Origin of the sequence: Serratia sp. JSRIV004 (genome assembly GCF_019968705.1) — a bacterium.
GTDB classification, from domain to species: domain Bacteria; phylum Pseudomonadota; class Gammaproteobacteria; order Enterobacterales; family Enterobacteriaceae; genus Chania; species Chania fonticola_B.
Map to the genome: position 1 here is coordinate 1 of NZ_CP074141.1, position 112417 is coordinate 112417.

General features: G+C 49.8%; 122 protein-coding genes and 12 pseudogenes (1 of these 134 cut by a window edge). 81 read left to right on the forward strand and 53 right to left on the reverse strand.

Going from position 1 to position 112417, the window contains the following annotated elements; genetic code table 11:
• Positions 1–235: 235 nt before the first annotated feature.
• The 11 genes and pseudogenes from KGP21_RS28875 to KGP21_RS28925 form a co-directional block, all read right to left on the reverse strand.
• Positions 236–550, reverse strand: a complete 315-nt coding sequence (locus tag KGP21_RS28875; RefSeq protein ID WP_223498410.1) for a hypothetical protein — start codon at positions 548–550, stop codon at positions 236–238.
• Positions 551–563: 13 nt separating this feature from the next.
• Entirely contained in the window at positions 564–896 is a 333-nt protein-coding gene (gene mazF, locus KGP21_RS28880) for an endoribonuclease MazF (protein ID WP_223498409.1), read from the reverse strand.
• A complete protein-coding gene (locus KGP21_RS28885) occupies positions 896–1141 on the reverse strand; it encodes an AbrB/MazE/SpoVT family DNA-binding domain-containing protein (protein ID WP_223498408.1) in 246 nt (81 codons plus the stop codon). The genes mazF and KGP21_RS28885 overlap by 1 nt, the downstream gene beginning before the upstream one ends.
• A 167-nt stretch (positions 1142–1308) precedes the next feature.
• A complete protein-coding gene (locus KGP21_RS28890) occupies positions 1309–1515 on the reverse strand; it encodes a hypothetical protein (protein ID WP_223498407.1) in 207 nt (68 codons plus the stop codon).
• A gap of 157 nt (positions 1516–1672) precedes the next feature.
• Complete coding sequence (locus KGP21_RS28895) at positions 1673–1903, reverse strand: hypothetical protein (RefSeq protein ID WP_223498406.1); 231 nt, start codon at positions 1901–1903, stop codon at positions 1673–1675.
• Entirely contained in the window at positions 1900–2223 is a 324-nt protein-coding gene (locus KGP21_RS28900) for a hypothetical protein (RefSeq protein WP_223498405.1), read from the reverse strand. The genes KGP21_RS28895 and KGP21_RS28900 overlap by 4 nt, the downstream gene beginning before the upstream one ends.
• A gap of 22 nt (positions 2224–2245) precedes the next feature.
• Positions 2246–2485, reverse strand: a complete 240-nt coding sequence (locus KGP21_RS28905; RefSeq protein ID WP_223498404.1) for a helix-turn-helix domain-containing protein — start codon at positions 2483–2485, stop codon at positions 2246–2248.
• A gap of 261 nt (positions 2486–2746) precedes the next feature.
• On the reverse strand, positions 2747–3241 hold the full coding sequence (locus KGP21_RS28910; protein ID WP_223498403.1) for a hypothetical protein: 495 nt from the start codon (positions 3239–3241) through the stop codon (positions 2747–2749).
• Positions 3242–3469: 228 nt separating this feature from the next.
• On the reverse strand, positions 3470–4297 hold the full coding sequence (locus tag KGP21_RS28915) for a phosphoenolpyruvate hydrolase family protein (protein WP_223498402.1): 828 nt from the start codon (positions 4295–4297) through the stop codon (positions 3470–3472).
• Positions 4294–4770, reverse strand: a pseudogene (locus KGP21_RS28920) (Tm-1-like ATP-binding domain-containing protein); the annotation flags it as partial. The pseudogene KGP21_RS28920 and the gene KGP21_RS28915, both read right to left, overlap by 4 nt.
• 62 nt (positions 4771–4832) lie before the next feature.
• On the reverse strand, positions 4833–5528 hold the full coding sequence (locus KGP21_RS28925; protein WP_223498400.1) for an IS6 family transposase: 696 nt from the start codon (positions 5526–5528) through the stop codon (positions 4833–4835).
• Between the two features lie 438 nt (positions 5529–5966).
• Here KGP21_RS28925 and KGP21_RS29825 point away from each other — a divergent pair, with 438 nt between their 5' ends.
• Positions 5967–6146, forward strand: a complete 180-nt coding sequence (locus tag KGP21_RS29825) for an AAA family ATPase (RefSeq protein WP_223498396.1) — start codon at positions 5967–5969, stop codon at positions 6144–6146.
• A 78-nt stretch (positions 6147–6224) separates the two neighbouring features.
• Positions 6225–7088, forward strand: coding sequence for an AAA family ATPase (locus tag KGP21_RS28930; protein WP_371824873.1), 864 nt, complete (start codon positions 6225–6227; stop codon positions 7086–7088).
• 45 nt (positions 7089–7133) lie between these two features.
• Here the strand turns inward: KGP21_RS28930 and KGP21_RS28935 are convergent, their stop codons facing one another.
• Positions 7134–8093 carry an Rpn family recombination-promoting nuclease/putative transposase gene (locus KGP21_RS28935; protein ID WP_223498399.1) on the reverse strand — a complete coding sequence of 320 codons (960 nt, stop codon included), beginning with the start codon at positions 8091–8093 and terminating at the stop codon, positions 7134–7136.
• Positions 8094–8494: 401 nt separating this feature from the next.
• Between KGP21_RS28935 and KGP21_RS28940 the strand changes: the two genes are divergently transcribed.
• Entirely contained in the window at positions 8495–9190 is a 696-nt protein-coding gene (locus KGP21_RS28940) for an IS6 family transposase (protein WP_223498400.1), read from the forward strand.
• Positions 9191–9304: 114 nt separating this feature from the next.
• Positions 9305–9544, forward strand: a pseudogene (locus KGP21_RS28945) (recombinase family protein); the annotation flags it as partial.
• 181 nt (positions 9545–9725) lie between these two features.
• Here the strand turns inward: KGP21_RS28945 and KGP21_RS28950 are convergent.
• The 4 genes and pseudogenes from KGP21_RS28950 to KGP21_RS28965 all read right to left on the reverse strand — a co-directional run bounded on the left by KGP21_RS28950 (position 9726) and on the right by KGP21_RS28965 (position 13687).
• The gene (locus KGP21_RS28950; protein WP_223499784.1) at positions 9726–11858 is read right to left on the reverse strand and encodes a TonB-dependent receptor domain-containing protein; all 2133 of its coding nucleotides are present in this window, start codon (positions 11856–11858) and stop codon (positions 9726–9728) included.
• A gap of 152 nt (positions 11859–12010) precedes the next feature.
• The gene (locus tag KGP21_RS28955) at positions 12011–12499 is read right to left on the reverse strand and encodes a DUF2946 domain-containing protein (protein ID WP_223499785.1); all 489 of its coding nucleotides are present in this window, start codon (positions 12497–12499) and stop codon (positions 12011–12013) included.
• Between the two features lie 331 nt (positions 12500–12830).
• Positions 12831–12941 (reverse strand): annotated as a pseudogene (locus tag KGP21_RS28960) (IS6 family transposase); the annotation flags it as partial.
• A gap of 50 nt (positions 12942–12991) precedes the next feature.
• Positions 12992–13687, reverse strand: a complete 696-nt coding sequence (locus KGP21_RS28965) for an IS6 family transposase (RefSeq protein ID WP_223498400.1) — start codon at positions 13685–13687, stop codon at positions 12992–12994.
• Between the two features lie 401 nt (positions 13688–14088).
• On the opposite strand from KGP21_RS28965, the gene KGP21_RS28970 reads away from it, so the two are divergent.
• Positions 14089–15048 (forward strand): Rpn family recombination-promoting nuclease/putative transposase, encoded by a 960-nt coding sequence (locus KGP21_RS28970; protein ID WP_223498399.1) that lies wholly within the window; start codon positions 14089–14091, stop codon positions 15046–15048.
• A gap of 190 nt (positions 15049–15238) precedes the next feature.
• Positions 15239–15934 (forward strand): IS6 family transposase, encoded by a 696-nt coding sequence (locus KGP21_RS28975; RefSeq protein WP_223498400.1) that lies wholly within the window; start codon positions 15239–15241, stop codon positions 15932–15934.
• A 37-nt stretch (positions 15935–15971) separates the two neighbouring features.
• Here KGP21_RS28975 and KGP21_RS28980 read toward each other — a convergent pair whose 3' ends face one another.
• The 3 genes and pseudogenes from KGP21_RS28980 to KGP21_RS28990 all read right to left on the reverse strand — a co-directional run.
• Positions 15972–16493, reverse strand: a complete 522-nt coding sequence (locus KGP21_RS28980; RefSeq protein WP_223499782.1) for a DDE-type integrase/transposase/recombinase — start codon at positions 16491–16493, stop codon at positions 15972–15974.
• 137 nt (positions 16494–16630) lie between these two features.
• On the reverse strand, positions 16631–17143 hold the full coding sequence (locus KGP21_RS28985) for a hypothetical protein (RefSeq protein ID WP_223499781.1): 513 nt from the start codon (positions 17141–17143) through the stop codon (positions 16631–16633).
• Between the two features lie 546 nt (positions 17144–17689).
• A pseudogene (locus tag KGP21_RS28990) lies at positions 17690–17857 on the reverse strand (transposase); the annotation flags it as partial.
• A gap of 150 nt (positions 17858–18007) precedes the next feature.
• Here KGP21_RS28990 and KGP21_RS28995 point away from each other — a divergent pair.
• The gene (locus tag KGP21_RS28995; RefSeq protein ID WP_223499780.1) at positions 18008–18868 is read left to right on the forward strand and encodes a methyltransferase domain-containing protein; all 861 of its coding nucleotides are present in this window, start codon (positions 18008–18010) and stop codon (positions 18866–18868) included.
• 66 nt (positions 18869–18934) lie between these two features.
• Here the strand turns inward: KGP21_RS28995 and KGP21_RS29000 are convergent, their stop codons facing one another.
• Positions 18935–19630 (reverse strand): IS6 family transposase, encoded by a 696-nt coding sequence (locus tag KGP21_RS29000; protein WP_223499779.1) that lies wholly within the window; start codon positions 19628–19630, stop codon positions 18935–18937.
• Positions 19631–20479: 849 nt separating this feature from the next.
• On the opposite strand from KGP21_RS29000, the gene KGP21_RS29005 reads away from it, so the two are divergent.
• Positions 20480–21280, forward strand: a complete 801-nt coding sequence (locus KGP21_RS29005) for a tyrosine-type recombinase/integrase (RefSeq protein WP_223499828.1) — start codon at positions 20480–20482, stop codon at positions 21278–21280.
• A 249-nt stretch (positions 21281–21529) separates the two neighbouring features.
• On the opposite strand, the gene KGP21_RS29010 is transcribed toward KGP21_RS29005, so the two are convergent.
• Together KGP21_RS29010 and KGP21_RS29015 are read right to left on the reverse strand one after the other, a co-directional pair.
• The gene (locus KGP21_RS29010) at positions 21530–21817 is read right to left on the reverse strand and encodes a type II toxin-antitoxin system RelE/ParE family toxin (protein ID WP_223499778.1); all 288 of its coding nucleotides are present in this window, start codon (positions 21815–21817) and stop codon (positions 21530–21532) included.
• On the reverse strand, positions 21807–22040 hold the full coding sequence (locus KGP21_RS29015) for a type II toxin-antitoxin system RelB/DinJ family antitoxin (protein WP_371822217.1): 234 nt from the start codon (positions 22038–22040) through the stop codon (positions 21807–21809). The genes KGP21_RS29010 and KGP21_RS29015 overlap by 11 nt, the downstream gene beginning before the upstream one ends.
• 311 nt (positions 22041–22351) lie before the next feature.
• Here KGP21_RS29015 and KGP21_RS29020 point away from each other — a divergent pair, with 311 nt between their 5' ends.
• The 7 genes from KGP21_RS29020 to KGP21_RS29050 all read left to right on the forward strand — a co-directional run bounded on the left by KGP21_RS29020 (position 22352) and on the right by KGP21_RS29050 (position 28991).
• Entirely contained in the window at positions 22352–23545 is a 1194-nt protein-coding gene (locus KGP21_RS29020; RefSeq protein ID WP_223499776.1) for an AAA family ATPase, read from the forward strand.
• Between the two features lie 8 nt (positions 23546–23553).
• Entirely contained in the window at positions 23554–24525 is a 972-nt protein-coding gene (locus KGP21_RS29025) for a ParB family protein (RefSeq protein WP_223499775.1), read from the forward strand.
• Positions 24526–25097: 572 nt separating this feature from the next.
• Positions 25098–25832 (forward strand): N-6 DNA methylase, encoded by a 735-nt coding sequence (locus KGP21_RS29030; protein WP_223499774.1) that lies wholly within the window; start codon positions 25098–25100, stop codon positions 25830–25832.
• Positions 25757–26362, forward strand: coding sequence for an IS66-like element accessory protein TnpA (tnpA, locus tag KGP21_RS29035; protein WP_223499773.1), 606 nt, complete (start codon positions 25757–25759; stop codon positions 26360–26362). Before KGP21_RS29030 ends, tnpA begins: the two co-directional genes overlap by 76 nt.
• On the forward strand, positions 26359–26706 hold the full coding sequence (gene tnpB / locus KGP21_RS29040; RefSeq protein ID WP_223499772.1) for an IS66 family insertion sequence element accessory protein TnpB: 348 nt from the start codon (positions 26359–26361) through the stop codon (positions 26704–26706). Before tnpA ends, tnpB begins: the two co-directional genes overlap by 4 nt.
• Positions 26707–26725: 19 nt before the next feature.
• The gene (locus KGP21_RS29045; RefSeq protein WP_223499771.1) at positions 26726–28297 is read left to right on the forward strand and encodes an IS66 family transposase; all 1572 of its coding nucleotides are present in this window, start codon (positions 26726–26728) and stop codon (positions 28295–28297) included.
• 49 nt (positions 28298–28346) lie between these two features.
• Entirely contained in the window at positions 28347–28991 is a 645-nt protein-coding gene (locus tag KGP21_RS29050) for a hypothetical protein (protein WP_223499770.1), read from the forward strand.
• Positions 28992–29175: 184 nt separating this feature from the next.
• Here the strand turns inward: KGP21_RS29050 and KGP21_RS29055 are convergent, their stop codons facing one another.
• Positions 29176–29385, reverse strand: coding sequence for a hypothetical protein (locus KGP21_RS29055; RefSeq protein WP_223499769.1), 210 nt, complete (start codon positions 29383–29385; stop codon positions 29176–29178).
• Between KGP21_RS29055 and KGP21_RS29060 the strand changes: the two genes are divergently transcribed.
• The 21 genes from KGP21_RS29060 to KGP21_RS29165 all read left to right on the forward strand — a co-directional run bounded on the left by KGP21_RS29060 (position 29384) and on the right by KGP21_RS29165 (position 42970).
• Positions 29384–29812, forward strand: coding sequence for an antirestriction protein (locus KGP21_RS29060; protein WP_223499768.1), 429 nt, complete (start codon positions 29384–29386; stop codon positions 29810–29812). The two genes, KGP21_RS29055 and KGP21_RS29060, sit on opposite strands and share 2 nt — an antisense overlap.
• A gap of 80 nt (positions 29813–29892) precedes the next feature.
• Positions 29893–30150, forward strand: a complete 258-nt coding sequence (locus KGP21_RS29065) for a hypothetical protein (RefSeq protein WP_223499767.1) — start codon at positions 29893–29895, stop codon at positions 30148–30150.
• 987 nt (positions 30151–31137) lie between these two features.
• Positions 31138–31617, forward strand: a complete 480-nt coding sequence (gene radC, locus KGP21_RS29075) for a DNA repair protein RadC (protein WP_223499766.1) — start codon at positions 31138–31140, stop codon at positions 31615–31617.
• 41 nt (positions 31618–31658) lie between these two features.
• Complete coding sequence (locus tag KGP21_RS29080) at positions 31659–31934, forward strand: homeobox domain-containing protein (protein WP_223499765.1); 276 nt, start codon at positions 31659–31661, stop codon at positions 31932–31934.
• Between the two features lie 247 nt (positions 31935–32181).
• Positions 32182–32868: a PspA/IM30 family protein gene (locus KGP21_RS29085; RefSeq protein ID WP_223499764.1), complete on the forward strand. Its 687-nt coding sequence runs from the start codon at positions 32182–32184 to the stop codon at positions 32866–32868.
• Positions 32858–33367 carry a hypothetical protein gene (locus KGP21_RS29090; protein WP_223499763.1) on the forward strand — a complete coding sequence of 170 codons (510 nt, stop codon included), beginning with the start codon at positions 32858–32860 and terminating at the stop codon, positions 33365–33367. Before KGP21_RS29085 ends, KGP21_RS29090 begins: the two co-directional genes overlap by 11 nt.
• A gap of 41 nt (positions 33368–33408) precedes the next feature.
• Positions 33409–33876, forward strand: coding sequence for a hypothetical protein (locus tag KGP21_RS29095; RefSeq protein WP_223499762.1), 468 nt, complete (start codon positions 33409–33411; stop codon positions 33874–33876).
• The gene (locus tag KGP21_RS29100) at positions 33873–34193 is read left to right on the forward strand and encodes a hypothetical protein (protein WP_223499761.1); all 321 of its coding nucleotides are present in this window, start codon (positions 33873–33875) and stop codon (positions 34191–34193) included. Before KGP21_RS29095 ends, KGP21_RS29100 begins: the two co-directional genes overlap by 4 nt.
• 151 nt (positions 34194–34344) lie before the next feature.
• Positions 34345–34815: a hypothetical protein gene (locus tag KGP21_RS29105; RefSeq protein ID WP_223499760.1), complete on the forward strand. Its 471-nt coding sequence runs from the start codon at positions 34345–34347 to the stop codon at positions 34813–34815.
• A gap of 159 nt (positions 34816–34974) precedes the next feature.
• Positions 34975–35313: a hypothetical protein gene (locus tag KGP21_RS29110; RefSeq protein WP_223499759.1), complete on the forward strand. Its 339-nt coding sequence runs from the start codon at positions 34975–34977 to the stop codon at positions 35311–35313.
• Between the two features lie 48 nt (positions 35314–35361).
• Positions 35362–36210: a ParA family protein gene (locus KGP21_RS29115; protein ID WP_223499758.1), complete on the forward strand. Its 849-nt coding sequence runs from the start codon at positions 35362–35364 to the stop codon at positions 36208–36210.
• 2 nt (positions 36211–36212) lie between these two features.
• A complete protein-coding gene (locus tag KGP21_RS29120) occupies positions 36213–37541 on the forward strand; it encodes a ParB/RepB/Spo0J family partition protein (protein ID WP_223499757.1) in 1329 nt (442 codons plus the stop codon).
• Positions 37542–37991 (forward strand): hypothetical protein, encoded by a 450-nt coding sequence (locus tag KGP21_RS29125; protein ID WP_223499756.1) that lies wholly within the window; start codon positions 37542–37544, stop codon positions 37989–37991.
• Positions 37988–38308, forward strand: a complete 321-nt coding sequence (locus KGP21_RS29130) for a hypothetical protein (protein ID WP_223499755.1) — start codon at positions 37988–37990, stop codon at positions 38306–38308. The genes KGP21_RS29125 and KGP21_RS29130 overlap by 4 nt, the downstream gene beginning before the upstream one ends.
• A gap of 42 nt (positions 38309–38350) precedes the next feature.
• The gene (locus tag KGP21_RS29135) at positions 38351–38614 is read left to right on the forward strand and encodes a hypothetical protein (protein ID WP_223499754.1); all 264 of its coding nucleotides are present in this window, start codon (positions 38351–38353) and stop codon (positions 38612–38614) included.
• A gap of 260 nt (positions 38615–38874) precedes the next feature.
• Positions 38875–39081 carry a hypothetical protein gene (locus KGP21_RS29140; protein ID WP_223499753.1) on the forward strand — a complete coding sequence of 69 codons (207 nt, stop codon included), beginning with the start codon at positions 38875–38877 and terminating at the stop codon, positions 39079–39081.
• A gap of 44 nt (positions 39082–39125) precedes the next feature.
• Positions 39126–39479: a DUF1870 family protein gene (locus tag KGP21_RS29145; RefSeq protein ID WP_223499752.1), complete on the forward strand. Its 354-nt coding sequence runs from the start codon at positions 39126–39128 to the stop codon at positions 39477–39479.
• A 14-nt stretch (positions 39480–39493) separates the two neighbouring features.
• Positions 39494–41584: a DEAD/DEAH box helicase gene (locus tag KGP21_RS29150; RefSeq protein WP_223499751.1), complete on the forward strand. Its 2091-nt coding sequence runs from the start codon at positions 39494–39496 to the stop codon at positions 41582–41584.
• Positions 41585–41954: 370 nt separating this feature from the next.
• Complete coding sequence (locus tag KGP21_RS29155; protein WP_223499750.1) at positions 41955–42260, forward strand: hypothetical protein; 306 nt, start codon at positions 41955–41957, stop codon at positions 42258–42260.
• A gap of 118 nt (positions 42261–42378) precedes the next feature.
• Positions 42379–42702 (forward strand): type II toxin-antitoxin system RelE/ParE family toxin, encoded by a 324-nt coding sequence (locus KGP21_RS29160; protein ID WP_059202210.1) that lies wholly within the window; start codon positions 42379–42381, stop codon positions 42700–42702.
• Positions 42689–42970 (forward strand): helix-turn-helix transcriptional regulator, encoded by a 282-nt coding sequence (locus KGP21_RS29165; protein ID WP_223499749.1) that lies wholly within the window; start codon positions 42689–42691, stop codon positions 42968–42970. Before KGP21_RS29160 ends, KGP21_RS29165 begins: the two co-directional genes overlap by 14 nt.
• 416 nt (positions 42971–43386) lie before the next feature.
• Here KGP21_RS29165 and KGP21_RS29170 read toward each other — a convergent pair whose 3' ends face one another.
• Genes KGP21_RS29170 through umuC form a run of 3 tightly spaced genes read right to left on the reverse strand, consistent with a single transcriptional unit; the run spans position 43387 to position 45048 of the window.
• Positions 43387–43929 carry a hypothetical protein gene (locus KGP21_RS29170; RefSeq protein ID WP_223499748.1) on the reverse strand — a complete coding sequence of 181 codons (543 nt, stop codon included), beginning with the start codon at positions 43927–43929 and terminating at the stop codon, positions 43387–43389.
• Complete coding sequence (locus KGP21_RS29830; protein WP_371824874.1) at positions 43926–44159, reverse strand: DUF4113 domain-containing protein; 234 nt, start codon at positions 44157–44159, stop codon at positions 43926–43928. Before KGP21_RS29830 ends, KGP21_RS29170 begins: the two co-directional genes overlap by 4 nt.
• Positions 44149–45048, reverse strand: coding sequence for a translesion error-prone DNA polymerase V subunit UmuC (gene umuC / locus KGP21_RS29175; RefSeq protein ID WP_371824875.1), 900 nt, complete (start codon positions 45046–45048; stop codon positions 44149–44151). The genes KGP21_RS29830 and umuC overlap by 11 nt, the downstream gene beginning before the upstream one ends.
• A 70-nt stretch (positions 45049–45118) precedes the next feature.
• Between umuC and KGP21_RS29180 the strand changes: the two genes are divergently transcribed.
• Together KGP21_RS29180 and KGP21_RS29185 are read left to right on the forward strand one after the other, a co-directional pair.
• The gene (locus KGP21_RS29180) at positions 45119–46126 is read left to right on the forward strand and encodes a site-specific integrase (protein ID WP_223538568.1); all 1008 of its coding nucleotides are present in this window, start codon (positions 45119–45121) and stop codon (positions 46124–46126) included.
• On the forward strand, positions 46110–48320 hold the full coding sequence (locus tag KGP21_RS29185; RefSeq protein WP_223538569.1) for a tyrosine-type recombinase/integrase: 2211 nt from the start codon (positions 46110–46112) through the stop codon (positions 48318–48320). Before KGP21_RS29180 ends, KGP21_RS29185 begins: the two co-directional genes overlap by 17 nt.
• Before the next feature lie 70 nt (positions 48321–48390).
• Here the strand turns inward: KGP21_RS29185 and KGP21_RS29190 are convergent, their stop codons facing one another.
• Positions 48391–48867 (reverse strand): hypothetical protein, encoded by a 477-nt coding sequence (locus tag KGP21_RS29190; RefSeq protein WP_223538570.1) that lies wholly within the window; start codon positions 48865–48867, stop codon positions 48391–48393.
• Between the two features lie 42 nt (positions 48868–48909).
• Positions 48910–49770, reverse strand: a complete 861-nt coding sequence (locus tag KGP21_RS29195; protein ID WP_223538571.1) for a WYL domain-containing protein — start codon at positions 49768–49770, stop codon at positions 48910–48912.
• 135 nt (positions 49771–49905) lie between these two features.
• On the opposite strand from KGP21_RS29195, the gene KGP21_RS29200 reads away from it, so the two are divergent.
• Entirely contained in the window at positions 49906–51087 is a 1182-nt protein-coding gene (locus tag KGP21_RS29200; protein ID WP_223538572.1) for a metallohydrolase, read from the forward strand.
• Positions 51084–53312, forward strand: coding sequence for a Mov34/MPN/PAD-1 family protein (locus KGP21_RS29205; protein WP_223538573.1), 2229 nt, complete (start codon positions 51084–51086; stop codon positions 53310–53312). The genes KGP21_RS29200 and KGP21_RS29205 overlap by 4 nt, the downstream gene beginning before the upstream one ends.
• Before the next feature lie 20 nt (positions 53313–53332).
• On the opposite strand, the pseudogene KGP21_RS29210 reads toward KGP21_RS29205, so the two are convergent.
• Both KGP21_RS29210 and umuD read right to left on the reverse strand, forming a co-directional pair.
• A pseudogene (locus KGP21_RS29210) lies at positions 53333–53485 on the reverse strand (DNA polymerase V subunit UmuC); the annotation flags it as partial.
• An 11-nt stretch (positions 53486–53496) separates the two neighbouring features.
• Positions 53497–53919, reverse strand: a complete 423-nt coding sequence (umuD, locus tag KGP21_RS29215; RefSeq protein ID WP_223499747.1) for a translesion error-prone DNA polymerase V autoproteolytic subunit — start codon at positions 53917–53919, stop codon at positions 53497–53499.
• A 416-nt stretch (positions 53920–54335) separates the two neighbouring features.
• On the opposite strand from umuD, the gene KGP21_RS29220 reads away from it, so the two are divergent.
• Positions 54336–54494: a hypothetical protein gene (locus KGP21_RS29220; RefSeq protein WP_223499746.1), complete on the forward strand. Its 159-nt coding sequence runs from the start codon at positions 54336–54338 to the stop codon at positions 54492–54494.
• A gap of 4 nt (positions 54495–54498) precedes the next feature.
• Here KGP21_RS29220 and KGP21_RS29225 read toward each other — a convergent pair whose 3' ends face one another.
• On the reverse strand, positions 54499–55074 hold the full coding sequence (locus tag KGP21_RS29225) for a hypothetical protein (RefSeq protein WP_223499745.1): 576 nt from the start codon (positions 55072–55074) through the stop codon (positions 54499–54501).
• Between the two features lie 700 nt (positions 55075–55774).
• On the opposite strand from KGP21_RS29225, the gene KGP21_RS29230 reads away from it, so the two are divergent.
• The 16 genes from KGP21_RS29230 (at position 55775) to KGP21_RS29305 (ending at position 67664) form a co-directional block, all read left to right on the forward strand.
• A complete protein-coding gene (locus KGP21_RS29230) occupies positions 55775–57151 on the forward strand; it encodes a DUF3560 domain-containing protein (protein WP_223499824.1) in 1377 nt (458 codons plus the stop codon).
• A 45-nt stretch (positions 57152–57196) separates the two neighbouring features.
• On the forward strand, positions 57197–57772 hold the full coding sequence (locus KGP21_RS29235; RefSeq protein WP_223499823.1) for a methyltransferase: 576 nt from the start codon (positions 57197–57199) through the stop codon (positions 57770–57772).
• Positions 57773–58719: 947 nt separating this feature from the next.
• A complete protein-coding gene (locus tag KGP21_RS29240; protein ID WP_223499822.1) occupies positions 58720–59277 on the forward strand; it encodes a single-stranded DNA-binding protein in 558 nt (185 codons plus the stop codon).
• A 55-nt stretch (positions 59278–59332) separates the two neighbouring features.
• The gene (locus tag KGP21_RS29245; protein WP_223499821.1) at positions 59333–59542 is read left to right on the forward strand and encodes a DUF905 family protein; all 210 of its coding nucleotides are present in this window, start codon (positions 59333–59335) and stop codon (positions 59540–59542) included.
• Between the two features lie 87 nt (positions 59543–59629).
• On the forward strand, positions 59630–61663 hold the full coding sequence (locus KGP21_RS29250; protein WP_371822223.1) for a ParB/RepB/Spo0J family partition protein: 2034 nt from the start codon (positions 59630–59632) through the stop codon (positions 61661–61663).
• Positions 61664–61702: 39 nt separating this feature from the next.
• Positions 61703–62053 carry a conjugation system SOS inhibitor PsiB family protein gene (locus KGP21_RS29255; RefSeq protein WP_223499819.1) on the forward strand — a complete coding sequence of 117 codons (351 nt, stop codon included), beginning with the start codon at positions 61703–61705 and terminating at the stop codon, positions 62051–62053.
• Positions 62050–62370, forward strand: coding sequence for a theronine dehydrogenase (locus tag KGP21_RS29260; RefSeq protein ID WP_223499818.1), 321 nt, complete (start codon positions 62050–62052; stop codon positions 62368–62370). The genes KGP21_RS29255 and KGP21_RS29260 overlap by 4 nt, the downstream gene beginning before the upstream one ends.
• A gap of 101 nt (positions 62371–62471) precedes the next feature.
• Positions 62472–62678 carry a hypothetical protein gene (locus KGP21_RS29265; RefSeq protein ID WP_115160158.1) on the forward strand — a complete coding sequence of 69 codons (207 nt, stop codon included), beginning with the start codon at positions 62472–62474 and terminating at the stop codon, positions 62676–62678.
• Between the two features lie 690 nt (positions 62679–63368).
• Positions 63369–63803 (forward strand): hypothetical protein, encoded by a 435-nt coding sequence (locus KGP21_RS29270; RefSeq protein WP_223499817.1) that lies wholly within the window; start codon positions 63369–63371, stop codon positions 63801–63803.
• Positions 63804–63846: 43 nt separating this feature from the next.
• The gene (locus KGP21_RS29275) at positions 63847–64092 is read left to right on the forward strand and encodes a hypothetical protein (protein ID WP_223499816.1); all 246 of its coding nucleotides are present in this window, start codon (positions 63847–63849) and stop codon (positions 64090–64092) included.
• 92 nt (positions 64093–64184) lie between these two features.
• Positions 64185–65006: an N-6 DNA methylase gene (locus tag KGP21_RS29280; RefSeq protein ID WP_223499827.1), complete on the forward strand. Its 822-nt coding sequence runs from the start codon at positions 64185–64187 to the stop codon at positions 65004–65006.
• A 126-nt stretch (positions 65007–65132) separates the two neighbouring features.
• On the forward strand, positions 65133–65435 hold the full coding sequence (locus KGP21_RS29285) for a type II toxin-antitoxin system HigB family toxin (protein ID WP_050313120.1): 303 nt from the start codon (positions 65133–65135) through the stop codon (positions 65433–65435).
• Positions 65436–65439: 4 nt separating this feature from the next.
• Complete coding sequence (locus tag KGP21_RS29290; protein ID WP_050313121.1) at positions 65440–65799, forward strand: type II toxin-antitoxin system HigA family antitoxin; 360 nt, start codon at positions 65440–65442, stop codon at positions 65797–65799.
• 740 nt (positions 65800–66539) lie between these two features.
• Positions 66540–66908: a hypothetical protein gene (locus tag KGP21_RS29295; RefSeq protein ID WP_223499815.1), complete on the forward strand. Its 369-nt coding sequence runs from the start codon at positions 66540–66542 to the stop codon at positions 66906–66908.
• Between the two features lie 59 nt (positions 66909–66967).
• Positions 66968–67315 (forward strand): hypothetical protein, encoded by a 348-nt coding sequence (locus tag KGP21_RS29300; RefSeq protein WP_223499814.1) that lies wholly within the window; start codon positions 66968–66970, stop codon positions 67313–67315.
• An 88-nt stretch (positions 67316–67403) separates the two neighbouring features.
• Positions 67404–67664: a hypothetical protein gene (locus KGP21_RS29305; RefSeq protein ID WP_371822222.1), complete on the forward strand. Its 261-nt coding sequence runs from the start codon at positions 67404–67406 to the stop codon at positions 67662–67664.
• A 46-nt stretch (positions 67665–67710) separates the two neighbouring features.
• Here KGP21_RS29305 and KGP21_RS29310 read toward each other — a convergent pair whose 3' ends face one another.
• Positions 67711–67878 (reverse strand): hypothetical protein, encoded by a 168-nt coding sequence (locus tag KGP21_RS29310; RefSeq protein WP_223499813.1) that lies wholly within the window; start codon positions 67876–67878, stop codon positions 67711–67713.
• A 31-nt stretch (positions 67879–67909) separates the two neighbouring features.
• Positions 67910–68170, reverse strand: coding sequence for a hypothetical protein (locus KGP21_RS29315; protein WP_223499812.1), 261 nt, complete (start codon positions 68168–68170; stop codon positions 67910–67912).
• Between the two features lie 260 nt (positions 68171–68430).
• Here KGP21_RS29315 and KGP21_RS29320 point away from each other — a divergent pair, with 260 nt between their 5' ends.
• Both KGP21_RS29320 and KGP21_RS29325 read left to right on the forward strand, forming a co-directional pair.
• The gene (locus tag KGP21_RS29320; RefSeq protein WP_223499811.1) at positions 68431–69096 is read left to right on the forward strand and encodes a hypothetical protein; all 666 of its coding nucleotides are present in this window, start codon (positions 68431–68433) and stop codon (positions 69094–69096) included.
• A 65-nt stretch (positions 69097–69161) separates the two neighbouring features.
• Complete coding sequence (locus KGP21_RS29325; RefSeq protein WP_223538560.1) at positions 69162–70025, forward strand: LPD29 domain-containing protein; 864 nt, start codon at positions 69162–69164, stop codon at positions 70023–70025.
• Positions 70026–70416: 391 nt separating this feature from the next.
• Here the strand turns inward: KGP21_RS29325 and KGP21_RS29330 are convergent, their stop codons facing one another.
• Positions 70417–70899 (reverse strand): transglycosylase SLT domain-containing protein, encoded by a 483-nt coding sequence (locus KGP21_RS29330; RefSeq protein WP_223499808.1) that lies wholly within the window; start codon positions 70897–70899, stop codon positions 70417–70419.
• Between the two features lie 421 nt (positions 70900–71320).
• Here KGP21_RS29330 and traM point away from each other — a divergent pair, with 421 nt between their 5' ends.
• Complete coding sequence (traM, locus tag KGP21_RS29335; RefSeq protein WP_223499807.1) at positions 71321–71716, forward strand: conjugal transfer relaxosome DNA-binding protein TraM; 396 nt, start codon at positions 71321–71323, stop codon at positions 71714–71716.
• Between the two features lie 237 nt (positions 71717–71953).
• Here the strand turns inward: traM and KGP21_RS29340 are convergent, their stop codons facing one another.
• Positions 71954–72733: a helix-turn-helix domain-containing protein gene (locus KGP21_RS29340; protein WP_223499806.1), complete on the reverse strand. Its 780-nt coding sequence runs from the start codon at positions 72731–72733 to the stop codon at positions 71954–71956.
• Between the two features lie 295 nt (positions 72734–73028).
• Here KGP21_RS29340 and KGP21_RS29345 point away from each other — a divergent pair, with 295 nt between their 5' ends.
• The 14 genes and pseudogenes from KGP21_RS29345 to KGP21_RS29410 form a co-directional block, all read left to right on the forward strand.
• Positions 73029–73187 carry a TraY domain-containing protein gene (locus KGP21_RS29345; protein WP_223538575.1) on the forward strand — a complete coding sequence of 53 codons (159 nt, stop codon included), beginning with the start codon at positions 73029–73031 and terminating at the stop codon, positions 73185–73187.
• Between the two features lie 252 nt (positions 73188–73439).
• Complete coding sequence (locus tag KGP21_RS29350; RefSeq protein WP_245398332.1) at positions 73440–73769, forward strand: TraY domain-containing protein; 330 nt, start codon at positions 73440–73442, stop codon at positions 73767–73769.
• 64 nt (positions 73770–73833) lie between these two features.
• A complete protein-coding gene (gene traA, locus KGP21_RS29355; protein WP_223499803.1) occupies positions 73834–74184 on the forward strand; it encodes a type IV conjugative transfer system pilin TraA in 351 nt (116 codons plus the stop codon).
• A 149-nt stretch (positions 74185–74333) separates the two neighbouring features.
• Positions 74334–74639, forward strand: a complete 306-nt coding sequence (gene traL, locus KGP21_RS29360) for a type IV conjugative transfer system protein TraL (protein WP_065684418.1) — start codon at positions 74334–74336, stop codon at positions 74637–74639.
• A 14-nt stretch (positions 74640–74653) separates the two neighbouring features.
• Positions 74654–75220, forward strand: a complete 567-nt coding sequence (gene traE / locus KGP21_RS29365; protein ID WP_223499802.1) for a type IV conjugative transfer system protein TraE — start codon at positions 74654–74656, stop codon at positions 75218–75220.
• Positions 75207–75863 carry a hypothetical protein gene (locus KGP21_RS29370; protein ID WP_223499829.1) on the forward strand — a complete coding sequence of 219 codons (657 nt, stop codon included), beginning with the start codon at positions 75207–75209 and terminating at the stop codon, positions 75861–75863. The genes traE and KGP21_RS29370 overlap by 14 nt, the downstream gene beginning before the upstream one ends.
• Positions 75863–81109, forward strand: coding sequence for a conjugative transfer relaxase/helicase TraI (traI, locus tag KGP21_RS29375; RefSeq protein WP_223499801.1), 5247 nt, complete (start codon positions 75863–75865; stop codon positions 81107–81109). The genes KGP21_RS29370 and traI overlap by 1 nt, the downstream gene beginning before the upstream one ends.
• Before the next feature lies 1 nt (position 81110).
• Complete coding sequence (traX, locus tag KGP21_RS29380) at positions 81111–81848, forward strand: type-F conjugative transfer system pilin acetylase TraX (protein WP_223499800.1); 738 nt, start codon at positions 81111–81113, stop codon at positions 81846–81848.
• Positions 81849–82061: 213 nt separating this feature from the next.
• Positions 82062–82529, forward strand: a complete 468-nt coding sequence (locus KGP21_RS29385; protein ID WP_223538561.1) for a phospholipase D family protein — start codon at positions 82062–82064, stop codon at positions 82527–82529.
• Between the two features lie 145 nt (positions 82530–82674).
• On the forward strand, positions 82675–82941 hold the full coding sequence (locus tag KGP21_RS29390) for a replication regulatory protein RepA (RefSeq protein ID WP_115160188.1): 267 nt from the start codon (positions 82675–82677) through the stop codon (positions 82939–82941).
• Between the two features lie 272 nt (positions 82942–83213).
• On the forward strand, positions 83214–84296 hold the full coding sequence (locus KGP21_RS29395; protein WP_371822220.1) for a Replication protein: 1083 nt from the start codon (positions 83214–83216) through the stop codon (positions 84294–84296).
• Positions 84297–85288: 992 nt separating this feature from the next.
• Positions 85289–85783, forward strand: a complete 495-nt coding sequence (locus KGP21_RS29400; protein ID WP_223499798.1) for a GNAT family N-acetyltransferase — start codon at positions 85289–85291, stop codon at positions 85781–85783.
• A gap of 144 nt (positions 85784–85927) precedes the next feature.
• A pseudogene (locus KGP21_RS29405) lies at positions 85928–86179 on the forward strand (transposase); the annotation flags it as partial.
• A 57-nt stretch (positions 86180–86236) separates the two neighbouring features.
• Positions 86237–86515, forward strand: a pseudogene (locus KGP21_RS29410) (transposase); the annotation flags it as partial.
• Positions 86516–86600: 85 nt separating this feature from the next.
• Here the strand turns inward: KGP21_RS29410 and KGP21_RS29415 are convergent.
• Together KGP21_RS29415 and KGP21_RS29420 are read right to left on the reverse strand one after the other, a co-directional pair.
• Positions 86601–89609: a Tn3 family transposase gene (locus KGP21_RS29415; RefSeq protein ID WP_223538562.1), complete on the reverse strand. Its 3009-nt coding sequence runs from the start codon at positions 89607–89609 to the stop codon at positions 86601–86603.
• 49 nt (positions 89610–89658) lie between these two features.
• Complete coding sequence (locus tag KGP21_RS29420; RefSeq protein WP_223538563.1) at positions 89659–90219, reverse strand: recombinase family protein; 561 nt, start codon at positions 90217–90219, stop codon at positions 89659–89661.
• A gap of 212 nt (positions 90220–90431) precedes the next feature.
• Between KGP21_RS29420 and KGP21_RS29425 the strand changes: the two genes are divergently transcribed.
• From KGP21_RS29425 to KGP21_RS29445, 5 genes and pseudogenes are all read left to right on the forward strand, one after another.
• The gene (locus KGP21_RS29425; RefSeq protein ID WP_223538564.1) at positions 90432–90866 is read left to right on the forward strand and encodes a DUF6530 family protein; all 435 of its coding nucleotides are present in this window, start codon (positions 90432–90434) and stop codon (positions 90864–90866) included.
• A gap of 46 nt (positions 90867–90912) precedes the next feature.
• Complete coding sequence (locus KGP21_RS29430) at positions 90913–91803, forward strand: hypothetical protein (protein WP_223538565.1); 891 nt, start codon at positions 90913–90915, stop codon at positions 91801–91803.
• A 100-nt stretch (positions 91804–91903) separates the two neighbouring features.
• Positions 91904–92701 carry a hypothetical protein gene (locus tag KGP21_RS29435; RefSeq protein ID WP_223538566.1) on the forward strand — a complete coding sequence of 266 codons (798 nt, stop codon included), beginning with the start codon at positions 91904–91906 and terminating at the stop codon, positions 92699–92701.
• A 177-nt stretch (positions 92702–92878) separates the two neighbouring features.
• Positions 92879–93301, forward strand: a pseudogene (locus KGP21_RS29440) (IS6 family transposase); the annotation flags it as partial.
• A gap of 55 nt (positions 93302–93356) precedes the next feature.
• A pseudogene (locus tag KGP21_RS29445) lies at positions 93357–93467 on the forward strand (IS6 family transposase); the annotation flags it as partial.
• Positions 93468–93504: 37 nt separating this feature from the next.
• Here the strand turns inward: KGP21_RS29445 and KGP21_RS29450 are convergent.
• The 7 genes and pseudogenes from KGP21_RS29450 to KGP21_RS29480 form a co-directional block, all read right to left on the reverse strand.
• Positions 93505–94479 carry an IS30 family transposase gene (locus KGP21_RS29450; RefSeq protein WP_223498416.1) on the reverse strand — a complete coding sequence of 325 codons (975 nt, stop codon included), beginning with the start codon at positions 94477–94479 and terminating at the stop codon, positions 93505–93507.
• A gap of 90 nt (positions 94480–94569) precedes the next feature.
• Positions 94570–95076 (reverse strand): annotated as a pseudogene (locus KGP21_RS29455) (IS6 family transposase); the annotation flags it as partial.
• Between the two features lie 136 nt (positions 95077–95212).
• The gene (gene chrA / locus KGP21_RS29460) at positions 95213–96373 is read right to left on the reverse strand and encodes a chromate efflux transporter (RefSeq protein WP_223498415.1); all 1161 of its coding nucleotides are present in this window, start codon (positions 96371–96373) and stop codon (positions 95213–95215) included.
• On the reverse strand, positions 96370–97188 hold the full coding sequence (cysQ, locus tag KGP21_RS29465; protein ID WP_223538567.1) for a 3'(2'),5'-bisphosphate nucleotidase CysQ: 819 nt from the start codon (positions 97186–97188) through the stop codon (positions 96370–96372). The genes chrA and cysQ overlap by 4 nt, the downstream gene beginning before the upstream one ends.
• Before the next feature lie 48 nt (positions 97189–97236).
• Complete coding sequence (locus tag KGP21_RS29470; protein ID WP_223498414.1) at positions 97237–98247, reverse strand: sulfotransferase; 1011 nt, start codon at positions 98245–98247, stop codon at positions 97237–97239.
• Between the two features lie 213 nt (positions 98248–98460).
• Complete coding sequence (locus KGP21_RS29475) at positions 98461–99255, reverse strand: sulfite exporter TauE/SafE family protein (protein ID WP_223498413.1); 795 nt, start codon at positions 99253–99255, stop codon at positions 98461–98463.
• A 340-nt stretch (positions 99256–99595) separates the two neighbouring features.
• Entirely contained in the window at positions 99596–101254 is a 1659-nt protein-coding gene (locus KGP21_RS29480; protein ID WP_223498412.1) for a bifunctional sulfate adenylyltransferase/adenylylsulfate kinase, read from the reverse strand.
• Positions 101255–101534: 280 nt separating this feature from the next.
• Here KGP21_RS29480 and KGP21_RS29485 point away from each other — a divergent pair.
• A pseudogene (locus tag KGP21_RS29485) lies at positions 101535–103040 on the forward strand (IS3 family transposase).
• A gap of 22 nt (positions 103041–103062) precedes the next feature.
• Positions 103063–103395 carry a transposase gene (locus tag KGP21_RS29490; RefSeq protein ID WP_371824872.1) on the forward strand — a complete coding sequence of 111 codons (333 nt, stop codon included), beginning with the start codon at positions 103063–103065 and terminating at the stop codon, positions 103393–103395.
• Positions 103396–103663: 268 nt separating this feature from the next.
• Here the strand turns inward: KGP21_RS29490 and KGP21_RS29495 are convergent, their stop codons facing one another.
• The 9 genes and pseudogenes from KGP21_RS29495 to KGP21_RS29535 form a co-directional block, all read right to left on the reverse strand.
• Positions 103664–104638, reverse strand: a complete 975-nt coding sequence (locus tag KGP21_RS29495; protein ID WP_223498393.1) for a fimbrial protein — start codon at positions 104636–104638, stop codon at positions 103664–103666.
• Positions 104639–104661: 23 nt separating this feature from the next.
• The gene (locus KGP21_RS29500) at positions 104662–105174 is read right to left on the reverse strand and encodes a fimbrial protein (RefSeq protein WP_223498392.1); all 513 of its coding nucleotides are present in this window, start codon (positions 105172–105174) and stop codon (positions 104662–104664) included.
• A gap of 13 nt (positions 105175–105187) precedes the next feature.
• Complete coding sequence (locus KGP21_RS29505; protein WP_223501722.1) at positions 105188–105718, reverse strand: fimbrial protein; 531 nt, start codon at positions 105716–105718, stop codon at positions 105188–105190.
• Positions 105719–105723: 5 nt separating this feature from the next.
• Positions 105724–108309, reverse strand: coding sequence for a fimbrial biogenesis usher protein (locus KGP21_RS29510; protein WP_029712213.1), 2586 nt, complete (start codon positions 108307–108309; stop codon positions 105724–105726).
• Between the two features lie 136 nt (positions 108310–108445).
• Positions 108446–109090: a fimbria/pilus periplasmic chaperone gene (locus tag KGP21_RS29515; RefSeq protein WP_223538576.1), complete on the reverse strand. Its 645-nt coding sequence runs from the start codon at positions 109088–109090 to the stop codon at positions 108446–108448.
• A gap of 152 nt (positions 109091–109242) precedes the next feature.
• The gene (locus KGP21_RS29520; protein ID WP_371822215.1) at positions 109243–109782 is read right to left on the reverse strand and encodes a fimbrial protein; all 540 of its coding nucleotides are present in this window, start codon (positions 109780–109782) and stop codon (positions 109243–109245) included.
• Positions 109783–109853: 71 nt separating this feature from the next.
• Positions 109854–110423 carry a fimbrial protein gene (locus KGP21_RS29525; protein ID WP_223498391.1) on the reverse strand — a complete coding sequence of 190 codons (570 nt, stop codon included), beginning with the start codon at positions 110421–110423 and terminating at the stop codon, positions 109854–109856.
• Between the two features lie 502 nt (positions 110424–110925).
• A complete protein-coding gene (locus KGP21_RS29530) occupies positions 110926–111321 on the reverse strand; it encodes a hypothetical protein (RefSeq protein ID WP_223498390.1) in 396 nt (131 codons plus the stop codon).
• 530 nt (positions 111322–111851) lie between these two features.
• Positions 111852–112417, reverse strand: a pseudogene (locus KGP21_RS29535) (ISKra4 family transposase) (its annotated part continues 276 nt past the right edge of the window); the annotation flags it as partial.

Consider the following 112417-nt stretch of genomic DNA (forward strand, 5'->3'; position numbering starts at 1 on the left):
ATAGCACATAATGTGAGTGACAAGTAAAACAAAGTGATTACGCTACAATTGAAATAACGAACAAATTTATGATTCATATTCTTTTCACCTTTGCCTATTTTAAATGACTACCATGTTTTGTGCCACTTCAATCAGATTAATATTGTAAGAGCTTTGTCACTTTTCCTTTTCATACCTATATCCTTGTGACTTTCATGGGTTATATAGCCAATTATTACATTGACCCTATATAACTTTAATCATCAAAAAGGTGGCCATGAGCACGTGGAAGAGCGTTTACGGCAATAGATTCAGCAAAATCTTCAAGCATAGGATCAGCTTTCCATGCATTCACAAGCATTAGTAATGTTGGCTTTTCATTTTTCTGACAAACATCAATAATTATTTCTTTAGCGCGTAAATATTTATCTCCCGATAATTTACTATCGGATATCTCGTGCATGATATTCATTATAACTTGTGGTTCATTACGAAGCTCAGCAATAGGATTTAAAATATTATCGTTTCCTTTTAATTGCTCGCGTGTTAAAACGGTTATTTTATCTTTCATAATTCCTCCATGATTACCCTATTAAGGCTTTTGCCTTTGCACGAACATCCGACAGTACCGACGCAGGTACCTGTCCCTTTTTTGTTGCATTACGTTCTTTCCAATCCAGGCTCTTAACTTGATCGGCAAGGACTGCACTCTCACGTTCACCAGGGACAATGACTTCAAAAGGATACCCTTTGATTTTGGTTGTCATCGGGCAGCACAGCATTAACCCAATCCGCCCGTTGTATACAGCGGGACTGAGCACTAAAGCAGGGCGATGGCCCGCTTGTTCATGCCCTGCCTGGGGATCAAACTCTAACCAGACAATATCACCGGCGTCAGGAACATAACCTTTAACCATCACAGTGCCTCTTTGCCAACAGGCTCACCAAACGACACTGCCTGGTGAATATTCTCGTCAGTCACGCCTGCCAGCAAGCCGTCTAGTGAATAGACCTTGGCTCGCACCGGTACAATGACGATACGCCCTTCTTCGACACTCACCTCAACGGTATCATCCACGTTGAGCGACGCTGCTTTCATGACGGCGACAGGAAGACGGACTGACGGGCTGTTACCCCATTTTTTAACCACAACTTGAGACATAATCCCCTCCTTATCAGTTGCAATGTATCTACACTGTATAAACAATAATCAAATCACCGTTAGATGTCAACAATGTTGATACATGGATTTCCGACTTCAACAGAGGACGGAAAGGACGATCCCGGAAGGGCAGAGAACGTAAAGGCGGTCCCAACGGAGCTGGCATGTCATGGTGCAATCCCAACATTCCATCTGTAGGTGTCAGGGCCATCCTCCCCCTTTATTGCATCAGCCACAATCTGATCATAGCGTTCTCCAGCCAGCTCTCTAACCATTTGATCCAAGACCCATTGCAAATGATGCATTTCATCAGTTCCGCCATAAAGGCAGGCTAGTTCGATAGCTCGATCTATTCTTGTTTGGTCTTCTGTCATACTATATTCCTATGGTATAAGGGGGGGGGAAGTCCAATGAAACGGAAACGTACGCTAGGCTTCAATCTAATGATTTCAGACCTAGCCCTGCATTATCCCGGTCTTTCTCTTCCAGTTCAGCAATCACTGCGGGAAAAGCAGATCTCGCCGATGACCTTTACGCATCGAGCCAGGTGGTCTGCACTGGCGAGATCACGGCCAGCACCGAGAGCCAGTTCACCAGGAGGTGTTTGTCGCGATAATACCCAGATGATTTATCCAGATAAACATGATTGAAAAAACGCTCCCCCCACAACAGTGGACCTAACATGATAGGTAATGCTAACAGGTTGATGCCTGTTAATACCGCCACTGCTATATAGGTCCAAAACATGTTGCCTGGTTTCATTCTTTCACTTGCCCGAGTTTCCCTAGCGACACTAACATTTCAATCATCGCTGATGTCATGCCAAACATTCCTGCAAAAAAAGCGACTATCGCCAGCCCCGTCATTGGATAAAAGAAAATATCGAAAAATAATGACCTCGACTGAGGAATAATATCCAGATATATGAATACAGGTGAACAGACAATCCCCAATACTGCAAGTAAACAAGCGATTAAAATAACTCTCCATAGGCCAACAAGAGCAAATATGAGCGGTTTTTGACTTGTAGATCCATAAAACGTTACTTGTCGAAATATAGCTATTATCAGTTCTTTGTTCATCTCAACATCCCTTTGCTTGAAATTAATGAATACTGCTTGCTAAGATACGCAACCTTGTTCGTAACAAATCGGCGTCCAGGCAATTGATATCATTCATCATGAACTTTAATGACAACGCCGTTATCGCTAGTTGCACCACGCGGGGTGGAGCTGTATTTTCATAACGAACGTAAGAACGTAGAGAAATACCAAACTCGTCAGCTGCCTGTGCCTGAGTCCATTTCAACCCTTTTCGCCACATTTTTAGCTCAAAACCTGTCATGTACGTTCCAACTAACCACTAAATTTACACAGTAAATATATGCCATATTGGCAAATTAATAAACAAAAAAAGAGCCATTTTGGCACATTTTTACATCTGGAAACTCATAGCCTAACGTTTCTAATCCTGTCGATGTTGGCCAGCTAGGACCCCATGAATCAAGCGTTGTGTGAACCTTCCGAGAACTGCAGAGAACGGAAACGACCAATCTGGTACGAGGGAGAAGATCTCATCCATACGGATTGGTGGTTTCCGACCACCTCAGTGTGAATCATTGAAAAAGTGTTTATGCAGAATGTAGCGGATAGCGTTCTCATCCACCCGTCCCTGGTCGTTTGAGTTTATCCCAAATCGGAGATCCCACTGGCCATCATTCCAAAAAATCAATAAATCATCACGCTCACTGCTTTCATTTCTAGGTGTTTCCCAGCGCATAGCAATCATGTCAAAACTGTCATCGCAAGGTAATAAACTTAACTTTTCTCCTGACGAATTTGCGATGATGCTATAGCACAAATCAATGGGGATATATTTATTATCAACCGGCTTTTTACATGTTTCAGTTGCTCTTAAACAGGTCAACATGCCCCAACTGCTTGATTTAACCACTTGCTCAACCAGTAACACCAAAAAAAGATACCGCATTTGATGTTTGCGTATTTCATTATTTTCAGCCTCCTTCAGTTTAAATTTTTCTTCCATCTTGGATAAAAACAACTCTGAATACCTTTTACACTCACTCTCATATATACTCATCAGCAACCTCTTATACAGCCATTATTGATTGATAACTTAAATCAAAAGCGCTTTCACTAGAATACAGTCATTATATTAGCATCATATTAACTGATACTAATAGATTCGAACGTAGACCGCTTGGTCTCAGTCGGTAAGGCAAACAACTACGCATCAAAAATGTCTAGTTGTTTGTTTTTACATTTTACTTTACATGTCTTTTTATTAGCAGGGTTAATATACTGATTATTAATTCCTTTTTATTTTCTTAAACTCATTAACGATATTTTTAATCGCTACTTCTGTAGGTAAACGTTCCATCGAGCTTGCCCCGTAAAAACCGTGGCAGTCAGGACAATGGGACAGTATATAGGCTGCGTCATCTGGCTCTGCAATAGGTCCTCCGTGACACAGCACGATCACATCCTCTCGTACTGCTTTTGCAGCTGCGGCGCAAGCATTGATCACAGGGACGCAAGACTCTAAATTCTGTGCGGTATCTGCTCCAATATCGCCCCCAGTGGTCAACCCCATATGCACCACAATGACATCAGCACCAGCTTCAGTCATGGCAACTGCATCTTGCTCGTTAAATACATACGGTGTGGTCAGCATCCCTTTTTCATGAGCCTGACGGATCATATCTACCTCCAGACCATAACCCATTCCTGTCTCTTCCAAATTTTTACGGAAGTTTCCATCAATCAGGCCAACGGTCGGAAAGTTTTGAACACCTGTAAATCCCTGCGCTTTCAGTTCTTCCAGGAAATGAGGAATATTGCAAAAGGGATCTGTTCCACAAACGCCAGCCAGTACGGGCGTTTCTTTTACTACTGGCAGCACTTCATTACCCATTTCACGCACAATCTTGTTGGCGTTACCGTACGGCATTAACCCCGCCAGCGAACCACGCCCAGCCATTCTGAAGCGACCACTGTTATAGATTACAATCAAATCGACTCCGCCAGCTTCTTCACATCGTGCGGATAGGCCCGTTCCTGCCCCGGCACCGATAATCGGTTCCTGACGCAGGACTTTCAGTTGCAGCTTTTCTTTTACTATATTGTAGTTTTTCATAAGGATTTCCCTGGTGTTGAATCATAAGCTGTTCCCTGGTGTTGCATTACATTCTGGAACTGCTCAATTACAAGCGAACAAAACTCAGGTGCATTGATGTGGTGAGACGTTCTGATAATTTGGCGTTGTGCCGTCGGGATCACCGTAGATTCCAATCCTTCTGCAAAAGCTTGTCTTGCATTCGGATCGAAGAATGGCTGTCCAGGGGCATCTAACGCTGAAAATCCGCCTTCTGGGATGATGAAACGTACCGGCCCATTACATAGATTGAGCTTATTGCCAATCCAAACACCCAGCTGGTAGTTTTCCTCTGGTGTTGTGCGCATCAGTGTCACCTGAGCGTTATGCTCTACAAATTGTCGATGAGCATAACGCTCAGGTATGCTGTTCCTTTCGCTGAAATTTACCATATCGAGAGCTCCGGCACTCCCTACCCATGGCGTCTGCGTCTGCGCAATACAATCGAGGCGTGTTTCATTACAGGTTCTGTCGCATTAACGGGCACAGGCCAGCCAAAGTGGGTGTTGCCGATTATTTAGGCAGCCAACAGATAAAATTGTTCCGCAGGTGACAATACCTCACTTTCCGGATGCTGATATTGTCCTTTGCGTATCATGTGGATCAATTCGATGCCCGCCAAAAGCCCCTGTGCCCGTCGAAACGATTTGAATCCCAGCATCGGTCTTATCCGGCGTTTGATATTGCGGTGATCTTGCTCAACCAGATTGTTTAGGTACTTACTTTGCCTCACTGTAATCGTTTCCTCATCGGGTTTGTCGGCGTTGAGCGTGGCCAAAGCCGCTGTGTTGGCCCCACTTTTATCGATAGTGACCCCCTCGGGTTCGCCGTGATGACGTATGGCCTTGCGGAAGAAGCGCAATGCGGCGGCGGCATCACGTTTGGCAGTGAGCAGAAAGTCGATTGTCTGGCCTGATGTGTCAACAGCCCGGTACAGATACTTCCACTGCCCGTTCATTTTGATGTAAGTTTCATCCATTCGCCATCGACGACCCACCGAACGTTTATGCCGGCGGAATGCCTTGTCCAACAACGGCACCAGACGGATAACCCAGCGATGCAGTGTGGCATGGTCAACAGCAATGCCGCGTTCAGCCATCATTTCCTCGAGATTGCGCAAGCTAAGGGCATAAGCCAGATACCAACGAACACATTGCGCGATGATATCGATGGGATAATGCAAGCGTTTAAAGGCATTCCTGATCAGAGACATTAATAGGCAACATTACAAAAAAAAACAGCATATTACCTGACGCCGCCTTAACGCGACAGAGCCAAATTATATATATCAATACACTATGGTGATATTCTGTTACTCATTGATGGAGCACATTAAAAAATGTTGTTTATTTCACAATCTCACATGTCGTGATATCTGAAACTGCATTTATTGGTCTGAAATGGGTTATCTACTGTCGTTTTTTGCCTGTTTTGATACTACGTGGTGTCAAAACCAAATTTTGGCACTTCTCCGGGCGAATTTTTCGCAGAATGAAGCACCGAACTTACCAACAAACTTACAAATTAACGGAAATATCAAAAAAATGATATTCTATTTAATTCATAAAGATAGATATCAAGCTTGGGACCTTGGGGGCAAATGGGCGAGAAACGCCATAATGGAATTTCTCAGGTTCAAGGCGTCATCCCCATGTTGAGCGAAATCTGGATCCGTGGTTACCGCTCTGTGCGCAAGCTCACTATGCCCCTTGGCAGGATCAATCTGGTTCAGGGGGCCAACGGCTGCGGCAAGAGCAACCTCTACAACGCCATCCACCTGCTCGCGAGCGCCGCTAGTGGTGAGCTGGCCCGCGCCATCTGTGCCGAATGAGGGATCCACCAAACCATATGGGCAGGAGGCCTGCGTCCTGACGATCGTGCCGATGCGCCCAAACGCATCATCCTCGGTATGCAGGCCAAGCAGTTTGGCTACGAGTTGCAGATAGGCTTGCCCCCGCCGCCGGTCAGCCCGTATTTCGGCTTCGATCCCGAGATCAAGCAGGAGGAGGCGTGGCTGGGGGAGCGACGCTCCCCCTCAAACCTGTTACTCATGCGGCGTAATCAGGCGGTCAAGGTGCTTGGTATCGATGGGGACAACGTGGACTATACCCCCGGTATGTTGCCCCACGAGTCGGTGTTCGGGCATCTTGCGGAGCCTGAGCGCTATCCCGAGATTGCCAGATTGCGCCACCTTATCAACCAGTGGCGCTTCTATCATCACTTCGATATCGCCTCCGGCTCGCCCCTACGCATTCCCCAGCCTTGCATCAGAACCCCGGTTCTGAGCCATGACGGGGGGGATCTCGCGGCGGCCTTTGCCACTATCGTCGACATTGGGGATGTCGAATTGCTGCACGGCATCCTCGCCCGTGCCTTTCCCGATGCCCGTTTCCACGTGAGCAACAGCGAAGCGGGACTCGAGATGATGATGACGCGTGAGGGGCTGCGGCGACCGCTGCGGGCCCGTGAGCTCTCCGATGGCACCTTGCGTTTTCTCTGCCTGACCGTGGCACTGCTCAGTCCGCGTCCGGCACCCTTGGTCGTGTTGAACGAGCCGGAAAGCAGCCTACATCCCGATATGCTGCCGGCGCTCGGTCAGCTGATTGGCGAGGCGTCGCGTTACTCTCAGCTCTGGGTGACGACTCACAGTCCGGTGCTGGCACAGGCGATTGAAGCCCATGCATCGTGCCGTTATATCCCGTTGCAACTGATTAACGGGGAGACCTGCCTACATGATCCGACGCGCCGTGAGTGGCGATTTGACGAGAACTAGCCAAGGCGTGTTGTCCGGCAAGGTCGTAAGTCTCTCCAAAACGGGTTAATGACGGATCTGCGCCAGCTCATCGGCAGTGAGACCCGTGGCGTTCATTACCGTCGCCAAATCAAGGCCACTGTCGAGCAGCGAACGGGCGATCTTCAGTGCGGCTTCGCGCTCGCCTTCCTGCCGCCCTTTCTCGATGCCCTTTTCGATGCCCTTTTCGATGCCGAGCTGGAGGCCTTCCAGGCGGCCTTTCTCGAGCCCTTTTTGCTCCAGTTTTTGTGCAATCGTCATAAGTACCTCTTCGTGCTGTGGCGCGCGGCGGGCCAGTTCTCGGATAAAAGCCTCCGGGGCGGCCGTATCGCCAACCTGCAGCATGTAATTCATCAATGATGCCAGTTGATCACTCGTAGTGTATCCGGCCAGCAGCAAAGTGACCAGTTGTTCCATCAGTTCAAACAGATCGCGCTGTCGGATGTGTTTCTGCAGCAGCGTCAGCGCCGCCATGCTGCGGTGGCCCATAATCTCTTCGTCGGGGATGACTGTCACATCAACCAGCGGAAACGCTGCGGTGTACAGTTTTTCCGCCAGCACGGGAGCATCAAATTCCTGCAGCCAGTTGGTCGAGTACGGATAAGGGCTGCGTTTACCGGTATAGAACAGTACCGGAATGACCAGTGGCAGCTTCTTATGGCCGGCATCGAGGTGACGCTGCATGGCGGCGACCGCATAGCGTAGCAACCTGAACGCCATGTGTTTGTCCGCCGTGGATTGGTGCTCGATAAGTACCATCACGTAACCGTCAGTACCGGCGGTAGTTTTCAGGCTGTAAAGCACGTCGCTGAAATACGGGCGCAGGCTTTCTTCGACAAAGCTTCCGGACTCCAGCTTCAGCGTGCTCAGATCACAGATAGCCTGCAGCTCTGCCGGCAAGTGCAATTGCATAAAATCCCGGGCGGTATCGGGATGCGTCAGAAACTGTTTGAAGGCCAAATCATGTGGCGTAGGGGTCTTTTTCATGAGGCTATCGTAACATGTTGGTCCCCCGGCTCACTATCGCAGCGTTGGGTTTTGTCGGTACCACGGTCAGCGGAGTCCGCTGACGCCAGCCAGCAGGTTATATGCTCGCTGACGGCGACGTCATGTAGAGCCACGCCGACTTTTTGGCCGTAAAAACGCAACTGGCAGAAGCAGAAGCCTGGGCAGTTGCCAGGAACAATTCGGTATCATGTAGTTTTTCGCGGAGTAGAGTGAGCGTCATCCCAAGACGTTGATAGGATTTGGCCGCCGGGTGTGGAGTGTTGCGGTGCTATTTAAGTATCCCTGTACCGAACCGGTTCAATCCGGTACTGTTTAAGCGGCTCTGTCGCGTTAAGGCGGCGTCAGGTAATATGCTGTTTTTTTTGTAATGTTGCCTATTAATGTCTCTGATCAGGAATGCCTTTAAACGCTTGCATTATCCCATCGATATCATCGCGCAATGTGTTCGTTGGTATCTGGCTTATGCCCTTAGCTTGCGCAATCTCGAGGAAATGATGGCTGAACGCGGCATTGCTGTTGACCATGCCACACTGCATCGCTGGGTTATCCGTCTGGTGCCGTTGTTGGACAAGGCATTCCGCCGGCATAAACGTTCGGTGGGTCGTCGATGGCGAATGGATGAAACTTACATCAAAATGAACGGGCAGTGGAAGTATCTGTACCGGGCTGTTGACACATCAGGCCAGACAATCGACTTTCTGCTCACTGCCAAACGTGATGCCGCCGCCGCATTGCGCTTCTTCCGCAAGGCCATACGTCATCACGGCGAACCCGAGGGGGTCACTATCGATAAAAGTGGGGCCAACACAGCGGCTTTGGCCACGCTCAACGCCGACAAACCCGATGAGGAAACGATTACAGTGAGGCAAAGTAAGTACCTAAACAATCTGGTTGAGCAAGATCACCGCAATATCAAACGCCGGATAAGACCGATGCTGGGATTCAAATCGTTTCGACGGGCACAGGGGCTTTTGGCGGGCATCGAATTGATCCACATGATACGCAAAGGACAATATCAGCATCCGGAAAGTGAGGTATTGTCACCTGCGGAACAATTTTATCTGTTGGCTGCCTAAATAATCGGCAACACCCACTTTGGCTGGCCTGTGCCCGTTAATGCGACAGAACCCTTTAAGCCTTACTGACCTACTTTAAACGAACTGGTTTCGTTAAAGGACTTAAACAGTACCATGACCATGTTTGTTCGTGCCTACCTCCGTGCCTCAACCAGTGAACAGGACGCCCAGCGCGCCCGGGACATGCTTGAACGATTTGCCCGTGAGCATAAAATCACTATCTGTAACTATTATGCTGAAAATTAATCCGGTGCCCGCCTCGATCGTCCGGATCTGTTTCGTCTGCTGAAAGACTGCCAGCGTGGTGACGTTCTCCTCGTTGAAGATGTTGGAGAGCATGAAAAAGTGTGGGGCAATCATCGAATGAGTCTTCCGCTGGGGCTAAAATAACCAGCATCCTTTAGTCACCATGCTTGTTATCGGGGTTTGAGGGCCAATGATGTAAAAAACCACGCTAAGGAGATAATTTATTGTTTATGTTGAATGTGATGGCCCTGGTAACTATCAGGGCCGACTGCCATTGTCTCAGACTGCGTCAGAACTTCACGTTAACTTTTGCCCACAAGGTGCGGCCCGGTTCATTAACAGACGTATTCGCGGAATAGCCGAAACTGCTATTTCCAGCAAGGTTCAGGTGTTCACTGTAATCCTTGTTGAACAGGTTATCGACACCCGTGCTGACTTTGACGTACTTATTGACTTTGTACGCCGCATTCGCAGAAAAGACCGCAAAACCCGGGCTGGCGACAAAATCCTTGCCAACGACATTCCCTTCATTCTCGGCAATCCGGTTCTGGCTGCTGACCAGACGTAGCAAACCGGTACTGCTCCAGTCCCCTTTTTCCCATGACAGCCCTAGGCGGGCTTCCAGCGGTGGGATTTGTGGCAATGGTCTGCTGTCACGGGTATTTTCAGCCCACGAATAAGCCAGACTGGTCTCGGTTTTCCAACTGTCCGTCAGTTTATAACTGAAACCAGTCTCTCCCCCCATAATACGGGCATTAACGTTATCGGCTTCGCTAACGCGCGCATTGTTGGGATCATAACGGAACAGAATAAAGTCGTTAACATGCCCAACGTAGGCGGACACCCACCCGTTCAGTTTCTTGGTGCTGTACTGTGCACCTATATCCAACTGAGTGGTTTTCTCCGCTTTTACACTATTAAAGGCGCTGGTATTGCCACCAGGCCCATAGGTTGGAGAGAACAGTTCCCAATAATCAGGGAAACGCTCGGTATAACCCACACCGGCATACAGCATCAGTGGCATGTCTGCCAGCGAGTGTTCTATGCGGGCAAACCCGGCATGTAACACATCGTTGCGTCCTGCAAGGCCGGTGTCGGTAAAGTTATCTACCAACACACGATCCAGACGCGCACCGCTCACGACGTTATCTTGATCGGTGACTGTCCAGGTCAACTCACTAAAAACGCCATAATTACGGAAGCGAGCATCTTTCACCCAGCTATCGCTTTCTTTGTTACGGTGCGTGTTCTGCTGCATGTCTGCGCCGCTTTCAAGCTTGATATCACTCCACAGCCAGGTTCCCATCATGCGGCCACCGACGGTCCGGCGATCAAGTTGCATAGCCATGGGCATGCTCATATTCATGCTCGAACTGCTCGCCGTGTTCATTGAGGATGACATGTCCATAGCCGATGACGTCCCCATGCTCATTGATGAACTGTCGTGCATGGCGCCCATGGACGAACCCATGCCGCCCATTGACAGGCTGCCGGGGGTTCTCAGCGAGAAATTATCCATGATGTGATCGGCGTAGTTGTAATAAGTACTGGCTTCAAATTTGTCGAACACGTCCCCGATGTTGGACTTTTCAAAGCGCATCCCCAGGCTTTCGCGTTTGAATTGTGAACCATCCATACTGCGCCCGGCATAACGCGCTTCGCCATCGCCTTGCCCTGCGGTCAGCTCCAGCCAGGTGTCTTTATCCGGCGTCCACCCCAGTGCCATATCCGCGTTCCACTTATCCCACTGAGAAGGCACTCGCTGGTTGTTACCATCCTTGTAGTCGTCAGAACGTGATTTGTTACCGATCAAGCGCAGGTAACCTTGCTCATTCCCCAGACTGAGATCCGCATTTTGATCCCAACGATTATTTGATGCCCCGAGCAGGCTGGCATCACCCTGAATACCGGCTTTCTGAAAAGAAGGTCGCTCACGTTCGAAATGCACTGTCCCCGCAGAGTTACCCGGCCCCCAAAGCACCGTTTGCGGCCCCTTGGTCAGCGTCAGAAGATCATAACTTTCCGGTGAAATATAGGAGCTCGGTGCATCCATACGCGCGGGACAGGCTCCGAGCATTTCACTGCCGTTGGTCAAAAGGCGTAAACGCGAACCGAACATACCGCGAAAAACCGGATCGCCATTGGTTCCGCCGTTACGGATTTGAGAAAACCCCGGGATGGTTTTCAGATAATCAGACCCGTCACTGGCCGGAACCGGCTGGCGCGGTGTTTTAGGTGAAGTCACGATCGTCAGTGGAGAAATGGCCGGTGCAGTAACTACCATCACCGACACATCATCTGGGGTAGCAGCGCTATTCTGATGCTCTTCATAGCCGTCTTCAGCCTGAACAAACACGGGTAAGGTGAACATCAAAGCCATCACCGTTGCAAGCGGTGATAAAGAGAATCGAGTATTTTTCATGGTTAAAGCCTGTTTTTATCGGCCTGCCTTTCCCAAGCAGGCACTCGCTGACCACCATATGAAATGGCCAACATAAAGCGTCACAAAACGGTGAGCCTGTATCCGGCTCTGTTTCGTGCTCGGTGAATTATTGTCTTGCTGAACGGCAAAACTTAATGCAGTGAAAACAGGCTAGGCGGTGCTCGGGGCTGGTATTCGGAGTAACAAGCGGACAGTAACGGAGCAACAATGACAGGCAAAAACGGTGCCTGTGAAACAAGCCGTATCAGCCAGATAAAAGGAATGAAAACAGTCTGGATCAGCGGCAAGTGAATAAGGAGTTGACAATAGCCGCAGGCGATGTCCTCCATCGGTGAACTGCCCGGCTTTGAAACCAGGTGATGGGACATGCCCTGATCAATAGCGCAAGCAGAGCCTAAAGAAGAATGGAGATCATGCTCCATACCTGGCATGGCGTGATGCATGGCCGCCATATCAGGCATATTATTGTGTGTGCTGGTGATCGCTGCCGAACAAGGCTGACTGGCACGCTGGTGCTCCAGCGATTTCGAAATCACCGGGGCCAGGAACAGCATCAATATCGCCAGCAGAGACAGATAAATGGGGAACTGGCGGCGAGAAAGTAAAAAAAGCGATAGCAACCGAACAACCGCACTTTAAAAAAATGTTGCGCTATAGTACCGAATGAGGAAGGGGATTGTTACAAAAACTCTATTCATCTATCAAAATAAAGAAGTTGATCATGGTTCAATACGAAATCCCATCTCCAATCCTACACAAATCCGAAGGATCACCAGATGCTGTATCTGACGCTAAAAGTGGCAGAAAACCAACGTGCCCTATACGCAACTTGTAGATCCTGTCGTTCAGGTTAACCGGGACCATCACGGCGGCATATTCGGAGAAACCAAGCTTAAAGGGTTCTGTCGCATTAACGGGCACAGGCCAGCCAAAGTGGGTGTTGCCGATTATTTAGGCAGCCAACAGATAAAATTGTTCCGCAGGTGACAATACCTCACTTTCCGGATGCTGATATTGTCCTTTGCGTATCATGTGGATCAATTCGATGCCCGCCAAAAGGGTTCTGTCGCATTAACGGGCACAGGCCAGCCAAAGTGGGTGTTGCCGATTATTTAGGCAGCCAACAGATAAAATTGTTCCGCAGGTGACAATACCTCACTTTCCGGATGCTGATATTGTCCTTTGCGTATCATGTGGATCAATTCGATGCCCGCCAAAAGCCCCTGTGCCCGTCGAAACGATTTGAATCCCAGCATCGGTCTTATCCGGCGTTTGATATTGCGGTGATCTTGCTCAACCAGATTGTTTAGGTACTTACTTTGCCTCACTGTAATCGTTTCCTCATCGGGTTTGTCGGCGTTGAGCGTGGCCAAAGCCGCTGTGTTGGCCCCACTTTTATCGATAGTGACCCCCTCGGGTTCGCCGTGATGACGTATGGCCTTGCGGAAGAAGCGCAATGCGGCGGCGGCATCACGTTTGGCAGTGAGCAGAAAGTCGATTGTCTGGCCTGATGTGTCAACAGCCCGGTACAGATACTTCCACTGCCCGTTCATTTTGATGTAAGTTTCATCCATTCGCCATCGACGACCCACCGAACGTTTATGCCGGCGGAATGCCTTGTCCAACAACGGCACCAGACGGATAACCCAGCGATGCAGTGTGGCATGGTCAACAGCAATGCCGCGTTCAGCCATCATTTCCTCGAGATTGCGCAAGCTAAGGGCATAAGCCAGATACCAACGAACACATTGCGCGATGATATCGATGGGATAATGCAAGCGTTTAAAGGCATTCCTGATCAGAGACATTAATAGGCAACATTACAAAAAAAACAGCATATTACCTGACGCCGCCTTAACGCGACAGAGCCGCTTAAACAGTACCGGATTGAACCGGTTCGGTACAGGGATACTTAAATAGCACCGCAACACTCCACACCCGGCGGCCAAATCCTATCAACGTCTTGGGATGACGCTCACTCTACTCCGCGAAAAACTACATGATACCGAATTGTTCCTGGCAACTGCCCAGGCTTCTGCTTCTGCCAGTTGCGTTTTTACGGCCAAAAAGTCGGCGTGGCTCTACATGACGTCGCCGTCAGCGAGCATATAACCTGCTGGCTGGCGTCAGCGGACTCCGCTGACCGTGGTACCGACAAAACCCAACGCTGCGATAGTGAGCCGGGGGACCAACATGTTACGATAGCCTCATGAAAAAGACCCCTACGCCACATGATTTGGCCTTCAAACAGTTTCTGACGCATCCCGATACCGCCCGGGATTTTATGCAATTGCACTTGCCGGCAGAGCTGCAGGCTATCTGTGATCTGAGCACGCTGAAGCTGGAGTCCGGAAGCTTTGTCGAAGAAAGCCTGCGCCCGTATTTCAGCGACGTGCTTTACAGCCTGAAAACTACCGCCGGTACTGACGGTTACGTGATGGTACTTATCGAGCACCAATCCACGGCGGACAAACACATGGCGTTCAGGTTGCTACGCTATGCGGTCGCCGCCATGCAGCGTCACCTCGATGCCGGCCATAAGAAGCTGCCACTGGTCATTCCGGTACTGTTCTATACCGGTAAACGCAGCCCTTATCCGTACTCGACCAACTGGCTGCAGGAATTTGATGCTCCCGTGCTGGCGGAAAAACTGTACACCGCAGCGTTTCCGCTGGTTGATGTGACAGTCATCCCCGACGAAGAGATTATGGGCCACCGCAGCATGGCGGCGCTGACGCTGCTGCAGAAACACATCCGACAGCGCGATCTGTTTGAACTGATGGAACAACTGGTCACTTTGCTGCTGGCCGGATACACTACGAGTGATCAACTGGCATCATTGATGAATTACATGCTGCAGGTTGGCGATACGGCCGCCCCGGAGGCTTTTATCCGAGAACTGGCCCGCCGCGCGCCACAGCACGAAGAGGTACTTATGACGATTGCACAAAAACTGGAGCAAAAAGGGCTCGAGAAAGGCCGCCTGGAAGGCCTCCAGCTCGGCATCGAAAAGGGCATCGAAAAGGGCATCGAGAAAGGGCGGCAGGAAGGCGAGCGCGAAGCCGCACTGAAGATCGCCCGTTCGCTGCTCGACAGTGGCCTTGATTTGGCGACGGTAATGAACGCCACGGGTCTCACTGCCGATGAGCTGGCGCAGATCCGTCATTAACCCGTTTTGGAGAGACTTACGACCTTGCCGGACAACACGCCTTGGCTAGTTCTCGTCAAATCGCCACTCACGGCGCGTCGGATCATGTAGGCAGGTCTCCCCGTTAATCAGTTGCAACGGGATATAACGGCTCTGTCGCGTTAAGGCGGCGTCAGGTAATATGCTGTTTTTTTTGTAATGTTGCCTATTAATGTCTCTGATCAGGAATGCCTTTAAACGCTTGCATTATCCCATCGATATCATCGCGCAATGTGTTCGTTGGTATCTGGCTTATGCCCTTAGCTTGCGCAATCTCGAGGAAATGATGGCTGAACGCGGCATTGCTGTTGACCATGCCACACTGCATCGCTGGGTTATCCGTCTGGTGCCGTTGTTGGACAAGGCATTCCGCCGGCATAAACGTTCGGTGGGTCGTCGATGGCGAATGGATGAAACTTACATCAAAATGAACGGGCAGTGGAAGTATCTGTACCGGGCTGTTGACACATCAGGCCAGACAATCGACTTTCTGCTCACTGCCAAACGTGATGCCGCCGCCGCATTGCGCTTCTTCCGCAAGGCCATACGTCATCACGGCGAACCCGAGGGGGTCACTATCGATAAAAGTGGGGCCAACACAGCGGCTTTGGCCACGCTCAACGCCGACAAACCCGATGAGGAAACGATTACAGTGAGGCAAAGTAAGTACCTAAACAATCTGGTTGAGCAAGATCACCGCAATATCAAACGCCGGATAAGACCGATGCTGGGATTCAAATCGTTTCGACGGGCACAGGGGCTTTTGGCGGGCATCGAATTGATCCACATGATACGCAAAGGACAATATCAGCATCCGGAAAGTGAGGTATTGTCACCTGCGGAACAATTTTATCTGTTGGCTGCCTAAATAATCGGCAACACCCACTTTGGCTGGCCTGTGCCCGTTAATGCGACAGAACCAAGCTGCGCATTGGGCTTCCGTTGTCGGAATGCAGCACCAGGTTACGGGATGAACATTTTTCATTCCACACCGCTCGTTGTAGCAGTTCTGCTGCATGTTCCCCGGTTTCACTGCTGAATACCTCTGCGGCAATAATTTTACGGCTATAAATATCCATGATCATATAGAGATAAAAGTGCTGACCTCTGACCCAGGACGGTAAATGACTGATATCCCAACTCCAGACCTGGTTCGGTGCAACCGCCTTAAGCACATCAGGCCGTTTATACTGGCATTCCCGGGACCTCCTCGTCAGTTGACTGGCTGATTTTAATACGCGATAAAAGGTTGATTCAGAAGCAATATAAACACCTTTATCCGCCAGCATCGGTACGATCACATTTGGAGGCAAAGAGGCAAATTCCGGAGAGTTGCATAACTCCAGAATTTGCAACCTTTCTGTTTCCGATAATTTATTTCGGGGGACACGGTCTGTTACACCGGGCCTTCTGTCTGCACTGATCACTCCACCATCACCATCAATCCAGCGCTGCAGCGTTCGGATCGAAATCCCGATACACTGACAGGCCTGGATCTTACGGGCGCCGTGATCGACAGCTTCACGGACAAGAGAAATAATTTTCTGCCGCTCCGGAAGAGGTGTCAGCCTTCCTCGCTGTTGTCCCAGAGGGCATTGAACTTTTCCCGCAGCATCAGGAGCGCAGCCGCTTCTGCCAGCGCTTTATCTTTGCGGGTCAGCTCCTTCTCAAGTTCACGCAACCGGCTTCTGATATCGCGTAACTCTTTATCTGCGCGGCGATTTTCCGTCAGCTTCATTTCATGAGCTTTGATCGAAATAACCCGCCACTCTTTTACCTGCTCAACAAAAAGCCCCTGACGGCGACAATAATCGGCAAGTTCCATTTCAGACAATGAAGCTGTTTCAAGAACAACCGAAAAGCGACGCTCAGGAGTCCATTCATCACCATCCACAGAGGAAATCCTTTCATTTTTTGGCAATAAGCCTTGTGCCACCAGTTCAAGTCGCCATTTTGCAACAACGGAAGAACTCAGAGCCAGTTTTTGTGCAATGTGTCTGACGGACCAGCTATAAGGAGGCTGGAGCCACATCACTCCCTTTTCTTTCACATCAATCGGTACTGCATGCGCAGGCATAGTCATTCTCCTTCAGAAAGTAAGCGACAACTATGCTGACACAGGGGGAGAATAGGTGTTCACGTTGCGCCGGAATACGCACTAACCATGAACCAATGCCATTATTATTTATTTTTACACATTTTTTTATGTTTAATGTTACAACAATGAGTGATATCTTATACTAAAATTTAGTCTTATCCCTCAGGTTACGCATTAATTAAATTAATGTCTTTAGGGCTAAAAAGAATTGGACAAAGTTCTGTTCGGGGCCTACTACCAAAGCGAGGTTGGTTGACAATCCATTATGAATAACTAAACTCAGAGAGAAGGTATTCACATGCGGTTTATACAGCCCAGTTTGTTATCTACTATTTTATAGTCACTTTTTTTCGTGTCCAACGGAGTAAGTGCTGCAAGCCAGACTTATCCTGTCACCCTAAATAGCTCCCGAGTGATATATAAAGAAACCCAGAGTAGTGGAACAACATAAAGGGTGGATTGCTATTGCAATCCACCTGACCCGCTCCCCGTATGTGATCCATTCATAATCAGGAATAACCGGCTTCATTCTGGCTGCATATTCTGGCAACCGGCAGATTTCTCGGCAAATTCAGAAGGTGTCATCCAGCCCAGGGCAGAATGGGGACGGCTCTGGTTATAGTGTATGCGCCAGCCCTCGATTTTGCACCGTGCATCCTCCACAGACATGAACCAGTTCTCGTTCAAACATTCCTGACCGAACGGAGACGAAATCCTGCTCGAACTTCGGTGCCAATATGTGATCGAACTTCGATGCCAATCCGTGATCGAACAGAGCGGAATACGCACACAGCCGAGATTTCTGATGTTCAATTATTTGTTAATATCTAATAAAGGTGCTCTATGAAAAATAAACCAACTGAATACCCCGGGATCCGACATGAACACATGAACTTAGTGTCGGGTATAATGCAAGAGTTGAGTGAGACATCATTGCTTGCTTCTTGGGATCGGGTTTTTGAAGCGCAAACACGGATTCTTGGACCGCAAGAGTTGAAATGGTTAGAAACTAAAGGGGCGTTTGCAGGAGGCGTTATGGAGGTTGGAAGTGGTAATGGTTGTTATGGAAGTTTTCTTGCTAGAAATGTTCCATATTGCCATTTTTTTGGGCTGGAGGCTAATCAAAGTCTAGTTAATCGTTTTAATTTATGTGATGAGCAGCATCCCATAAACTATAATATCGAAAAGTGCATAGTCGGTATTGACCCTATCCCAAAAGCAATCTTAGGACATGTACAGACCTGCATTCTGCGTTTCGTTTTACAGCACTCATCGGACCCTGTATATATTTTGAAGCAGGTCTGTAATATCCTCCCGCCTGGTGCTCAAATTTATATAATAGAGGAAGATGATCGTCTCTTTGCATCGAATACTGAATGGTCTTCATATGATGCAACTATCGATATGTGGAGGCGCGTGTGTGCAGAAGGAGGGACAAACTCTAAAATAGGTCTTGAATTGCCAGGTATTCTAAATAAAGCAGGCTTCTCGATTGAAGATTACACTATTAATCTTAGGAATAATATTGAAATGGGAAGTATGTTTGTTGAGCTATTTTCCAGTATTGCGCTAATGATGTACAACACTAATCCTGGTGTAATTACGAAAGTAGAACTTCAAAAAATAATTGACGGTTTTTCTGCAAACCAAATGCATCATGTTGCAACTTATCCACAAATACTTCTTGTTGCAAAAAAAATGTAAAATAATTTGTTTGGGCTCTGTCGCATTAACGGCCACAGACCAGCCAAAGTGGGTGTTGCCGATTATTTAGGCAGCCAACAGATAAAATTGTTCCGCAGGTGACAATACCTCACTTTCCGGATGCTGATATTGTCCTTTGCGTATCATGTGGATCAATTCGATGCCCGCCAAAAGCCCCTGTGCCCGTCGAAACGATTTGAATCCCAGCATCGGTCTTATCCGGCGTTTGATATTGCGGTGATCTTGCTCAACCAGATTGTTTAGGTACTTACTTTGCCTCACTGTAATCGTTTCCTCATCGGGTTTGTCGGCGTTGAGCGTGGCCAAAGCCGCTGTGTTGGCCCCACTTTTATCGATAGTGACCCCCTCAGATTCGCCATGATGACGTATGGCCTTGCGGAAGAAGCGCAATGCGGCGGCGGCATCCCGTTTGGCAGTGAGCAGAAAGTCGATTGTCTGGCCTGATGTGTCAACAGCCCGGTACAGATACTTCCACTGCCCGTTCATTTTGATGTAAGTTTCATCCATTCGCCATCGACGACCCACCGAACGTTTATGCCGGCGGAATGCCTTGTCCAACAGCGGCACCAGACGGATAACCCAGCAATGCAGTGTGGCATGGTCAACAGCAATGCCGCGTTCAGCCATCATTTCCTCGAGATTGCGCAAGCTAAGGGCATAAGCCAGATACCAACGCACACATTGCGCGATGATATCGATGGGATAATGCAAGCGTTTAAAGGCATTTCTGATCAGAGACATTAATAGGCAACATTACAAAAAAACAGCATATTACCTGACGCCGCCTTAACGCGACAGAGCCATAATTATATCCTCATCATGTTTTTAAATTTAATAATGTCTCGCGCAACTTATATGTTGCACTCAACAATTGACGTATACTCATTCGACATAATTCGTCTGCCTTAGATAATACGTGGATTTTATTGGTAGATATATGTGAGCCGGTTGTGTGGTTTACTACACACAATTAAAACTCAAACTACCGAATGAAAAAGAGGGCAGTCACGAAGTTGGCGACAGAAGATTTACTCATCGTGAAAGATGAAGGCGAGGGGGAACTCGTCCTTTGGTGGGCGATCCTCTTCTCATCGACGCGGGAGTGGTCTTTCCGGTTTATGTATTTTTCGGAAACGGATCCGCTTGCGGCATTTTTGGGGATATTATCCCCTATGTAGTGCCCGTCATACAGAGACAACACGACATACAGCAAAAGCGGATCCTTTTGGGATCCACCGCCGATCCTATTCAGCCGTCTTTTTGCTTCCTATTTATGGTATATTTCCATAAGTCGGAAGAGTGCTGGCGACGATGACCGATCGCGAAAACGAATTATTGCCCGTGCGCCGGCGTTGATGATTGGCGATACTATTGAGGCGTTGTCCTGCCCTCGACGACGAAAACGTCCGTTTTGGCCCGATGTTGAAAGAAATTGCGCTACGTGAAATCTGAACGTCGACGTGGGGCGTAGACGCCAATTTTTCACGTAGCGCAACCTCCTACTTTTTACCGTTGAGATCCCCCGCGGATCCCGTGATGCCGATAAACCGCCTTAGCAGACGAGATTGTTGGAATTAACAGGAGCAGATGATGACCTATGATTCGGCACTGGCCATTGTGGGGACCCCGGCCGGTGAAACGACGCCGATGCTGGCACCGCAAGATTACCAACGTGCGCTGTCGTTGCGCCATATGGCCATGACGTATGATGATCTGCCCCGGTATCTGCTGGCACCGGAAGTGGCCGCCCTCCTCCATTTCTTGCCGGACTGGACACAGCATGCGCTGATCAATCTCCTGTGGAATACCGGCGCCCGGATCAATGAAGCGCTGGCGCTGAGGCGCCGTGATTTTCGGCTCAATGTGACCATGCCGCACGTGGTATTGCGCACGGCCAAACAACGCCGTACCGGTCGTGGTCGCCCCACGAAAGGTAAGTCGGCGAACCGCACGGTTCCGTTGACCGATCCGCAATTTGTGGACGAGCTGCGCCGGCTGTTTGCCAGCACCAAGGAGTTGTTTGAAATCGATACCGAGACCGGCGAACGTTCCCCCCTGCCAGTCTGGCAGATCAGCGATCGTGGTGTACGCAATTGGTTGACGAAAGCGGAACACCTGGCGAGGCGTGAGGGGATCCGGTTGAGTGTGCCGGTGACGCCGCACGTGTTTCGGCACAGCTATGCGATGCACATGTTGTACCAGGGCACGCCATTGAAAGCGGTGCAGGGGTTATTAGGACATGAAAAAGCGGAGAGCACGGAAGTGTACACTCGGGTATTTGCTCTCGATATCGTCGCCAGTCGCCAGGTGCAGTTCACCTTGCCGACGCAGGATGCGCTCAACATGATCCGGAGCACACATCGTCCTCTGGCACTGGGCGATCACGAATAAAAGCTGACGCCCTGCGGTTGTTCAAATATCTTCGGCCTGCCAGGTGAACAGCCAGGGCGGAGACATTTCGCTGTGAATTTCCGAGTTGCTTGAGAGCCTGGCATACCCACAACACCAGAGCTGTAACGCGAGGGGGCTGGGCGTATAGGCGCTTATGACATGATTGAGGGGACGGCAGTTTTCCTGGAAAAATGCCTTGTTCTCTATGGTGATTCGTCATTTTTTAATGGGTTTTTTAGCGATCCCTCACTAACCCAACCTTGTGGCGGCTGCTTTGTAAACTTCCAGCCGTTCGCGTTTACCTACAGCAAGGACGAGGATCACAACCGTTTCATCTTCGACCTTGTAAACCAGCCGATAACCGGATGCGCGGAGTTTGATCTTATAGCAATCAGGTAAAGAGTGCAGTCGGTTAGCCTCAACGCGTGGCGCCTCAACAATCTGTGCCAGCTTCTTTTTTAACTGTTGACGTACAGTCTCACCTAATTTTTTCCATTCTTTGAAGGCTGCATTGTCAAAGTCAATCTTATAAGTCATCGAGTGTTACTCGGATCCGTTTGCCAGGATTAGCCAGACGTTCACGCGCCAGCTCGATGATATCTGCGTCTTCATCAGCCAGTAATGCCACCTGAACCGGAAGGCGGTTATTTTGTGCAACGTATTCAAGCACCAGACGTACAGCTTCCGAGGCTGTGATCCCCAATCCGTCGAGCGCTACCCCGGCCCGGGCCTTTAAGTCATCGTCGATACGAATATTCATTGTGCCCATTTCAACACCCCATGTGGTTACGTTTGTGTATACATAGTAAGGCATAACCGACAAGAAATAAAGTACATGTGGTCCTGTGCTTCACTCTACAGCCGTCATCTGCTTGGGATCTATAACGCAGAAAGGAGCACCTTGGTTTTTTGAGGAATTCCAACCGATCCTCTTTTCTGCATCATTTACCCGGATGTGGCTGAACGGCATGGTAGTGCGTCATTTATTGTTAATTGTGTTGATTTTTAGTCTTTCATGCAGGATTATTGATTTAATTCAGATAAGCTACATAAATAGAGGTGTTGGTGATTATGGATTCTCATCAGACAGAGAAAGTCGCACTACGTGCCGAAAAAATGTTGTCCGCATTGACTGAGCAAATACAACTTCAGAAAGAAGAACTCAAGGAAAACGAGTATTTTCAGGTGTATGCCAAAGCTGCCGTCGCAAAATTTCCCAAACTGACTCGCGCTAACGTGGATTATGCAGTGAGCGAGATGGAAAGCAGCGGTTATGTCTTCGAGAAGCGAGCGGCCGGTTCATCAACAAAGTACGCGATGACTGTCCAGAATATTGTCGATATTTATCATCACCGTGGTGTTCCTAAATATCGCGATCGCCATCCTGAAGCAATGACTCTCTTTGTCGGCAACCTGAAGGGCGGTGTCTCAAAGACCGTTTCTACGGTGTCACTGGCTCATGCACTGCGTGCCCACCCCCACCTCCTTTTTGAAGATTTACGCGTCCTGGTCATTGATCTGGATCCTCAGTCCTCGGCCACCATGTTTTTGAACCATACCCGTGCCGTGGGCCTTGTTGAGACAACCTCCGCTCAGGCCATGCTCCAAAATGTCAGTCGGGAAGAGTTACTCAATGAGTTCATCGTGCCATCTGTTGTACCCGGCGTCGATGTTCTTCCTGCATCCATTGATGATGCGTTCATCGCTTCAGGTTGGGAAAGTTTGTGTGCCGAGCATTTACCTGGCCAAAACCCCCATGCTGTCTTACGCGAGAATATCATTGATAAACTGAAGGCTGATTATGACTTTATCTTTGTCGACAGCGGCCCTCACCTGGATGCATTCCTCAAGAATGCGATTGCGGCCGCCGATCTCTTGATGACGCCGATCCCGCCTGCACAGGTTGATTTCCACTCTACCCTGAAGTACCTGACCCGTTTGCCTGAGCTGGTCAGTATCATTGAAGCTTCTGGTTGCCCGTGCCGGTTGCAGGGAAACATCGGCTTTATGTCCAAACTGTCAAATAAGCCTGATCACAAAGTCTGCCACAGCCTCGCGAAGGAGATTTTTGGCGGAGACATGCTCGATGCTGCGTTGCCACGTCTTGATGGTTTTGAACGTTGTGGAGAGTCGTTTGATACGGTGATCTCCGCGAACCCATCTACCTATGTGGGGAGCAGCGAAGCGTTGAAAAATGCGCGTACCGCTGCGGAAGATTTTGCCAAAGCGGTATTTGACCGCATTGAATTTATTCGAATGAATTGAGGTGCCCGATGAGCACAAAACGTCAGACAATCGGGCGCACGTTTAGCGCGCCAGTTCTTAACAACGAAGCCGAGCCGGAAGCGTTCAAACAGGTATTTACCCTGGCTTCTGGCAGGAAGGCGGTCTTTACCAAAGTGACCGTTCCGGCGGCAGACGTTGAAACCAAAACGTATGTTCTTCAGGAAATAAACGGACGTGATCAGTCTGCACTCACCCCTGAATCACTTCAAGATATTACGCGGACTATCAACCTGCAGCAGTTTTTCCCTGCCATTGGTGTCCGTCGCGATAACCGTATCGAGATCCTGGATGGCTCACGTCGTCGCGCCTCTGCCATCCTCAAGCAGGTGGGCCTGGATATCTTGATCACGGATGAGCCTCTCTCGGTCAGTGAAGCCAGAAAGTTGGCACAGGATATTCAGACGGCCCGGGAACACAATATTCGTGAAGTGGGAACGAGGTTGCTAGCCCTCAAGCAAAGTGGACTGACACAAAAAGAAATCGCTGAAGCGGAGGGATTGTCGCAAGCCAAAGTTACGCGAGCGTTGCAGGCAGCCAGTGTCTCTTCTGAGTTGCTATCCCTTTTCCCGATCCAATCTGAACTGTCTTTTTCTGACTACAAAGTGTTGCTGACGGCAGAAGAGTTGTTGGCCAGCAATCAACGTTCAGTATCAGAACTCATCGAAAATATCAGTGGCGTCGTCAGTGGCATCCGTGAGCAGTCATTGCTGGTCGCAGATGAGGTCAAGACTAAAATCCTCACAGTAATACGGGATGAAGCCACGGTATTGGGAGAACCAGCGAAAGGAGAAGCGGCAGTCATCACCCCACTCTGGCAGTTTTCTGACAAGAACAAATATGCCCGTAAGAAGATCCGTGGACGCATGTTCAGTTACGAGTTTAATCGTGTATCGCCCGAACTGCAGGGTGCCATTGATGATGCGGTGAAGGCTGTCTTGGCAAAACATCTGAAGTCATAATTGAAAATGTTCTCCACCCATTTTTCAGTGTTAACTGTTTAAAAGTAATAACTTTTCCATGGGGATTTCATGGTGAAATCTCCATTGATTTCGACGCCACTTACTTCGACTTACCTTGCAATGCCCTTTCTCTATGGTTGGATCGCAGTAAAATACCCAGTTCGTTCCCCACGTAAAAATAGGGTTTAATACATTGTATTTAATGAATATTTTTATTAGATTTCACGCTGAAATCTCCACAGTTGCATAACTCCTCAGCGGCTAGCAATGGTTGCTCACGATCCGCGCTGATATAGTTAGACTATGAATTGGCGGCGAATCTGTCCGCCCCCCTTATTGAGTCAGCCTTCACTCCATCGTCAGCAGTTACTCCCTCCCTCCGCTTAACAGTCGCACCGTGCCGGAAAAATTCAAGCCGCCGGCTGCTGTGCCCGTTCGCATTCCTTCCCCCTGGTCAGTCATTTGCGCTGCGGCCTTGCGTCCGGAGCTGGATTTTTTCCTTATGGCCCGTTGCGTCCAGCGCGGTATGGCGGGAGCACACCGCAGATCGCCACAAAGGAAGGAACACCAGAATGACGCAGCTGACCCTGGATATACTCGCGCCAGCCAATACCCCTGATCGGTTACGCCACGTTGGCCAGAACGGCTATGACCATTACCGCCGGGAATTTATCCGGTTGTTTCGTGAAACGGCGCGCTATCACCACAGACATGAGGTTTTCCGCGATTTTGCAGAAATGGCGACACTTGCCGTGCAGAACGTTTTTCTTCGCAGTCCTGATCTGGAAAAAGAGTATCTGGCGATTGCCGGTCGCTATCAACCTGATGATGTTAACCGGATGACTCAGTTGCTGGGGTGTCTCACTGGCGCTCTGGAGTGTCAGCCGGGTGACTTTCTGGGCCAGATCTTCATGGAACTGGAGATCGGCTCAGACCATATGGGCCAGTTTTTCACACCTTATCATCTGTCTGCCCTGATGGCTCGCCTCACCGCCGGTGATGTACTCAGCGAGCTGGAACACAAGCCGTTCATTACGTTGCAGGAACCGGCAGTTGGGGCGGGCAGTATGGTGATCGCATTTGCTGAAATGCTTGCGGAACAGGGCATCAACTATCAGGACAAGCTATTCGCCAGTTGCATGGATATTGATGGTAAGCGTCTCATCCAGACCGTCTTTCATTTTCGCCCGTGTTTCCTACCATGGACACTTTCGCGAACATGGACACTACCGTGGACAAAAATACGCCTTACTCCAGAAGAACCTGGATCACCACTGCACTCAGCCTGCGATTTAACGACGCACTGACCTACCGTGAAATCGCTGAACAACTCAATGTCAGCTCTTCTGCCGTTCATAAAATGTTTACGCGTTTTCGACGCACCGGCATTAACTGGCCACTGCCGGAAGGGTATACGCCGGAACGCCTTGAGGATGAGCTTTACGCCTTCAACCTCGAAACCAACCTTCCCGTCAAAAAACGTCGTCCGGACTGGCCTCTGGAGTTCAGGATCCGTATGGCGGAGCTGAGCCTGCAGCCGGGGGCCTGTGTGGCAGAGCTGGCGCGGCAGCATGGAGTTAACGACAATCTGGTGTTTAACTGGCGTAATCTGCATCGCCAGGGGCTGCTGGATCCTGCCAGCAGAGCCACACTCATCCCCGTCACCGTGGAGCCTCTTTCGCCTCCGCCAGGGCGGACCGGGACCGTATCAACGGACCTTCCACCGGTCATCAGTTGCAAGCTGACGCTACCGGGCGGAAGCCTGAGCCTGACCGGGCCGCTGACGCCGGAGCTGTTGCGCGTACTGGTCAGCGAACTCAGGGAGGGTGAGGCATGATTAACTTTCCCGCAGGGGCGCGCATCTGGCTGGTTGCCGGCGTGACGGATATGCGCTGCAGCTTCAACGGGCTGGCGTCGAAGGTGCAGAACGCGCTGCGGGATGACCCGTTCAGCGGGCATCTGTTCATCTTCCGCGGCCGTCGCGGCGACATGATAAAGGTGCTGTGGGCGGACCGGGACGGCCTGTGCCTGTTCACCAAACGGCTGGAGCGGGGGCGCTTCGTGTGGCCGGTGACCCGCGACGGTAAGGTGCACCTGACGCCGGCGCAGCTGTCGATGCTGCTGGAAGGCATTAACTGGCGGCATCCGCAGCGGACGGAACGCCCTGGCCTGCGGGTGTAACCTGCGCTAAAGTGGGTTCATGGACACCTCATACCCCGATGAAAACGCCCGGCTCAGGGCGCTGCTGCAGGAGCAGCAAACGACCATCCGCAAAATGGCGGAGTATAACCGCCTGCTCTCGCAGCGGGTGGCGGCGTACGCCAGCGAAATCAGCCGGCTGAAGGCGCTGGTCGCTAAGCTTCAGCGTATGCAGTTCGGCAAAAGCTCCGAAAAGCTGCGTGAGAAAACAGCGCGCCAGGTCAGTGAGGCGGAGGAGCGCATCGGCGCCCTGCAGGAGGAGATGGCGGAGGTGCTGGGTGAGCAGCACGACCCGGTACTCCCGCAGCCGCTGCGCCAGTCTTCCGCCCGCAAGCCGCTGCCCGCCTCGCTTCCCCGCGAAACCCGCACGCTGCCGCCGGCAGAAACCGCCTGCCCGGAATGCGGCGGCGAGCTCACTTCGCTGGGCTGCGACGTGTCGGAGCAGCTGGAGCTCATCAGCAGCGCCTTCAAGGTTATCGAAACGCAGCGGCCGAAGCTGGCCTGCTGCAGCTGTGACCACATCGCACAGGCCCCCGCGCCGTCAAAACCCATCGAGCGCAGCTACGCAGGCCCCGGCCTGCTGGCCCGCATCGTCACGGCGAAGTTCGCGGAACATACGCCGCACTACCGCCAGTCGGAAATATACCGCCGGCAGGGCGTGGAGCTGAGCCGTGCCACGCTGGGGCGCTGGTCCGGTGCGGTCAGCGAGCTGCTTGAGCCGCTGTACGACCTGCTGCGTCAGTACGTTCTGATGCCGGGTAAGGTGCACACCGACGATATCCCTGTGCCAGTGCAGGAGCCGGGCAGCGGCAAGACGCGCACGGCCCGGCTGTGGGTCTACGTGCGTGATGACCGCAATGCCGGTTCACAGCTGCCGCCCGCGGTGTGGTTCGCGTACTCGCCGGACCGTAAGGGCGTGCATCCGCAACGTCACCTTGCCGGGTACGGCGGCATCCTGCAGGCGGACGCGTACGGCGGCTATAACGCGCTGTACGAAGACGGCCGCATCACGGAAGCGGCCTGCATGGCCCATGCCCGCCGAAAAATCCACGACGTTCACGCCCGCACGCCGACAGATATCACCACCGAAGCGCTGAGGCGCATCGGTGAGCTGTACGCCATCGAGGCGGAGATACGCGGCAGCCCGGCAGAAGAACGGCTGGCAGTACGTAAGGAGCAGACTATCCCGCTGATGCAGTCGCTGTACGACTGGATACAGGTGCAGATGACGGTGCTGTCGCGCCACTCGGATACGGCAAAGGCATTCGCGTACCTGCTGAAGCAGTGGGACGCGTTAAACCTGTACTGCAGCAACGGCTGGGCGGAGATAGACAACAACATCGCGGAGAACGCGCTGCGCGGCGTTGCCCTGGGCCGGAAAAACTGGCTGTTCGCGGGTTCAGACGCGGGCGGAGAGCGTGCTGCCGTACTGTACTCCCTTATCGGCGCCTGCCGGCTGAACGGCGTAGAGCCGGAAGCTTGGTTGCGTCATGTGCTCACGCATATCCAGGACTGGCCGGTAAACCGGCTGCGCGACCTACTGCCGTGGAAAACCGACCTCACATCTGAATAAACGTCAATACGGTCTGGATGAGACGCTTACGCTTGATGCGGCTGATTTAATGGCACTCTTACCGCGTCTTTGCAATCAGTTGGAAAGACCTGATCACCGACACGATGTGTGTCGTGCCATCGAGAAGCTGGCAGGAACAAATGCCGAAATGGTGCTTTACCAAAGCGGCCATGCCACACCGCCGACTGTGCCGGGAGACAATACAGAGATCAATTTTCCGTTTGCCCTGGAATGGCTGACCAAAGAGGAAATAAGGATCGTACTCGAGGTGGTTACATTGTCCGTGCGCAAGGCCTGTCGGCAAATGTTTGATGATGCGAAACGCATTCAGGCGGCGTTGACGCCCCAACCATATTCGCACCTGTTTTCCCGGCGCACCCGGCATTTCAAGCTGGTCGTTGAGGAAAGCGATGAAGAAAATTGGCTTGATGAGTCCAACCCCGACGAAGTGCGTCGGGTACTGGATGCCATAATTAACCAGGGCGCGCGATTTGGTGCCGTGCGACTGATTGTCATCAATGACACGTTAGAGCTGATCACCGGCTACAGTGTGATGACCGATGTGCTACGTTTGCCTGGGGATCCGCCACGCCGTTGGTTCGACCGCGATGTCCTGCGGGATGTTTGCTATGCCGCCAGGCAAGAGGTTCTCAGTGTCATGAACACGTACAGCGCATTTACCAAGAAAAGTTGAAGCAGGAGGGGCAAATGCCCCTCTTTTCTCGACCCGATAAGGGTGTCGCTCTACTCCGCTGTTTGCCAGGCCACGGTGTGGCCCTGAATTGAAAACCCACCTGGTCAGCATTCGTGTTGTGACGGCCGGATGCCGTGCCTTCACTGTAGCCCGGCTGCGACGAATACAAGGGTTCGCGTTGCCGTTATCCTCGCCCGTTCTCGCTCACTTTCGCCGTCATTTTCCCGTCGTTCGACCGCTCAATTTTCACGGTCTCACCGTACAAATACCGGCTTTCGTTCGCTGCGCTGCGGCCTGCGGTAACGCCCTTGTATTGCGCCGCTGTTCGCCGGGCTGTCGTGTCGGCACGGCACCGTCCGGTGTCGCGGAACATGAAATTACGGAGGTATTCCATGCACTATTCCCACACTCAGACCGCCCTGAATGTCGAAGAAATTGACCGGCTGTCTTTCCTGCCCTACCTGTTTGGCGAGGATTTCATGATTGCCGAATTGAAGGTCTACGCCTTGGCACGTAAACACCTGCCTGACTACGAAGACGGATTTTGGCATTTTGTACGGCTTCCGCAAGGCGGCGGCTACATGATGCCCACGGGCGATCGATACCACATGGTCAACGCCGAAGGCTGGTTTGACCGTACCGTCAGCGCCGAGGTTGCAGGGATCATTTTGACAGCGCAAGCCATCAACTATCGGTGTTTAGCGCTCAAAGGTTGTAGCGACGATGAACAGATCAAGCTGTTCCAGCTGCGTGAGTTCCAGCTCTGGAACTTTATCGAAAGCCATCCCGATAGTGCCGCGATTAGCGCTGCGCTCGAATGACGAAATGAAAAGGCCAAGGCAGGCAGCAACGCTGCTTGCCTCAAAGAATAGTGCCCTTGATCGCGGGATGAGGAAAGAGTATGGAAATGGAAATGACAGTAGGCAGCCTGATAACCCGGCTGCAAAACAATTATTCGCTAGATGACTTGTGCGTGGCTTCACTCTGGTTTGATGAAGACTTTTTGTCCAAAGTGTGGGGAGAAGATCTAACTAGGGATGAGATCCATGCGGCCATGAAAATAACAAGTAGCTATGATGCTAATGAAGGGATCAACTGGTCAGTAGTCGAGGATGCAGTAGAGCGTGTGCTCGACAGTCGTGAAGATCCAAAACCCTAATTCGCTAATCGCCTAGGCAGGAGGTGAAAGCCACCTGTCTACCGCCGAAAACACCCTGGCAGGCTTACGCCTGCCGCGAAGGCTGCTGCCGCGCCTACGGCGCCGCGCTCCGCCTTCGTCTGCCTCTTTCATCACCTGGTGTCCGTTTATATCACCTTCTGTTTCCTTCGCTGTGTTTTCCGACGTCTACGTATTGTTATCACCTCTTCCAGCTATTCGATATGGGCGTCCGGTCGGCTGTCGTGAACGGAGCCAGGTGAACCTGTCTCCGCCCTGCGGGCGTCCATCCTGACGCAACCCCAGCTCGCAGCATCCGTACCCGGATGCGCCGCTTTGACGCGCCGTGGCCTGCGCTTATTGCACCCCGGCAATAAAAGCCCTGCCGGTGTGTAGGGAGCAACGCCGTTTCGCCTTGCTCTTACGGCGTTGCGGCGGGTCCCAGCTCACCCTCTGACCGGTGCGTCTCCCGTTTATGATCCTGTCGCCTAGGCTGATAACGCCACAGTCCTCCTGGCCATCCAGGGGAAAGCTGAAGCACAGCCACAAAACTTTTTGCAGTCAAAAACTTTGGTGTCTGCCCCTGGACGTCTGCCTCGGCCGGTGCCGTTTTACGCCCTTGCGGCGCAGGTTCTCAAACGGGTGATGGAAATACCGGGGGCGAAGAACAGCTGGTCCCCTCAAAACGTCAACACCGCGACGAGGAAACTCAACGGGTGATGTTTTTTTAACAACACAAAGTGTGTCTGGATTTTTAAACCGTCCGTGGGCCAGGCCCGCCCTTGTAATCATGCAAGTCTGGCGTCCATGCATGCATTGTTATTCGATGTTGCCGACGAGCTGCCTCTGAAAAACTTTCGCATGCGAAATTATCAACGCCGTTAAATATCATATTTGATATTCAATATTGGCTTTGATATACTGTTCTCAACAGATGACGGAAGGCCGTCATCTAGTACCGGCGAAACGCCAATTCTCAAAGGAGAAACAATGTCTCAGCGTCCTATCCCCCTTCCAACGCACGTTGAAGCCCTGGCGGAGTATTACATCCATAAGGCAATTGCGATCCTTGATGCTCGCATTAAAGCGAAAGGCATCATGTTCCTTCAACCTGCGACCGTTACCAACTTCTTGCGGCTTCAACTTGAGTCTGAAGAACGGGAAGTGTTCGCTGTCCTCTTTCTTGATAATCAACATCGTTTGATAGAGTTTAAACGTATGTTTTTTGGCACGATTAACACCGTTAATGTGCATCCTCGTGAAGTAATGAAAGAAGCGATCAAGCTAAATGCTGCCGCCGTCATTTTTGCACATAACCATCCATCAGGATTAGCTGAACCTAGTAAGGCAGATCGCGACATAACGGTTGGACTAACCAATGCATTGGCCCTGGTTGATGTAAGAACCCTCGACCACGTTGTCATAGGCCATGGTCAAACCACCTCATTCGCAGAACGGGGCTGGATCTAAATTGTAAGTGCCGCTGCGGCGGCACCTCTCCGGAGATAACAATGGAAACTCATAGTGCTTACAACGTAAAGCAGCTGCAGGTCAGAAAGGAATGTTTTTGTCCTTTTACTGCAGGGTGGAAAGAACCTACAGGCGCTGAAATTGCTTGTGTGATGTCCCAGGCTAGCAAAACAAAAACCAGCCTTGCAGATACCTTTGGTTTAAGCCCTGGGCAGATTGAAAACTGGTTTACGAACAAAGAAACGATCCCCTACCCAGTCTGGTGTTTGCTCGGGTTGTCAGCTGGATATGGCGATTTTTGGTTGCATCGTCAGTGAGGCTGCAAAATTTCGCATGCGAAACTATGGAGGTAATTACATATCACTATTGATACGAAGTGAATAGCAAGAAAACCCATTTATCAGATTGAAAGCGGAAGGCCGCTTCCAATATACGGCGTGAAGCCTGGCTCAAAGGAGTCTGCTATGTAACGAGTCTAACTCTATGTCCTGCGTTCAAGAACGGCAGGAGTGGCGCCCTACGCCACCGTCTGCCTGACCATTTAAAATATGTGGAGTATCAAAAATGGCTATGTCTATTTTACGTCGTTTGTTACGGATCTTAAAAGCGAATGCTAATGATGCTGTTGATCAGATGGAAGACCCAGCACTGCTCGCTCGGCAAATGGTGAGAGATTTTGAGGTGCAAATCGGTAGCACCGAAGAGGTTGTTGCTGCAGTAATTGGCCAGCAGAACCTTCTTCAAAAACAGCTGGAAGCCAGCAAAAAAGCAGTCTCCGATTGGAATGACCGAGCACATCGCGCCGTCCAGGCAGATCGCGATGATTTGGCCAGAACAGCTTTACAATACGTGCAACGATACGAGAGGAATGTTGCCTTCTATAGCAATGCATTGGAGACATTGAATCCAAAGGTCGAGGACTTGAAAAGCAAACTCGCCACGCTGCGCGATGAGTATGAAGACGCGAAAAACGAGGTCACCCTGCTCGATGCCCGGGCTAAAATTGCAGATACGAGTGGCAAGGTGTCGCGGATCATGGGGGGGGTTGGCAATAACGCCATCGACATGACCAAAATACGATCCAAAGTCGATAAGCTGGAGGCGGATTCAGCTGCTTTAGATTCAATGGCCAAGGAGGTTTCAGGGCAAGATCTGAAGAAACAATTCGATATGTTAGGCACTCCCCACATAGATCAACGTCTTGAAGAACTGAAAAAACAAACGTCTTCAGGAGGCAGTGATGCCCAGTAATTTTCCGAACGCTACTGAAGATATAATCGGTCTCATTATGCCTATGTACGGCTGGCTTTGGGTGTTGATCATTGTGCTGTTTTTTATCACTAAGGTCATTCTGCCGACTTATGAAGACTGGCAAGAAGAAAAAAAACGAAAGCAGGAGGCGATTAGCAAAAAGCAACAAAGCCTGCAAATAAGCGAAATAGAGCGCAAGGCGAAAGAGCGGGACATTGCCAGTGGAATTGTGAGGCGCTCTGATTACAGCGATTGGTTACGGGAGCAAATATTGAAGATAGAAATTTGTCTCGCTAATACTGATCTGGCTAATCGGTCTGATCTTGAAGCCATGCGATCGAGATTAGTAAAGTTGAATATGGTCAATAGCGATGACATCATCAAAATGAGTGGCGATATTTCATCAGTAGTTGACTCGACGTACAATCTCCAACTCATTGACCAGGAGTGGAAAAGATTGGAAACTGAGTTAGCCGCTATCGAAAGTAAAATGAGATAACTAACTTGGCCCGCCTGGTGCGGGCCTTTCAAGGATGTTCAATGAAAGGATTTTGGTTTCAAATTAATATCGGCATGTTCTTGTCCCTCGGGGTCGGATTTGGCCTGCTCCAACGTAACTGGTCGACTTTTTTGGGATTCTTTTATGTCGCCCTGTTTATTGCCGTTTTGTACCTTGTGAGTCATTTGAGCACTTCTCGGAACCGCTTTAGCCGTGCCTTTGGCAAGATAATGCTATGGGTTTACGCAGCGTTCTTTGCTTGTGTAGCTTTGTTAACAGTTGAAAGGCTGTGGTTGATCAATGGCGATAGTTACCCCTCATTCATGGGGACCGTTTATCAGAAGTTTGATATTCCTACTTATGAGGCAATTCCCGATTGTTCAAAAGGCGGGGGGGACTGGTTTGAAAAATCAGACAAGACAGTTATCCGTTGTGGAAGCAATTGGTTAACGGGTACCACGATTATCCTGAACCAGCCGTCATCTGAACTGAAGGACCAGACCAAATGAAAAGGGCGTTAACGTTCGTCAAAGATCACCTGGCAGTGGCGCTCATATTGCCGCTTCTAACCGGTGTTGGCACCGCAATCTACATTCGCGGGGAACTTGAAGCGGGAGAATACAGGGAGATTGCGTTGGCCTGGCCACGCCTGTCTTCCCAGACCAAAGCGGTTGTTTCTGACGCGATGATTGACGGAAGACTAACACACTGGGAGTTCGCCGATATCCGGTCACGAATCATCAATGAAACCCAAATGTTGTCCAGGGGAAGCACGCCGATCCTTTCACTTGAGGAGGAAAAGGACCAACTCCGCGCATTAAAATAGCGGCACAGGTAAGACTTAAAGTTTCGCATGCGAAATAATAAAATATCAAAATTGATATCTTATTGGCCTTGAGACATAATGTTCGTGTTGGGGATGGAAGGCCATCCCCTGAATGTTGGCGAAACGCCCGTCTCACAGGAGCATCAACATTATGTTGAACCAGAAGTTGTTTCATATCTCCCAGGGCACCAAAGGATGGCTGCCCACCGTCAAATCAGATATCAAAGTCGGCGAGCTGCTAACTCGCGGTTTTACTCTCGTTGAAGGTAGGTTGTACCCTGACCAAATTCATGAGATTGAAGCGTTGCTACCCCTGCGTTACAACGCCAAAGATGTCACCCCCTACAAATCCGACATTATCAATCATGGTGACCTCTGTTGCCGGATGATAAAAATTACCCGTATTCCACTCTTAGAAAGCTACCGCAAAGTCCAGGTTAAAGCGGATAGCATCGCCCATTTTGTCGAGGAATACGGTAAGCCGTCACAGTTCTCAACGCGTGGAAAGGAGCACCTGGCGCGGGAAATTGAAAGACTGACAATGGAACTCGCCGAGAAAGGCTACGCCCTTATCAGCGCTTGTGATTCAAAATCAGGAAAAGTTGTCGCCTACATTGCTTAATTTCGCATGCGAAATTGTGGAACCGTTAAGCATGTGAGAAAGATGATGATTTTTAAATATCTTTATTGATATTTAAATTTCATCCTGATAGATTGATGGACGTTAGGTGGAAGGCCACCTGATACTTCGGCGAAACGCCCGGCTCATAGGAGATGCAACATGCAACACAATGCCATTGTTGGCCGTTTACTGGTACAACCGCAACTGATCCAACGTGATGAATCCCAATACTGTTTATTCACTGTCGCCGAGCTGCGCAATCGTGGTGATCAGCAAACGAAACTGGAACTCATTGCCTATGATAGCGCTGCCGAACGCATCGCGGATCGGTACTTATTGGGTGACACAATATCGGTTGATTTTACCATCAAGAACAAAATGTACGAGAAAGACGGTTCAAACATATATGGCTATTCTTTCGTGGCCATCCATGCCGAACTCATCGCACCTGGCAATAAACGAAGAGAGCTGAATAGCAATCAGGCTCCGCACCAGTAACGATTTATCTGTTTTCGCATGCGAAATATTTTTAAAGAGGACGCAAAGATGGCTGCAAAAGTAATTGTAATTTGTTCACAAAAAGGCGGGATTGGTAAAACCTTCTCAACAACAGAGATCTCCAATGAGCTGCAGGCCCGCAATAAACGGACGTGTTGTGTTGATGGCGATTGGATGGGAGGCCTGACATCACGCCAGTTCCCGGACGGGTTGCCACCCGAAATTGATGAAAATCCATTAGGGCGAACATTTGTGCCTGGTGAAGCACACATGTCACGTCTGTACGCCGGTCCGGATACACCATTTAACCCTATTACATTGCCAGACGGCCGGGGATTTATGGGGGCTACAGAAGATCTAAATGAAGTGAATAACCGGCATGCTGATTGCATTTTTGACTTTAAAGAGCGCTTTGAAGCGTTGAAAGAAAATTATGACTACATTCTCATCGACTCATCACCGGTATGGACAAACACGTTGTTAGCCAATCACGTTGTCGCTGATTACCTGTTGATCCCAACCCTGCTGGAGAGAACCGCACGGCTGGGCGTTGAAAAACACATTGGTACGTTCAAGAAGATCAAAAAACGTTATCACCCAGAGTTGAAACTTCTCGGGGTGTTCGTCACTCACGCTATGGTATCAAACTATAAAAAACCCATGCTAGAAGGGCGTTATGCGCAGGTTGATACGGTAAACCTCGAAATGTTGATTGAGATCCTTGAAGAGCAGGGATTTAGCGAAGAATACCTGTTGGAAGTGATGCCATTTGTAGCAACCAAAGTGCGAGAAGCAATCGAGCTTTCAATTACGATTAAACAGCATGATCCAGAAAGCCCACTCGTGGCCAGTTACGATCGCCTGGTTGATACCATCATTGCACGAACTGGAGGCTAATCATGGCCAAGGGATTTAAAAATAAGCTGCGGGATCAAAAAGAACAACGCCAGCAGGCCACCTCCGCGCCGGAGGTGGTGCCAGCACCAGGCCTGCAGGAACGTGAGGTGGCGTTGCCAACGGAACAGCTGGACCACCGCGTGTTGAGCGATGTGGCGCGTGCTGAGTTAGAACCGAATGGCCAGATTATTCGCGTGCCGATCGATGAAGTCTATGCGGTTAAACAGGTCCGTCCGGAGGAAGACTTTGACGAGGCTACGATAGAAGGCATGGCCAATAGTTTCAATGAAGTCGGGGTCCTTTCACCACCACGTTGCTATCCCCGTGACAAACGAGGTTATCGGATATTATTTGGGGAAACTCGATGGAGATCAGAAAAGAAACGTGGCGAGAAGTATATCGATATTTACGTCGGTCCCCCACCGAAGGATGACCGACATCGGATCATTACTCAGCTGACTGAAAATATTCACCAGTCCGGTCTTAAACCTTTAGCCACTGCGGACAACATGCATGAGCTGAAAACTACCTGGAACATGACTCAGGCAGAAATCGCAAAGGTGCTTGGCAAGCCGCAGACATTTGTCAGCAAGCACATGCGATTGCTGGATGCGCCGGAAGTGGTGAAATCCTTATTGAAAGATAAGGTCACCAAAGATCTCGATATGGTTTATACCCTTAGCCAAATCAGCGATATCGACCCGGACAGGGCTGAAAAAATGGTGGCGTTGTTACGCGATGGAAAGTTGACACGCGGGAACGCCATTAAAGAACTGAACTTGCTGAAAGGGAAACCGGTTGTTCCTCCAAAGCCTGGAGAACAGCATGGCCAGAGTACCAGCGAACAACAATCATCGGGTGAGAACGATGGTCAACAGCCCCAGGCATCCGAAAGTAATGGCCATGAGGTTGGGGGGGCTGAGCAAGTGGCTGCGCCTACAGGGGCCGCTGCCGTCCAGCCAGGGGCGAATGATAACGGTGGCCAACAACCGGCGAAGGTTGAGACCAATGATCCTGAAAGCGGCATTTTGCCTGGAGCGTCTGAGCAACCAGCTGTACCGACAGCAACCAGTTCTGTTAGCGCAGGCAGCGATGAGCAACAGACTGAGAGGATAGAGAGCAACCATCAATCAGCCAGTCTCGCAGCATCGACTACTACCTCACCAGTAGTAACGAGCAGACGCGTCATGGTCATGGTCGACGGCGAAGAAGGCTACCTGGTAATGGACAAAACGCCGGACGAATTTGGTCTGGTCTGGATCAAACTCCCTGTTGGTGAAGTCTGCATCGAGGCAAAAGAGGTGACGGTCCTGGGGATTAAAGAGGTCTAAATGCTTACGACTAAGACACCCTTCGCACAATTGGCGGAAGAATTCTTACCGCGAATTGTAAAAACATGGGTGATGACCACAGAACTGACGTCTGCACAAGCTGCAGACGTTCTGGTTAATACCGCCATAAAAAACGGCTTTCTCCAAGATCGGGGAAGGCCGCTTACCGGGGCTGCCATCAATGAATGGGGGATTAAAAACAATACTCCCCGTTGGGGGATGCAGGCGGCCATGTCAATGCTGCTGGAAAACGGGTGGATGCCTAAAGAACATGCTGAGTGGGCCGCATGCGCTTCAATCCTCACGTTAACCATAAAATCAAAAGACTGTGAGTTGCTCTTGAGTTTGTTGCCGCCCACGTTTGATCGCGATGTAGCAGCCGGCTGGCTGTACGCTGCCCTGGAAAATGACGCTCACTATCGCACGCGTAAAAAGAGAATACCTAAATGACGTTCTTAGAGCTTGATCGTATTTTGAAAGATACCGGCAGGATTGGTTATGCTACATCGATGCTGGCTTGCCTACTTGATGCATTCGATCGCGGCGAAACAATCCTGGAAAAAGAAACGGTAGCTTCATTAATTGATATTACCGATACGAACGTTGCCGCCGTTGCCAGACGTCTCGCCGAATCCGGTGTGATTGAAATCCTGTATTGTGACAAAAGGGCAGATAAGCCTACATACTCGACAATACCCAATGGCCGCTGGGCGACACCTTACTACCAACTGACGTCAAAGGTCTTGAAAGCGTATCGACGAGCGTAAAAAGTTTCGCATGCGAAAAGTCAATTTAAGGAAAAATGACCGGTGAGCCAAAAAATGAAACAGGTGTTTGAGGATCAGACAAGGGACGGGTGGAAGCTGCTCTATCAAATTAGGCATACTAGACGCCGCTTTTTCCGGTGGACCTTTTATGTTTATGTCCTGTACGCGGCGGCAATGTACGGCTGTTATTTGATGACCAAACAATATCCAGGCGGCGTGTGGGACAGCATCTACGTTGTGATTGGGTTTTGTGGTCCGATCGGCGCTTATGTCGTTGGCAAACGGGCATTAAGAAAGGACATGTAAAAGAATCCCGTATAGCTCTTCAGTGCCGCGCTAAGTGCGATTCTGGATTTTCGGGTTCAACAGCCTGGGTTCACCAGGTAAACGTCGTGGTGACCTTGCCAGCTCGATTTCGCATGCGAAATTCCCGGCTGCTTATCCTCAGTCGTTAGCTAGCCCCCTAAAGTTGTGAAGTATGTCTCTTGCGGTGGTCGCGTTCGCGACCTATACTAGACCCATGGTTCGGGATTAGCTCGGATCACCTCTAAAGAGAGAGACGAAAAATGACCACGACTATCACCATCGCTTATGATGTTCCCGCAGATAAGTTTGCCGAAGTAGAAGCCCTGGCAGAGCACCACGCTATTCATAACGTCAATCACAATGGCGAAGTTTTCAACGTTGAGCGCGGTGACTTTACCTGCATCGACAAAGAAAGCTATAACCATGCATCCCTGCTGCGCCAAATCTTCAATATCATCGAAAAATAATCATTGCAGCCGTCCTGAAGGGCGGCTTGCTATCGGGCCGTATTATGACAAACAAAGAATTAAAAGCGCTCCGTCAGATCCTCGCTTTGGAATGCAGTGAGGCCGCCGAGCATATCGGTCAGGTGACAACTCGTACCTGGCAGCGGTGGGAGGACGGTTCTCGCGCTGTCCCTGATGATGTAGCCAATGAGATCACCGATTTCGCTACCCTGCGCGACAACATGACCGAAGACCGCTTTGAGGAATTTCGTCGCAAAGGTGAACGCATCACGTTGAATTTTTACATGACGATTGATGAGTTTGAGAAGGCCACAGGCAAGCGCAACGTCGTAATGTGGAAAATCACCAACTCTGTTGCAGGAGAATGCTTGTCTGCCGGCATTGCCAATCTGATTTGAATAATGAGCGCCTGATGTTTACACCTAAGTATTTCCAGGAGAAAGCCACCGAACTCGCTGTCCAGGAGCTGAGCACGGCTGACAATGCACTTGTTGTCATGTGCTGTGGTTCAGGCAAAACATATACCGGAGCCATGATCGCAGATCGACTCCACGCCCTGGTGACAGTGATTGTCGCTCCGACCATTATGTTAGTTGACCAGATTGCTGACGAATACCGGCAAACAACCGATCGGCGCGTGTTTCAATATCACAGTGAAAATGCGATTGAGCCAGAGGTATTCCTGGGAGAACATCCGGGAAAAAGGGCCATAGTCACGACCTACAACTCCGCGCCAGTGTTGCTCACAGTGCTGGCCGAGAGTGGCATCCAGGTCGATTTGGTGATCTACGATGAGATGCATCGGACTGCAGGAAAGTTGAGTACGTTATTCAACCAGACACTGACAGGCTATCCGAACGTCATTAAGCGCCTCGGGATGACCGCTACCCCACGGCACGCATCCTACAATGAGAAAGATGACGATACAGAATTCTTCAGTATGGACAATGAAGAACTCTACGGAAAACTCGTTTATACCTATCAGATCCGCGAAGCCATTGAAGACGGCGTTATCAGCGACTATAAACTGTTGGTCGCCTGTGTCACCGATGATGAAGTTCGCAGCTATCTGAAAGAGAAAACCATTTCCACCTCAGAACACAAAACCTATGCTATTGCGCTCACCCTTAAGCGAGCAATGGAGCAGTACGGGCTAAAAAAAGTCATCACCTACCATGCCACGATCGATGAGGCGAGCAAGGCGGCGACCATCTTTTCCGATGTACTCGATACCCCGGTCACCCATGTATCTAGCCTGCAGGGGCCTTATACCCGTAATGCCCATTTCGCCATTTATAAGGACAGTGATTCGTGTGTGATCACTAACGCCCGGTGCCTGAATGAAGGGATGAATGTTCCGGCAACCGACGCCACCATGTTCTGCAGCAGCAAGACATCGCCGATTGATATCATCCAATGTGCCGGTAGGGCAATGCGCAAGTACCCAGGCAAGGACTTTGGTTATATCATCCTGCCGGTACTCAGTGGTGATAACGCGGTAGAGTACAGCGATTTCTCTGCCATCATGCAGGTTTTAAACTCGCTCTCAGAGAACGATGAACTCCTACATCGCGCGATTAAATTGTATTCCCCAGACAGCAGCACACCAGGTCACACGTTACTACCGTCATTTTTCAGGTATACGGACGACAGCAGTTTTGATGTGCATAAGCTCGCAGATTTGATCTATCTAAAAGTCTATACATCCTTCAATAAGACGTTCCTCGATCGCGTGGAACAGCTGAAAGAGTTTATAAGTATTAACGGGCACAGCCGCGTATTAACTGCGAACGCGGGGAGCTTTGGGATATGGGTAAAACACATGCGAGCGCTGTACGCACGTAACCGTCTGGATCCCGAAAAAAAACGTATTCTCGATGAGTTGGGTTTCATCTGGGATTACAATCAGGAGTTGTTTTATCAGAACCTTGAAGAGTTACGCGCCTATTTGGAGGCTGGGAATACAGTTTCTGATGCGTCAACCGGACCGTTCCTTCAGTTCATTAAGGCGCGAAGGGCGGCTCACCGAAGCGGTACATTACCTGCTTATCAGGAAGATGCTCTCAACTCCCTGGGCGTTACATTTGATATCTCCAAGCACAACTTTGAGGCCAATCTGCGTCTACTAAAAACAGAGGTCAATGATTCTGGTGAGGTAACAAAGGGCTCCGCTCTGGTCGATTGGGTAAAGTACCAGCGTAAAAAGTATCTCAACAATGAACTTACCGAGGAACAGGTGAGCGCATTGATACAGACAGGGCTTAAGCTAGATATAGCTGGAGAGCGTGACCGCTCGTTTTTTACTAAATTGGCAGAGCTGGCCGAAACGCTACGGGATAACCGGCGTGTTACCCCATCCATGAACAGCTTTCGGGGAGTCATTAGACGGCGCTACAAAATAAAGACCCTGGAACAGGATCGCCTGGCAAAAATCAGAGAGCTGGAAAAGTTGTATAACATTCAGATAGTAGAGCCTAACCAGGACACACCAAGCGGCACATAGATCTTAGACTCATCGAGTACCCAGGGCGATGTGATATTTCGCATGCGAAACTCTCAGCCATCGCTGTCAGTGTCGCTTGTCTTCGACCGGCGGCACTAACATTGCTGTACGCTGGCAGGCTCCGCAAAAATTCGCCTGGCAGGAAGGGGGCGCGCAGAGCTGCATAGGGCAACGCAATTCCGGCGATTTGATCGAGCCGATCTCTTCCACAATATCCTTGTCGCCTTCCATTCAATCATTTTCGCATGCGAAATTAGTGATGCCATAGGATATCATAATTGATATTTAACGGGTTTTATTGCATAATACCTTTGTAGGAAATGGAAGGCCATTTCCTCTTCGGCAATACGCCATACTCACAGGAGCCATCATGAATATTCCCGTTAATAGCCGCAAAACCCTTACTGTCATTCTAACCGTGCTCAAAGGAACGCCATCTATCCACTTCTGCGATACCCCTTTATCGGGTGCTGATAACAATTTGTGGATGCCCGTCAACGTTCCCGATACATCACTGGCTGTAGTGCCCGAAAAGATAGAGCGTAGCCATCTACACGCCGCAATCGAGCAGATCATGATTATCAATAATGTGGCGCATAACGTTGTGCATGTCGAAGAAATCATGCGTGGAACTAAGTATCTCGATTACCGTGTGACCTATAACTGTTTGGCCTAATCGTGGTTCAGCGGTGGGATCCCGCCGCTGAATTAACATGAGGCAAAGGTCATAGAAATTGCATCACAATGCAAATTGCATTATAATGCAATAATAGTTAAGGCACAGGGATGGAATGATGTTCACGGTAATCTATCACTACGAAGCGGAAAAGGAATTGAAGGAGCTACCCCCGGTCGTTGCCGCGAAACTGTCCCGGATCATCGGCAAGCTGGAGAGTGACCCCCGGCAACTGCGAGAGCCGGATACCAAGCCACTGGGTAATGGTCTCTATGAGATCCGCTCGATGGGAAAAGATATCTCTCGCGGGATATGGGTATATCAGAAAGGGGAGCGCATTTTTATGCTCAGGATCTTTATTAAAAAGACACCCAAAACCCCAAAAAGTGAAATTGATCTGGCAATGCAGCGACTCGAGGAGATGATAAATGACAAAGTATAAAACTCATGCTCAGGTTCAGGCCGAAATGATGGAAAACAGTGAGTACAAGGCAGCGATGGAGGATGAAATTCGCAAAGAGCGTCTACAGGCGACGTTGGCCGAGTGGCGCAATGTGGCAGGACTTACCAGCGCTCAAGTTGCCAAGGCCATGGGCGTTAATGCCTCGACCGTCAGCCGGATGGAAAACAACGTGACGAAATCGAGTGTTGAAACCATTGCCCGCTATGCAAAAGCCTGCGGCATTGAGCATGTGACCATTTCGTTCTGATTGACGACGAGGCTCGGACTCTCTGGGCCTCAGTGTCATGCCTTGCCCTGGGCGGTCAACACCTGGCGGCAAAAGCAGGGTGATGACGGCGCCTGCGGCGCCGTTCTTACACATGCCGCTCTTCTTCCTCTTCCTCCTCATTTCGTTCTTCCTAACTTTACTGTCAATTCGTGTGAGGTCTATCTGGTCGCCGATCGCTGATCTACCGAGATGGATTGACAGCGATCCCAGGGCAAAACACGTTAACGGCAGTATGGCCCCCTTCGGCTCCCCAGCTGCGCAGGGTCGTCAACCGGACTACGCTAACCCGGCTCGTTGCCGGGTAAGCTCCGCCGAACCCCGCAAAAGCGCGGGTTTCGGGCCTTCGGCTATGGTCTGATGGCAAGGGCGGAAATCAGCATCCGAGTTACGCTTATTCAAGGATAAATCACTTCGTAAAGCCCACTAATGGATAGCGGGCAGGTAGATTTTACGCCTGCGCCACGGTGGATCAACTGTGCAGTCCTGGCAGTCGAAACCTTGACGGGAAAACGTTCCACGCCATTGGCCAGCAGCCAGATCGTCCTGGTCACACCATTGCCAAAACACAACCTGAGAGCGGGAAGACCCTTTTCAACCACGTAATCTCCCCCACATTCTGCCAGTGGCACAGGGTTTTCCCTTCCAGGCGAAAATCCATCATCAGCGCTAGCAAATTTTCTGTCTTGGCGCCAGATGGACTCATCGCCGACTGCCAGGTGACGTTCTTGGTGAGCACGTGCCCAGGCCTGCAGGAAGGGCCGCTTTTCGACAAGCACGATCCAATAGTCTGATTGCTTTGTCAGGCGCTGATCCATCCAGACCGTGCGCCCTGTAGCGAGCGGTATTTCAAATAGGCAGCGGCGTTCGCCAAAGGTACCAAATTCGGGGCCAGTTTGAACAATTCCATAGGGTGCCAGCACTTCCTTGCTATAGGTCATTTAATGATTGCCCTGGGGAGATCCTTCCATCGAGTCGTGTAGGCAGGGGAGAGCATCTCGCGCTTCATTCGCCAGCCTTTATCAATCCCCTGACCGCCAAACCATATCTTACCCAATCCCGTACCATTAATGCGATCGACAACCTTCATCAGATTATCGCTGTTGGCCCGTGGCGGTGTGTCGTCGAACATATCGATCTGACCTGGACGGCTACAGAAATCATTGAGCATGATCCCCGCCCTTTTGATACCGGTAGCCATCGCGCCAAATCTGGTCGAGAGCTTTCATTGCAGCAGCAACGATATCCCGCGTGTCCTGGCTGGCCAACATCAACACCTGGTTGGCGTTGTTGCCATAATACGGATCGTTGGAATACGGGCTGGTGCGCACAAAAACGCTGACGTGACGGCAATACTGGCGTTCCTGGCGCAACTTTTCCGCTGCCCGTTCTGCATATTGGCAGACTGCCTGGCGCATGTCCTGCAGCTGCGTGACGCGCTCACCAAAACTGCGACTGCAGATGATCTGTTGCTTCGCCGGCAGCGCATCGATAGAGATGCACGGCGTACCATTGAGTTCACGTACTGTACGTTCTACCACCACGCCAAACGTACGTTTCATCAACTGTAGGTTGGCGTCGGCCAGCTGCAGCACCGTTTCTATCCCCATGATTTTTAGCTTGGCAGAGAGCTTGCGGCCGATGCCCCACACTTCATCGATCGGCAGCAGTGCCATGAGCTTGCGCTGCCGTTGGCGATCGCTCAAATCAACCACGCCCCCCGTTCCTGGCCATGTCTTTGCTGCGTAGTTGGCCAACTTGGCTAGCGTACGCGTTTGCGCTATGCCAATTCCGCACGTCAGCCCGGTTTGCTGTGCCACTGTTGCCCGTACGCGACGGCCAAAATTGAGTAAAGGCTCACAGGTATTGATGCCGGTGACGTCCAAAAACGCCTCGTCGATCGAGTAAATCTCAAGCCGGGGGGCCAGAGCTTCAAGTGTGGCCATGACGCGTGAACTCATGTCGCCGTAGAGCGCATAGTTCGAGCTGAAGCACGCTATGCGGTTTTGCTCGATCAGCGCTTTGGCCTGAAAGTACGGTGTGCCACGTTTAACTCCCAGCTTCTTTGCTTATATGTTATTTGGAATTGCCTATTCTTAGATCATGCTTTCTTCCTCAGAAGGAAAGAGTATGCGTGCTTCATTGTTAGCATCTTTACCCTGCATGATGGCTGAGCCTACAGCTTTTCGCTGGTTATGTTTACAAGAGAGTTTGCTGTTAGCACCTAATACGGTTGAGGCTTATGCCCGTGGGGTCGATGACTGGCTGCATTTTTGTCACCAAAACGAAGTGAACCTCACAGAAGTCAGTCGGGAAACTTTGGCTCTGTACGTTCGCTATCTTAACCTTACCCGGCATCTGGCTGCTTCTAGCCTTCGTCACCGAATCACCATAGTTCGGTTGTACTGTGACTATCTGCGCGAGGACGGGTTGATAACTCTTAACCCCGTTATGCGCGGAAGCTGGCGTCCTGGCGGGGGCGGGCGCAGAGGTCTTATTCAGGCGCAGCGGCGTCTACCCTGGATACCGAATGACCTTGACTGGGAAAGTTTATTGATCGCGGCCCGTCAGGCAACAATACGTAATCGTTTTATGCTGGCTCTTGCGTACGACTGTGCCCTGCGCCGGGAGGAATTGTGCTCTGTAGCCACCGGCGATATTGATCCGTCTCGTCGCTTACTGACAGTTAGGGCTGAAACAACAAAAACTAAGCGAGGCAGGATTGTGCCCTATTCTGTCGTAACTGGAGAACTTTATTACCTCTGGTTGGCTGAGCGGCGGCAATTAAGTACTTCTCGTGGCCCGCTGTTTCTTTCTTATTCCTGTCGCAATCGAACCGAACCAATAACCCGGTGGACCTGGTCCAAAATCGTGAGATCGCTAGCGCTGCAGGCGGGACTTCCGCAACTGAGTACTCATACATTCAGGCATCTTTGCCTGACTGATCTTGCCAGAGCAAACTGGGATATTCATGAAATCGCTACGTTTGCTGGTCATCAGAGCATCCAGTCAACGTTGCTTTATATCCATCTGAGCGCACGCGACCTCACGGAAAAATTTAAAGCGGGTATGGCGTCGATACATGCGCATCGTTTGAACCATTTAAAGGAGGGCAATACTGATGGCAATGAAAACTGAAAGTGATGCGCCAGCTCCCCTTATTCATGAAGTCTGGCAGTCTGACCCCAGTTGGGATTGTTCTCCTGAATTACAGCAGATTGAACGAAATACACTGGCAAATCTGACTCAGTATGTTGTTGGAAGTAACCGTCAAAGTTGGTCGAACATTGTAAGGCAAAGGCTTGCCCGCCTACTCCTTCCACTAAGAGTGACATTAAAGTGGATGCATGCAGCATCAACAACGACCAATTCCGCGGTTCATGTCATCATCCTGGAAATGCACCGACTGGAGAAAACTTACTGGTCATGGACACAGGAAGACTGGCTCGAAGTGATATGTAGCAGTGAAGAGGCATTTCGCAAAAAATATGGCAGTTGTGGTAATTGCCGTCAGTATGTCCTCGCACTTGCCTGGTTGCTGTGCGGTTTTAACCGACTCGAGGCGGCAGGTTGCTTTTATCAGTACCGGCTTTCTGTCAAAGTCTTTGGCCGCCCAGCTACTGATGCGGCAATAAACAAACTTCAGGAGGACATGCTTCGCCTAGGCTTTGTCGCTGCTGACAACAGCATTCGTAATGCGTTATTGCTGGCCATGCTTTGTCAGCGGCAGGCTGCCCCCGAAAAACTGGAACTGGAAACGCTCAGAAGGGTGATATTTTCAGGGCCTGCTTATATGCGCCGCTCTGCAGCCACACTGTCAAGAATATTTGCCGCAATGGGCCAGTTTCCAGCTGGCATTGACCATCGTATTCTTGAACGCAGGCGACCTGCGGGGGAATATCAGGCAACCAACAACGTTCCGGAAGAATGGCTGCGGTGGTGTGAGCGCTGGCGTAATACCGCTGTTACAGCCCCTTCATCAGGAGTTAGCACTTGGTATCGTATCCTGCAATGTGGGCGCTGGCTGAAAGACACCCATCCAGACATACACTCCCCCGCAGACTGGAGTCGAGATATTGCACTTGAATACGTGGCAGTCGTTTGTCAGATGAAAGTAGGTCAGTGGTCTGAACCTCGTCATATGTACCTGAACCGAAGAGGTCAGTTGATGACGGCCTCTGCCCGGGCGGGGATTTTACAGGGCGTCAGAGTTTTTTTTCGGGACCTTCAGGAATGGGGGCTAATTACTGTTCGGTTTGATCCTGTGAGAACTTTCCGTTTACCCCACTCTATCCGGGCCAGTATTGGTCCCGCTCCAAGAGTCGTGGCTGATGATATATGGAGTAAACTTGTCTGGGCAGGGCTAAACCTGCAGGAGCAGGATCTTCAGTATGGCGAACAACTCTATTACCGCTACCCGTTTTCGATGGTTCGTGCATTATGTGTTCTCTGGCTGTTTGGCGGGTTGCGTCGCGATGAAATTTTGCGGATGCGAACAGGCTGTATACGCTGGCAGAATGATGCACATCAAGACGGTTCCCGAACGTGTCTGTTGGATGTTCCTGTGAACAAAACCAGTACTGCCTTTACCAAACCGGTTGATCCAATCGTAGGGGAATACATTGACTGCTGGGAAAAGGAGCGAAGTATGCAACCTGAACAAGTTGATTTAAAAACGGGTGAACTTGTCAGTTATCTTTTTATGCATAAAGCAGGACGAATTAGCCAGAGCTATATTAATAAATCCTTAATCCCGATGCTTTGCCGTAAAGCAGGTGTTCCAAACGAAGATATCAAAGGAACCATCACGAGCCATAGGGCGCGGGCAACTATAGCCAGCCAATTGTTTAACGCCAAGGAACCACTGGGATTATTTGAATTACAGCGCTGGCTTGGTCATTCGTCTCCTAGTTCGACACAGCATTATATCGATATTACACCGACAAAACTTGCCGGGTCGTTATCTAAAGCCGGGTACTTTGAGAGAAACCGGCGTATGGTTTCAGTGCTGATCGATCAGGATGCAATTACGGCCGGACAGATTCAGAAAGACGAGCCTTGGCGCTATTATGATTTGGGACACGGTTTGTGCAGTTATGATTTTTTTGAACAATGTCCACACCGCATGGCTTGTGCGAAATGTTCGTTTTATCTGCCTAAATCTTCATCAGAAGCGCAATATATCGAGAGCCGCCAAAATTTGCTCAAACTGATGCAGGAGATCCCGTTGACGGAAGAAGAACAGGCAGCAGTAGAAAATGATATTGGTGCAATGGATAAGTTAATCGACAAACTAAAAAATATTGAAACCCCAGATGCGAAAAGAAGATAAAATTACTAATTTTATCTTCTTTTCCTGAATAGATTACAATACTATTTCCAATTTAATTTGGATATCCTGGCTATCCTTTTCCATCCAAGTCTTTTATATTATTAGTTGCACTTCGGGTTTTTTCAATCCCCCACACGGCCTTTGCAACTTCCTCAATTTTCGCGACAAATTTATCGACATTAAATCCTGCAATAAACGCCAACGCAAAGAAACCCATTTCACTGGCCCCTACATTGGAACTAGACTCCAGTACTAATAATCCTGCTTTAAGAAATAAATAACTGATTGCACCTGCGATTGTACTGGTAAGCGGGCGGATGAAATACCATACATGCCAATCTGGATCCCATTGTTTCCTAATGCATTTATTGAGGTAAATTGCACGAAAGCAGTATAAACAACCGCCGATATAGGCAATAGCTCCACACATCAATGGTACCCTTAATGGTGCGTAAGGAGTTGGCAACCACCCTAGAGACATCGCACCGATGGCGTATGTTGCGAGGCATAACAAAATAAAGAGGTAGATAATAATGAAAACAATCATCCATTCTTTATTTTTTTATTAACACCAATCCCATTCATATTTTTATCCTAAAGATGTTTTAGATTCTTCTATTCTGAGCATTATAATTTGCTGCCTGTCATCTATGGAACCATCGTTTTTTACATCCAAATTTAGTCGACGGTTAAGGTAATATAATTGTGCTTTACGTATGCGAATTTTCGCTTCACCATGTATCATTTGATAGTCATGTTCAATAGACAGTTTTTTATTGGCGTTGTAATTAGGATTTGGACCTATTACTACGTCAATAAATGTATCCCAGTCAATATCTTGGGGAATTGAAGTTTGTGGGGAAACAAATTCAATAATATTAAAAAATCTACCAAGAACAAAATCTTTAAACATCATGGACTTAAAGCAATATGCGCGAACATGCCACCGATGACCATCATGTGCAAATGCTGTCGGGTATAGCGTACGAATCGTTGGTTCATTAGTCATTGACCGATAATCAACAACCAAAGCTTGTTCTCTTTGCATGGCCCGGATCAAATCAATCAAGATTTCAGGTTGTACTTTCCTGGCAGGAAGAGGAAGGCTGGCTACCGGGGGTATCCATCCAATGAAACTATCGCAAGGATCCACTATTTCATTTTCTCGCCCGAGTAGTTCATTCAGATAATGATTACTGTCAAAACTTGCAAAAACAGGTTTGAAATCTGAGGTAGTAATGTAAGTTTTCAGTGTTCGATCATACACCATGTTGTTTGGCGCAACTTCTTGATATTTTGCCAAATCTAACGAAGCCTGTGGCACAGAAATTCTGAAAAATGTCGTGATATCAGCACGGTTAAGCCGACCTTCCCAAAGTAGGCGAAAATCGATGAACTCAAGTCGTCTTTCCTGTCCCCAATGGCCAGTCCGCGCAATTTTATCAATCATTTATCAATCATTTCCTATACTTATAAATTAGTCTAAAAAATATACGCATAATTACTAGACTAGAATAATTACTAGATGTATCTTAGCAGCAGATGTCCTTAACCTCAATCTTGCGTATCCCTAAAGGAGATGTCGATGGCAGCAAAAGTTACTTTTTTCCAGGTCGGCAATGGTGATATGACACTAGTGCGTTTGGCCGATACCCGGGGCACATCCATTCTTACTGATGTACATATCCGCTCTGCTGCTGATGACCCCGATGATGACACTCCTGATGTTGCCTCGGCATTACGTAACAGATTGAAGTACGATGAAAAAGATCGTCCTTTTGTTGATGTTTTTATGCTGAGCCATCCCGATCAAGATCATTGTGGAGGTCTGCGTAAACATTTCTGGCTGGGCCGTCCTGAAGACTACCCAGATGACCATCTAAAACGCTCAGAAAAACGTATCATTATTCGAGAATTGTGGTCATCACCATTGATTTTTCGACGTCGTTCGAAAAATCACACACTTTGCGAAGATGCTCAGGCATTTAATACTGAAGCTCGGCGCCGTGTAAAATACTGGCGGGAACATGGTTATGCATTTAGCGGTAATCGTATTCTTATCATGGGTGAAGATATTAATGGTAAAACGGATGATCTGAGTGCCATTCTTATTAAAGCTGGAGATACATTCACCAGAATTGACGGACAGGTTTCAGACGTTTTTTCTGCACAACTTCTGGCACCCGCACCACATGAAGATGATGAAAATCTGGAAGAAGCCCTTTCTAAAAATGAATCCAGTATCATTATGAATATGAAAATACTGCCCTCCGCATATTCTCGTAATCCTATGCACTTTTTACTAGGTGGGGATGCAGAAGTTCTCATCTGGGAGCGATTATGGAATCGTTACAAAAGCAATCCTGAAGCACTGGAGTATGATCTTCTCCTCACACCCCATCATTGTTCGTGGCATTCACTTTCCTATTATAGCTGGTCACAATGGGGAGAAGATGCTCTGGTTTGTGATGCTGCCCGTAATGCTTTAGGGCAAGCTCGTTCCGGGGCCACAATTGTTTCCAGCAGCAAACAGATACTTGATGACGATTATGATCCTCCGTGCATTCGAGCTAAACGTGAGTACGATGATATTCTGGATAATGTTGATGGCTGGTTCAGCTGCACTGGCGACCTTAAAGATAAAACTGTCCTTGAGTTTGAAGTGGCACGAGACGGAAGATTGATTCCAGCTATTGTTGGTGCAGTTTCTGCTGCGGCAAGTGCTGCTACGGCGGCAGCACCCAGAGCTGGTGTATCAGACCAATGATCGAATATTTCGAATTGGGTGAGCGCCTCGATTCATCGGGGCGTGATAGCCTTTACCCACAAACTATTTCGCTACTTAAAGCATGCGAGAATCATCCTTACATCACAGTTAGAGAAATACGATTTTCTGAAATAAATGATAACCGCTCGGAATATCTAATCATTGATGCTGCTGATGGGACGGTGGTTTCTGGTAATCAAGCCCGTATTCGTCGTAAAGAACGATTGGCTATTGAGGTCAATCCCAAGTCAAGTATCCCTATCCTGGTTCATACATTGCGGAAAGATTTCCCTGTTCTTTCTCATCAGCATGCTGGGGAACCAAACTCACCACGAATTCTTTGCCTATACGAGGTCTCCTGGAACGCAGTTGAGCGCAGCTGGACACCCGAGAGATTCCTTGAGCGAATTTTTTGGTGGCTTAGAGAATCGGCCGAACTGCGTCTACATCGAGAAGATCAGCCCCTTGAGCAACTTTTTTATTTGAGCCCCTATCAGCTCATTTTGCCAGCCAATCACCTCGATTATCATCATGCTACTGACCATACGCTCAGCCTCCAGATGGTCAGTAAAGGGCGACCGATTATTTTAAGGGCTGTACCTGAACAAGATCCCTCAAACGTTAAGCCATTCCGCTTATTAACTATTGCAGTTCCTCCTGTCGATGTTTCTACGGTGGCCAAATATCCGGACAACTTGGAAAAATTAGAAGAGCAGCTTAATGAATGGGGAAGTGAACTCCTCAAGCCACTAACTGATGCTGTTTATGAAGCAATACCAAGTGATGGTCTCCGTCCAACATCTGGTAAAGGGGAAGGCTTACTGATCTTGCTTTGGATACCTCGTTTAAGAGGCGGGGAAACTGAACGTACGGATGTTATGGGCTATGTCGTGCAAAGTTCATTCAGTGAACTTGCCAATGCACTAGATATACTGGCGCCAAAAAATGAGCGAGGAGTACAGCATCGCGTACGACTTCTTGGCGGACCAATTAGTACCCAGTGGCGACAATTACCGCTTTTACCAGTTGAAATACGTTCGACTATGAAGGTCACACATGCGAGAGACATATCTGCCGTTGATTCAGAGAGTGCAACTTTCCAAGGTATTTTAGCTGGAGTTGGCGCTCTTGGTAGCACATTAGCTGATATTTGGATTCGAATGGGTTGGGGCAAATGGACTTTTATTGATCCAGATCGGCTTCTTCCACATAATTTGGCTCGGCATATTGGTTTTGATTGTCATATTGGGTTTTCTAAACCCCATATTATTCAGCACATTGCTGAATCTATTTATCCGCATGAGCCTCTCCCTCAGGCAATTAATAAAAGCATTCTTGATGACGATGATGATATTGCCAGAGCTGTGAATGAGGCGCATTTAGTTGTGGATGTCAGCACCACCTTTGAGGTACCGAGGTCCCTAGCGTTAAAAGATGATATCCCCAGAACAGTTAGTCTGTTTCTGACACCATCAGGCCAGTCCAGCGTGATGTTAATGGAGGATGCAGACAGACAATGCCGAATCGATGCGATAGAAGGGCAATACTATCGCGCCATTTTAGGCAGCGAGTGGGGAAATACTCATCTACAGCACAATTATGGTGATCGCTGGGTCGGCGGTGGATGTCGGGATATTTCTGTACGTATGTCCAACGAATGTATTCATGTTCATGCTGGTATTCTGTCACGTCAACTACGGAAGACTATTCTTAAAAATGATGCTCGATTATGTATCTGGGTGTCTGATGAAAATTCGGGGGCAGTGAACGCTCATGAAATTGAGCTTCACCCAGTGGTATCTGTAATTTCTGGCGAATGGATTGTTAGATACGATCAAGGCTTAGAACAAAAGTTGAAACAGACCCGCTTACAGGCCCTGCCGAATGAAACAGGAGGCGCTATTGTGGGTATAACAGATTTTAAGAACAAGACTATTATTCTGGTTGATGTGCTCCCAGAACCTAACGACAGCAAATCCACTCCAGCCTCTTTTGTCCGAGGGGAAACGGGGCAACAGGAAGCATTAGAACGGGTTCAACAACTGACAGCCCGTGTTGTCGATTATGTTGGTGAATGGCACTCCCATCCTCAAGGTTTTTCAGCAAAAGCCAGTAATGAAGATGATAATTTAATCAAAAAATTACATCAAAAAATGAGTGTGGAAGGTTTACCTGCCGTGATGCTGATTGTTGCGGAAAACGATATCAATATTGTAGTCAGATAAAGTTATCGTGATTAGCGTTACAGAGATACTTGCAATTCCACATAATGCGCGTTGGCCGCCACAATCGCTCCGTCGTTGTTACTGAGAGCGATCACCGGTTTTCCTTTGAGATCAGGCCTAAAGAGCTGTTCGCAGCTGGCATACATCGAATTGACATCACACAGCAGATACATAGGCACCTCGCTCAACGAAGCGTATGGATGGCGTGCATGACCACACCAAATATGTCCAGTTCGTCCGGATCGACAAATATCGGGCTGTAGGCGGGATTCATTGGCTGCAGGCAAAGACGCGGAGTAGTACACAACCGTTTGACAGTGAATTCACCGGCGACTGCAGCGATCACAATGTCGCCATGCGTGGGTTTGACCGCCTTATCAACAATCAGCAGATCACCAGACAGAATGCCAGCTTCTACCATTGACTCGCCTTCTGCCCGCACAAAGTAGGTTGCGGAGGGATGCCGTATACAAAATTCGTTGAGATCCAACTGAGCTTCGATGTAGTCCTGCGCCGGGCTTGGGAACCCTGCCGCACATGAGTCAGCAAAAAGTGGCAGTGCGAGTGGGGCTGTGCCTGGTGAGTATTTAAAAATTTCAATCGTCATAACATCATTTACCTGTATATTTATACAGTGTATTATTGATGTTACCTATAGGGCTTGCAAGTGGGATCGGTAGAAATAATGGTGTGTCAAAGCAGCGCATTGCTTTTCAAAGGAATAAAGTTGCCAGGCAGTAGTTGACCAATCCTTGTTGAGTGAAAAACGTACACCTCTGGTGCGGCGGTTTAAGACGCGAGGTGGCGAGGTTATTCACAGGGTTCTACGCCGGATATGCACCCTTAATGTGGATAACTACCTTATGTCGTGAAGGAAGATGTCAGTGACGCATATCCGCTTCGCTTCTGGGTGCAAAGCCCTGTACAAGGAGTATTCAACCTTTGGTTGAGTAAATTTGGTAATCCGTATAGAATTATTTAAACGCGGTATCTGCGTTATGCATGAGCTTGAGGGTAGATGAGATGACAAAATTTAAAGATATGACACCAATGCAGCGCTTAGATGCTATGCGTAAAGCAGGTGTTACTCTATATCCAAATCTCTCCGCAGAAGATAAGAGAGCAGTGCTGTACGTCGAAAATGAACCAACTGTAGCGGCGCAAGACACTAATAAAAGTTAGTCCTCTACTGATCAGTTGGTGGGGATACAACCTCATCAACTGGAACACTCATCCGAAGCACTTCCTTTTGATTATTGTATGTAAAAGCAACATCTCCTTTCATACTCGTTTCATACCGGTCAACAATCGCTTTAGCTGGCTCACACACAGAAAGAACGTCGCGAGACATGGCCAGACCTAAAAAAGCCGAAAACGTCACAGACGCTGGGATCATGAACCCCTTGAGTGAGGGGCAGTCAACATCACGATGTACAAACTGCAGCTCTACTTCATTTGATGATAATTTTCCAGAAAAGAGTCCACCAAATTTGCCGTTGCTCGATACTGCCACAACAAACTTTTTGGTTGAATATTTCGACTTGTGATAAATCGTCTCCCAAGACCAACATCCGTATCCATCCTTATATACTGATGTATCCCGCCATGATTTAGAAAGCTCGGCATGTGCAGGACTACAAACCTCAAACTGAAGTGTCGGAAGTATCAGATTTGGAAAAAGTTGTTTCATTTCTTGAGCATAAGCATCGACGGTCAAAACTCCTACGCCGGTAAGCAATTCATCAAACTCACGCTTTTTCATACCACCACGCAACTAAACTCTGGAAAAACAGCAGTGTAACATAGAGATCGAACATCAGAGGAAAGAGACAATCGTTTGTCCATAGTTGCAACGCTTTTCCAATCGAGAACGGTTGTGCTTGTCCTCAATGCCAATTTGAATTCCTAACTTTTCTTACCTTTTTGTATCCATTTCACTTCTCTTTCCTCTACTTTTGTTCCGCTTTCAACCCTATAGGTCTTTCAAGCTTGATGGGTGTTTCTTGGAGCCACCTTCGGCTCCCTGGCGTAGCCAGGTCGTCAGCCCACTCAGCTAACCCGGCCAAAACATGCCGGGTAAGCTTCGCCGAACCCCGCATGATGCGGGTTTCGTGCCTGAAGGCTTGGGTCTGCTGTCCAACACCAACCCCTGCAGCTGGCCACTGGCCAGCGCATTCACCACGACGGCGATACTGCTGCCGTCGCTCAGAAGCGCGTAACGGCTTTCGCTGCTGCTGCGCCGTTCCGCATTGTGCCCTGTTTCACCCTCAGCTGTGGGGTGAGTTTCCGTGAGTTATTCCGACCGTCGCTAGGCAGTAGACCACACTCCATCGCTCCTTCTGGCAAGGCTGGTATGAACGCCTGCGGCGGCCTTGCCAGCGCTCCTGATTGTGGTCTGGGCCAGTTTGCGACGGCGAATACTCACAGAAGCATCACTTTAACCACATAAGGAGATTCAAAACATGTCACAACAAAACGTCCAGGGCGCGACAGCGAAGCCTACAGAGGCATCTCATGAATTCAACAGCAATGAGTATCGGGCGACCTATTCCCCCGATGACAACAAATTGCGCCTGTATCCCCTCCATCGTCTCGATGAAGAAACCTACGCGACAGTGAGCAAGGCGGGTTTCAAATGGGCACCTAAACAGCGTTTCTTCGTGGCGCCTGCGTGGACGCCGGGCCGCGAAGATGTCTTGATGAGCCTTGCCGGTGACATCGAGGATGAAGATAGCACGTTGTTTGAGCGTCAGAGCGAACGCGCCGAACGCTTCAGCGGTTACAGCGAGAAACGCGCGGCAGAATCCAGCCAGGTTTTAACGGCGGTCGATAAGCTGGCCTCGGCGGTTCCCTTTGGGCAGCCGATCCTTGTTGGCCATCATAGCGAGCGAAAAGCGCGCAGGCATGCCGCAAAAATCGAAAACGGTATGCAAAAGGCCGTCATGCTGTTCGAACGGTCAGAGTATTGGCAAGAAAGGGCTGCGGCGTCCTTGGCCCACGCCAAATATAAAGAACTGCCAGCCGTGCGCTATCGCCGGATCAAAAAAATTGAAGCCGACTTGCGCAAGGCAGAAAAAAATATCGCAGACTCGGAAAAATTTCTGAAACTTTGGCGCTCCGATAACCTGGATTTAAAGATGGCCATCGCAATCAGCAATTACGAAAGTATTTACGCATGTTTTAGCCTGGAGAAGTACCCCCGACCACAGGATAAAAGCCAGTACGAAGGGCGCATGAGTCTGTATTCAGCGTTGGATGAAGATATTATCACGGCCGAACAGGCCCGAGATGTTGCGATCCCTTGCCATGATAGGGCTATCCGCCATTATCAACGCTGGGCGACACATTACCGCAATCGCTTGAGCTACGAACGGGCCATGTTGAACGAGAGCGGCAGCGTGATAACGAGCGCGAAAGAATTTCAAGTCGGCGGTCAGGTGCTTTGCAGGGAGGAATGGCTGCCTATCCTCAAGATCAACAAAAGAAACGGAGAAGTCACCTCACTGGAAACGCCGTGGCACAATTTTTTAGGGTACAAGGGCACGATGAAACTCACCGTTGATCGCATCACCGATTATAAAGCCCCCACAGAGGAAGAGGCACAAGCTGCCAGTAAGACAGTAAAACGTCCGCCGAACGTGAATGTTCCCGACGAGGGATGTGTGACGATGACCAAAGCCGAATGGGCCGCGAAACACCGTGATTACAAGGGCGTTCGGGCCGTTGAGGCCACCGACACCCACGGAGCCTATCGCTACCGCCGAGTGATGACGCAAGGTTGCACGCTGTCATCTGTGTATATCAGCGACATGAAAACCGTTGAAATCCCGAACAAATAAAAATTGCTCCCCGGATCAACTCCGGGGAGCCATAGAGGGTATAAGATGCATTTGGCACTTAAGCAGCGTATCGAGATGATGCGCGGAAAAATTGAACGTAGCGCCTCGGTGGTTGAGGTTCCGGCCTGTTCACAATTGTTTGTTAGCTCAGATGAGATCTGCGACCGTCTGGTTCACCTGGCCAACATCAGCAATGGGGATCGCATACTGGAGCCGAGCGCGGGGACCGGCGCGATTGTAAGGACTATCAGGAAAGTGGCACCCGCTGCGGTATGTGATGCCGTAGAGATTAACGCCGAGCTTTGCCAGCACTTGAGAAACGAATTTGAAGGCATCAACGTGATCTGCAGTGATTTCCTGGAATACTGGCCGCATGCTTCAGAGGGAAACTACAGCCGAATTATCATGAATCCGCCGTTCAACCAGGGCGCGGATATCAAACATATTCTGCATGCCCGCTCGTTGCTGATACCCGGTGGCGTGCTGACCGCCGTGTGCTTGAACGGGCCACGGCAAAACAAATCGCTCAAGCCGCTTTCTGACCATTGGGAGCCTTTGCCGCGTGGGGCGTTTGCGTTTACCGATGCGTCTACCGCGATAGTGCGGTTGGGGGCGGCCTGAAAATATCGCACAGCCACAGGGGGTGAACGGATGCCCCCTTTATGCCTGGGTCGGGGTGTTGAGCCGTCGAGCTGGGGTGAATACCTGTTTCGCGTCCTGGTGCCGGTCCTGTGTTTCTCATGGGCGCCGGCGGGGAAAGGTCAGCGGCAAAAAGCCAGAGAGAGGACAGCGCCTGCGGCGCTGTTCTTCCCTATGCCGCTCCTGGTGAGCTGACTCCTCTTCTACTTCCCTGGTATCTTCTCTCTCCTCTTTGTCTTCTTCCTGCTTCATTTCCTTATTTTCCTGATAGCCCTTCTATTCCTTTGGTAGCTTCTGGCCAGCAGCTGATGGACAAGAATTAACGGCAGTCTGGATACCTTCGGCTCCCTGGCATAGCCAGGTCGTCAGCCCACTCAGCTAACCCGGCCAAAACATGCCGGGTAAGCTTCGCCGAACCCCGCTTGAGGCGGGTTTCGGGCCAGAAGGCTTTGGGTCTGCTATCTAACATCAAGGTCAACCCCTGCAGCTGGCCAGGGCCAGCGCGTTCACTGCTCTGCGAAATGACTGCAGAGCGCTAAGGAGCAACGCCGTTTCGCGCCCGCGCGTTTCGTCGTTGCGACGGGTTCCTGCTCGTTTCATTACCTGGATATCTTCACCCATTTGAGTTCTTTCGCCGGGGCTGAGACAAGCACAACCCGTCTTGCTGTCTAGGGGCCGGCCATGCCTTTCGCAATAAATTTTTTCCGGCCATTTCATTAGACCGAAAAAAATTTCCCGCTCCCCCCAGACATCTTCACCGGGCCGTGCTCGTTTACGCCCTCGCGGCGAACGACTCTCAAACGGGTGAAGGTAATACCCAGCGGGAAAGTCCAGCAGGTCCCCGCAATAACATCAAAACCGCGGCCCCGACAACTCAACGGGTGATGGTTTTCAAAAGCGAAAGCTCAACGGAAATAAGGAGATTCATCATGGCAGAACGTGGCGTAAACAAAGTGATTTTGGTCGGCAATCTGGGTCAGGCTCCCGAAATTCGTTATATGCCCAATGGGGGCGCGGTGGCCAATCTGTCTCTGGCGACCTCCGAAACATGGCGCGACAAGGCAACGGGCGAACAAAAAGAAAAAACCGAATGGCATCGCGTTGTCTTGTTCGGAAAGCTGGCCGAAGTGGCCGGGGAATACCTGAGCAAAGGCTCAAAGGTCTATATCGAGGGGCAACTGCAAACCCGCAAGTGGCAGAACGAGCAGGGTATTGATCAGTACACCACCGAAATCGTGGTGAAGGTCAATGGCACCATGCAAATGCTGGGCGGCGGCGAGCGCCAGACTAGCGGCAACGTACCTGCACAACCTCCGGCTGCCGCGCAGCCAGCAGCCAGCAGCGCACCGGCCAAGGGCAAGCGCTCGACTAAAGGGAAAGGGTCGCCAAAGGGAGCAGATGCCGCGCAAGCACCATCAGCGCCACCATCGCAGCCGCAAGGTGGTCAATACCCGCCGATGGATTTTGAAGACGACATCCCGTTTTAGGATTTACCTTTTCGCCCTGTGCAAGCAGGGCATCACTAACAGGAGTTTATAGCCAATGGCTGACCAACAGCACGTCTTGTTACCAACAGACGGCCCGTTTACGCGTGAACAGGCCAACGTTGTAGCAGCAGCCTACAGCAATGTTGCCATCGAGGACGATCAGGGGACGCATTTTCGGCTTGTTGTTCGCGTCGATGGCGCAATGAGCTGGCGCGATTGGAATTTCTCACAAGATGCCGGGTATTGGCTGAATCGCTATATCTAGCAGTGCGGTGTGAAAAAGCAGTAAGCAAAAGGGTGCCGGACGTGAGCCGTCCGGCAGACAGTAGTCAACACATAAGGAGTACCAACTATGTCAGTTACCGAGTCTAAAGCAAAAACAGCTAAGAAAGCTAGCAGTAAGGCGAAAGAAAAAGCCGTGTCTAAAGAACTAGTTACCCTGCTCGAAAGTACGCCGGTTGTTCTGGTGCCATTCTCTCAATTGGCCGATACCGAACTGAACACACGTATCGTTCCGCATACGGACAAAGAAGTCAGAGGATTGGCCGACAGCATCAAGGGGGTCGGCATACTGCAAAACCTGATCGTTATTGCGCTGCCTGACGGCCAACTGGGCGTTGTCGGTGGTGGTGGCCGTAAAAAGGCTACCGCGCTGTTGGTGAGCGAAGGGCTTATCGATGCCGATCAACCTTTTGTGCCTGTGAAGGTAGTTCCACGCGAACTGGCGGTTGCCGCATCGATGACGGAAAACGGCCAGCGTAAATCAATGCACCCCGCCGAACAGATCATCGGCTTCCGTACACTTTCTGAAGAGGGGAATACGCCAGCGCAGATCGGTGATCTGCTGGGGTATGGTGCCCGTCACGTCCAGCGCATGCTGAAATTGGCCGGGTTGGCTCCTTCTATCCTTGATGCATTGGCTAAAGATGAACTCACAACCGAGCACTGTCATGTGTTGGCGCTGGAGAATAACCCTGAGCGCCAGTTGCAGGTTCTGGATATGGCCAAAGAGAACAGCTACAACGGCAAGCCCCAAATTCATCAAATACGCAGCTTGATAACCGCCAGTGAAGTCCAGATCAGCGGTAGCGGGAAGTTTGCATTTGTCGGAGCCAATGCTTTTGAGGACAGCCAGATCCGCCGTGATCTGTTTAGCGAGGACGATGGCGGCTATGTCGATAAAGTCCTGCTTGATACACACCTCGTTAACAAGCTGGAGATAGTTGCCCATGCCCTACAGGAAAACGAAGGGTGGGCATGGTGTCTGCATCGGATGGATCAAGTAGAACGCTGGGGAGAGGATGCGCAGACGTACGGCTTTTTGCCTACCCCTGCACCTTTGTTTACCAAAGAAGAACAGGCCCGCCTAGACACGCTGACAGCCGCGCTGCAAGAGGTTGACACCCACGACGATGAATATGAGATTCAACAGCAGATTGAAGACCTTGAATCGGCTGTAGCGATCCGGTCGTGGACACCTGAGCAGAAAGCACAGGCTGGGGTGGTCGTGTCATTTGAGGATGATGACGTTTGCATTCAGCGCGGGGTTCTTCTTCGGGAACAGAAGGAGGGGACAGAGGGGGCCAAAGCAGACAACGAGACTCGAACATCATCAGGTATCACTTATACCCGCCAACCCGAACCGGTGGACGACATCAGTTTACCGTTGCTGACCAAAATGTCATCGGAACGGACGCTTGCGGTACAGGCAGCGGTAGTACAACAGATACCGAAGGCCGTTGCATTGCTGGCATGGACGTTGTGCCGTGACCTGTTATCACATCATTACGGTTCGACGTCTGCGCTCAAAGCGTCATTGCGTTGCTCACACCATAGCTTGCTGGAAAATGCGCCGTCAGGCAAAGAGGGTACCGCTTATCTTGCTCTCAAAGCAGAAATCGATCGTGTCACCGCCATGTTGCCGGAAGGTTGGGATCGTGACTTTACCACCTTCTTTACGTTGAAAGGGGAGCAGTTGCTTTCCATCCTCGGTTTATGTGCGGCTTGCGGGTTGGATGGTGTACAGACCCGTGAATGTGGGCATACGACACGCAGTCCGCTCGATGCGGTGGAAACGGCGTTTGATTTCGAACTGCGTGACTGGTGGCAACCGACAAAAGCCAATTTCTTTGACCACCTGAAAAAACCACAAATTGTCGAGTTCCTGAATGAAGCGGGTTTCACCGGTGCGGCAAGTGATGCGGAGAAGATGAAGAAAGGGGACGCCGCAGAGTTGGCCGAAGAACGGATGGCAAGTAACCGTTGGGTGCCAGTGTGGATGACCGCGCCTAAACCTAAAGAGGCACCTGTCGACGATCCTGCCAACGCAGAAAATGTTGAAGGCGAAACCCATTCCGACGAAACAGCCACCACTGACGCAGCCTGATAACTGGAGCTGCCGCCCGAAAGGGCGGCTGATAACACGATGACCAAAGAAGAAAAATTCACGTTAGCCAAGCTGCAAGCCTTTACCGCCACCGATTTTGAACAGTACCGCGAACGCGGCGAGGAGGCACGCTTGCGGTTATCCAGTGCGGTGATCGCAGCGCTGGGTTTGCCTGACTGCTGGCAGATCGATTGCGAACACCGGCAAGAATGGTGCGGGGTACAGGCATGGAGTAAGCGCTTTACCAATGTACTCTGCCAGTCATTTGAGTACGGGCAACCGCTATGGGCAATTGTCGGTGAAATGCATGGCGAGCTGGAAAACCGAACAGAGATAGAACAGTGGCTGGACGAGCTAATGTTGCCTAATAAACTGGAGGACCGGCGGTGAATGAATGGCGTTATTCGCTGCGGTGGGCGTACCCTCATCGACCTTGCCCCGGTGAAGAAATATTGGTGTTTGAAGATGTTCCTGCCGGTGCGCGTGCGCCAGCTAGTGTGATGGCCCTGTTTGTACCGGGGGGTGACTATGCTGTGTCTCTGGATTTTTTGGACGTGAAGCCTATACGCCGCTGGAGTCCGGAGCGCAAAGCACAAGCACGTCAGCGCAATCTCGAGCGCAGAGTGGTCAAAGCCGCGCCGTTGTTTGCTGATGAGCTGATAGCGCGCGAGCTGGAAAACCGGCCTGATTACTTCAAGGGAAAATGAATACTATACTGAATACAATGCTATTTTCAGTCGCTAAGAGGGAGGTGGGTATGTGGAAATACCTAAGACGTAAGATCGCAAACAACCCCAGAGTGCAAAAAATGTCGCCAGCACAGCGAAAAAGCGTTGGCGGGAAGTTCATTATCTATAGCACCCTGTTGTTGCTTATCCCATTCACCGGCATGCTGTTGTCATACAGTAGCGCACTGGTGCATATCACCTTTCAAGTGATCTGGGCCGTTTCCATGATCGTTGGTTGCGTGATTGCCTTTGAGTCTGAGCCTGAGTCGGGTACCAGGGCAAAATGACGTTGGCCAGGGCGGGAAGGTCAAGAACAGACGGCACCTGCGGTGCCGTTTTTTCCCGTACTTTCCTGCCTCATTCGTTTCTTCTCCTGGTGAACTGTTATCCCCGAATTGCTGTTTAAACCTCTCTTCTTCCTGAACAACACTCTTTACCTTGTCTTTCTCATTGTCATTTCTCCGATAGTTTCCATTCCATTCTGTTGGTGTCGCATCTCTCTGGCCCAAAATCAGGTCAACAGCAGTCTGGATACCTTCGGCTTCCAGGCTTTGCCTGGTCGTCACCCCTACTCAGCTAACCCGGCCAAAAAATGCCGGGCAAGCTTCGCCGAACCCCGCATAAAAAGCGGGTTTCGGGCCTGAAGGCTTGGGTCTGATATCTAACGACCAGGTCAAGGACTGCAGCTGACCGGTGGCCAGCGCGTTCACTGCCCCGCGGTAAAGCGGCAGGGCGCCAAGGACGTCCCGCCGTTCCGTCGTGCCGGGTGTGTTCATACTGTTGCCCCTGGTGATCCCTCTCTCGTTTAGTTCTTCGCGGATGGCTGTTTGTAGCACCATTCACGTTCAGAAAACAAAGGAAGGTAAACGCCGTAAACGGCCCTTTGTTTTCTGCCCATGCCTGTTGCTCCTTACGCCATTTGCCGCGTGAGACCTAACCGAAAGATGGACTAACTACCTGATAAGGGGAAAAACAGCATGAACACACAAAACGTCAACGTCAAAACCGCCACGCAAGATCCTCCCAAAAGATGGGTAAAAGACCAACGTGCTTTCGCCAATCAAGAGCTGGGCCGTTTTGTCGTGAAATACACCGCCTACAGCGCTCGTGGAGGCTTTAGCACTTGTCATCAGCATTTTCTCTTTGCAAAGAGCAGGCTGGATGCGGCTTTCAAATTCGGCTTGCTTGCGCCGATGGAAAGCAACTTTGTTGTGGATGCCGTGGAGGTGCAGGTGCCTATCCAAGACGTCTGTATCAGCAGCACCGGTTATCACTTTACCGTTGATGGCGATCTGTGGCGCTGTCTGGAAAACGGCGAGTTCGTGGAAGTGACAAGTGATGGCGATATCTGGAATGCCGATCGTACGTACACATTACCCCTCTATGGCCATTTGCAACAGTATCATTGTTAACAACACAGTGATTAGCATTTACCACCAAACAGGACAAAGCGAAATGAAAAAAACTAGCGGCAACGCCTCTGTTTCTAAGTCCCCTGCAAAGTGTTGGAGTCTTTGGCATCGTGCCGTAGATAGCGCACAAGAAGAGGTAGCAATGTCCGAACATGCCAACGATCACTATGGGGTAAGGTTCAACCGTCTTGACCGCATGCTGACTTGGTTGGTTGGTTTTACAAAGGGCTGGAAAATCGAGCGAAAAAAACAGGCGCTATTGAGCCTGAAAAATAACACGCATAGATGAAAAATCAGGGGTTTCCCCTGCCTTCTCAACTAAGCTGGTTTACCCCTGAGAAAGTTAGACCAGCTTTCAACGACCAACATGGAGATAAGCCTATGTCACAACTGAGTTTCACTGATTTGTGTAGCGCGTTTGAAAGCGTCCCCGTAAAAGCCAAGCCCACTCTGATCGAAAAACCTGCCCACCCCGTGCGCATGATCACCCCAGATGTGGCCCGAAAGCAGTTTATCAGTGCCTTTGCTCACACAGCGCAAAATATGCGGCGCTGGGACGTGTTTCGTGACTTCATAACACTGGCGGCCAGTGAGTTGGATATGGCTCGCATCCGAACGCCGGAGAACATCGAGAGCAGCCGCCGGATTTGCGACTGTTACACGGCTGCCGATCAGGACAATATGAACAAACTGTTTTGTCTGATGGTCACAGCCTTGGAAGGGGAGTTCCATGACTTTCTGGGATCGATATTCATGGAGTTGGAACTAGGCTCCGATAAGATGGGCCAATTTTTTACGCCGTATAATATCCAACTGATGATGGCGAAAATGTTAACAGGGGATATTGCGGCAGTCGTCCAGAAACAGGGCTGGATCGAACTGCATGAGCCAGCATGCGGCGCAGCGGGGATGGTGCTTGCCTATGCTCAATGCATGCTGGAAGAGGGGTTAAATCCTTCCGAACACCTGTATGTTGAGTGCATCGATATTGATCCTGTTGCCGCAGATATGGCTTTCATCCAGTTGAGCCTATTGGGGATCCCTGCCAGGGTGATCACCGGTGATGCGCTCACCATGAAATTCACCCGGGTTCGTTTTACGCCGCTTTATTATATCAACGGATGGAAAGACCGGCTGGCCCTGCGGCAGAAATGGGATGCGCTGGCAAAGGTTATGCAGCTGATGGCTAAAACGACGGTTTAAAACAGAAGTTTGAGATGTTATGCACGGCGGGAAGGGGAGAACCTCCCCGCTTTAATGCTGGGAAAATGAGTCCCGCAGTGGGACTGAAATCTTGATTAATCCCATTTTGGGACTATAATTAACAGAATGAAAATCATATCCGTTAAGACATTAAAAGATTTTTGGGATGAATATCCCGATGCCGAACAGCCGCTGAAAGCATGGGTGGATGAGGCCGTCAAAGCGAACTGGCGAACCCCGGCAGAAATTAAAGAACAGTACCGCAGCGCCAGCATTCTGAAGAACAGGCGGGTGGTATTCAATATCAAAGGAAACGACTACAGGTTAATCGTAGCGATTGCCTACCAGCGGGGATGGATGTTTGTGAAATTCATCGGCACGCACCGCAAATACGATGCCATCGATGCTGAAACTGTAGAACTGGAGTAGAACGATGCAAATCAAACCGATCCGTAACGAAGATGATTACAAGGCAGCCTTAAAGGCCGTTTCCCCTCTCTTTGACAACGAACCAGAAATGGATACGGCAGAAGGGGACTTCTTTGAAGTCATGTGCCTACTGATTGAAGAGTATGAGAAGAAGCACTATCCCATTGAGCCACCTCATCCCATCGAGGCGATAAAATTCCGGATGGAGCAACAGGGCTTGACGGTCAAAGATTTGGAGCCAGCGATCGGCAGGGCAAACCGTGTGTATGAAGTTCTCAACGGTACGCGAAAACTCACCTTGCCAATGATCCGTAACCTGCATAAGCAATTCAATATCCCGCTGGAAAGTCTGGTCGGCGTGTGATTTTCCACAACAGGCAGCCACAGGTGTAGAACATTCCTCCTGTGGTTGCTGCCCAGATCTACCCCTTTACGGCGCGAAAGCAAGGGCGGCAAAAAGCCAAGGAAAGGACAGCGCCTGCGGCGCCGTTCTTCTCTCTGCCGCTCCTGGATATCTTCCTCTTCCTCTTTGGTTTCCTTCCTGGTGACTTCTCTTCCCTGGTTATCTTCTTCTGTTCTCGATGGCCATGTACCTGGTGAACAAAAAGCTAAATCAACGGCAGTCTGGATACCTTCGGCTTCCAGGCTTTGCCTGGTCGTCACCCCTACTCAGCTAACCCGGCGAAAACATGCCGGGCAAGCTTCGCCGAACCCCGCATAAAAAGCGGGTTTCGGGCCTGAAGGCTAGGGTCTGATATCTAACGGCCAGGTCAAGGACTGCAGCTGGCCGGTGGCCAGCGCGTTCACTGCCCTGCGAAAAGCTGCAGGGCGCTAAGGTCGCCACGGCATTTCGCCGTGTCGGGTGTGTGCATATTGCTACTACCGTGTCAGTCACACCCGCTGAGTCCCTCGCCCCGCTAAAAACTACCTTCCAGGCGTCTGAAGTCAAATCTGTCGCCGGCACCCGTTCGCACTCCCTACGGTCGCTTGCGCTGCGGCTTTGTCGCCAAATTTGACTTCCTCCTCATCCCTGGAAGGTCAGTTTAGCGGTTGCGGCGAGGGGCTCAGTGGGATGTGACAATAAACACTAAGGGGAGAAATAACATGCACACACAAAACGTCAACGTCAACAGCGCGACGGAAGCTAGCAGGATATGTGAAAGGACAACACCTCGATTTGATGGTTTTGTCTGCAACATTCACTCACATCACCCGTTTGACGTGATCCGCGCTGACGTGGTGATCCAACGGCTGGAAAAAGAGGCCAATAAAGGGTGTGGCAGCTATTACGAAATTTACGAATCGCGCTTACTGGCCATGGCGATGAACTGGATGGAAAGATTACCGCTAACAGATCGCCCGGTGTTTATGGGGGCGGCAACGAAGCGGGGGATCATGCTGACACTGGCCGAAGAACAACGCGCACAGGCCTCAAGTGATGAACTGATGGCCGAGCTGGCCGCCGATTACTGATTTTTTTTAACCCGGTGGCGGCGTATTGCTGCCACCCCTCACTAGAAGGAAAAAGCACCATGTATTTAAATCTGACCGAGTCTTGCGCCACTCTGGGTATGAATGCCAACGCGGAAGCCGAGCGCGCCTATTGGCAGAGCCGTGAAAAAGCAGCGGTGAAAAAGCCGGTTGAAATTGACGTTCATCGGTTCCATGACGCGCTGGGCATGATGTCCCCGCTTAACTGGTCATGCAGCGAAAACGGTGAGTGTGAAACGTTTATGTTGGCTGAGATGTATTGCGGCAACGTTACCGAAATTTACACCCGGATCGGAGTTCGTTACTTCGAGATGCGGGATCACAGAGACCTGAGCCACGCGAAAATTCTGGCCAGCGTTAAGGAGGAATTTGGTTTACGCCAGAAATGAAAAAAGCAGGGTTTCCCCTGCCTTCTCTAGCTGGTTTACCCCTGAGAAAGCTAGACCAGCTTCCAATAATCAACATGGAGATAAAGCCATGAATATTGAAGTCTCAATCATTGCACCATCTGCGCTGTATGTAAAGCAATTGGAGATCCAAAACGAGCAACCGAAAAAACAGGTTCGTATTCTGCGCGATGACATTGCCGCCAGTGACCTTACTCCTGAAATGCGCGCCTGGGGCCGTCATATCGCTCGCTGTCGTCACAAAGGCCGCTCTGTTAGGGTTCCCGCGATGTGTGGGAGCGAGTGGGGGCAACTTCTACGTGCGCTTGAACTAAAACGGGCGCTTGTCTGATTTAACGTGCCGCCCCTAAGTGGGCGGTTTTTTTCCCGGCTATGCATCACAAGTTTGGAATGGTGCCAACGTCGGCGCCGCAAAAACCATAATAAGCAACTGCTGCGGCTGCGCCGCCGCCGTGGCTTCTTTTACTGCATTTTCTCAGCGTATGGCGGGCTGGCTTGCACTGAATTGAACACAAGGTATTGATATTAAGTTTCTTCCTTTTCATCAAACTACTTTCCTTTGTAATACCACATAGTTTAATCAACAGATGCATGGCCAAAAATCAGGTCAACGGCGGTTTGGCCCCCTTCGGCTTCCTGGCTGCGCCAGGTCGTCACCCCGACTGCGCTAGCCCGGCATGAAGACGCCGAGCAAGCTCCGCCGAACCCCGCAAAAGCGCGGGTTTCGGGCCTGACGGCTAGGGTATGATGGCTAACGGCCAGGTCAAGGGCTGCAGCTGGCCGGTGGCCAGCGCGTTCACTGCCCTGCGAAAAGCTGCAGGGCGCTAAGGTCGCCACGGCATTTCGCCGTGTCGGGTGTGTGCATATTGTTACTACCGTGTCAGTCACACCCGCTGAGTCCCTCGCCCCGCTAAAAACTACCTTCCAGGCGTCTGAAGTCAAATCTGTCGCCGGCACCCGTTCGCACTCCCTGTGGTCGCTTGCGCTGCGGCTTTGTCGCCAAATTTGACTTCATCCTCATTCCTGGAAGGTGAGTTTAGCGGTTGCGGCGAGGGGCTCAGTGGGATGTGACAATAAACACTAACGGGACAAATAACATGCACACACAAAACGTCAAGGTCAACAGCGCGACGGGGACTAGCAGGATATGTGAAAAGGCAACCCCTAAATTCATTCCGTCACCCTATGAAAAGGGTGTCTCGATCAGGGAAGATATCTTTAATAAACAGTTTAAGGTGCTTGTTAGAGGCCTGGCTACGTTCCCAAATGATGCGGCATTTGAGAAAAAACAGATCAGTTTCTACGTACTTACAGCATCAACAATTACGGATGCCGTAAATCAGGTAAATAAAGTACACAGTGAAAACGCCTGGCAGTACAAGGATGCGGACGTACTGGGTGATACAACAGTTCTGGATTATTTGGCTCAGTACGTCCAAATTACGGACCGCAATGGGAGGGCGGTATTGGGTGGGACGATAGGTACCAAAATTGAGTGGTGTGAACCGATAAAAACAACGGGAGAAATTGAGGTTCTGACCACGAAAGTGAAAAGAACAAATTACGCCGCCAGGGATGAGCTTAACGCAGGAAACCTAAGTAAAGCGGATGAATTATGGTTAATCGCCGAAGTAATGACATTGGAAATTGTTGCTCCGATCTATAGGGGGCATCCTGAGATAGTACAGATATTCGATGAAATTTACCGCCGTGAATGTGCAGACTTCATCGAAGAGGAAGCACAGATGTTTGCGACAGAGTGATCATTAAACAATGTAATCAACGGCCCGTTCCTGAGAAAGCAGGCCAATAAATAGGAGATAAAGCCATGGGTGTTATGAAAATTGGGATCGAAAAAAAGGTGGTTGTAGTCGGGCAAGTTGTCAGCACAAGTCTATATGGTCTCGGTCGTGGTGTCATATACATGATCCAGGGTAAACAAAGTCCGGAAACAGTAACCCATCGTTTGGGCGGTGTAATGGCAACAGGTGGTAACGCAACTTTTGATATTGCTTTTGAGTGTGGGACAATGACGCATCAATTACATGAGTGCATTTTGTATGGAGTTCAGTGGACGATCCATGATGAAGTTCTGGGCCAAGATGAAGTCCTGCGAATTTTAAGCAATGCGCGCGATGAAGAAGAAAGGAGAAACACAGAAAAAAAACGGGCTCAAAAAGCATTTCAAGATGAAGTTGAACGCATAAAAAAAGCTCCTGAATATATCGGGCTTTCACAAGAACAAAAAGGAATTACTCAAGTTACTGCTAATGTTCGGAAGGAGTTGAAAAAAGCATGCCCAGGCGTAAAGTTTAGTGTCCGCAAAAGGCATACTTCTAGTGTCAATATTAGTTGGACAGATGGCCCTAAAGAGGATGAGATTAAAGCCATTATTGGTAAGTATAAAGATGGCCACTTTAACAGCATGGAAGATATCTATGAATATTGTGAGTCCCCGTTCAATAAAGTTTATGGCGGTGTTAATTATCTTTTCACAAAGAGAGAGTATAGCGACGCTCTAACAGAGAAAGCCATCCAGGAATTCAATGTCAAGTTTGGCGATCGATTTGAGAATGTCAACATTGAACGCTATAAATCTGGTGAGCTATGGCGTGTGGGTTTTCGTGATTTTTGGCATGGTCATGGTGTCGAAGATGAAATAAACAGAATGAGAGCGCAGTTGACCGCCTAATCAGTTCAACCCATGAATGAGGAGGGCACCTCCTCGTTCCGGTTTTTTTATGATGTAGAATTGCATTTCTGTAATACTTCTCGGCGTCCCTTTAAAGTGATACCCCCGTTGAGAGAGTATCAGTTTATTCCCCTCCCACCCGGATGAAAATAACAAAAATTTTCATCCTGCCGCTGCCCCAGAGGGGCTCCCTGGCTTGCACGATGACAATGAAAAACCTATTGTCATCGTCTGAGAATGTGCTGTTGGCATGATAACTTATCCACATATACACAATCGATATTCTTTCACCTTGTAGAGGTGAAGGAATCGCTCACGTTCATTCCACCCTAATGAAAGGATAGTATTTCACTGGCTTTATCTCATGTGCATATGTGGATAAGAGAATGTGCTAATTTTTAGCTATCGGATAAGTAAGAGGCTTTTTCTTGTTAAGCTTAATTGTTTTGTAAGTTCTATGGATTTTTTCTGCATATATGTATCTACGGTATGCTTGCTTCGGAGAGTCTTTAAAACCTGCATTATATGCACCAACAGAAACCCAGGAAACTCCCCATTTTTTGAAAGCTATAGCAAGATAAAAGGCACCTGTATAGATGTTAAGACAGGCATCATTTTTTAAATGATGTCTCGTTATGCCATAGCTATAGAGCTCTTGATCATGCTGTGAGTTAATTTGCATGATACCAGTGTCAACACTAGAATCATAATTATTACCTACGGCATATTGATTGAACTTGGACTCATTCCAGGCTATTGCGCGGAGTAAGTCTGGATCGATTTTGTAATCCCTTCCTGCCAAATCAAAACAATCCGATGCGTTTACCATGCCTGAAAAAAGCAGAGATACAGTCAAAGCGGCCATTTTATTCATATACTTCCTCCGGTCTGATTTCTAGGTAGTATTTTAATCTATACAAGTTCGCAGTTCAATATATATGCACTCTTCACCACAAAAATCACCACACCCCACGCAAAATTTACTTTTTGCTGATTTGGTTGTTGAAACAGTGGGTTAGGAATTATTAATTCCGTTCGATTCCAATGTGGAAGTCTAAATATATCGCCAACGAATCTAAGCGACTCGTCTATGACTCTGTGAAAAGTCGTAGACGAATCGATTTTTATAAATCAGACTGTTAGTGCGAATTGACCCTAGAGTCGACCCCTGCTACGATTCGCTACATGACTTGCTGTATATCTAGATTCGACTTGCGATTCGATTTTTTGGCGATTCGTCATGTTTTTGATATTTCAGTGTCAAATAAAACCACAATAATATAAGGAAAGGTGCCGTGGCTAAGATCCAAGTGTACGCCAGCGATGACGTGGCAGACAAGATAATGGCAATAGTAGAAAAACGCCGTCAGGAAGGTGCTAAGGATAAAGATGTCAGTTTTTCGAGTGTCACCACGATGCTCATTGAACTGGGGCTTAGGGTCTATGAGGCCCAGATGAACAATAAAGAGACAGGATTCAATCAGGCCCTCTTTAATAAGACGTTGCTGGAGAATGTGCTGAAATCGCAGATGGCGACAAGTAAGCTTTTAGGCATGGTGTCTCTCAGTCCATATTTAGAAGGGAACGAGAAGTTCATATTTAAAGATATGGTCACAACAATCCGCGAAGATGTAGACCAAATTGTATCAAACTTCTTCCCTAAAGATGAGGGTGGTGAAGATGATGTTTGATTGATGTAATAAATTTAATAATGCTGGCTCATTATCATTTAATCTGGGTTTCAGGTTCGGTGAGAATCACCTAATGTGGGTTGAAAACCGCCCTTGATTGCAGGTCGGGCGGTTTTCGATGTCAGGCCGTTACAGTTAACAATTATTAAAAACTACGTGAAATCACTCAAGCGTAGAATTCGTGTAAAACCAGTAGATGGCGCAGGTTCTTCATTCTTTATATTTACCCTTGTTGAATTAATTAAAAAATAAAGTTGATAATAATAGTGATGATATAATGAATGGTTTTGCTGGTTTCTCTATTAATTTTACATCATAGTTTAAAATCATATCGCCGATATTTTTTTCATAATGGTTCAGTTGCCCCGTTAAAATTATTATGTTGCTATAGGAGGCCGTTTTTTCTCTTAACTTTTTGACTACGCTTTCAGATGTTTCACCAAAATCAAGCAACCAATCAAGTATATATGCTTCATACTGATTATTGCTTAGAGCCTCAATAATTTCGGTTTTATTTTGATACGTATCTGCTTCTATCCCATATCGGGCTGTAACTAGCTTAAGAAGTTCAAGAGTATCACGGTCGTTGTCTAATAATGCAATTTTTGGAGCTGGCAAGAAGTCTATTGAATTGACCTTGTATATTTCCACATCAAGAGGGTTCTCATTTTTTGTGCTAATTACAAAAAGACCGTCTTTTTTCACCGCATAAGTCTCATTTTCCTCGGTATTAATCACTGGGCTATCATTAACCTCTATAACGCATCGCTTGTGGATGTTGTTCATAATAAAAACACAATTATGTACCCTTTGCCCTTCAAAAGGCTCATTGAAATATTTGAATATATTTCTTACCTCCTCGAGTGTTATACCCCTCTTGCCATCTAGCTTTTGTTTGGCGCTGTTGTACTGCAGCCCCAGTATTGTTGCCATTGTCGACGCATGCTTTCTGTACCCGACACCTTTTTGGGTTAGCAGGTTACTGATTTTTTCTATGTAATTTATATTTTTTTTCATGCGCTTAAGACTCTTCCTGTTTCGTTTTTGAGCACTTCCTGAGCATAGATGCTCATACAGGCACTAGCATCAGGCATTACCTTACACCTGCATCATAGGTGAAATGGGAACCAATATGTGCTTTATGAGTATGATTTATATTAATATTCTCAAAACAGGCTCAAATTAATAGAAAAAAACACTCAAAAGATCTTCACATGTTTGTAAGTTTATGTTTAATTACCACTCATACCTTTAGTTTCAGTTTGGAATTACAACTATGACTGATGAACAATGGAAAGCAGTACAGCTTGTGATGAGATTGAGTCCCAACGTAAATCGTCTGCTTACCGAGTCGGCTCTACGAACAGGACGCAGTAAAACACAAGAGGCTTTACTCCGTTTAACTGACCATCTCATTAACTTCGAAGATATTGCGTCTGAAGGTAAAAGATTCTTAAGGAACGATAAGTAATTAATTTTTCGTGGCAAACAACCATGGCCTTTTGCAGTGCCAGGGAATCTATTTAATTTAACTTGAAATAATTAAAAATAAGAGTTTGCTGAATGAGTGGTAATTAAATTATTACTTTTATGTTAAAGGGCGGGGCCTTTGGGACAAACGTCCGGAGGTGCTTCTGAGTTATGATCACCTTGTGTCAAAAACAGAATGGAGGGGGTTGTGAGGAGATATAGCAGCGCTCCTGCTCTTGGGAAAACGGTAAGAGTGAAACTTGATACGGCAACGGAAGATTTATTAAGCGCTGCCGTTCAACGTAGTGGGAGAAGCCGGGGGTTTGAGGTGTTCTTCCGTGTGCGAGATCACCTTAACCGTTTTCCGATGTTCAGCGTCATGGAAAGCCCGGATTTTTCACGGAAGCACTATGCCACCGTCAGGTTTGATGATGAAACAAACCTTAAACTCATCAACGCGAAAAATCGCAGTGGCTGGTGTAAATCCTATGAGGTACGGGAACGGCTTCACGATCATCTGAAGAAGTTTCCCGATTTTTACAATGCAGAAATGGTGGAGGTGATACCCAATAATTTCAACTGAGGTAATGAAGTTTGTAATTTCAACCGCTTTTTAAATCTAACTGTTATGTTGAAGGAATAATGAAATGACAGAAATCTCTGTGATGAATGCAGCACAGGCACCCGCTGCTAAAAAGAAATTCAGTAAAGTTGGTCTTCTCAAAGCGCTGAAGTTCGCACTGCCGATTGCGGCGGTGTCGGCTGCCTTCCCAGAAACGGTGATGGCAGCTGGAGCCGGTAAAGACCTGATGGCAAGCGGCGACGGTACCGTTAAGAGCACCTTTGGGTCCGGTTCAAGCGTGGTGAAATGGGTCATCCTGGCCGAGGTGCTGGTCGGGGCGGTGATGTATATGACCACCAAGAACCTCAAGTTCCTTGCCGGCTTCGCCATTCTGTCGGTGTTTGTCGCCATCGGTATGTCTGTCGCCGGGTATTAATTCCGCGTTAGTGGAAGTAGAAAGCGTCCCTGCTTATTAATTTTTTTTAATTTCGAATGCGTTTATTCGCGTTCACGGGATTGCTTTGCCTGAATTCTGGTGGGCAGAGATTTCGCGGCTGCCCACCAGTTACCCGGAGGCCTATTTAAATGGCAGACGAGTCTCTCAAAAAATACCGATTCCCCGAAACGCTCACCAATCAAGGGCGCTGGTTTGGTCTGCCTGTGGACGAACTCATCCCGGCCATTATTTGCCTGGGATGGGGGATCTGGTCGCAGCATTACCTTTTGGGGATTGTCGCGGGCGTCCTGGCGTATCTGGCCATTAAGAAACTGAAAAAAGGGCGTGGCAGTACATGGCTGCGGGACCTGGTGTACTGGTATATGCCGACTTCCCTGTTGAGGGGCATTTTCCACGACGTACCAGACTCCTGCTATCGGCAGTGGATCAAATAGACAGGATTATTCAGATGGATCATGGAGCACGCCTCAGTACACAGCGCGTTATCGCCATCGGGTTTCTCTCGCTGGGGACGCTATTGCTGCTGAGCCTCAGTACCAACGTCATTCAGGGGATTAATAATTATCGCCTGCAGAACGAACAAAAGGTGGCGGTTACGCCGATGCTCTACAACGCACCGTTCGCCGTATCACAGAATCAGGCCGATGCATCGTACCTGCAACAAATGGCCCTCTCTCTCATTGCCTTGCGCGTCAACGTCACGCCGGAAACCGTGGATGCCTCACACGAACAACTGCTGATGTATGTCCGTCCGGCGTCCCAGAATGCGTTAAAAATCAAACTGGCAGAAGACGCCACGCGGATCAAGGACAACAACGTTAACTCGGCCTTCTACATGACCAGCGTGAAGGTGTATCCGGGCAGCAGCCGCGTTGACGTTCGCGGACAGTTGAAGACCTGGATTGGCGATTCCAAACCTTACCCTGAGCTGAAGCAGTACGTCTTGCAGTTCGAACGCCAGGACGGGGTTAGCTGGCTGGTTCACTTCGGAGAAATTAGCGATGCACAAAAATAGCCGTATTACGCTGGGCAAGGACATGGAGCGCGTGACGCTTGTCAGCTACTCCGACATCCAGACGCTGCCGGATCTCTCCTGTTATGTCACGCTACCGGGACCCTATCCGGCAGTGAAGATGGCCCTGAAGTACCAGCCACGACCGAAGGTCGCACCCGAATTCATCCCGCGCACCCTGGATGAGCAGGCGGATGCGCGTCTGAACCTCGCCCTGGCCGCACGCGAAGACGAATCTCGCAGTCTGGCAGTGCTGTTTACGCCGGATATTCCGGTTGAAGCGGTTGTGTCAGTGGTAGCCAGCGCACCTCCCGCGCCTGTGGACGTCCCTGTCGCGCCGGTTGCCCCTGCTGCGCCCATGGAGCGCCCAGCGACGAGTGGCGCACCTGCGGCTACATCCGGTTCATCGGCAGCAGCGGTGGGCGTTGGCGGTACCGAGCAAGAGCTGGCCACCAAAGCCGAAGACGCTGAAAAGTTGCCGCCCGGTATTGATGTCAGCGGCGAAGTGGTGGACTGGGATGCCTTTGAAGCCTGGCAGGCTGAGCAAGATAGGCTGTCAGGGAAGGATATGCAGCGCCGTGAAGAGGTGAACATCAATGTGCATCGTTCGCCTGAAAAAGACCTCGAACCAGGAGATAACCTCTGATGTTAAGTCTGGCGACAGTAAAATCGGCCGGCAGCGCCGGAAACTACTACACCGACAAGGATAACTACTACGTCATTGGCAGTATGGGAGAACGCTGGGCGGGCGAGGGGGCTGCTGAGCTGGGGCTTAAAGGGGAAGTGGACCAGAAAACCTTCACCCAGTTGCTGGAAGGCCGCCTGCCGGACGGGAGTGATCTCAGCCGTATGCAGGAGGGTGCCAACAAGCACCGACCGGGCTATGACCTGACCTTCTCAGCCCCCAAAAGTATTTCAGTGATGGCCATGCTCGGCGGCGACACACGGCTGATTGACGCACACAACCACGCGGTGGATACCGCTGTGAAGCAGGTGGAGGCACTGGCCTCGACGCGGGTGATGACCGACGGTAAAAGTCAGACCGAGTTGACCGGCAATCTGGTGATGGCGCTGTTTAACCACGATACCAGCCGTGACCAGGAGCCGCTGTTGCACACCCATGCCGTGGTGGCCAACCTCACCCGGTACGGTGATGATTGGCGGACGCTCAGCAGCGATAAGGTCGGCAAAACCGGCTTCATCGAAAACGTGTACGCCAACCAGATAGCCTTCGGCAAAATTTACCGCGCCACACTGCATCAGGATGTCACGGCGCTGGGCTATGAGACGGAGGTCGTGGGGAAGCACGGCATGTGGGAGCTGAAAGACGTACCGGTCGTCGAATTCTCCAGTCGCACTCAGGCGATTAAGGAGGCCGTAGGGGAAGATGCATCGCTAAAATCACGCGACATGGCCGCGCTGGATACGCGGCGCCCGAAAGAAAAGGTCGATCCAGAGCAACGGATGAGCGAGTGGATGCACACACTGAAAGCCACCGGCTTCGATATCCGGGGCTACCGCGAGGACGCTGACCAGCGTGCGCAGGCGGGTGACATCCCGGCCCCGTCCGTGGAGGCCGTCGACATCAGTGCGTCGGTCGGCCTGGCCATCGGCATGCTGAGCGACCGGCGGGCGCGCTTCACTTACTCTGAACTGCTGGCTACCACAATCGGTCAGTTGCCCGCGCAGCCGGGGGTAGTGGCGCAGGCGCGCGAGGGCATCGAGTCGGCGATTAAAAACGAACAGCTTATTCCGCTCGATAAAGAAAAAGGCCTGTTCACCTCAAACATTCATGTGCTCGACGAACTGTCGGTGGCGGCCCTGACCCGCGACCTGCAGCGGGCCGGGCCGATTGATACCTTTGCGGATAAAGCACAGCCCCGAACCCGAGCTTACTCTGACGCGGTCAGTGTGCTGGCGCAGGACCGTCTGCCGGTGGCGATTGTGGCCGGTCAAGGGGGGGCCGCTGGCCAGCGTGAGCGTGTAGCAGAGCTGGCCATGATGGCGCACGAACAGGGGCGTGAGGTGCAGATAGTGGCGGCAGATCGCCGCTCGGCCCGCAGCCTTGCGCAGGATGAGCGCCTTGGCGGGGAGCACATTACCGACCGGCGGGCACTGACGGAGGGGATGACATTTTTGCCGGGCAGCACGCTGATTGTCGACCAGGCCGAAAAGCTGACGCTCAAAGAGACGCTGACGCTGCTCGATGGTGCCCTGCGTCATAACGTGCAGCTATTGATGACCGACAGCGGGCAACGCAGCGGCACCGGCAGCGCCCTGACAGTGATGAAAGAAACGGGCGTGAATACGCTGAGCTGGCAGCAGGGGGAGAAAACCCGGGTGGACGTCATCAGCGAGCCTGACCGGCGTCAACGTTATGACCGGCTGGCCACCGACTTTGCCCGCAGTATACGGGCGGGAGAACACAGCGTGGCACAGGTCACTGGTGCCCGCGAACAGGCGGCGCTCACAGGTGCGGTGCGTGATGCCCTGCGTGCAGAACGCGTGTTGGGCGAGAAAGAGCACACCATCACCGCGCTCGAGCCGGTGTGGCTGGACAGTCGCCATCAGCAGGTGCGCGACCACTACCGCGACGGGATGGTGATGGAGCGTTGGGATGCTCAGGCGCGACGTCATGAAAGGTTTGTGATTGACCGCGTTACCGCCCGTAATAACAGCCTGACGTTGCGCAATGTGCAGGGTGAAAGTCAGGTGATCCGGCTGGCATCGCTCGACAGCAGCTGGTCGTTGCTTCGTGCCACGCAAATCCCGGTGTCGGAAGGGGACCGACTGGCGGTGCTGGGCAAAACGCCAGGCGCACGGCTTAAGGGTGGCGATACCGTGACCGTCACCGGCTTTGATGATAAAGGCATAGCCGTGACCCTTCCCGGTCGCAAGGGAACGGTGACGCTGCCGTCCGGAGACAGCCCGTTTACGGCGCCGAAAGTCGGGCAAGGCTGGGTGGGATCGCCCGGGCGCAGCGTGAGTGATAACGCCACGGTCTTTGCCTCGCTGAGCCTGCGGGAGATGGACACCACCACCCTCAACAAGCTGGCCCTGAGCGGTCCGCAGGTGCGGCTGTACTCGGCGCAAACCGAAGCGAAAACCACGGAGAAACTGGCCAGACAGTCGGCCTTTAGCGTGGTGTCGGCACAAATCAAGGAAGCCGCCGGGCATGACAGACTGGAAGAGGCGCTCACACACCAGAAAAACGCGCTGCACACCCCGGCTCAGCAGGCCATTCATCTGGCCATCCCGGCACTGGAAAGTCGCAACCTTGCCTTCACAAAACCGCAGCTGATGGCGGAGGCCAGCGAGGCAGCGCCGACAGGGCCAGGACTGGCGGCGATTGAGCGGGAGATAGACCAGCAAACCCGGGAGGGTTCGCTGATGTCGGTGCCGGTCTCACCGGGGAACGGTCTGCAACTGCTGGTTGCCCGTGCATCCTATAACGCTGAGAAAAGCATTATCCGCCATGTGCTGGAAGGTAAGGATGCCGTTGCGCCGTTGATGCATCGTGTACCAGTGGCGCAGATGGAGGGGCTTACATCCGGGCAACGCAATGCCACGCGGATGATCCTGGAGTCCTCCGACCGTTTCACCCTGGTACAGGGCTACGCCGGGGTGGGGAAAACGACCCAGTTCCGGGCGGTAATGTCGGCTATCGGCACACTGCCGGAGGAGCAGCGGCCCCGCGTCATTGGCGTGGCACCCACCCACCGAGCCGTGAGCGAAATGCGCGATGCCGGCGTGCCGGAGTCGCAGACGCTCGCTGCGTTTATTCACGACACGCAACAGCAGCTGCGCGGCGGCGAAAAGCCGGATTTTCGCAACGTGCTGTTCCTGGTGGATGAAAGCTCAATGGTCGGCAATGCCGATATGGCCCGGGCCTATGGCCTGATCGCTGGGGGCGGCGGAAGGGCGGTGTCCAGTGGCGACACCGATCAGTTGCAGTCCATCGCACCTGGCCAACCGTTCCGTCTGCTGCAAAACCGCAGCGCCATCGACGTCGCGGTGATGCAGGAGATCGTTCGCCAGACTCCTGCCCTGAAACCGGCGGTCTACAGTTTGATTGACCGGGACATCGACAGCGCCCTCAACACCATTGAGCAGGTGGCACCCGCACAGGTGCCGCGTCAGGCGGGTGCCTGGCAGCCGGAGAGTTCGGTGGTGGAGTTCGGCGCGGCGCAGGAGAAGGCCATCGAGAAAGGTCTGGCCGACGGGAGCCTGACGCCCGGCGCACAGCCCGCCACCCTCTATGAAGCCATTGTACGGGACTACACCGGGCGCACACCGCAGGCGCAGGCACAGACCATCGTGGTGACGACCCTGAACGCCGACCGGCGGGCGCTGAACGCGCAGATACATGAGGCTCGTCAGGCGGCCGGTGAACTGGGTGAGCAGGAGGCCCGACTACCGGTACTGACCTCCGCCAACCTGCGTGACGGTGAGCTGCGTAAAATGGCCACCTGGCAGGCGGCGCAAGACAATCTGGTGCTGCTGGACAACACCTACTATCGGATTGACAGCCTGGATAAGGATGGGCAGTTGGTCACCCTGAAAGATGAACAGGGCAACACCCGCTCGCTGTCGCCCACCCAGGCTGCGACAGAGGGGGTGACGCTGTATCGCCCGGATACTCTCACTGTATCGCCCGGCGACCGGATGCGTTTCTCCAAAAGCGACAATGAGCGTGGTTTTGTGGCCAACAGCGTCTGGACAATATCCGAGATTGACGGTGACAGGGTCACGTTGACAGACGGGCAGCAGACCCGGACGGTGAACCCCGCTGCCGAGCGGGCAGAACAGCATATCGACCTAGCCTACGCCGTCACTGCACACGGGGCGCAGGGGGCCAGTGAGCCGTTTGCGATTGCCCTGCTGGGCACGGAAGGGGCACGAAAAGCCATGGCGAGCTTCGAATCGGCCTACGTGGCGCTGAGCCGTATGAAGCAGCATGCGCAGGTGTATACCGACAACCGTGCGGCCTGGGTTGAGGCGATGGGAAAATCCCGCGCCCGCAGTACGGCGCATGACATTCTGGAGCCTCGCGGTGATCGAGCAGTCAGTAATGCCGAGCGTTTGATGGGCACGGCAAAGCCGCTGGGAGAGGTGGCAGCTGGACGCGCAGTGCTGCGCCAGGCCGGATTGTCGCCGGACGGGTCGATGGCGCGTTTCATCTCGCCTGGCCGTAAATATCCGCAGCCGCATGTGGCTTTGCCTGCCTTTGACGGCAACGGTAAGCCGGCAGGTATCTGGCTGAGTTCGCTGATGCCCGTTGAGGGTGAAGTGCGGGGCTTAACGGACGAAGGCCGCGTGATGGGCAGTGAGGCAGCCACCTTTGCCGGCCTGCAGGTGAGCCGTAACGGGGAATCACTGCTGGCGGCCGATATGCCGGCTGCGCTGAAGCTGGCGCGGGAAAATCCACACAGCGGCGTGGTGGTGCGTCTGCCTGGCAGCGAGGGGCGTCCCTGGAACCCCGGTGCCATCACCGGGGGCCGGATCTGGGCTGATGGCGTATCGGACGATGTGGTCACCGGCTCACAGCATGGCGAAAAGCTGCCGCCAGAGGTGGTGGCGCAGCAGGCGCAGGCCGAACAGCAACGCCGCGAAATGGAAGAACGGGCCGCGCAGGCGGTACGGGAAATGGCGCGCAGCGGTGATAAGGGCAGAGAAGGAACAGACCCGGTACGGGAAGTGGCGCGTGAACTGGAAGGGACGCAGGAACCCACCCCTGACGCGGTCAGGGTACCGGACAATCATGAGGAGCGCCGCCGCGATGACGCGGTGGCACAGGTGGCACATGAGAACGTGCAACGTGAACGCCTGCAACAGATGGAACGCGAGGTGGTGCGTGACCTCGACCGGGAAAAAACACTGAGCGGAGACTGAGATGCGGGCAGAGGATAACGTGTTCTTCCCCCTGGTGGTGGTTACAGACAACTGGCTGCAACGGTTGCTGATCTGGACACCGGGGCAAACCGACCTGATTAAAACCGTGGCGCTGCTACTGATGGTGGCAGACCACACCAGCCTGCTGTTCGGGCTCGATAACGACGCACTACGGCTACTTGGACGGGGTGCTTTCCCGCTGTTCGGCCTGGTCTGGGCGATGAATCTGGCCCGCCATCCTCGCATCCGTCAGTCGTCGCTGAACCGGTTGTGGGGGTGGGCTGTGGTGGCACAGGGCGGCTGGATACTCGCCGGGCTGCAGCCGTATGAGGGCAATATCCTGTTTGCCTTTGCGGTCAGCGGGCAGGCGCTGGCGCTGATGCAGCAGCACGGTCCCCGCGTGTGGCCGCTGTCGCTGGGACTGGTTCTGGTGTGGTATCCCTTTTCGGGCGGCAGCTATGGCCTTGCCGGCATCATGATGCTGTTACTGGCCTGCGGGGTGTGCATGACGGCCAGGCGCACCACGCGCACCGGACTGGCGTGCTGTCTTGCGCTGGTGATGCTGGCGCTGAACGCCAGCGACGGTGCGGCGATGGTGATAGCGGGGCTAGTGATACCGGGCGTCATCCTGACAGTGCTGAGCCGCTCCTGTCGTCTGGTCACCCGCTTCCGGCCCCGGGAATTTTTTCCGCTGTTCTACACCGTACATCTGGCGGTATTGGGACTGATTGCGATGTAACGCAACGGCCAGAAAGATAGGGTACACCATCCTGACGCCTTCGCGTTGCTCCGTTGTCCAACCCCGGAAAAGAGGAAAAACAAGTTTTCTTCTCTTCCGGGGTTTCAGTTGGTACTTCAATAACAAGAGGTTCTCATGGAATTGTATTTCGTCAGCAGACGGTCATTGCCCAGCCTGGTGTGTCTGACCTTGTTGAGCGGGCCCCTACTCGTAATGCAACCTGCTAGTGCTACCGTCGAAGCCGCGTTTACCCCCGGGCAGGCGCAGACCCTGGTACTTGATTCGTTGGCGCAGTCCAGGAGTAGTATTGAGTTGGCTGCATACAGCTTTACCTCAAAACCGGTGGCGCTGGCTCTGGTGGATGCGCAGCAGCGTGGTGTCCAGGTACGCGTATTGGCAGACGATAAAGACAGCCGTGCTCCGTACAGTGCTGTGACTTTTCTGGCCAATCAAGGGGTCCCCGTTCGCTTGAACAGTAAATATGCTAAGCAGCATTCGAAATTTGTGGTGGTTGACGGGCGGACGGTCCAGACCGGTTCTGCGAACTACACAGCATCAGCGTTCAGTCGCAATGCCGAGAATGTGGTGGTGATCCGCGACGAAACAGCTGTGGCGCGCGCCTACCAGCAGGAATTTGAACGCCTTTGGGCTGAAGGCACACCGCTAAATTCGAATTACTGATCCTTTCTTCAAGCCATCAGATCTGCAGAACATCATTGCTCATGCGCCAACATGAGTCGCAGATCACGATCATTTGCTGCTAACTGTCGGAAACTGTAGTAGTCTTTGCCTAATCGATCCTTTTTAGATCCTTGGGGAGGCGGAGATGTCACAGGCGATAGGTATTGTTACTCCTTCATCGAATGCAAAACGTGTGTATCGTAAAGGTAACCCTTTGAGTCCTGCAGAAAAGCAGCAAGCATCCGTAGCTAGAAAGAAATCAACCCATAAAGAAGTTAAGATATTTGTACGGAAGCCACTGAAGGATCATTTGATCGATCTATGTGAAGAGTATGGGTTGACTCAAGCTGAGTTGATCGAACGCTTGATAGAACGTGAAGTGGAACGCAAAGAATGTTTGGTAATGGGGTGACCTTCTTGATCGTTGGTTCACTCAGTGCTAATGTGCTGATCGTTTAAATATTTTTAGGTTGGCCACGCCAGTATGGTGGCAGGGACAGAAGACGTTGAGCAAGTTCTCCGGATTCTGAAAAGCAAAAACCCCGATAATCTTCTCTAACTTGGCGGTCGGAAAGATTAACGGGGCTCACTCAAAACTGTATAGAAGCGTTGCTCTATGCAGGGAGTATAGAATTGTGCCAAAAAAAATTCAACTCCTATCGTGCAGCATAAGCGCAGGGCTATTTGACTAGCCTGAATTACGCGTCTGATGCTCCGATAATCGAACCCAATCGTACCCGCCGCGGGGAGGCTAATGCCTTACGCAAAGGGACGTCTAAAATCCATCGCCGCTATCAGCCAGGGCTGAGATGTGCCGTACCGCGTGGCATGGCGTCGAAAGTGGTCGCCCGTGTCAGCAGTCACAATTGGCATCGCAACCCCGACCTGGTCGAGCTGCGTCAAAATGGGTATGTTCCGTATACCAAACGCAACGATCCCTATTACGTTCCCAAACCGATGCGCGTTCACGCACGTTCCGAGGCCTGTGAGGCGCTGACGGCTCTGTCACAGGTGATGGCGGCCAACTGCGACTTTAACCCGGACAGCGACTATCCTTTCGAAATCATGGCTCCGATGGAGCAATTGGCGCATTACATGGGTGTCTTGCATGTCTACGACAGTGGGCGCAAAGCCTATGATGTGGCGCTTAATGCACTGTCGGTGATGGAACAGCTGCAGTACGCGATCGTCCTGCATGGCAAAGATACCGACAGTGGGCAGAACAAGCCGTTGCGTGTCTGGCTCAGTGAAAGATTCTTCACTAGCCGTGGTATTGCCGTCGATGAAATCCGTCAGTGGCTCGGCCAATTCCGTACCTGGGCGATCAAGAACGGCCTGACGGAAACGTTGCGCACCAAATATGAGCGCCATTTACTGCGTATCGAGCACATTGGTATCGATATCAAGAACCGTCACTCCTTGCGTAACCGGCTCAAGCAGATCCGACGTTGGGTGGTCAACCCGGATTTGGCTCGCAAGAAAGAGCAGGTGGTTGGCCAGCTCGAAGATGCTCTCGATACGCTTGAGCAAGGTGATCGTCTCGATCTGCTCCTGGACGGTCTACAGAGCAAAATCAAAGCTGATGGCAAAGGCCACAAAAAGGCCCAGAACCTGATGTATCAAGCTTATGTCGCCTGGTCGAACAAAACCATGCGTCACGAGGTCGTGCAGCTGGAAATGGCGCTCCAGCGCGATAATCCGGGGCTGCTTCACAGCGATCCGGAAGCCTATTATCAACGACTGCTGGAACGCGCCGGCAAACTCTAGTCACCAAAAACCCAGACTGAAAAAACCGTGTCCAGCCCGACGCGGGTTTTGTGCTGCCTGGCGTTCAGGAATTGCTGTTTTTGCAAGGGATGTGGGCGCCGGTGATGGCGAAAATGAGGCGGGTTGGCCATCCTCTTCCGGATCCAGATATTCGGGAGCGTTAACAACAGCAGTTAATTTCGAAGAAGACAGTTAATTTCGAACCATAACGTACTGATATCCTTATTTTCGAACGTTAATCCATAACAAAATAAGCCTTTTAAAAAAGGGGATGTCATCGCGCTCAACAGCGCTCGATGATACCTCCTTCGCTTTGCTCAGGCAGAACACCCCTGGAAAATCAAATACCGAGCAAACACGCAGCTCTTGTAACAAGAACCCCACCGGCTACGCCGGTAAAGTAGCTCCCGCTAAAGCGGGCCATGTCGCTGAGTCTAATTGCTCGATAACAGTAAACCATTGTGGTCAAAACACATCGTCGCCAGCCTCGGCTACAAACAACTCCCCACCCACTGCAAAGCCGCCGCCGCCCCGGCCAAAGGCCGGGAACAGCAGTGGCTTTGAAATGGGTGTTGTAACTAATAATCGAGTGGCTGAAGGAAGTGTTGCGGGAGCTTTAGATTACACGCTCGTAAGCGGCCCTAAAGGCCCGCTAACGCGGAGATACGCCCCGGCGGCGGCTACGCCTTGCCGTGCCCACTCCGACCGCGCAAAAAGAGTTTAGTGGAGCTATTAGTGGGTTTGGCTCTACAGGGCGAGGGGTAGTATAGGTGAAACCTATCAAACCGGAACCGGCTACGCCGGGCTATCGGCGCCAATTATCAGCAGAGTTATAGGTAATACCTGCTGGCGCCTTCATGCCGCTATGCGGCATTCAGAAGACCGGCTGCGCACTGCTCGCCAGTCCGGATTGTACGTTATATAAACGACTGTGCTTATAAACACTTGTGTGATATACCCGTAAAATAAGCATCATTAAAAGGGACATATTAATGAATGATTTTTATACAAAAATGATTTCGCTGTCAGACATTCCATTTTTCATGAGTGAATGTGAAGACAGCGCAAGAAATGGACATTTACATCAGGAGCTCCTGATACCGAAAAGTAACAAGATTTTTGAAAAACAGATCCGCCAAGTCATTCAAATGAATGATTCTGGCCAGTACACCGGTCATACCATTCTCATGCTGCTCCGCAAATCGGATGACAGTAAAGTGGGTTTCTTATGGCTATGCGCAGCGCAGGATTTGGCTGGCAGACCATGTACCGAAATCCGGATAATCAACATCACAAAATCAATGCGGGGTAAAGCATGTGGTACCCGACTGCTTTCCATCGCACTCGATGAATATCGTTCTCATATCGTAACGGCCAAGTGTTATCCGGGATCAGTCCAGATGGCAGGGATGCTTAAGCGGCGAGGCTTTGACGTTATGGGAACGTCTGAAAGAGGCTCTGAGTTTCTTTGCCTGGAGTCAGAATAAACGACGGACGATCGCCACAATGTTACTAAGGGACTACATGGGGTCAGTTTGGACATCGGAAATTTGACCCTACCCCAACATCCTGCTCCATTCAGAAACAGAATTCCGGCATGATAAACACTCCCCTGAGTGGAGGTTGTGCCGATGAAAAAGTCACGATTCACCGAAGAACAGATTGTCTTTGCCCTGAAACAGGCCGAGCTGGGTACATCGGTGCCTGAAGTCTGCCGTAAACTGGGTATCTCTGATGCCACCTTTTACACGTGGCGTAAAAAATACGGCGGGATTTCCCCTTCAGAGCTGAAGCACATGCGGCAGCTCGAAGAAGAAAATCTCAGGCTGAAGAGGCTGGTTGCTGATCTGAGCCTCGACAAGGCGATGTTGCAGGATGGGCTCTGTCGCGTTAAGGCGGCGTCAGGTAATATGCTGTTTTTTTTGTAATGTTGCCTATTAATGTCTCTGATCAGGAATGCCTTTAAACGCTTGCATTATCCCATCGATATCATCGCGCAATGTGTTCGTTGGTATCTGGCTTATGCCCTTAGCTTGCGCAATCTCGAGGAAATGATGGCTGAACGCGGCATTGCTGTTGACCATGCCACACTGCATCGCTGGGTTATCCGTCTGGTGCCGTTGTTGGACAAGGCATTCCGCCGGCATAAACGTTCGGTGGGTCGTCGATGGCGAATGGATGAAACTTACATCAAAATGAACGGGCAGTGGAAGTATCTGGGGTCTGAAGCCCAACCGTACGAAAACGTACGCTAAGTATGTTTTTTAACCAAATTGGTGCTTTCGCTGCCATGACTAGAGAAAATTATAAAGGCCATTCATCGCTCTCTTCCGCTTGCTTAAGTGGCCTTAGCTGTCCTTTTGTTACCTGCTCTGCCAGCGTGAATGTATAGTGACCCAGCATATTGATGTGCGCATGCCGCAGTGGTGACAGCCGGGACTCATCGTCTTCATTAATGGCTTCGCCCTCATCACGCAAATGTGCCAGTGCGGCCTGCATATAAATGGTGTTCCAGAGCACGACGGCATTGGTCACCAACCCCAGAGCACCCAGTTGCTCCTCTTGCCCATCCTGATAGCGCTTTCTGATCTCGCCTTTCTGCCCGTGACAAATGGCTCTGGCGACGGCATGTCTGCTTTCTCCCCGGTTAAGCTGGGTCAGGATGCGACGTCGGTAATCCTCATCATCAATATAATTCAGCAGGTACAGTGTCTTATTTATTTTCCCGGCTTCGATAATAGCCTGTGTTAATCCTGAAGGGCGATCGCTGCTCAGCAACGAACGAATCAAAACTGACGCCCGAATTGTCCCCAACGTCAGGGAACCAGCCATGCGCATCATGTCATCCCAGTGCTGCTCTATCTTCCGGGCATTCGCAGCATTGCGGGCGATATCATTCAGCACGCCATAATCTGCATCTTTATCCACACGCCAGAATACAGAGGCTCCCGCATCAGCCAGACGGGGAGAAAACTGATAGCCCAGCAACCAGAAAAGACCGAAGATCAGATCACTGGAACCGGCCGTATCTGTCATTATCTCAGTCGGGTTTAGTCCGGTTTGCTGCTCCAGTAACCCTTCCAGTACAAATATGGAATCCCTTAGCGTGCCTGGAACGACAACGCCATGAAATCCGGAGTACTGATCTGAAATGAAGTTGTACCAGGTGATCCCACGGCTGGAACCAAAATATTTTCGATTGGGGCCTGCATGTACCGTTCGTACCGGGGCAATAAATCTCATGCCGTCAGCAGAGGCCACCTCACCACCGCCCCATTTCTGAGCCAGAGGCAGGGTAGACTGATAATCAACCAGCCTGGCGTTTGCCTTTACCAGCGTTTCGGCCCTGAGATAATTTTGTTTGGTCCAACTAAGACGATAACGAGTCAGCGCAGGAATATTGGGTCGAATAAAGGGCTCCATACCAATATTACAGGCCTCAGCCAGCAATACTGCACAGATACTGACGGTCAGGTCATCCATACGTGCGCCCGCCTCGCTTGCATGGGTAAATTCATCTGCAAATCCTGTATGCGCGTTAATCTCAAGAAGGAGTTCTGTCAGATCGACAATTGGCAGCAGGTCAGATATACGTTTCGAGAGTAGCTTCAGCGTCGGTGGCTCATCCAGTCCATTCAGATGAGCAATGGTCAGCTTCGTGCGTTTACCGGTGAAATCCAGTGAAACTGCCTGATTATCGGCAAAGTTTTTAGCGACCTGTCGGTACACCGTGTCAAGCTGCCGGGTCAGCGCATTGACGGCCTCTACAGCGTTGAGAGGATGCCCAAGGGAGCGATATACCTGCACTCTGTTGGTGTGCCAATCCTGACCCTGGAGAAGTTTAGCCCTCGGATCTCCCCAGCGCTCGCTCCGTGCGACGTAAATATCCCGACGTCGCAGACTGTCCTGTAACTTATTCATAACACAAAGGGTATAGCCCTGTCGGGATAAATGGCCATCTTTGCCATAGCAAAGTCGTTTCCAGGGGCCGGTAATTATCGCCATTGGCGCATCATCAATATGCTGCCTCCGGGTTGACCTGATCGCCGCAAGGTAGCGTATAGCCTCCAGCGTTATTTCACCTGCCGGCGCGGCGCTGAATTCAATATTTTCCAGCAAACAGGGAAGAAAGCGGCGGACTCTCCCATACTGTTCCACCATTTCATCGTAAAAACTGCTGTCAGAAGGTCGGGCGATGGCGTTTATAAATGCGATGGTATCGGCCAGCCTGGCCGGAGGAAATTTCCCGAATATCGTCGAGCGGAGCAACTCGCTGTCAACATTTTCATCCAGGAGCACCGAGCAGATATGTGCCAGCTCTAAAGCTGACTTATCAAGATCTTTCAGTGTCCGCAGTCGTTTTTTCTGCCCAATTTTTTTCGCCTCCCGGCCGATATCAGCGATAACCCCATCCAGAACGTCCAGCGCGTCATCCAGTGCCGATATTTCACAGGAACGGACAAAGGCAACCAGCATCGCTGTTCGTCTTGCGGGCGGCATCCGGGCTATTTTGTACACTGAAATCATATCAGCATACCGGGCGAGTGCATTGAAACGCACCGGAGGAATACCGGTGAAGTCGAGATCCTGCATGCCAAATGCTTTCAGTTTCAGGTAGCGCGAAACGGCCTGATTAAATGCTGGGCCGCTGATGGCAACAGGACCTTTTCTTAACTGATCAAACCGTGAGGTGCGTACTCCGTCAGGCACCTGTAACAATTCTTCAAGTAATGAGCACTGTTCACTTGATGCCAGTCCGGACAGACGTGACCAGAGCCTGTCTGCTGATTTTTCACGTATTTCGGATATCAGACGGGTCAGAGTGGTGACGCCCGGCAACAGTATTTTATTTTGCAGAAGCCAACTGGTAGCCAGATCGAAAAGCAGACCCGGTCGTTCGTTGCTGAGCCAGCTGCGGGTGAACAGTAACCGGCTCAATCTGAAAGTCCACGGCCACGAAAAATCACGATAGCCATACTGACGACGGATCAGTGCCTGATGTTCACGCAGCGTGGTTTCTCTTCTGGAGTAGTCGGACAGAACGCCCGTATCGGATATTCCCAGCTGTCGGGCAACAAACCACAGTACGTTGGTCGGGATCGCTGACAAGTCATAAGGCCATGTGCCAAGAAATCGAACGCTGCCAATCAGCAATGCCACTGCCAGACGGTTTGCCCTTCCGCGCCGGTTGTTAATGAAATCCATATCCACCTCGTCCAGCAGAAAGAAACGAGCAAGCTGAATGTCATTAGGCTCACCAGAGAACTGACCATAACTGGCACGTTGTTCTGCGTTTAAAAAATCTGCTGGCAAAAGTGCCTCCCTGGCTACGGATCACATACGAATACATAAAAATGAGATGTTAATCAGACTGTTTCAGATATTGATACAGCGTTTCACGGCTAATACCAAACTCGCGAGCAAGCTGGGCTTTTTTCTCACCCTCTGTTGCTCGCCGTCGAACTTCAATTTGTTGTTCTGAGGACAGTGATTTTTTCCGTCCACGGTAAGCTCCACGCAGCTTGGCTAAAGCGATCCCTTCACGCTGACGTTCATGGATTAAAGAACGTTCGAACTCGGCAAAAGCCCCCATCACTGAGAGCATCAGGTTTGCCATGGGTGAATCTTCGCCAGTGAATGTCAGGCATTCTTTAACAAATTCGATACGCACTCCCTTATGGGTAAGCTTTTGTACTAGACGGCGCAAATCATCCAGGTTACGAGCCAGCCTGTCCATACTATGAACCACCACGATGTCTCCATCACGCACGAATGACAACAGTGAATCCAGCTCTGGCCGCTGAGTATCTTTACCCGATGCTTTATCGACGAAGACTTTATCCACCTGAGTCTGATCCAGTTGCCGTTCTGGGTTCTGGTCAAAGCTGCTTACCCGGATATAGCCAATACGTTGACCTTTCATACGCCTCCAATACTGAATGTGTCAGAAAAGAATCTATGACCTTTAATTACGAGTGTCAACAAATATGCATAGCCACTTTATTCTGACAGTTTTTCATCATCCGGCCTGACGTCAGGTTAGGGTATAGCTTATATTGACATTAATTTCACTTTACAAACGTTTATGATTTATGTGATTATAAAATTCACAAACATTACTAAATAAGGGCAATAATGAAAATCCCAACACATCTTAAGCACAAACCCATTTTGGAAGTCCCAAATTACGACAAAATTGATGGACCTTATGTCGATGATACCGACGCTATGGGCTTGTCCATTGGTATTGCTCAATGGAATACTGCGGGTTGGACAGAACTGTCGGCCAAGGTCTGGCGAAACCCAGGGGATAAATGGTCTCGTCAATCAGAAGAGTTACCACTTCACCGAGTTATAGATTTAGCATCATTGATCTGCATTGCAATGGATTACTGTCATAATAATAATAACCTTACATCTACGGATGATTTTCCGGTACATCGTTCAACAGATAATCCGGATCTGAAGCATCATATAGAATTAATGAAAAAAGAGATTAAAGAAAGCATGGAGTATTTAGATAATAGTTTGAAACGTTTGTCTTCAGAATTGAAAAAAATCGGCTACTAAGTGATAAATATACATACTCATTAACTAAATTATAAGAGCCATTATTATGCTATCAAAATCATTAAACCCTCGACCGATTGTATTGTTAGACATTTGTAGTATTTCCTATATTAAAGACCGTAATATGATCCCTCTCCGTGAAGACAAGAGGAAGAAAGAGCGACTTGAACAGTTAAGTCAATTAATTGAAAGTCGTAAATATCGTTTTTCCTTTCTATTAGCTATATTAGAAAAGGGAACAGACCACATCAATCCATTAAATACTGATGAAATGATTTTAGCTTTTAAGGATGACTATCAACAAATAGTCGATTTCATTGGTAATGATAATATTGTTGAGTCGATTGAAGCATTTGAAACTATGATCCCGATTCTGATGGATGAAGGTTACAGCAAAGCTGAGAGGGCTGAGCTATCTATCCCTGCAAGTATCTCATTACTCGAATTTTACAATAATCTTAAGATTTCTAAAACCCCTCCACCTGAAGAGCGCTTCAATTTGGCCTGTACAGTTGCAGAGGAAGGAGAACGATTAAAACTAGGCAAAGGGTATCCGACTATCACTATTTGTATCGCTTCAATTTATGGCTGCATAGATGCGAGAAATATTCTAAAAATCAAAGAGGATGGAAGTTGCTTCAATCCCAGTAATCGCTTAGGTGATATTATGTCCTTTTACCGGGTAGCTAATGCCCAATACCAGATTTCATCTAAAATGCCCTCTGCTCGAGTTGTTTTTCGGACTGAAGATGCTGGCCTTGAGGGTATGCATTCTTATCTGAAGACTCGAGTTCTTGGGGAAAGTGATGAAGGTACTTTGATGCATACAACATGTACATCCCCAGAGAAATTATTCCCCGCGCTCTATAAAAAAGGAGTTTGTGTTAATAACTGTGAACTGAATAAGTTATATGAACTCTTAAATTTAAAAATCTAAACACATCTTTTTTTGATAATTTCATTAAACCGAAACATCACGTTGGAAAGGTAATGCTTTAACTATGGGGAAACATATGTCGATTCATTAACTAGATTTATTGGAGAACGCTTTAGATAGTTTATCTGAAGCACTATCGAAATTTGAAGAAGGTGAACATGGTGATCCTAAATCGTATAAATTTGCTGTACTTCACTTGGCCCATTTCATCGAGCTAATTTTTAAACATCATGTTGCATCCAAACATGAATTATTGATTTATAAAGAACCATTTTCACCAAAATTAAATAAAGAAAAAACAATTGGGCTTTGGGAGTGTATTAATTTTATTAACAATGAAAATTCCAACACGATATCCTCTGATTTAAGAAAAGATCTGGATTGGGTTAAAAAGCTTAGAAATAATATAGAACATCACAAGTTTACTATGGATGTAGCAGAGGTTAGAGTTACATTAGGGCGTTTGTTTAGGTCAGTAATGGAATTTCTGAATGAGCATACTGAAATTGATGTAAAGAAGTATATACCGCCACATATGAAAAAGTCTTTTGAAATATTATCAGATGAGTATGCATTTTCAGTTCAGACAGCAATAAAGAAAGCAAATGAAATAGAAAATGAAAATCCTGTAGATTGCATGGACCCTGATGCCGAATCCATTCGTTTCGATTGCCCTGAATGTGGTCATTATACATTAGTAATTAATAATGAATCATCTACGGGTTATGGTTGTACGTTTTGTGATAATGAAGAAAGTGACGAATTACCTGGATGCTGTGATATATGTGTTACTCCTGCAACTCGGGGAGAACTTGATTATTGGCCTACAGAAGATGGTAGTGTCGAAGCCCGGTGTTACTATTGCTCAGGAAAATACCATGCAGATAAAGATGATTAATTGAAGCGTTAGAGAGAACAATTATGGTATTCCAGCCATGCTAACGCCAGTAACTCAGAAGTTTGAACAATTGTGTCCATATGCAGCGAAAGCAACTGTTTGTGAACCCTCCCTTGGTTAGAATTGCTCAAAAAACATACTTAGCGTACGTTTTCGTACGGTTGGGCTTCAGACCCCTATCTGTACCGGGCTGTTGACACATCAGGCCAGACAATCGACTTTCTGCTCACTGCCAAACGTGATGCCGCCGCCGCATTGCGCTTCTTCCGCAAGGCCATACGTCATCACGGCGAACCCGAGGGGGTCACTATCGATAAAAGTGGGGCCAACACAGCGGCTTTGGCCACGCTCAACGCCGACAAACCCGATGAGGAAACGATTACAGTGAGGCAAAGTAAGTACCTAAACAATCTGGTTGAGCAAGATCACCGCAATATCAAACGCCGGATAAGACCGATGCTGGGATTCAAATCGTTTCGACGGGCACAGGGGCTTTTGGCGGGCATCGAATTGATCCACATGATACGCAAAGGACAATATCAGCATCCGGAAAGTGAGGTATTGTCACCTGCGGAACAATTTTATCTGTTGGCTGCCTAAATAATCGGCAACACCCACTTTGGCTGGCCTGTGCCCGTTAATGCGACAGAACCGCTTGCGCAATCTCGAGGAAATGATGGCTGAACGCGGCATTGCTGTTGACCATGCCACACTGCATCGCTGGGTTATCCGTCTGGTGCCGTTGTTGGACAAGGCATTCCGCCGCCCCATTCCCAGTCGAAACGCAACAAAACGGTAGGGCATTATGCCGCCTGTAAGTGCGTTAAAAATACCTCATTCGGAGAGCGATAGCCCAGACATTTTCTCCCTCGCGTATTGAGCAGGTGTTCGAGTGCTGCGACCTTGCGATGGGTGACCTGATTGAAGTCTGTTCCTTTCGGGTAAAACCGCCGTATCAGCCCGTTAGTGTGCTCATTCAATCCACGCTCCCAGGAATGATAAGGCCGGGCAAAGTAGACCGTGGCTCCCGTTATTTTCGTTATTTCCTCGTGCTGCGAAAACTCAGGGCCGTTATCGGCGGTCAGGGTTTTAAACTCGCAGAAAGTATTGGCGACGATGTCCCTGAACGCGGCGACCACCGTCTCTGCACGCTTGTTGGGCAGTTTGCGAATGATGACCAGCTTGACGGCTTTATCGACCACGGTCAGTAGGAATGACTTCTGGTCTTTGCCAAAAATGGTATCAATTTCAAAGTGTCCGGGCTGTTGTTTGAGGTCCGCTTCGGCAGGCCGGTGCTCAATGCCAACGCGGTTGGGAATAGGACCACGGTTGGCCTGGTCGGTCTGATAGTTATACCGCTTACCCCGATGGGGGAGCTGTTGATACAGGTCTCCGCCGGCCTGGCGCTCCTGCTGGATATAGCGATAGAGCGAGTTCTTGCTGACCGATAAACCCAATTCCAGGAACAGGCGTCCACTGATGACTTCAGGTGAAGTGTGGGTAGATAGCGCATGCCTGATAAATTCTTGAATGTGCGGTTCAAACTGGTTAACCACGTTATCCGGACGTGCTTTCTGACGCCGTCCTCTGGCCAGTTTTTCTGCCCTTCTGCAGGAATAAACGCCGTTGAAAGCGGCGTCGGTATTGCGTCTGAGTTCCCGGCTGATGGTAGAGCGCGGAAGCTGGAGCTCCCTGGCAATGGTGGCCTGATTAACCCCATCATCACGACGTTTTTCGATGTAGAACCGCTCTTTCTGAGTCAGATGTTTTCCCTGCATGCAAAGGGATCTCCAGTAGGGCCAGAACGGTGATTTTATCCGGGTCTAGCCAGTGGGTCACTTTGTTGCATTTCAACTGGGAATGGGGCGATTGTTCAGGTACTTACTCTGCCTCACTGTAATCGTTTCCTCATCGGGTTTGTCGACGTTGAGCGTGGCCAAAGCCGCTGTGTTGGCCCCACTTTTATCGATAGTGACCACCTCAGGTTCGCCATGATGACGTATGGCCTTGCGGAAGAAGCGCAATGCGGCGGCGGCATCCCGTTTGGCAGTGAGCAGAAAGTCGATTGTCTGGCCTGATGTGTCAACAGCCCGGTACATATACTTCCACTGACAGTTGATTTTGATGTAGGTTTCATCCATTGGCCATCGACGCCCCACCGAACGTTTATGCCGGCGGAAGGCCTTGTCCAACAGCGGCACCAGACGGATAACCCAGCGATGCAGTGTGGCATGGTCAACAGCAATGCCGCGTTCAGCCATCATTTTCTCGAGATTGCGCAAGCTAAGGGCATAAGCCAGATACCAACGAACACATTGCGCGATGATATCGATGGGATAATGCAAGCGTTTAAAGGCATTTCTGATCAGAGACATTAATAGGCAACATTACAAAAAAACAGCATATTACCTGACGCCGCCTTAACGCGACAGAGCCTCGGCAGGATGCCAAACCCTGATCGGAGGCATGCCAAACCGTGATCGATTCAGACGCCATTTTGCACAAGAACCCTCAATATGCCAAGAGGCCCAACAGGCCTGCAGTTGGAATTATCCAAACAACATCCAATTTAAATTTGAGAAGAGTAAATAGCGTAGTTCCAAAAATCATTACCGAGACCCCGGTGTAAGGAGCCGTTGCTCCAACAGCCACTACCGCTGAGACAATCATTCCGATCACTGCTGGTCTAACTCCTTTCAATACTGCTTTAATTGCCAATGACGTTTTAATCTTGTTCAAATAGGAAGTAGCGATGACCATCAATAAGGCTGGAGGTAAAAAGATCCCCACGGTTGCGGCCATAGCGCCCCATACTCCGGCAAGCTTATATCCGATGAAAACGGTGCTTAATACAATCGGTCCGGGCATTATTTGACTCATAGCAATTGCATCCACGAATTCTTGTTGAGTCAGCCAGCCATTCGTTTCAACTACGGTTTGATGAATCAGAGGAATGAATGCGTACGCCCCCCCAAACAAAAGCAGACTCATCCCGGCAAATGTTAAAAATAGCTTGGCAGTGAGAGTTCCAGCGAGGAAGGGAACAGAGAGCAGAGAAGCAACAGCGATCCCTTTAAGAGAAATCTTCTCTGGGGAAACTGAAGGACATTCAAAGGTGTCTTGGGATAGAGGCGTTCGGAACAACCATATACCGGACACACCTGATCCCACTATAACCAATATGGACATCCAGAAGCTCCCTTCTGAAATCATCAATGCCGCTGCAATCACAGTCAGAATAGCTTCCTTTCGTCCGAGGATCGCTTTCTTCCCCATATTCAACGCGGCCACTAGAATAATTGCAGCAACAGCCGGAATGCAGCCCATAAACAGTTTTGATACTGTAGGGATACTTCCATAGCTAAGATAAGCCCAGGTCAAGATAAGCATCAAGAAAAACGATGGTAGGATGATCCCCAGCATAGAAACAAGGACTCCAGTACCTCCTCGTAGTCGATACCCGACATAAACTACCGTATTCACAGCCACCGCTCCCATCAATACCGTTGCTAGGGAAAGTCCATCCAAGAACTCTTCGGATTTCATCCATTTTCGACGTTCCACTACTTGATTTTCCACGACCGCGATCAGAGCCATGAAGCCCCCGAAAGCGGTACTTCCAATCCGTAAGAACACGCAGAACAACGACCAGAGAGAGGGTTTTTCACTCATGGCAGATCACCCAGGCTATTCAAGATATCAAGGTTGGAAGGTGCAAGGACGATAAAACTGGGGTTCAGCAAGTTCGACTTGTTATAAACCAGAGGTGCACGGTTTAAATCCCACACGACGCCACCGGCACCCAGTACGACAGCATGAGCTGCAGCCGTGTCCCATTCCATGGTGGGTGCAAAACGTGGATAGAAATGAGCGGCGCCTTCTGCGACCAGGCACAGTTTGAGAGAACTTCCCATGCTCAGACATTCGCAATTTCCTAATTTTTGGAGCAACGAAACGGTTTTTTCATCACTGTGCGAACGACTAGCTACGACTTTGATGGAATTCCCCTCGCCTTGGATCTGAACTTGTATAAGCTTTGGAGCCCCATGACCGACCTGCTTAAAGGAGCCTAACCCCTCTAATGAGAAATAGCATATGTCCAACACGGGGGCATACACCACGCCCAGAATAGGTACTTTATTTTGAATCAACGCAATGTTAACGGTAAATTCTCCGTTTTTTTTCACAAATTCTTTCGTACCGTCCAAAGGATCAATCAACCAATAGCTATCCCAAAATTGGCGTTCCTCAAAATCCTGTTTAGGTGCTTCTTCGGACAGGATCGGGAGGTTGGGATATATTTCTTTGAGTCTGTCCACAATTATTTGATGGGCTGCAATATCCGCCAATGTAAGTGGCGAGTCGTCTTCCTTTGTTGTCACTCCTAAATCGCCTTTTTGATAGATATTAAGAATGGCGGCTCCTGCTTCTTTAGCAATTTCAATCACAGACTCCAACATAAAACGCTCTTTGCTTCGACTAGTCATTCTGTGTTCCTTATGCTCTATCAGGGGATTACATTGAGCTACATTTTTTTAAACGGAGGCTTGCCGTGCTTTAATTTCTTTAATCAAAGAGGCTTGAGTCTCCCGGCGTTTCTTGTCTTCGGGATCTACTTTTTCATTAGATTCCGTCTTCAATCGTTCATTTTCCATACTGAACTCTTGGATGTCTTTCGTGGAAAAAATCTTCGTCTCTCCAATAGAGGAATGGAAACGCGGATAACCCAATTCATCTAAGATATCCCCGGCTACTAATTCGAACAGGCGAATGTCTTCGGCTGACATTTTTTCCAAAAACTTGTTGAAGTTATTTGTCATAAGAGGTTTGGCTACATTTTCCCAAAGCACACTTTTTTGAGAAACGGATTGTGCGTCCTTGGATTTTTCAGACTCTAACATGGATGGGGTGTAATCAATCTCCAGGAAATTACAGAGGCCTTTAATGGTTGTATCCGCTTCGCTTGTAAGCTTTTCATAGCTCACTCCGTAGAATCGGGAAGGTTCTATCAATTTACGTTGAGCGAGAGCCAAACGTTGATCGGAGGCCCAACCTTGAGCTATATGATAGATATGTTTTTCTCCCACAATCGCTTTTGTGAAAGACAGCGCTACGTCCCGACCATCGCGATACAAATGAATATACCGGGCCTCCTTGCCAAAACAGGTTTCAATTTCATTTAAATAATTGACATTAGCTAAACTCTTACAGCACCAACTTGATGCATGATTTACTTTCGCACTGAGATCATAAATGGCTCCACAAACAGAAACCAAGGTGCGGTTTTTGCAGCGTGCTTTAATATTGGCTCGATCAAGTACAACCCCTTCCCAGGGTTCGGGGTTGAGCTCGACCAAACGACAAGCATCGTCAATCATCAACTCAAAGTTAGAGTTTTTAGAAAGGTCTCCATATCCACTAACCAATGGCATGAGTCGATCGAGAATATGGGGAGGGTGAGGAGCAGATATCTCCGGTGATTGATTCATCATCAAACGAAGCAAGTTTGAGCCAGATCTTTGGGTTCCAATCATGAAAATTTTCATCACAAGTCCTTGATATAAATTTCGCTGTAAATGATAGTTTAAATATAAAAATTTTGACGCTAAAGAATAAAGATAAACTATCCTGACAATCAGTCTGCCCATGAGATTTATTCTCGTATTACAGGGCAGTGGTTTTATTTTTATCAGTACGCCTGATTTAATGTTGGTAATTGCAACCTTAACGTAGTTGTATACAAACTCGTATTTAATATCTTAAACATAAGTTTCCAACGCTGTGAGAAATGTCTTGATACCAACTACCATCATCAGTAACCCTAATATATTTGCGACGATGTGTGCTTTAATTTTGTTTGCCAACAAGCTGCCTATAATAACACCAGGCACTGATCCACACAGCAAATAGCCTACCATACTGAACTGGATAGCCCCCATACTAAGATAACCTATGCCAGCTACCAATGTGAGAGGAATTGCATGTGCTAAGTCTGTCCCAACCAAGGAAGCAATCCGCAAAGTTTTCGGATACAAGGTTCGTAAAAGGACGACCCCCAACGCGCCAGCTCCAATGGAAGTCAAAGTCACTAACCCCCCCAATATGGCCCCAAATAGGATTGTCAGATAGGGCTTTCTCACGCCGATATCTTCCTTTATCTGTAGGGGACGAGGATTGAATTTTAACCAGCCTACCATCTGAGTTCCAGCCAGAAAAATGATAGTACCCAGCAATGCCATGACGAAAAAGCTTTTTCCAGACGACGAATTTGTCATTCCCAAGTACAATAACACGAGTACTGATGCAGGAATGCTACCAGCCGCTAGCAGGCTGACCACTTTCCAGTTCACAGAATTGTGTTTGTGATGCATCGCAGTCCCTACGAGCTTTGTTCCACAGGCAAAGAACATATCCGAGCCTACCGCAGTTGAAGGGGGCTGACCAAACACAAATATCAAAAGCGGGGTCATAAGGGAACCGCCCCCGACTCCTGTAAGCCCTACCATAAAACCAACCAACACCCCGGCCATAATAAGTTCAGTGACGACACTCATCAGCTTTTACTCCTTAGTCGGTTGCAAAAAATCAGATCCCGCGTAGAGGTATCACATTTTTTTGTCAGAAAGCTGACGGCCAAATCTAGTGTGCTAGCCCAACATGGAGTACTTTTCGGGTTAAAAAAGGAAGTTTCAGTCATACTTACATTACCTTCCCTCTCCCGTTTCATTATATGGAGGTAACATGGTTTTATTGATATAGTACGATCTTTGTATATATTTTTAGTTGATGTTAAATCGAATTTATTGTGATATTTGAAATCATAAAATTTAAAAAAATCACCTTTTAAAAATTTATTAAAATTATGAAATAGCACATCATTCATACCTGCTTTTTTCATATGTGCCCAGCCTTCCTTAGGGTGGAAATTATAATTTCCGCAGACTCAACAACTGACATGTCAGTAGTATTGATGCGAAGTTCAGGCATTTCAGGTTTTTCATATGGGTCATCAATACCTGTCATTCCTTTGAGTTTACCATTGCGAGCTTTTGCATAAAGCCCTTTACAATCACGCTGCTCGCATATCTCTAGGCTGGTGTCCATATAAATTTCAAAAAAACTCACACCGTGACCCTCTGCAAAAGAGCGACAGGTTTGTCGTGTCTTTGCATAAGGGGATATAGAAGCGCAAATGGCGATGCCACCGGCTCGAGCTATTTCTGCAGCCACATAGCCAATCCGTTCAATATTGATATCACGGTCCATTTTGGAAAAACCAAGACCCTTAGACAAGTGTTGACGCACTACGTCACCATCGAGCAGGCTCACTGTGCGCCTTCCATTCTCAAGCAAACGAGCTGCAACTGTATTAGCCACGGTAGACTTACCTGCACCAGACAAGCCTGTAAAAAAGAGAACAAAACCTTGCTCGGATTTAGGTTTATACCTTTTTCGTAATTCAGCTACAACTTCAGGGGGGCTATACCACTCAGGAATATCTTCACCTGCTGTCAATTTTGCGCGGAATTGTGTACCAGATAGGCTCAAAACTGTCTGCCCTGGTAGCACTTCGGAGCTAGACACATAGCGCTGCTCAGAAGCGAGGTATAACATCTCTTCAAATGCTATCAATTGGATACCTATTTCAGCAGCATGCACCTGCACCAATTGTTGTGCGGCATATGGTTCATAGAAATCCTTGCCATTTTTATTTTTTCCTGGGCCAGCGTGGTCGCGACCCACGATGAAGTGCGTGGCACCGAAGTTTTTACGAATGAGTGCATGCCAGACTGCTTCACGTGGTCCCGCCATCCGCATGGCTAATGGTAGCAATGCCAACATGACAGAGTCGGCTGGATATGTTTGTAGTACTTCTCTGTAGCAACGCACACGGGTGTAGTGATCCACGTCACCCGCTTTTGTCAAACCAACAACAGGATGAAGCAACAGCCCTGCTTTTACTTGCTTCATTGCCCGCAACGTTAGTTCAACATGAGCGCGATGCATTGGATTACGAGTCTGGAAGGCGACCACATTTTTCCAACCACGGAGTGCAATTTCGGTTTTGACTTCCTTTGGCCCTAGGCGAAGTTCGGTAAAGTCATGATGGGTAACCGGTGTAACCGCATTTATAATCCCACCTAAATTGACGTTATTTTGACGCATTAGCACTTTTACGCCAGGATGTGCCTCATCGGTAGTGCCGAACACCCTCTCAGCTTCAACGATATGGTTCGGACGATAAATGCTGCTGACAGTCAGCACGGCCAAGATAATCCCTTCAGGAGTACGCAATGCGATCTTTATACCTTCAGACACAAATGCTGCAAAATCATCTGTGACGTCCAGAACAATAGGTATCGGCCATAACTCGCCAGACATGAGGCGCATATTGTGTACAACGTTCGTATAATTCTCTTCAGTGAGAAAACCGTTTAGCGGTGAGAAAGCTCCGTTTATTATGAGCTCCAGATCGCAAATTTGACGCGCTGTTAAGGTCCATGATCGCAAATCTGAAACAATCGCATTGTCTGTAATATTATTTAGAATCAATTGGTTACCTATTTTGCTGTGTGTTGTTTAAGTTACACTCTGGACTTCATACTCTTCTCGGTTAAGCTCATCACACATACTTTCTTGTTTCTATGTATCTTAGACTAGCAAAAATATTCAGTCATGAATGATTATTTTTGATTATCTCGCTTTCTACGTCAGCTATGATTTTTTGATCTTGACCCACCATCTCCAGACAGCTTTTGTATCTTAAGTCCCCCCATGTCAGGGTAGTTGTCGCCTCTAACTGAAACCATTCAGGGGGCTGGAGACAACGATAATGAAAACGTATTCACCTGAGCTCAAAGCTGCTGTGATTGCCAGAATGATGCCACCACACAATCAGCCTGTTGTTCAGATTGCACGCTCTGAGGGGATCCCTATCAATACGCTTTACACCTGGCGTTCCAAGGTAGGCATCTCGACCATAACCACCAACGCTGAGGTAAAACACCCACAGCACTGGTCTCGGGAAGCTCGCTTCGCCATACTGGTTGAAACGGCCCCTCTTTCCGCCCATGCTGTTGCTGAATACTGTCGTCGTAAAGGACTCTACCCTGAGCAAATTCAGCAGTGGAAGAATGAGATAATGCAGCCAGACCCGCGTGAAGAAAAAGCACTCGTAAAGAAACAACAAAAAGAAATTCATCAGCTTAAGCGTGAAATTGCCCGCAAGGATAAAGCGTTGGCTGAGGCTGCTGCATTGCTGATGTTGCAAAAAAAGTTCAAGGCGTTGTTCGAGCAGGAAAACGGGGACGAATGACGCGGGCTCCCGACAGGCTACGGTTGATGACAATCGTACAGGAAGCCATTGCTGCCGGAGCGAGACTGAGCGAGGCCTGCCAGTCTATTGGGTTGAGTGAGCGGACATTACAGCGTTGGGGGAAAGGGTCCCATGACCGCAGACCAACGGCGTCACGACCCGCTCCGAAGAACAAACTCAGTGCCGAAGAGGAACAACAGGTTTTGGCTATCTGCCATGAGCCGCGGTTCGCCAGCCTGCCACCAGCGCAAATCGTTCCTTTGTTGGCTGATGAAGAGCGCTATATCGCCAGTGAGTCAACGTTTTATCGGATATTGAGACGTGCTGGCGAAACAACGCACCGTGCAGAGGGTAGCGCAAAGCAAGCCACTATCGACCTGGAGGGCAACTGCACCGAATCAGGTGTGGTCATGGGATATCACCTGGTTGAGGTCGGTGACAGCAGGACACTGGTTCTATCTGCACCTGATAGAAGACGTGTTCAGCCGCAAAATCGTCGGTTACGAGGTTCACCTGGTTGAAAGTGGTGAGCATGCGGCAGAACTGATGAAGCGGACAGTGCTGAGCGAACGCTGTTGGCAGGAGCCGCTGGTACTGCATGCGGATAACGGAGCCCCGATGAAGTCACAGGTGCTGCAGGTAAAGCTTGCGGAACTTAAGATAACCCCGTCACACAGCAGACCGCGGGTGAGCAACGATAACGCGCATGTTGAATCGCTGTTCAGGACGTTGAAATATGTGCCGAGCTGGCCGGAGAAGGGCTTCGTGACGCTGGAGGATGCGCGAGCCTGGGTGGAGACGTTCGTTGGCTGGTATAACGAAGAACATCGGCACAGTGGTATCCGTTACGTCACGCCAGGGCAACGGCACAGAGGTGAAGATCGTGGGCTACTGGCGCAGCGTAAATCGGTCTATGAAGCGGCGAAAATGCAGAATCCACATCGGTGGTCAGGCGCGACGAGAAACTGGAGCCGGCAGGATGAAGTCTGGTTAAATCCGGAGCGTGAAACGTTGGCCGCATGAATTAACTGAGGCGACAACTACCTTGACACGCGCCGGGCGTTATGTCAGCCACATCCCGTCCCGACACTTTAAAATGGTGCGTTACTACGGCTTTCTGGCCAACCGTAAACGCGGCACGCTGTTGCCAAAGGTTTACGACGCGTTGGAGATGACGCCGCGCGAGAAACCACAGAAGCCAGGGTTCGCGGTGCTGATGAAAGCCTTTCTGGGTACCGACCCGTACCAGTGCATCCTGTGCAAGGGCCGACTGCGTTTTGCCGGCGCCGTGGCGGGCGATCACGCCACCAAAATACTCTCTGACAGGCTGCAGAAGATGGCAAAAAAAACGCTGGCTTCAGACCACGGTGTTGGATAAGTGCGCCTGAAAAATGGTTTTTAGATTAAAACACATCAAAACCGGTATTTTTATCAATAACATCTTGCTATGCCACGCTAAACGGGCATGTATCACGCTGCAATTTATGGTCAGGAAGTTTTTAAAACGCCTTTCCAAATTCCTAACCATGAACACATTGAGCTAAAATATCGACGCGATAATGCAGGCGACAGAAGACGTTTCAGCTCAGAGACACAGGCAGATGAGATCATAAAAACAGCATCCTATCTAATGCAACAGAGCTCATTCACGGATAGGTAAATGTCACCCCAATAACGGACTGGACATTGCCTGCAGTAACCTGAGCACCGGTTTGTGCATAGGTAGCTTTGAGATTCAGATTGACCGGCGTATTACCGACTGTTCCCAGGGGTACGGCATTATTGACCGTAATCGCATTATTGTTTTGGTCCAACATCTGTATCCCTATACCGCTGGCAGGAGAAGAGGTTGACGTATTACTGAATATTTTCCCTGCGGTATCGGCTGTCGTACCCGATAAAAAATACGACAAATTCTTGTTACCACTGGGGCAATTGACCGACAGTGGCACTGAGAACGTTTGATTTGAGGTTGCATCATACGCGGGAAGAGTAACGCTTACATCGCGCGCAGAAACATCGCAGCCACCGACTGGCATTACGACCGAATTTTTTGCATATATAAACCATGTTTGTCGCTCCCCCCCGTTATCAACATTATTCCTTTGCTGCATTATTAATGTAGCGATATGCGCCTTTTCTGCAATAAGTACGCCTGATGCTACATTATTATTTGATAACGGCGAAAGGTATAACTTTACATCCATCGGAATTAATCCATTTTTTCTCGGGAAAACACCGCGGGCAGTGGATTGAGTAGTACCCGGCACTGAGTAATTCTCACTATAGTAGTATATATTTCCCTTAAAACCATCAAGCACCCCACCTGAATATGAAGCACCTGCAATGTATAAATAGTCCTCCTCCCTGGCACCAGGGACTGGGTTTTCATTAGCCGTGCCAAATTTACATGATATCATACTAGATAAGTCAATAATTAAGTTTTGATTCTGCTGAACTTCAGGGGTTAGATAAACCTCGACATTCTGGTCGCCAGTGTTTGTTATAGAACCACCTCCCGATACAGCACAATAAAAAGCCATAGCTTGAGAGGAACCACCCAGAAGCGCCAGCAATAAACCAAATTTCATCAGTTCTTTCACTTTCATGATTTTTTTCATCTTATTCTTTCTTGTCCCTGCGTTCACTGGTAGGTGTAAGTCACGTTAATCACTGCCTCAATATTGCCTTCGGTGGGCTGTCCACTCTCCGAACGCACCCGCACCTTGACTGGCAGCTCCGCTGTACCGGTTGTAAAATCCACCGGTATATCCCTCGACGCCCCGTTATTCAAAAGACCATTTGCACTGTCCTGTAATTCCAGCTCAATACCGCCAGCGCTGCCGGTAATGCTGCTGTTGGCGTAATAGTTCGCGTTACTCGCTGCCGGCCCAGTGAACGTAGCCTTGACGGTTGATGTTCCCACGGGACATCCGCTCAGAATCAACGTGATGTCTTGCCATGCAGTAGTGCTCCTAGCGGTATTCAGCGACGTGGTATAGACATCGCCAAAATCCACCGTGGTATCGCCCGGAGGCGTTTGACAAGGCCTGGCAACAACACTGCCGTTAACCGTGATTGTGACATCAGCAGCGTGTACCAGCCACGGCAACATCAGAGACAGGCCAAGCAAGAGCCCGGCACTTTTATATTTCATTTCCAAGCTCCATTTACTCAAACTCAAGGGTAAAACCGGCGGTGGCACTCACTGTGCCAGCACTCACCGTCGCCCCTGTTGCCATCAGTCTTGCATAAAAGTTCAACGTATTGGGCTGCCCCCCCTTTAACGGGATCCACTGGAGATTAGTTGAGTCGGCATTCAGTTTTATGCCAGTCCTGGTGCTGTCCAGCAGTTGTACCCCCATTCCAGCTGCCAATGACGTGTTATCCAGCGCCAGCAGGGGGGTGTCGGGTATACGGCTAGTGTCGGTAAACCCGACTTTCACATTCGTCGCCATTGGACCACAAGGGGCGAGTTCAATACTGAAGGGCACCGCTGGCGTAGTCGCTCCGGCCGAACTGAGTTGCTTGGCTGCATTCACCAACAGGTCCACATTCACTGTGGTGGAAGAAGCTGCAACCGCACAGGCGTTATCGCGTATGTTGCCGGTAATCGTTATCGTGCTTGCGTCAACAGTATGGCTGATACCACTGAACAGCACCCCACACAGGCACAGGGAGTAAAGTCGTCCGTTCATCATCTTGTTCACTCGCACTCCGCACTGATTTCGTTCAGCGCACGCTGCGCACTCTCCGGTGGCAACCGGTAGTCCGCCTTGCATTGCGCTTCGGGGCTATCCCCCCATTTGGCAAATACCTGCCCCGTCAATGGCAGGCCGGTGAGATAAACCTGCCCCCCGTCAGCCACAATACTGCCGGATTGGTTGCCCGACGCGGTTGCGATAGCCCCAAACGGAACCGGTTTGCCATTTTTATTGAGTGTCATAAGCACTTTTAGGCCCACGTTGGCCTGAAAATCAGCACGAACAATAGCCCCCTGCGAAGGAATGACCGTCGTGACGGCGTCTTCCAAATCAACGTTGCTCGCCAGGGTGTTCGTGTCCAGTGCAATACGGTTTTCACGGTAATTCATGGCATACGGGATAACAGCGTAGCCACGCCAGTCTGTTCGCACGCCTTTCTGACCGTCCACTTTCACATTAGCTGCACCAGGTACTTTGACCAATACCACCGTGTCATTAAGCGGTTGGCTGAGGGTAACGCCATTCTCGTGGGCCAAAACACCGCCGCTCACACCATAATAGAACTGGCTATAACTGTCGCTCTGGCTGTAGCCGACATTCGCATTCGCCAGGCGGCCGGTGTAGTTCAGCGCGGCATACCCTGTTGAACCGCTGGCCTGATTGCCCCCCCCTGAATAACCGGTCTGTACGCTGTAATTCAGGTTGTTGTCTTCGGTCAGCGTACCGCTGACACCGGCAAGTTGGGTCATCTTTCCATCAAGGTCATTCGATGTGCTGTAACTGGCCCGCGAGTTTCGCAAGACCGACTTGCTGTTGGAGCCCATCCAGTAACTGAATGGAATGCTCATGTTGAATGACACCAGATGGTCACGCTCATCCTGCCAGGCATTTTTCGTCAGGCTGTAATTCATACTCCAGTTGACGCCCCCCGTGACAGAGCTGAGTCCCGCCTGAAGCTGCTCATCCGCTTTGCGTGTACGCCAGTAGGACTGCCGACTTGCACTCAGATACAATGAGGTTTCTCGGCCAATTTGTTGCGAAACGTTCACTTGAAGCCTGCCACGCTTACTGTAAGCAAGATTGTAATAATCCGTGTATTTCGGTTCGATTTGCAGCGGGCCGTCCTGCGTCTGGATGGTATAACCACTCATTTTCTCCCAGGCAGTGTCAGCCAGCGTAAAGTAACCCTGCGTCGAATAGCGATAGCCGAGCAACTGGAGGTTGGTCCCCGTATCGCTCAGCGACTTGTTGTAAAGGAAACGTACTGACTGCCCCCGATGCTCACTGTCATCCGGCAGCGTGGCATTGGCATCAGTGATATCAAGGGACATGGCCCCAAAATATCCCATATTCTTGCCAACACCCGCGTTGAATGCGTGGAATTTGTCAGACAATTGCGCCCCACCATACAGGGTCCACCCATCGGGAAGACCGCGCATTAGCGACCCTTGAACAAACGTCGGTGATTGCTGCTGCCTACTCCCACTACGGTATTCCGCCACCGTCAACTCAAAGCGAGAATGCCCCTCTCTCAACAATGCTGGAACGGAGGAATAAGGCACATTGAAGCTGCGCGTACTGCCGTCAGCCTCACGGATAGTCACTTGCAAGTCGCCACTGTTACCTGCTGCATACAGGTCGTTAATCTCGAAGGGGCCGGGCGGGACCGTTGTCTGGTAAATCTCATAGCCATTCTGGCGGACCGATACCTTGGCCGTCCCCCTGGCAATACCACGAATAACCGGCGCAAACCCCTTCTGGCTGTCTGGAAGCATATTGTCATCGGTGGCTACACGGATGCCTCTGAACTGGACACCGTCAAAAATATCGCCAGCGGTGGTACTGTCACCCAGCGTCAGGCGTGAGCGCAAGGGAACGATGTCACGTTCGGCATAAGTATTAATGTGCTGCCAGGTGTTTTTTTGTGCAGTCGCCCCCCCGCCACTGCTGTAGCTCCAGGTGCTATTATCTCGTAGGCGCCAGGACCCCATATTCACCCCACCATTGAGGTTCATATAGGCATACTGACTATTGCCTCCGTGACGACTGCGGGCTTGGTTACCGGTAAGACTGTAGTTCAGACGTGCACCAGTTATACCGCTATCCCAATACTCGGGTGAGATATAGCCTCGCGCTGTATTACCCATATAGATTTGTGGCACAGTCAGATACAGTCGTTGTTGGCTGGTATCAAATTGTTGTGTGGCATCAGGCATCACCTCCTTGAATGGGATACAGGCATCAGCAGCCAGCACTGACACGCCGGGGATGGTACGAGTATTGACGCCGAAGCCAAGCAACTGCTTGGCGGTAAGACACGCCATCAAGTCCTGTTGCCCCTCCTGTGCCTGAAATGCAACATCTCGGGTAGCAACGAAGGCATTATTAAGATAAATATCAACCCGGTAAGTGCCGGGTGGCAGTTCCTGACCACCTTCAAACCGCGAGAGGTCAGCCACTGCCGCCGGGTCGTCAGACAGAAAACGGGGGTTGAAATATAACTCGGCGCTGATCGGAAACACCGGTACCATCAACGCAGCAAGTGGCGCCAGCACGTAACGACGTACAGAGATTCTTTCTGAAAACATAACGGTCTGTGAGCCGAAACGGCCTGCTCCCTACTTCAGTAAAAGACCCCCACCTCTGCGACAACACACATCGCTCAAGGGGAACTTGATATTTCATCACTCGGTGGCATCCACTACCGATGTGACAGACACCGTATTACTGCATCACCCCTTTCATCTGGGGCGTCACTGCACCGTAGTCGTTGATGGTTTTATAGGTGATGGCTGTTCCGGCGTCTGTGGGCATTTTTACCGTGGTTTCTCCCATCGGAGGCACGAGTGCATTCTCCAGGATGCGGGTACCGGCGTTCAACTCAGTGACCGTCAGAAAATACGGCGTGGGATTAATGAGTTTCAACTCCGTCCCCTGACGACTGAAGCGCAGCTTTTCTGCCGCAATCTCCGGTTTCAACGTCAGTCCGACAGGACGATAATAGAGTTTGATACGACTGGTAATAGCCAGTTGCAAGGTGTTCTCACTCTTCTCGACCTTGCTGGCAGAGGGAATGGCCTTCACATTAATCCAGAAGAGACTTTCGCGGTCCTGGGGAAGCTTGTTATTGGTTGCATCGATAATACGCAGGGTATTTTCTTTTTTTCCCTGCATGGCAAACAGCGGCGGTGTAATCACAAAACGCCCATCTTTTTTTCCGTCACTATTCTCCACCCATGACTGTATCAGAAAGGTGCTTTTTTCATCGTTGTTAGTGACCGCCAATTGCACTTGCTTTTGGTCAGACGGGTATATCACGCGTGTGGTGCCAAGAGCCACACCGGCATCTGCATGAGTGGCGCAAAGCATGATAGCCGTACCGACAATAGCGGTCAGCAAAAGGCGAGCCAGTGATACTGGCATATGTTGGGGATTCATTTTGGTAAACATGGATTACTACAACTCCGGTATAGTGATTTTGTCTTTTCGGTGAACGTGTGATGTATTGCAAAAACCACGCGTTATTCATATGTCAGGGAAAACCAGGCCTCAGCATTGGCTGCACCACCCGTTACGGTATGCCCGGTAGCGCGGTATTTAGCGACAAAATGCACAGATAAAGGGCCGTCATTGGGTAATGTGGTCCAAGAACGCACGGGGCCATTGACCGGGATTAACTGGTTCTTTTCATCAAAAATGGCCACTCCAACGCCCGATGCCACACCATTCCCCTCGCCGACTGACAGGAGCTCCGGGTTTTTGCCATCGGCTATACCATGAAAAGCCACGCTAACCCGTTGGCTTACCGCGGTGCTGCAGTCCAACAGATTAATTTCAAAGGGGGTAGGTCCCGCGTCCTCTCCTACAGCGTGAAACCGGTTGCTGCTAACCTGTCCCATAATCACGGTCATGTTATGACTCCCCGCTTCAACACGGCAGGCCTCAGCAATAATCTCTCCCTGAAATCGCATGTTTCCACCTGCGACTGTCACGTTCCATTGATTACCAGCGAAGACAACAGGAGGCAGCAGCATCAAAAAAAACGCCGATTGCATTTTCAACATAGCTTTTCTCCTGGGCGGGCTACGCAAAACAGGTCATCCTGACCTTGAGTGCTTCCTTGCAGTGAGAATTATTGGTACTGAACCTTAAAGTTTGCTTCTGCGTTAGCCGAGCCCGCAGTAGCTACGCCGGTTGCATAGTATGCAGCCATGAAAGAAAGCCTGTTTTCACCATCACTCAGTGTTTTCGGCGTGGAGAACTGAGTGCCATCGACTTTCAATGGCGTTGTGTCATTGTCAGAGAAAAGCTGAATACCTACATTTGTCGCCTGCCCTGCGGCACCGCCACTCAACCCCAAAACGTTATCAAAAGGTGTTGGTATCGCTCCCCCAGTTGAACCACTCGCAACTCCTTGGAAAGCCACAGATGCTTTAGTTGATACGGTAGTGTCGCAGTCTTTCAGGACGATAGTAAAAGACTGGTGACCACTTTTTGCTCCTGCCTGATTAAGCATGGCCGTGCGGACTTGCCCAAGACGAACTGTCATATCGGATGAGCCGGCATCAACTGCGCAGGCGGCGTTAACGACTTCACCTGTAAATTTGATGGTTCCACCATTAACTGTTGTTGCAGCGGAAGAGATCATCGGAAATGCAAGTGACGAGACTGCGATGATAGAAGAAATTAACTTAATTTTCATACTGTTTAGCCATGTTTAGAGTTTATTGAAAAAGTGTGCATATCGAATGCAGTATGAGGAGAAATAATAATTTAGCTCTCACTCATACACTGTATTGAGCGTTAAAATGCCCAGTAAAGAATGATTGTTTACATTGTGAAAATCACAATGATTTCACAGGTGGATTATCTTCATTTTCTCATCATGGTGTTGTTCACTTATCTCATTATTGAAACGTAACTTACAGATTCCAGTCACCCATTTAACTGTAAGATTTTTATGATATATATTTACTTTTTTATTCTCACCACTTAATCAGTGAGGGTGAGAGTGAGAGTGAAAAAGGCAACAAAGCCATCACCTGCGACGCCGGAAAACAATGACATATTATTCAGAATACCCTCCGTTTGGTGGTGGCAAGAAAACTCAGTTTACCATCACCCTCTATCATTGGGGGAGTTCGTGTTTTCCTTGAAACAATTGTCATTAATTATTCCATTCATGACGTAGGTTAATCGTCAGGTTATCTTTTAATTGGTTCCACATGACTTGCTGCAGCCTCATGTATCCGCTTAAGCGCCACTGAGCGATCCGGACGAGTGAGGCCGGCGCGTGCATCAATGGAATAACCTGATGTATCGATATCAAATTGTTCAACCCCAATTTTTTTGAGGTACATGACCAATGTGTCCAGCTTTTTGAACACCCTGACCGGGCGAGCCTGTGACGCCAGGGTCTGCTCACTCAGACCGTACTTAACCTTTAATATCCAGCCGCCATCAGTCCCAACCACGTTTAAGGCACTGACGCTGCCGCTTTCAACCAGAAGGCGCAGCGCTGCATTTTTGAGAATTTTTTGTGTCATAACACCACGCTGTCTGTTTTTCTGCTTGGGTATCAGGGGCATGGCCATCGTCATGGCAGTAACACGCACATCACACGGATTCGTGTGGAAACCTAAAAATGGACGAACATGCACAGAGACCAACAGGTTACCGAATTTGAGCCTCTAAATAACACGTTTGAAATACAACACCATGGAAGTTCGCCCCTGTATATTTAACGCCCAATGAGTCTGTGATGCTTGCGAACGGCTTTGGACTGACATTGGCACTTATCTTGAAACGCATCATACATTGATCGGTTTAACAGATCAATCAGTCTTGATTGATTGATTTAATCTATAGGTTAAACAAATTGAAAATACACTATCGATCGTTTAATGCTATTGTATTTTTAAGAAACAACAGGTTCAGAAAAAAAATAACCAATTGAAAAATGGTGTTTTTTATTGAGCATGGCAACCTCGCGGCTGCAAATTGGATCAGCGGGAGCATTTGAACAGTGATAGCGTCAAAACCATAAATTCCGACGCGAAATCGACACATGCTTTGTCTTATACGCGTTATTGCGTCGTATTGCTTATATGTCATTAACGCAACAAAATTACTGCAGTTCCCTCAGGTTATCCGCGCCATCGGATAAAAAAATATCTGCTGGTTGGCCTGCATTCCCTGGGCGGAGAGGTGTGCCATTAGTCTGCGTTCCGGATGGCAGTCGTCATTCTGGACAAAACCAAAGCGGCGCGTGTCTGTCGGAGACCCGACTGAAAAGGATTTGCCGGCAATAATTTCAAAATTTCGCTTTTTGTCGTCCCGATCCCGAACATAACCCCCATCAATACCTACCACAAGCGGTTTACCTGGTCTGGGCAGGTTCCCCCAGTCGCGGGGGCAACCGGAAAGAAAGCCAGAATTCGCTTCTGCCTCTGCATCAAGGCGCTGCGCCACCTGACATAAGTTATTCCTCACCGTTGAGGCATTTAGGCTGTCTCCCACTGGCAGAATATCTTTCAGCAGACGGGTCGTCATTTCATACGAGATCATTGAGGCCCTGCGGGTTTCTATATATTTCAGGGCAGGATGAGTGTGATCGCCCGCCCAGTCACTGAGAAGGCTGACGGTCTTTGTTGTACTTTTTTCGCAGCGGCATCTGTACACCCGGAGCCCCGATAC

What these genes read in the sequence shown, in the direction of transcription:
- KGP21_RS29010 (WP_223499778.1), bottom strand. Translation starts at nt 21,817, where the DNA reads ATGACTTATAAGATTGACTTTGACAATGCAGCCTTCAAAGAATGGAAA.
- KGP21_RS29255 (WP_223499819.1), top strand. Translation starts at nt 61,703, where the DNA reads ATGACCAAAGAAGAAAAATTCACGTTAGCCAAGCTGCAAGCCTTTACC.
- KGP21_RS29125 (WP_223499756.1), top strand. Translation starts at nt 37,542, where the DNA reads ATGCTTACGACTAAGACACCCTTCGCACAATTGGCGGAAGAATTCTTA.
- KGP21_RS28930 (WP_371824873.1), top strand. Translation starts at nt 6,225, where the DNA reads ATGCAGGCCAAGCAGTTTGGCTACGAGTTGCAGATAGGCTTGCCCCCG.
- KGP21_RS29510 (WP_029712213.1), bottom strand. Translation starts at nt 108,309, where the DNA reads ATGTTTTCAGAAAGAATCTCTGTACGTCGTTACGTGCTGGCGCCACTT.
- KGP21_RS28890 (WP_223498407.1), bottom strand. Translation starts at nt 1,515, where the DNA reads ATGACAGAAGACCAAACAAGAATAGATCGAGCTATCGAACTAGCCTGC.
- KGP21_RS29320 (WP_223499811.1), top strand. Translation starts at nt 68,431, where the DNA reads ATGCACACACAAAACGTCAAGGTCAACAGCGCGACGGGGACTAGCAGG.
- KGP21_RS28965 (WP_223498400.1), bottom strand. Translation starts at nt 13,687, where the DNA reads ATGTCTCTGATCAGGAATGCCTTTAAACGCTTGCATTATCCCATCGAT.
- KGP21_RS29515 (WP_223538576.1), bottom strand. Translation starts at nt 109,090, where the DNA reads ATGCTTTGCGCCACTCATGCAGATGCCGGTGTGGCTCTTGGCACCACA.
- KGP21_RS28910 (WP_223498403.1), bottom strand. Translation starts at nt 3,241, where the DNA reads ATGAGTATATATGAGAGTGAGTGTAAAAGGTATTCAGAGTTGTTTTTA.
- KGP21_RS28995 (WP_223499780.1), top strand. Translation starts at nt 18,008, where the DNA reads ATGAAAAATAAACCAACTGAATACCCCGGGATCCGACATGAACACATG.
- KGP21_RS29830 (WP_371824874.1), bottom strand. Translation starts at nt 44,159, where the DNA reads ATGCTCAATGATTTCTGTAGCCGTCCAGGTCAGATCGATATGTTCGAC.
- KGP21_RS29500 (WP_223498392.1), bottom strand. Translation starts at nt 105,174, where the DNA reads ATGAAATATAAAAGTGCCGGGCTCTTGCTTGGCCTGTCTCTGATGTTG.
- mazF (WP_223498409.1), bottom strand. Translation starts at nt 896, where the DNA reads ATGGTTAAAGGTTATGTTCCTGACGCCGGTGATATTGTCTGGTTAGAG.
- KGP21_RS29190 (WP_223538570.1), bottom strand. Translation starts at nt 48,867, where the DNA reads ATGATTGTTTTCATTATTATCTACCTCTTTATTTTGTTATGCCTCGCA.
- KGP21_RS28905 (WP_223498404.1), bottom strand. Translation starts at nt 2,485, where the DNA reads ATGACAGGTTTTGAGCTAAAAATGTGGCGAAAAGGGTTGAAATGGACT.
- KGP21_RS29340 (WP_223499806.1), bottom strand. Translation starts at nt 72,733, where the DNA reads ATGAAAAAAAATATAAATTACATAGAAAAAATCAGTAACCTGCTAACC.
- KGP21_RS29145 (WP_223499752.1), top strand. Translation starts at nt 39,126, where the DNA reads ATGACAAACAAAGAATTAAAAGCGCTCCGTCAGATCCTCGCTTTGGAA.
- KGP21_RS29495 (WP_223498393.1), bottom strand. Translation starts at nt 104,638, where the DNA reads ATGAAAAAAATCATGAAAGTGAAAGAACTGATGAAATTTGGTTTATTG.
- KGP21_RS29185 (WP_223538569.1), top strand. Translation starts at nt 46,110, where the DNA reads ATGGCAATGAAAACTGAAAGTGATGCGCCAGCTCCCCTTATTCATGAA.
- KGP21_RS29095 (WP_223499762.1), top strand. Translation starts at nt 33,409, where the DNA reads ATGAAAGGATTTTGGTTTCAAATTAATATCGGCATGTTCTTGTCCCTC.
- KGP21_RS29310 (WP_223499813.1), bottom strand. Translation starts at nt 67,878, where the DNA reads ATGAAAAGGAAGAAACTTAATATCAATACCTTGTGTTCAATTCAGTGC.
- KGP21_RS28950 (WP_223499784.1), bottom strand. Translation starts at nt 11,858, where the DNA reads ATGAAAAATACTCGATTCTCTTTATCACCGCTTGCAACGGTGATGGCT.
- traX (WP_223499800.1), top strand. Translation starts at nt 81,111, where the DNA reads ATGCGGGCAGAGGATAACGTGTTCTTCCCCCTGGTGGTGGTTACAGAC.
- KGP21_RS29205 (WP_223538573.1), top strand. Translation starts at nt 51,084, where the DNA reads ATGATCGAATATTTCGAATTGGGTGAGCGCCTCGATTCATCGGGGCGT.
- KGP21_RS28900 (WP_223498405.1), bottom strand. Translation starts at nt 2,223, where the DNA reads ATGAACAAAGAACTGATAATAGCTATATTTCGACAAGTAACGTTTTAT.
- KGP21_RS29430 (WP_223538565.1), top strand. Translation starts at nt 90,913, where the DNA reads ATGCTATCAAAATCATTAAACCCTCGACCGATTGTATTGTTAGACATT.
- KGP21_RS29045 (WP_223499771.1), top strand. Translation starts at nt 26,726, where the DNA reads ATGGACACCTCATACCCCGATGAAAACGCCCGGCTCAGGGCGCTGCTG.
- KGP21_RS29250 (WP_371822223.1), top strand. Translation starts at nt 59,630, where the DNA reads ATGTCAGTTACCGAGTCTAAAGCAAAAACAGCTAAGAAAGCTAGCAGT.
- umuD (WP_223499747.1), bottom strand. Translation starts at nt 53,919, where the DNA reads ATGACGATTGAAATTTTTAAATACTCACCAGGCACAGCCCCACTCGCA.
- KGP21_RS29080 (WP_223499765.1), top strand. Translation starts at nt 31,659, where the DNA reads ATGGAAACTCATAGTGCTTACAACGTAAAGCAGCTGCAGGTCAGAAAG.
- KGP21_RS29065 (WP_223499767.1), top strand. Translation starts at nt 29,893, where the DNA reads ATGGAAATGGAAATGACAGTAGGCAGCCTGATAACCCGGCTGCAAAAC.
- KGP21_RS29425 (WP_223538564.1), top strand. Translation starts at nt 90,432, where the DNA reads ATGAAAATCCCAACACATCTTAAGCACAAACCCATTTTGGAAGTCCCA.
- KGP21_RS28940 (WP_223498400.1), top strand. Translation starts at nt 8,495, where the DNA reads ATGTCTCTGATCAGGAATGCCTTTAAACGCTTGCATTATCCCATCGAT.
- KGP21_RS28915 (WP_223498402.1), bottom strand. Translation starts at nt 4,297, where the DNA reads ATGAAAAACTACAATATAGTAAAAGAAAAGCTGCAACTGAAAGTCCTG.
- KGP21_RS29290 (WP_050313121.1), top strand. Translation starts at nt 65,440, where the DNA reads ATGCAAATCAAACCGATCCGTAACGAAGATGATTACAAGGCAGCCTTA.
- KGP21_RS29385 (WP_223538561.1), top strand. Translation starts at nt 82,062, where the DNA reads ATGCAACCTGCTAGTGCTACCGTCGAAGCCGCGTTTACCCCCGGGCAG.
- KGP21_RS29370 (WP_223499829.1), top strand. Translation starts at nt 75,207, where the DNA reads ATGCACAAAAATAGCCGTATTACGCTGGGCAAGGACATGGAGCGCGTG.
- KGP21_RS28970 (WP_223498399.1), top strand. Translation starts at nt 14,089, where the DNA reads ATGAAAAAGACCCCTACGCCACATGATTTGGCCTTCAAACAGTTTCTG.
- KGP21_RS29305 (WP_371822222.1), top strand. Translation starts at nt 67,404, where the DNA reads ATGAATATTGAAGTCTCAATCATTGCACCATCTGCGCTGTATGTAAAG.
- KGP21_RS29050 (WP_223499770.1), top strand. Translation starts at nt 28,347, where the DNA reads ATGGCACTCTTACCGCGTCTTTGCAATCAGTTGGAAAGACCTGATCAC.
- KGP21_RS29140 (WP_223499753.1), top strand. Translation starts at nt 38,875, where the DNA reads ATGACCACGACTATCACCATCGCTTATGATGTTCCCGCAGATAAGTTT.
- KGP21_RS29005 (WP_223499828.1), top strand. Translation starts at nt 20,480, where the DNA reads ATGACCTATGATTCGGCACTGGCCATTGTGGGGACCCCGGCCGGTGAA.
- KGP21_RS29090 (WP_223499763.1), top strand. Translation starts at nt 32,858, where the DNA reads ATGCCCAGTAATTTTCCGAACGCTACTGAAGATATAATCGGTCTCATT.
- KGP21_RS29170 (WP_223499748.1), bottom strand. Translation starts at nt 43,929, where the DNA reads ATGACCTATAGCAAGGAAGTGCTGGCACCCTATGGAATTGTTCAAACT.
- KGP21_RS29275 (WP_223499816.1), top strand. Translation starts at nt 63,847, where the DNA reads ATGAAAAAAACTAGCGGCAACGCCTCTGTTTCTAAGTCCCCTGCAAAG.
- KGP21_RS28885 (WP_223498408.1), bottom strand. Translation starts at nt 1,141, where the DNA reads ATGTCTCAAGTTGTGGTTAAAAAATGGGGTAACAGCCCGTCAGTCCGT.
- KGP21_RS29530 (WP_223498390.1), bottom strand. Translation starts at nt 111,321, where the DNA reads ATGACGATGGCCATGCCCCTGATACCCAAGCAGAAAAACAGACAGCGT.
- traA (WP_223499803.1), top strand. Translation starts at nt 73,834, where the DNA reads ATGACAGAAATCTCTGTGATGAATGCAGCACAGGCACCCGCTGCTAAA.
- KGP21_RS29295 (WP_223499815.1), top strand. Translation starts at nt 66,540, where the DNA reads ATGCACACACAAAACGTCAACGTCAACAGCGCGACGGAAGCTAGCAGG.
- radC (WP_223499766.1), top strand. Translation starts at nt 31,138, where the DNA reads ATGTCTCAGCGTCCTATCCCCCTTCCAACGCACGTTGAAGCCCTGGCG.
- KGP21_RS29130 (WP_223499755.1), top strand. Translation starts at nt 37,988, where the DNA reads ATGACGTTCTTAGAGCTTGATCGTATTTTGAAAGATACCGGCAGGATT.
- KGP21_RS29085 (WP_223499764.1), top strand. Translation starts at nt 32,182, where the DNA reads ATGGCTATGTCTATTTTACGTCGTTTGTTACGGATCTTAAAAGCGAAT.
- KGP21_RS29100 (WP_223499761.1), top strand. Translation starts at nt 33,873, where the DNA reads ATGAAAAGGGCGTTAACGTTCGTCAAAGATCACCTGGCAGTGGCGCTC.
- KGP21_RS29200 (WP_223538572.1), top strand. Translation starts at nt 49,906, where the DNA reads ATGGCAGCAAAAGTTACTTTTTTCCAGGTCGGCAATGGTGATATGACA.
- KGP21_RS29230 (WP_223499824.1), top strand. Translation starts at nt 55,775, where the DNA reads ATGTCACAACAAAACGTCCAGGGCGCGACAGCGAAGCCTACAGAGGCA.
- KGP21_RS29330 (WP_223499808.1), bottom strand. Translation starts at nt 70,899, where the DNA reads ATGAATAAAATGGCCGCTTTGACTGTATCTCTGCTTTTTTCAGGCATG.
- KGP21_RS28895 (WP_223498406.1), bottom strand. Translation starts at nt 1,903, where the DNA reads ATGAAACCAGGCAACATGTTTTGGACCTATATAGCAGTGGCGGTATTA.
- KGP21_RS29150 (WP_223499751.1), top strand. Translation starts at nt 39,494, where the DNA reads ATGTTTACACCTAAGTATTTCCAGGAGAAAGCCACCGAACTCGCTGTC.
- KGP21_RS28875 (WP_223498410.1), bottom strand. Translation starts at nt 550, where the DNA reads ATGAAAGATAAAATAACCGTTTTAACACGCGAGCAATTAAAAGGAAAC.
- KGP21_RS29115 (WP_223499758.1), top strand. Translation starts at nt 35,362, where the DNA reads ATGGCTGCAAAAGTAATTGTAATTTGTTCACAAAAAGGCGGGATTGGT.
- cysQ (WP_223538567.1), bottom strand. Translation starts at nt 97,188, where the DNA reads ATGACTAGTCGAAGCAAAGAGCGTTTTATGTTGGAGTCTGTGATTGAA.
- KGP21_RS29390 (WP_115160188.1), top strand. Translation starts at nt 82,675, where the DNA reads ATGTCACAGGCGATAGGTATTGTTACTCCTTCATCGAATGCAAAACGT.
- traL (WP_065684418.1), top strand. Translation starts at nt 74,334, where the DNA reads ATGGCAGACGAGTCTCTCAAAAAATACCGATTCCCCGAAACGCTCACC.
- KGP21_RS29265 (WP_115160158.1), top strand. Translation starts at nt 62,472, where the DNA reads ATGTCGCCAGCACAGCGAAAAAGCGTTGGCGGGAAGTTCATTATCTAT.
- KGP21_RS28975 (WP_223498400.1), top strand. Translation starts at nt 15,239, where the DNA reads ATGTCTCTGATCAGGAATGCCTTTAAACGCTTGCATTATCCCATCGAT.
- KGP21_RS29400 (WP_223499798.1), top strand. Translation starts at nt 85,289, where the DNA reads ATGAATGATTTTTATACAAAAATGATTTCGCTGTCAGACATTCCATTT.
- KGP21_RS28985 (WP_223499781.1), bottom strand. Translation starts at nt 17,143, where the DNA reads ATGCCTGCGCATGCAGTACCGATTGATGTGAAAGAAAAGGGAGTGATG.
- KGP21_RS29420 (WP_223538563.1), bottom strand. Translation starts at nt 90,219, where the DNA reads ATGAAAGGTCAACGTATTGGCTATATCCGGGTAAGCAGCTTTGACCAG.
- KGP21_RS29030 (WP_223499774.1), top strand. Translation starts at nt 25,098, where the DNA reads ATGACGCAGCTGACCCTGGATATACTCGCGCCAGCCAATACCCCTGAT.
- KGP21_RS29470 (WP_223498414.1), bottom strand. Translation starts at nt 98,247, where the DNA reads ATGAAAATTTTCATGATTGGAACCCAAAGATCTGGCTCAAACTTGCTT.
- KGP21_RS29000 (WP_223499779.1), bottom strand. Translation starts at nt 19,630, where the DNA reads ATGTCTCTGATCAGAAATGCCTTTAAACGCTTGCATTATCCCATCGAT.
- KGP21_RS29345 (WP_223538575.1), top strand. Translation starts at nt 73,029, where the DNA reads ATGAGATTGAGTCCCAACGTAAATCGTCTGCTTACCGAGTCGGCTCTA.
- KGP21_RS29525 (WP_223498391.1), bottom strand. Translation starts at nt 110,423, where the DNA reads ATGAAAATTAAGTTAATTTCTTCTATCATCGCAGTCTCGTCACTTGCA.
- traE (WP_223499802.1), top strand. Translation starts at nt 74,654, where the DNA reads ATGGATCATGGAGCACGCCTCAGTACACAGCGCGTTATCGCCATCGGG.
- KGP21_RS29245 (WP_223499821.1), top strand. Translation starts at nt 59,333, where the DNA reads ATGGCTGACCAACAGCACGTCTTGTTACCAACAGACGGCCCGTTTACG.
- KGP21_RS29300 (WP_223499814.1), top strand. Translation starts at nt 66,968, where the DNA reads ATGTATTTAAATCTGACCGAGTCTTGCGCCACTCTGGGTATGAATGCC.
- KGP21_RS28935 (WP_223498399.1), bottom strand. Translation starts at nt 8,093, where the DNA reads ATGAAAAAGACCCCTACGCCACATGATTTGGCCTTCAAACAGTTTCTG.
- KGP21_RS29220 (WP_223499746.1), top strand. Translation starts at nt 54,336, where the DNA reads ATGACAAAATTTAAAGATATGACACCAATGCAGCGCTTAGATGCTATG.
- tnpB (WP_223499772.1), top strand. Translation starts at nt 26,359, where the DNA reads ATGATTAACTTTCCCGCAGGGGCGCGCATCTGGCTGGTTGCCGGCGTG.
- KGP21_RS29110 (WP_223499759.1), top strand. Translation starts at nt 34,975, where the DNA reads ATGCAACACAATGCCATTGTTGGCCGTTTACTGGTACAACCGCAACTG.
- KGP21_RS29325 (WP_223538560.1), top strand. Translation starts at nt 69,162, where the DNA reads ATGGGTGTTATGAAAATTGGGATCGAAAAAAAGGTGGTTGTAGTCGGG.
- KGP21_RS29195 (WP_223538571.1), bottom strand. Translation starts at nt 49,770, where the DNA reads ATGATTGATAAAATTGCGCGGACTGGCCATTGGGGACAGGAAAGACGA.
- KGP21_RS28925 (WP_223498400.1), bottom strand. Translation starts at nt 5,528, where the DNA reads ATGTCTCTGATCAGGAATGCCTTTAAACGCTTGCATTATCCCATCGAT.
- KGP21_RS29505 (WP_223501722.1), bottom strand. Translation starts at nt 105,718, where the DNA reads ATGATGAACGGACGACTTTACTCCCTGTGCCTGTGTGGGGTGCTGTTC.
- KGP21_RS29450 (WP_223498416.1), bottom strand. Translation starts at nt 94,479, where the DNA reads ATGCAGGGAAAACATCTGACTCAGAAAGAGCGGTTCTACATCGAAAAA.
- KGP21_RS29155 (WP_223499750.1), top strand. Translation starts at nt 41,955, where the DNA reads ATGAATATTCCCGTTAATAGCCGCAAAACCCTTACTGTCATTCTAACC.
- KGP21_RS29285 (WP_050313120.1), top strand. Translation starts at nt 65,133, where the DNA reads ATGAAAATCATATCCGTTAAGACATTAAAAGATTTTTGGGATGAATAT.
- KGP21_RS29015 (WP_371822217.1), bottom strand. Translation starts at nt 22,040, where the DNA reads ATGAATATTCGTATCGACGATGACTTAAAGGCCCGGGCCGGGGTAGCG.
- KGP21_RS29270 (WP_223499817.1), top strand. Translation starts at nt 63,369, where the DNA reads ATGAACACACAAAACGTCAACGTCAAAACCGCCACGCAAGATCCTCCC.
- KGP21_RS29120 (WP_223499757.1), top strand. Translation starts at nt 36,213, where the DNA reads ATGGCCAAGGGATTTAAAAATAAGCTGCGGGATCAAAAAGAACAACGC.
- KGP21_RS29020 (WP_223499776.1), top strand. Translation starts at nt 22,352, where the DNA reads ATGGATTCTCATCAGACAGAGAAAGTCGCACTACGTGCCGAAAAAATG.
- KGP21_RS29825 (WP_223498396.1), top strand. Translation starts at nt 5,967, where the DNA reads ATGTTGAGCGAAATCTGGATCCGTGGTTACCGCTCTGTGCGCAAGCTC.
- KGP21_RS29475 (WP_223498413.1), bottom strand. Translation starts at nt 99,255, where the DNA reads ATGAGTGTCGTCACTGAACTTATTATGGCCGGGGTGTTGGTTGGTTTT.
- traI (WP_223499801.1), top strand. Translation starts at nt 75,863, where the DNA reads ATGTTAAGTCTGGCGACAGTAAAATCGGCCGGCAGCGCCGGAAACTAC.
- KGP21_RS29235 (WP_223499823.1), top strand. Translation starts at nt 57,197, where the DNA reads ATGCATTTGGCACTTAAGCAGCGTATCGAGATGATGCGCGGAAAAATT.
- KGP21_RS29105 (WP_223499760.1), top strand. Translation starts at nt 34,345, where the DNA reads ATGTTGAACCAGAAGTTGTTTCATATCTCCCAGGGCACCAAAGGATGG.
- KGP21_RS29280 (WP_223499827.1), top strand. Translation starts at nt 64,185, where the DNA reads ATGTCACAACTGAGTTTCACTGATTTGTGTAGCGCGTTTGAAAGCGTC.
- KGP21_RS29060 (WP_223499768.1), top strand. Translation starts at nt 29,384, where the DNA reads ATGCACTATTCCCACACTCAGACCGCCCTGAATGTCGAAGAAATTGAC.
- KGP21_RS29240 (WP_223499822.1), top strand. Translation starts at nt 58,720, where the DNA reads ATGGCAGAACGTGGCGTAAACAAAGTGATTTTGGTCGGCAATCTGGGT.
- KGP21_RS29180 (WP_223538568.1), top strand. Translation starts at nt 45,119, where the DNA reads ATGCGTGCTTCATTGTTAGCATCTTTACCCTGCATGATGGCTGAGCCT.
- KGP21_RS29160 (WP_059202210.1), top strand. Translation starts at nt 42,379, where the DNA reads ATGTTCACGGTAATCTATCACTACGAAGCGGAAAAGGAATTGAAGGAG.
- KGP21_RS29055 (WP_223499769.1), bottom strand. Translation starts at nt 29,385, where the DNA reads ATGGAATACCTCCGTAATTTCATGTTCCGCGACACCGGACGGTGCCGT.
- KGP21_RS29165 (WP_223499749.1), top strand. Translation starts at nt 42,689, where the DNA reads ATGACAAAGTATAAAACTCATGCTCAGGTTCAGGCCGAAATGATGGAA.
- KGP21_RS29025 (WP_223499775.1), top strand. Translation starts at nt 23,554, where the DNA reads ATGAGCACAAAACGTCAGACAATCGGGCGCACGTTTAGCGCGCCAGTT.
- chrA (WP_223498415.1), bottom strand. Translation starts at nt 96,373, where the DNA reads ATGAGTGAAAAACCCTCTCTCTGGTCGTTGTTCTGCGTGTTCTTACGG.
- KGP21_RS29225 (WP_223499745.1), bottom strand. Translation starts at nt 55,074, where the DNA reads ATGAAAAAGCGTGAGTTTGATGAATTGCTTACCGGCGTAGGAGTTTTG.